95 protein-coding genes and 2 pseudogenes (2 of these 97 only partly in view) are annotated in these 115343 nt (G+C 61.7%); 59 read left to right on the top strand and 38 right to left on the bottom strand.

Annotated elements, in window-relative coordinates:
• On the bottom strand, positions 1 to 61 hold the start of the coding sequence (locus IAU67_RS07195; RefSeq protein WP_187767881.1) for a chorismate mutase. Its footprint begins 239 nt before the window's first position; the window shows 61 of its 300 coding nt (coding positions 1-61); the start codon lies at positions 59 to 61; its stop codon lies beyond the left edge, outside the window.
• A 103-nt stretch (positions 62 to 164) separates the two neighbouring features.
• On the opposite strand from IAU67_RS07195, the gene IAU67_RS07190 reads away from it, so the two are divergent.
• Entirely contained in the window at positions 165 to 2729 is a 2565-nt protein-coding gene (locus IAU67_RS07190) for an ATP-dependent helicase (RefSeq protein WP_151842002.1), read from the top strand.
• A 96-nt stretch (positions 2730 to 2825) separates the two neighbouring features.
• On the opposite strand, the gene IAU67_RS07185 is transcribed toward IAU67_RS07190, so the two are convergent.
• Entirely contained in the window at positions 2826 to 3626 is an 801-nt protein-coding gene (locus IAU67_RS07185; protein ID WP_370451940.1) for a M23 family metallopeptidase, read from the bottom strand.
• A gap of 404 nt (positions 3627 to 4030) precedes the next feature.
• Between IAU67_RS07185 and IAU67_RS07180 the strand changes: the two genes are divergently transcribed.
• The 7 genes from IAU67_RS07180 to IAU67_RS07150 all read left to right on the top strand — a co-directional run bounded on the left by IAU67_RS07180 (position 4031) and on the right by IAU67_RS07150 (position 11016).
• Positions 4031 to 5731 (top strand): cell division protein PerM, encoded by a 1701-nt coding sequence (locus IAU67_RS07180; RefSeq protein ID WP_225723477.1) that lies wholly within the window; start codon positions 4031 to 4033, stop codon positions 5729 to 5731.
• On the top strand, positions 5676 to 6278 hold the full coding sequence (gene purN, locus IAU67_RS07175; RefSeq protein WP_151842001.1) for a phosphoribosylglycinamide formyltransferase: 603 nt from the start codon (positions 5676 to 5678) through the stop codon (positions 6276 to 6278). Before IAU67_RS07180 ends, purN begins: the two co-directional genes overlap by 56 nt.
• Positions 6271 to 7860: a bifunctional phosphoribosylaminoimidazolecarboxamide formyltransferase/IMP cyclohydrolase gene (gene purH, locus IAU67_RS07170; RefSeq protein ID WP_151842000.1), complete on the top strand. Its 1590-nt coding sequence runs from the start codon at positions 6271 to 6273 to the stop codon at positions 7858 to 7860. Before purN ends, purH begins: the two co-directional genes overlap by 8 nt.
• 75 nt (positions 7861 to 7935) lie before the next feature.
• Entirely contained in the window at positions 7936 to 8862 is a 927-nt protein-coding gene (locus IAU67_RS07165; protein ID WP_225723476.1) for a hypothetical protein, read from the top strand.
• Between the two features lie 24 nt (positions 8863 to 8886).
• Positions 8887 to 9450 (top strand): hypothetical protein, encoded by a 564-nt coding sequence (locus IAU67_RS07160; protein ID WP_151841999.1) that lies wholly within the window; start codon positions 8887 to 8889, stop codon positions 9448 to 9450.
• A gap of 33 nt (positions 9451 to 9483) precedes the next feature.
• Positions 9484 to 10380: a hypothetical protein gene (locus tag IAU67_RS07155; protein WP_151841998.1), complete on the top strand. Its 897-nt coding sequence runs from the start codon at positions 9484 to 9486 to the stop codon at positions 10378 to 10380.
• Between the two features lie 18 nt (positions 10381 to 10398).
• On the top strand, positions 10399 to 11016 hold the full coding sequence (locus tag IAU67_RS07150) for a TetR/AcrR family transcriptional regulator (protein ID WP_151841997.1): 618 nt from the start codon (positions 10399 to 10401) through the stop codon (positions 11014 to 11016).
• Positions 11017 to 11021: 5 nt separating this feature from the next.
• Here the strand turns inward: IAU67_RS07150 and IAU67_RS07145 are convergent, their stop codons facing one another.
• Positions 11022 to 11870 (bottom strand): uroporphyrinogen-III synthase, encoded by an 849-nt coding sequence (locus IAU67_RS07145; RefSeq protein ID WP_151841996.1) that lies wholly within the window; start codon positions 11868 to 11870, stop codon positions 11022 to 11024.
• 270 nt (positions 11871 to 12140) lie between these two features.
• Between IAU67_RS07145 and IAU67_RS07140 the strand changes: the two genes are divergently transcribed.
• The 6 genes from IAU67_RS07140 to IAU67_RS07115 all read left to right on the top strand — a co-directional run bounded on the left by IAU67_RS07140 (position 12141) and on the right by IAU67_RS07115 (position 20431).
• Entirely contained in the window at positions 12141 to 13712 is a 1572-nt protein-coding gene (locus IAU67_RS07140) for an acyl-CoA carboxylase subunit beta (RefSeq protein ID WP_280527184.1), read from the top strand.
• A 49-nt stretch (positions 13713 to 13761) separates the two neighbouring features.
• Positions 13762 to 15873: an ATP-binding protein gene (locus IAU67_RS07135; protein WP_151841994.1), complete on the top strand. Its 2112-nt coding sequence runs from the start codon at positions 13762 to 13764 to the stop codon at positions 15871 to 15873.
• Positions 15874 to 15970: 97 nt separating this feature from the next.
• The gene (locus tag IAU67_RS07130) at positions 15971 to 17116 is read left to right on the top strand and encodes an acyl-CoA dehydrogenase family protein (RefSeq protein ID WP_151841993.1); all 1146 of its coding nucleotides are present in this window, start codon (positions 15971 to 15973) and stop codon (positions 17114 to 17116) included.
• 114 nt (positions 17117 to 17230) lie between these two features.
• A complete protein-coding gene (locus IAU67_RS07125; RefSeq protein ID WP_151841992.1) occupies positions 17231 to 17743 on the top strand; it encodes a MaoC family dehydratase in 513 nt (170 codons plus the stop codon).
• 39 nt (positions 17744 to 17782) lie between these two features.
• A complete protein-coding gene (locus tag IAU67_RS07120; protein ID WP_151841991.1) occupies positions 17783 to 18670 on the top strand; it encodes an HpcH/HpaI aldolase/citrate lyase family protein in 888 nt (295 codons plus the stop codon).
• A gap of 51 nt (positions 18671 to 18721) precedes the next feature.
• Complete coding sequence (locus tag IAU67_RS07115) at positions 18722 to 20431, top strand: AMP-binding protein (RefSeq protein ID WP_151841990.1); 1710 nt, start codon at positions 18722 to 18724, stop codon at positions 20429 to 20431.
• 77 nt (positions 20432 to 20508) lie between these two features.
• Here the strand turns inward: IAU67_RS07115 and IAU67_RS07110 are convergent, their stop codons facing one another.
• The 5 genes from IAU67_RS07110 to IAU67_RS07090 all read right to left on the bottom strand — a co-directional run bounded on the left by IAU67_RS07110 (position 20509) and on the right by IAU67_RS07090 (position 28535).
• Positions 20509 to 21291 carry a hypothetical protein gene (locus IAU67_RS07110; protein ID WP_151841989.1) on the bottom strand — a complete coding sequence of 261 codons (783 nt, stop codon included), beginning with the start codon at positions 21289 to 21291 and terminating at the stop codon, positions 20509 to 20511.
• Between the two features lie 263 nt (positions 21292 to 21554).
• On the bottom strand, positions 21555 to 23852 hold the full coding sequence (locus tag IAU67_RS07105; protein ID WP_151842426.1) for a hydantoinase B/oxoprolinase family protein: 2298 nt from the start codon (positions 23850 to 23852) through the stop codon (positions 21555 to 21557).
• 72 nt (positions 23853 to 23924) lie between these two features.
• A complete protein-coding gene (locus IAU67_RS07100; protein ID WP_151841988.1) occupies positions 23925 to 26108 on the bottom strand; it encodes a hydantoinase/oxoprolinase family protein in 2184 nt (727 codons plus the stop codon).
• A gap of 1 nt (position 26109) precedes the next feature.
• Entirely contained in the window at positions 26110 to 26535 is a 426-nt protein-coding gene (locus tag IAU67_RS07095; RefSeq protein WP_151841987.1) for an acetone carboxylase subunit gamma, read from the bottom strand.
• Positions 26536 to 26624: 89 nt separating this feature from the next.
• Entirely contained in the window at positions 26625 to 28535 is a 1911-nt protein-coding gene (locus IAU67_RS07090; protein WP_151841986.1) for a hydantoinase/oxoprolinase family protein, read from the bottom strand.
• 639 nt (positions 28536 to 29174) lie between these two features.
• Between IAU67_RS07090 and IAU67_RS07085 the strand changes: the two genes are divergently transcribed.
• The 4 genes from IAU67_RS07085 (at position 29175) to trpB (ending at position 33393) form a co-directional block, all read left to right on the top strand.
• Complete coding sequence (locus IAU67_RS07085) at positions 29175 to 29924, top strand: CoA transferase subunit A (protein ID WP_151841985.1); 750 nt, start codon at positions 29175 to 29177, stop codon at positions 29922 to 29924.
• Positions 29921 to 30607: a CoA transferase subunit B gene (locus IAU67_RS07080; RefSeq protein WP_187767880.1), complete on the top strand. Its 687-nt coding sequence runs from the start codon at positions 29921 to 29923 to the stop codon at positions 30605 to 30607. The genes IAU67_RS07085 and IAU67_RS07080 overlap by 4 nt, the downstream gene beginning before the upstream one ends.
• Positions 30608 to 30719: 112 nt before the next feature.
• Positions 30720 to 31922 carry an acetyl-CoA C-acetyltransferase gene (locus IAU67_RS07075; RefSeq protein WP_151841984.1) on the top strand — a complete coding sequence of 401 codons (1203 nt, stop codon included), beginning with the start codon at positions 30720 to 30722 and terminating at the stop codon, positions 31920 to 31922.
• A 154-nt stretch (positions 31923 to 32076) separates the two neighbouring features.
• On the top strand, positions 32077 to 33393 hold the full coding sequence (gene trpB / locus IAU67_RS07070; RefSeq protein ID WP_151841983.1) for a tryptophan synthase subunit beta: 1317 nt from the start codon (positions 32077 to 32079) through the stop codon (positions 33391 to 33393).
• Positions 33394 to 33428: 35 nt separating this feature from the next.
• Here the strand turns inward: trpB and IAU67_RS07065 are convergent, their stop codons facing one another.
• From IAU67_RS07065 to rpmB, 6 genes are all read right to left on the bottom strand, one after another.
• Positions 33429 to 34388: an AEC family transporter gene (locus IAU67_RS07065; RefSeq protein WP_151841982.1), complete on the bottom strand. Its 960-nt coding sequence runs from the start codon at positions 34386 to 34388 to the stop codon at positions 33429 to 33431.
• A gap of 37 nt (positions 34389 to 34425) precedes the next feature.
• Positions 34426 to 35124, bottom strand: coding sequence for an RDD family protein (locus IAU67_RS07060; RefSeq protein ID WP_151841981.1), 699 nt, complete (start codon positions 35122 to 35124; stop codon positions 34426 to 34428).
• A gap of 163 nt (positions 35125 to 35287) precedes the next feature.
• A complete protein-coding gene (rpsR, locus tag IAU67_RS07055; protein WP_151841980.1) occupies positions 35288 to 35536 on the bottom strand; it encodes a 30S ribosomal protein S18 in 249 nt (82 codons plus the stop codon).
• Between the two features lie 15 nt (positions 35537 to 35551).
• Positions 35552 to 35857 carry a 30S ribosomal protein S14 gene (rpsN, locus tag IAU67_RS07050; RefSeq protein ID WP_035113257.1) on the bottom strand — a complete coding sequence of 102 codons (306 nt, stop codon included), beginning with the start codon at positions 35855 to 35857 and terminating at the stop codon, positions 35552 to 35554.
• Between the two features lie 3 nt (positions 35858 to 35860).
• Positions 35861 to 36025: a 50S ribosomal protein L33 gene (gene rpmG / locus IAU67_RS07045; RefSeq protein ID WP_027013145.1), complete on the bottom strand. Its 165-nt coding sequence runs from the start codon at positions 36023 to 36025 to the stop codon at positions 35861 to 35863.
• Between the two features lie 3 nt (positions 36026 to 36028).
• On the bottom strand, positions 36029 to 36265 hold the full coding sequence (rpmB, locus tag IAU67_RS07040) for a 50S ribosomal protein L28 (RefSeq protein ID WP_151841979.1): 237 nt from the start codon (positions 36263 to 36265) through the stop codon (positions 36029 to 36031).
• 431 nt (positions 36266 to 36696) lie between these two features.
• Here rpmB and IAU67_RS07035 point away from each other — a divergent pair, with 431 nt between their 5' ends.
• The 6 genes from IAU67_RS07035 to IAU67_RS07010 all read left to right on the top strand — a co-directional run bounded on the left by IAU67_RS07035 (position 36697) and on the right by IAU67_RS07010 (position 41753).
• Complete coding sequence (locus tag IAU67_RS07035) at positions 36697 to 36957, top strand: type B 50S ribosomal protein L31 (protein WP_151841978.1); 261 nt, start codon at positions 36697 to 36699, stop codon at positions 36955 to 36957.
• Positions 36958 to 37005: 48 nt separating this feature from the next.
• Positions 37006 to 37173, top strand: coding sequence for a 50S ribosomal protein L32 (gene rpmF / locus IAU67_RS07030; protein ID WP_151841977.1), 168 nt, complete (start codon positions 37006 to 37008; stop codon positions 37171 to 37173).
• Positions 37174 to 37277: 104 nt separating this feature from the next.
• Complete coding sequence (locus IAU67_RS07025; protein WP_151841976.1) at positions 37278 to 37967, top strand: response regulator transcription factor; 690 nt, start codon at positions 37278 to 37280, stop codon at positions 37965 to 37967.
• Complete coding sequence (locus tag IAU67_RS07020) at positions 37964 to 39568, top strand: HAMP domain-containing sensor histidine kinase (RefSeq protein WP_151841975.1); 1605 nt, start codon at positions 37964 to 37966, stop codon at positions 39566 to 39568. The genes IAU67_RS07025 and IAU67_RS07020 overlap by 4 nt, the downstream gene beginning before the upstream one ends.
• A gap of 172 nt (positions 39569 to 39740) precedes the next feature.
• A complete protein-coding gene (locus IAU67_RS07015; RefSeq protein ID WP_225723475.1) occupies positions 39741 to 40988 on the top strand; it encodes a S1C family serine protease in 1248 nt (415 codons plus the stop codon).
• 180 nt (positions 40989 to 41168) lie between these two features.
• The gene (locus IAU67_RS07010) at positions 41169 to 41753 is read left to right on the top strand and encodes a MogA/MoaB family molybdenum cofactor biosynthesis protein (RefSeq protein ID WP_151841974.1); all 585 of its coding nucleotides are present in this window, start codon (positions 41169 to 41171) and stop codon (positions 41751 to 41753) included.
• A gap of 235 nt (positions 41754 to 41988) precedes the next feature.
• On the opposite strand, the gene mscL is transcribed toward IAU67_RS07010, so the two are convergent.
• Positions 41989 to 42465, bottom strand: coding sequence for a large conductance mechanosensitive channel protein MscL (gene mscL / locus IAU67_RS07005; RefSeq protein ID WP_151841973.1), 477 nt, complete (start codon positions 42463 to 42465; stop codon positions 41989 to 41991).
• 52 nt (positions 42466 to 42517) lie between these two features.
• Complete coding sequence (locus tag IAU67_RS07000; RefSeq protein ID WP_187767879.1) at positions 42518 to 43153, bottom strand: 5-formyltetrahydrofolate cyclo-ligase; 636 nt, start codon at positions 43151 to 43153, stop codon at positions 42518 to 42520.
• Positions 43154 to 43296: 143 nt separating this feature from the next.
• On the opposite strand from IAU67_RS07000, the gene IAU67_RS06995 reads away from it, so the two are divergent.
• The 6 genes from IAU67_RS06995 to IAU67_RS06970 all read left to right on the top strand — a co-directional run bounded on the left by IAU67_RS06995 (position 43297) and on the right by IAU67_RS06970 (position 48793).
• Positions 43297 to 44196 carry a UTP--glucose-1-phosphate uridylyltransferase gene (locus tag IAU67_RS06995; protein ID WP_187767878.1) on the top strand — a complete coding sequence of 300 codons (900 nt, stop codon included), beginning with the start codon at positions 43297 to 43299 and terminating at the stop codon, positions 44194 to 44196.
• 6 nt (positions 44197 to 44202) lie between these two features.
• On the top strand, positions 44203 to 45486 hold the full coding sequence (gene glp / locus IAU67_RS06990; RefSeq protein WP_151841970.1) for a molybdotransferase-like divisome protein Glp: 1284 nt from the start codon (positions 44203 to 44205) through the stop codon (positions 45484 to 45486).
• A gap of 5 nt (positions 45487 to 45491) precedes the next feature.
• Complete coding sequence (locus tag IAU67_RS06985; RefSeq protein ID WP_151841969.1) at positions 45492 to 46175, top strand: GNAT family N-acetyltransferase; 684 nt, start codon at positions 45492 to 45494, stop codon at positions 46173 to 46175.
• Between the two features lie 114 nt (positions 46176 to 46289).
• The gene (sepX, locus tag IAU67_RS06980; RefSeq protein WP_151841968.1) at positions 46290 to 47585 is read left to right on the top strand and encodes a divisome protein SepX/GlpR; all 1296 of its coding nucleotides are present in this window, start codon (positions 46290 to 46292) and stop codon (positions 47583 to 47585) included.
• Between the two features lie 42 nt (positions 47586 to 47627).
• Complete coding sequence (locus IAU67_RS06975; RefSeq protein ID WP_151841967.1) at positions 47628 to 48047, top strand: DoxX family protein; 420 nt, start codon at positions 47628 to 47630, stop codon at positions 48045 to 48047.
• Between the two features lie 26 nt (positions 48048 to 48073).
• Positions 48074 to 48793 (top strand): zf-HC2 domain-containing protein, encoded by a 720-nt coding sequence (locus IAU67_RS06970; RefSeq protein ID WP_151841966.1) that lies wholly within the window; start codon positions 48074 to 48076, stop codon positions 48791 to 48793.
• 7 nt (positions 48794 to 48800) lie between these two features.
• Here the strand turns inward: IAU67_RS06970 and IAU67_RS06965 are convergent, their stop codons facing one another.
• Positions 48801 to 50303: a dolichyl-phosphate-mannose--protein mannosyltransferase gene (locus IAU67_RS06965; protein WP_342355610.1), complete on the bottom strand. Its 1503-nt coding sequence runs from the start codon at positions 50301 to 50303 to the stop codon at positions 48801 to 48803.
• Positions 50304 to 50347: 44 nt separating this feature from the next.
• Between IAU67_RS06965 and rsmI the strand changes: the two genes are divergently transcribed.
• From rsmI to metG, 3 genes are all read left to right on the top strand, one after another.
• The gene (gene rsmI, locus IAU67_RS06960) at positions 50348 to 51235 is read left to right on the top strand and encodes a 16S rRNA (cytidine(1402)-2'-O)-methyltransferase (protein WP_151841965.1); all 888 of its coding nucleotides are present in this window, start codon (positions 50348 to 50350) and stop codon (positions 51233 to 51235) included.
• Between the two features lie 177 nt (positions 51236 to 51412).
• Complete coding sequence (locus tag IAU67_RS06955) at positions 51413 to 53386, top strand: BCCT family transporter (RefSeq protein ID WP_151841964.1); 1974 nt, start codon at positions 51413 to 51415, stop codon at positions 53384 to 53386.
• A 101-nt stretch (positions 53387 to 53487) separates the two neighbouring features.
• Complete coding sequence (gene metG / locus IAU67_RS06950) at positions 53488 to 55335, top strand: methionine--tRNA ligase (RefSeq protein WP_151841963.1); 1848 nt, start codon at positions 53488 to 53490, stop codon at positions 55333 to 55335.
• 6 nt (positions 55336 to 55341) lie between these two features.
• On the opposite strand, the gene fmdA is transcribed toward metG, so the two are convergent.
• Both fmdA and IAU67_RS06940 read right to left on the bottom strand, forming a co-directional pair.
• The gene (gene fmdA / locus IAU67_RS06945; RefSeq protein ID WP_151841962.1) at positions 55342 to 56595 is read right to left on the bottom strand and encodes a formamidase; all 1254 of its coding nucleotides are present in this window, start codon (positions 56593 to 56595) and stop codon (positions 55342 to 55344) included.
• A 9-nt stretch (positions 56596 to 56604) separates the two neighbouring features.
• A complete protein-coding gene (locus IAU67_RS06940; protein WP_151841961.1) occupies positions 56605 to 56892 on the bottom strand; it encodes an FmdB family zinc ribbon protein in 288 nt (95 codons plus the stop codon).
• Positions 56893 to 57074: 182 nt separating this feature from the next.
• On the opposite strand from IAU67_RS06940, the gene IAU67_RS06935 reads away from it, so the two are divergent.
• The 7 genes from IAU67_RS06935 (at position 57075) to IAU67_RS06905 (ending at position 65554) form a co-directional block, all read left to right on the top strand.
• Positions 57075 to 57965, top strand: a complete 891-nt coding sequence (locus IAU67_RS06935) for a TatD family hydrolase (RefSeq protein ID WP_151841960.1) — start codon at positions 57075 to 57077, stop codon at positions 57963 to 57965.
• A 284-nt stretch (positions 57966 to 58249) separates the two neighbouring features.
• On the top strand, positions 58250 to 59419 hold the full coding sequence (locus IAU67_RS06930; RefSeq protein ID WP_151841959.1) for a resuscitation-promoting factor: 1170 nt from the start codon (positions 58250 to 58252) through the stop codon (positions 59417 to 59419).
• Between the two features lie 37 nt (positions 59420 to 59456).
• Positions 59457 to 60443 (top strand): 16S rRNA (adenine(1518)-N(6)/adenine(1519)-N(6))-dimethyltransferase RsmA, encoded by a 987-nt coding sequence (gene rsmA / locus IAU67_RS06925; RefSeq protein ID WP_151841958.1) that lies wholly within the window; start codon positions 59457 to 59459, stop codon positions 60441 to 60443.
• A complete protein-coding gene (locus IAU67_RS06920; protein ID WP_151841957.1) occupies positions 60440 to 61372 on the top strand; it encodes a 4-(cytidine 5'-diphospho)-2-C-methyl-D-erythritol kinase in 933 nt (310 codons plus the stop codon). The genes rsmA and IAU67_RS06920 overlap by 4 nt, the downstream gene beginning before the upstream one ends.
• Before the next feature lie 78 nt (positions 61373 to 61450).
• Positions 61451 to 63358, top strand: coding sequence for an ABC-F family ATP-binding cassette domain-containing protein (locus IAU67_RS06915; protein ID WP_151841956.1), 1908 nt, complete (start codon positions 61451 to 61453; stop codon positions 63356 to 63358).
• A gap of 2 nt (positions 63359 to 63360) precedes the next feature.
• On the top strand, positions 63361 to 65175 hold the full coding sequence (locus tag IAU67_RS06910) for an alpha/beta hydrolase (protein ID WP_151841955.1): 1815 nt from the start codon (positions 63361 to 63363) through the stop codon (positions 65173 to 65175).
• A 58-nt stretch (positions 65176 to 65233) separates the two neighbouring features.
• Positions 65234 to 65554: a putative quinol monooxygenase gene (locus tag IAU67_RS06905; protein WP_151841954.1), complete on the top strand. Its 321-nt coding sequence runs from the start codon at positions 65234 to 65236 to the stop codon at positions 65552 to 65554.
• Positions 65555 to 65592: 38 nt separating this feature from the next.
• Here the strand turns inward: IAU67_RS06905 and IAU67_RS06900 are convergent, their stop codons facing one another.
• On the bottom strand, positions 65593 to 66228 hold the full coding sequence (locus IAU67_RS06900) for a hypothetical protein (RefSeq protein WP_151841953.1): 636 nt from the start codon (positions 66226 to 66228) through the stop codon (positions 65593 to 65595).
• 91 nt (positions 66229 to 66319) lie between these two features.
• Here IAU67_RS06900 and ppk2 point away from each other — a divergent pair, with 91 nt between their 5' ends.
• Together ppk2 and IAU67_RS06890 are read left to right on the top strand one after the other, a co-directional pair.
• Entirely contained in the window at positions 66320 to 67198 is an 879-nt protein-coding gene (gene ppk2 / locus IAU67_RS06895; RefSeq protein ID WP_151841952.1) for a polyphosphate kinase 2, read from the top strand.
• Positions 67199 to 67244: 46 nt separating this feature from the next.
• The gene (locus tag IAU67_RS06890; protein ID WP_187767877.1) at positions 67245 to 68282 is read left to right on the top strand and encodes a 3-hydroxyisobutyryl-CoA hydrolase; all 1038 of its coding nucleotides are present in this window, start codon (positions 67245 to 67247) and stop codon (positions 68280 to 68282) included.
• A 33-nt stretch (positions 68283 to 68315) separates the two neighbouring features.
• On the opposite strand, the gene IAU67_RS06885 is transcribed toward IAU67_RS06890, so the two are convergent.
• The 6 genes from IAU67_RS06885 to pth (IAU67_RS06860) form a co-directional block, all read right to left on the bottom strand.
• Complete coding sequence (locus tag IAU67_RS06885) at positions 68316 to 69041, bottom strand: nicotinamide mononucleotide transporter family protein (RefSeq protein ID WP_151841950.1); 726 nt, start codon at positions 69039 to 69041, stop codon at positions 68316 to 68318.
• Between the two features lie 83 nt (positions 69042 to 69124).
• Positions 69125 to 69793 carry a TetR/AcrR family transcriptional regulator gene (locus IAU67_RS06880; RefSeq protein ID WP_151841949.1) on the bottom strand — a complete coding sequence of 223 codons (669 nt, stop codon included), beginning with the start codon at positions 69791 to 69793 and terminating at the stop codon, positions 69125 to 69127.
• Between the two features lie 9 nt (positions 69794 to 69802).
• Positions 69803 to 72196 carry an MMPL family transporter gene (locus tag IAU67_RS06875; protein ID WP_151841948.1) on the bottom strand — a complete coding sequence of 798 codons (2394 nt, stop codon included), beginning with the start codon at positions 72194 to 72196 and terminating at the stop codon, positions 69803 to 69805.
• 249 nt (positions 72197 to 72445) lie between these two features.
• On the bottom strand, positions 72446 to 74098 hold the full coding sequence (locus IAU67_RS06870) for a peptide chain release factor 3 (RefSeq protein ID WP_151841947.1): 1653 nt from the start codon (positions 74096 to 74098) through the stop codon (positions 72446 to 72448).
• Positions 74099 to 74231: 133 nt separating this feature from the next.
• Entirely contained in the window at positions 74232 to 75089 is an 858-nt protein-coding gene (gene pth / locus IAU67_RS06865) for an aminoacyl-tRNA hydrolase (protein ID WP_425321388.1), read from the bottom strand.
• Between the two features lie 2 nt (positions 75090 to 75091).
• Positions 75092 to 75751, bottom strand: a complete 660-nt coding sequence (gene pth, locus IAU67_RS06860; RefSeq protein ID WP_151841945.1) for an aminoacyl-tRNA hydrolase — start codon at positions 75749 to 75751, stop codon at positions 75092 to 75094.
• Between the two features lie 295 nt (positions 75752 to 76046).
• On the opposite strand from pth (IAU67_RS06860), the gene IAU67_RS06855 reads away from it, so the two are divergent.
• The 4 genes from IAU67_RS06855 to IAU67_RS06845 all read left to right on the top strand — a co-directional run bounded on the left by IAU67_RS06855 (position 76047) and on the right by IAU67_RS06845 (position 83056).
• Positions 76047 to 81023, top strand: a complete 4977-nt coding sequence (locus IAU67_RS06855; protein WP_151841944.1) for a DEAD/DEAH box helicase — start codon at positions 76047 to 76049, stop codon at positions 81021 to 81023.
• 188 nt (positions 81024 to 81211) lie between these two features.
• On the top strand, positions 81212 to 82198 hold the full coding sequence (locus tag IAU67_RS06850) for a macro domain-containing protein (RefSeq protein ID WP_151841943.1): 987 nt from the start codon (positions 81212 to 81214) through the stop codon (positions 82196 to 82198).
• Position 82199: 1 nt separating this feature from the next.
• Positions 82200 to 82334 (top strand): hypothetical protein, encoded by a 135-nt coding sequence (locus IAU67_RS10045; RefSeq protein WP_255441081.1) that lies wholly within the window; start codon positions 82200 to 82202, stop codon positions 82332 to 82334.
• A gap of 20 nt (positions 82335 to 82354) precedes the next feature.
• Positions 82355 to 83056: an AAA family ATPase gene (locus IAU67_RS06845; protein ID WP_151841942.1), complete on the top strand. Its 702-nt coding sequence runs from the start codon at positions 82355 to 82357 to the stop codon at positions 83054 to 83056.
• Between the two features lie 31 nt (positions 83057 to 83087).
• On the opposite strand, the pseudogene IAU67_RS06840 reads toward IAU67_RS06845, so the two are convergent.
• Positions 83088 to 84228 (bottom strand): annotated as a pseudogene (locus IAU67_RS06840) (IS3 family transposase).
• 627 nt (positions 84229 to 84855) lie between these two features.
• Here IAU67_RS06840 and IAU67_RS06835 point away from each other — a divergent pair.
• Positions 84856 to 86172, top strand: coding sequence for an AAA family ATPase (locus IAU67_RS06835; protein WP_151841941.1), 1317 nt, complete (start codon positions 84856 to 84858; stop codon positions 86170 to 86172).
• A gap of 51 nt (positions 86173 to 86223) precedes the next feature.
• Positions 86224 to 86793, top strand: a complete 570-nt coding sequence (locus IAU67_RS06830) for an RloB family protein (protein ID WP_187767876.1) — start codon at positions 86224 to 86226, stop codon at positions 86791 to 86793.
• Between the two features lie 49 nt (positions 86794 to 86842).
• On the opposite strand, the gene IAU67_RS06825 is transcribed toward IAU67_RS06830, so the two are convergent.
• Positions 86843 to 87025 (bottom strand): hypothetical protein, encoded by a 183-nt coding sequence (locus IAU67_RS06825; RefSeq protein ID WP_151841939.1) that lies wholly within the window; start codon positions 87023 to 87025, stop codon positions 86843 to 86845.
• Between the two features lie 174 nt (positions 87026 to 87199).
• On the opposite strand from IAU67_RS06825, the gene IAU67_RS06820 reads away from it, so the two are divergent.
• The 6 genes and pseudogenes from IAU67_RS06820 (at position 87200) to IAU67_RS06795 (ending at position 94490) form a co-directional block, all read left to right on the top strand.
• Complete coding sequence (locus IAU67_RS06820) at positions 87200 to 87802, top strand: MptD family putative ECF transporter S component (protein ID WP_225723474.1); 603 nt, start codon at positions 87200 to 87202, stop codon at positions 87800 to 87802.
• Positions 87799 to 88566, top strand: a complete 768-nt coding sequence (locus IAU67_RS06815; RefSeq protein ID WP_225723473.1) for an energy-coupling factor transporter transmembrane component T family protein — start codon at positions 87799 to 87801, stop codon at positions 88564 to 88566. The genes IAU67_RS06820 and IAU67_RS06815 overlap by 4 nt, the downstream gene beginning before the upstream one ends.
• A pseudogene (locus tag IAU67_RS10110) lies at positions 88566 to 90173 on the top strand (ABC transporter ATP-binding protein); the annotation flags it as partial. The gene IAU67_RS06815 and the pseudogene IAU67_RS10110, both read left to right, overlap by 1 nt.
• 78 nt (positions 90174 to 90251) lie before the next feature.
• Positions 90252 to 92093, top strand: a complete 1842-nt coding sequence (locus IAU67_RS10105) for an ABC transporter ATP-binding protein (protein WP_370451973.1) — start codon at positions 90252 to 90254, stop codon at positions 92091 to 92093.
• Positions 92086 to 93855, top strand: coding sequence for an ABC transporter ATP-binding protein (locus tag IAU67_RS06800; protein WP_151841936.1), 1770 nt, complete (start codon positions 92086 to 92088; stop codon positions 93853 to 93855). The genes IAU67_RS10105 and IAU67_RS06800 overlap by 8 nt, the downstream gene beginning before the upstream one ends.
• A gap of 14 nt (positions 93856 to 93869) precedes the next feature.
• Positions 93870 to 94490: a TetR/AcrR family transcriptional regulator gene (locus IAU67_RS06795; RefSeq protein WP_151841935.1), complete on the top strand. Its 621-nt coding sequence runs from the start codon at positions 93870 to 93872 to the stop codon at positions 94488 to 94490.
• On the opposite strand, the gene IAU67_RS06790 is transcribed toward IAU67_RS06795, so the two are convergent.
• Both IAU67_RS06790 and IAU67_RS06785 read right to left on the bottom strand, forming a co-directional pair.
• On the bottom strand, positions 94473 to 94721 hold the full coding sequence (locus tag IAU67_RS06790; protein WP_151841934.1) for a DUF5808 domain-containing protein: 249 nt from the start codon (positions 94719 to 94721) through the stop codon (positions 94473 to 94475). The genes IAU67_RS06795 and IAU67_RS06790 overlap by 18 nt on opposite strands.
• Positions 94722 to 94729: 8 nt before the next feature.
• Positions 94730 to 95032, bottom strand: a complete 303-nt coding sequence (locus IAU67_RS06785) for a DUF1648 domain-containing protein (RefSeq protein WP_151841933.1) — start codon at positions 95030 to 95032, stop codon at positions 94730 to 94732.
• A gap of 627 nt (positions 95033 to 95659) precedes the next feature.
• Between IAU67_RS06785 and IAU67_RS06780 the strand changes: the two genes are divergently transcribed.
• The 3 genes from IAU67_RS06780 (at position 95660) to IAU67_RS06770 (ending at position 101598) form a co-directional block, all read left to right on the top strand.
• Positions 95660 to 96367, top strand: a complete 708-nt coding sequence (locus tag IAU67_RS06780; RefSeq protein WP_151841932.1) for an NADPH-dependent F420 reductase — start codon at positions 95660 to 95662, stop codon at positions 96365 to 96367.
• A 636-nt stretch (positions 96368 to 97003) separates the two neighbouring features.
• Entirely contained in the window at positions 97004 to 99553 is a 2550-nt protein-coding gene (locus IAU67_RS06775; RefSeq protein WP_151841931.1) for a YhgE/Pip domain-containing protein, read from the top strand.
• Positions 99550 to 101598, top strand: coding sequence for a YhgE/Pip domain-containing protein (locus IAU67_RS06770; protein ID WP_151841930.1), 2049 nt, complete (start codon positions 99550 to 99552; stop codon positions 101596 to 101598). Before IAU67_RS06775 ends, IAU67_RS06770 begins: the two co-directional genes overlap by 4 nt.
• Positions 101599 to 101642: 44 nt before the next feature.
• On the opposite strand, the gene IAU67_RS06765 is transcribed toward IAU67_RS06770, so the two are convergent.
• Positions 101643 to 102158: a hypothetical protein gene (locus IAU67_RS06765; protein ID WP_151841929.1), complete on the bottom strand. Its 516-nt coding sequence runs from the start codon at positions 102156 to 102158 to the stop codon at positions 101643 to 101645.
• A 193-nt stretch (positions 102159 to 102351) separates the two neighbouring features.
• Here IAU67_RS06765 and gabT point away from each other — a divergent pair, with 193 nt between their 5' ends.
• Entirely contained in the window at positions 102352 to 103680 is a 1329-nt protein-coding gene (gene gabT, locus IAU67_RS06760; RefSeq protein ID WP_151841928.1) for a 4-aminobutyrate--2-oxoglutarate transaminase, read from the top strand.
• A 21-nt stretch (positions 103681 to 103701) separates the two neighbouring features.
• On the opposite strand, the gene IAU67_RS06755 is transcribed toward gabT, so the two are convergent.
• The 7 genes from IAU67_RS06755 to IAU67_RS06725 form a co-directional block, all read right to left on the bottom strand.
• Positions 103702 to 105078 (bottom strand): NAD-dependent succinate-semialdehyde dehydrogenase, encoded by a 1377-nt coding sequence (locus IAU67_RS06755; RefSeq protein WP_151841927.1) that lies wholly within the window; start codon positions 105076 to 105078, stop codon positions 103702 to 103704.
• A gap of 343 nt (positions 105079 to 105421) precedes the next feature.
• Entirely contained in the window at positions 105422 to 106081 is a 660-nt protein-coding gene (locus tag IAU67_RS06750; RefSeq protein ID WP_151841926.1) for a 50S ribosomal protein L25/general stress protein Ctc, read from the bottom strand.
• A gap of 370 nt (positions 106082 to 106451) precedes the next feature.
• On the bottom strand, positions 106452 to 107423 hold the full coding sequence (locus IAU67_RS06745; RefSeq protein WP_151841925.1) for a ribose-phosphate diphosphokinase: 972 nt from the start codon (positions 107421 to 107423) through the stop codon (positions 106452 to 106454).
• A 186-nt stretch (positions 107424 to 107609) separates the two neighbouring features.
• Positions 107610 to 109091, bottom strand: a complete 1482-nt coding sequence (gene glmU, locus IAU67_RS06740) for a bifunctional UDP-N-acetylglucosamine diphosphorylase/glucosamine-1-phosphate N-acetyltransferase GlmU (RefSeq protein WP_151841924.1) — start codon at positions 109089 to 109091, stop codon at positions 107610 to 107612.
• An 80-nt stretch (positions 109092 to 109171) separates the two neighbouring features.
• Positions 109172 to 110515 (bottom strand): MFS transporter, encoded by a 1344-nt coding sequence (locus IAU67_RS06735; protein WP_225723471.1) that lies wholly within the window; start codon positions 110513 to 110515, stop codon positions 109172 to 109174.
• A 90-nt stretch (positions 110516 to 110605) separates the two neighbouring features.
• A complete protein-coding gene (locus tag IAU67_RS06730; protein WP_151841923.1) occupies positions 110606 to 110824 on the bottom strand; it encodes a hypothetical protein in 219 nt (72 codons plus the stop codon).
• Between the two features lie 559 nt (positions 110825 to 111383).
• Complete coding sequence (locus IAU67_RS06725) at positions 111384 to 111617, bottom strand: hypothetical protein (protein WP_151841922.1); 234 nt, start codon at positions 111615 to 111617, stop codon at positions 111384 to 111386.
• A 405-nt stretch (positions 111618 to 112022) separates the two neighbouring features.
• Between IAU67_RS06725 and mfd the strand changes: the two genes are divergently transcribed.
• A protein-coding gene (gene mfd, locus IAU67_RS06720) for a transcription-repair coupling factor (protein ID WP_151841921.1) crosses the window boundary here: on the top strand, positions 112023 to 115343 show its 5' portion. The gene runs 393 nt beyond the window's last position; the window shows 3321 of its 3714 coding nt (coding positions 1-3321); the start codon lies at positions 112023 to 112025; its stop codon lies off the right edge, out of view.

Here is a 115343-nt window from a genome sequence, read left to right as displayed (position 1 = left end):
CGTCCGATAAAGGATCGTCGGTGCCCGACGGCATGCGCACACGGAATGGAGTGTCAGTCATGTTCGTTATCATACTGGCAAGCGCCGTCAATGGTGTACATGTCGGCGCATGACGCGGCAATAACCAACGCAGGTAACAACCAACGCAGGTGAAGAAGGAAGAGATGAGTAACGACCCCCGCCAGGAATATCTTGATATACCGCTCACGGACGTTCCTCTTCCCGACGAGCCTGTGTTCGACGCACCACCGCCAGAGGACGAGCTTCCCCCGGAGGGCTATGAAGACGTCTTGAGCGCGCCGGCTGCCTCTGCGCCGACCAACCCTGCACCCACCCACCGCACTCCAGCCAGCTCCACACCAGCCAACCCCGCTGCATTGCTGGAAGGCCTAAACCCCCAGCAGCGCCAGGCTGTCGAACACCGCGGCGTGCCCCTGTTGATTGTGGCGGGTGCTGGTTCGGGTAAAACCTCTGTGCTCACCCGGCGCATTGCCTACCTGTTGGACAACGGAGTGGCCCCCTGGCAGGTCCTCGCCATCACCTTCACTAACAAGGCCGCCGCGGAGATGCGCGAGCGCGTCATGGATCTGATTGGCCCCACGGCCGAACGCATGTGGGTCTCCACCTTCCACTCCACGTGTGTGCGCATCCTGCGCGCGAATGCCGCCCTCGTCCCGGGTCTGAATACGAACTTCACCATCTATGATTCGGATGACTCGAAGCGCCTGATCACCATGATCCTGAAGGATCGCGGCATGGACCTTAAGGAGTTCGCGCCCCGGGGCGTGCTGTCCACCATCTCCAAGTGGAAGAACGAACTGATGGGCCCCGCTGAGGCTCTCACGGAGGCGGAGCAGGACACGAACCCCTGGAAGAGCGCCGTGGCCGAGTGCTACGGGACCTATCAGAAGCGCCTGCGCGCTGCCAATGCTGTGGATTTCGACGACCTGATCGGGGAAGTGGTCGCCGTTCTTCAGCGCCACCCGGAGGTGCTGGACCACTACCGTTCGCGTTTCCGCCACGTGCTGGTGGACGAGTATCAGGACACCAACCATGCCCAATACGTGTTGGTGAAAACCCTTGTGGGTGACTCGGCAGAATTGTGCGTGGTGGGTGACGCTGACCAGTCCATTTACGCCTTCCGTGGCGCGACGATCCGCAATATCGAAGAGTTTGAACGCGATTTCCCAAACGCGCGGACTATTCTGCTGGAGCAGAATTACCGCTCCACACAAACAATTCTGAGCGCTGCAAATTCTGTGATCGCTCAAAACGAAGGCCGCCGTGCCAAGAATCTCTGGACGGATCTCGGCGACGGCGAGCGCATCGGCGCATATGTGGCCGATAATGAGCACGACGAGGCCAACTTCATCGTCCAGCAGATCGACGACCTGGTGGATAATGGCGAGTTTTCCTATTCCGATATTGCCGTCATGTATCGCACGAATAACGCCTCCCGTGCCGTGGAAGAAGTGCTGTTGCGCGCAGGGCTTCCCTATAAGGTCGTGGGCGGCACTCGCTTTTATGAGCGCCGCGAAGTGCGCGATATTGTGGCCTACCTAAAAGCGCTAGATAACCCCCACGATGAAACCGCGCTGCGGCGCATTATTAACACACCACGCCGAGGAATTGGCGATCGTGCCCTGGCTCAGGTCAGCGTCCACGCGCAGACGCACGGCCTGGGTTTCCGCCAGGCCCTCGAGGATGCCGCGGCCGGTCATGTGGCGATGCTCAGCTCTCGAGGAAAGAACGCCATCGCCGGGTTTATCGACCTGATGGATAACCTGCGCGCCGAAGTGGTCTCCGAAGCAGAGCCAGACAATACCGAAGCCCAGGACTTTCCGGATCTCGGCGAGGTTGTGTCCCGCGTGCTCGATGCCACCGGCTACAAGGCGGAGCTGGAGAAGTCCAACGATCCGCAGGACGGGACGCGCCTGGATAACCTCAACGAGCTCGTAGCCGTGGGGCATGAGTATTCTGCGGAGGCGGCAAACCTGGCGTCGTATCAGGCGGAGCAGGATGATCTGCTGAGCGAGGGTGAGGCGCCGGCGGGCTCCCTGCAGGCGTTTTTGGAGCGGGTGAGCCTGGTGGCCGATGCCGATCAGATCCCCGCCGAGGAGCACGACATGGTCACGTTGATGACCCTGCACACCGCGAAGGGCTTGGAGTTTCCCGTGGTGTTCCTGACTGGGTGGGAGGACGGGCAGTTCCCGCACATGCGTTCGCTGGGGGATCCCACGCAATTATCTGAAGAACGACGCCTGGCCTACGTCGGAATAACCCGCGCCAAAAAGAGGCTGTTCTTGACGCGGGCTGTGACGCGCTCTGGTTTTGGAACGCCGGTGAACAATCCGCCGTCGCGGTTCTTGAAGGAAGTGCCGGAGGAATGCCTGCACTGGATTCGTGAGGAACCCCAGTGGGGGACGAGCTACACGAGCGGTTATTCGGGCGGCTATTCGAGTGGTTTTGGAAAGAGGTCCGCGGGGGCGAGCGCGCCGGCGTCGACCACATATACGTCGTCACCGTCCACCCCTCGGAAGTCCTCTGCTGCGGGGAAGCCCGCGTTGGCACTGGAGGTCGGGGACGTGGTCAATCACGACAAATATGGATTGGGTACGGTCAAGGCGGTCGATCGAATCGGTGCGCACGCCACCGCGATGATCGATTTTGGGCGCCAGGGCACGGTGCGCATGATGCTCACGCCGGGGCTGCCGATGGAGAAGATGTAAGCCTCCACAGCGCCAGCGCCTCCTCAGGCATCAGACAACCCCCTCGAGCTGATCTGCTCGAGGGGGTTGCGTGGACTTTAAGGAAGTCAAAAAGTGTTAGACGTTGATGCCGCGGGCTGCCAGCCACGCAGCTGGGTCGATAGCCTCGCCACCGTTAGGGTGAACCTCGAAGTGCAGGTGGGAACCGGTGGAGAAGCCCAGGGATCCCATGCCGGCGATCTTCTGGCCTGCGGAGACGCGCTGTCCCACGGTCACGTCCAGGGTTGCCATGTGGCCGTAGACGGTGATGGTTCCGTCGTCGTGCTTGATGCGGATCCACTGGCCGAAGCCGGAGGCTGGGCCGGAGTCAATGACGGTGCCATCCATGACGGCCAGGATGGGGGTGCCCACGGCGTTGGCGATGTCAATGCCCTTGTGGAAGGTGCCCCAGCGTGGACCGAAGGGGGAGGTGAAGATGCCCTCGGCTGGCTTGGCGAATCCGCCGATCAGCTTCGCGAGGCCGGCGGCATTTGGGTCGCCGTTTTGGATTGCGGCGGACAGGTCAGCGGAGGAGAGGCGGTTGGCCAGGTCGGCGTTGGTGCGCTCCTGAGCGAAGTGGAGTGCGGAATCCAGCTGGGAGGAGAGGTCGGAGACTTCCTTGGCCTGTGGGACTTCGAGGATCTGTGGGGTCTGGGCTGCGGCCTCGCCGGCGCCGGTGCCGTTGCCCTGCGCCAGGGTCTGGGAGTCGGCGGCCAGGACGATGTCCTTGTCGGCCTTGGTGGTGGAGCCGGCGGCAGCGCCAGCAGCGCCCGCGGAGGTGACGGCGGTAGCCGCAACGGCAACCATGGTGACGCGACGCTTGGCGGTGGTGTCCTGCTTGCGGTGAGCACCTCCGGTGCGGGCTGCGTTCTTCTGCACGATAGGATCCTTAAAGTCTTGAGGCAACGTCGGTGTATCGTGGCTATTTCTTAACCACTTCGTTATCAACGAGTTGTAACATTATTGCTTTATCAAACAGTTATCAACCGGTTTTGCTAAAAAAGTAACGAAAGTGTCACGAAGATCACGGTCTGTGATCTGGTCGGCTCGTGAGCTGTAAATGCGCAGACTAAAGATCCTGCAGGTCACGGCGCTGCACGCACAAGGGGGTAGAGATATGGTTGACACTTCAACAAGCGGGTAAAAAGTGTTACCCCATAGAGGGGATGTCTCGACGTAACCTTGAGGCTTTGTGACACAAGTGGCTGGTGGGGCTACCGGCGCATGAAGCGCACGCGAGTCAGTACCCCACCACAGCCACATCATTGGGCACAATGGGATAGGTGACTAAGCGATCCGAAGACAGCCGACCAGACCGCCGACCCAGCGGGCGAACCCGACGCGGGTCATCGGCGGCACGCAGAAGCCGTCCACGGACCCAGCAACCCCACCAGCCAACGTCCCGTTCCTCCGCAGCCAAGGGCGCGCACCCCGAACACGGCCGTGGGCGCTCCGAGGGATTCGTGGATACGCCCACCCAGGCACGCTCAGCGCGAGCGGCTGCAACGTCGGCGTCGTCTTCCTCCTCGGCAACAACCACGGCGCGGACACGGCCCGACGGGCGGATGCAGCAGCTCTGGCAGCTGTGGCGGCCCCACGTGAAGCGGTTCGGGCCATCACTCCTTATTAATCACGCGGTGACCCTTGCCGTGATCATCTCCATCGCTGTGGTGGTGGGCGTGGGTCCCGGCTTCGCCTACGTGCCCGCGGTGATTGGCTCCCTGTGGATGCACGTGAACCTCGCCCCGCTGCACATGGGCGGCGTGACGCTTGGGTTCGCGCCGCTGCTCCCCGCGTTGGGAATCGTGTGGTGGCATGCGCGACGCACCACCAAGGCCCTCGGCAATTCCGTGTCCGTGCGCGGCCTGCGGCTCTACGCGGCCATGAATATCGGCATCGCGTGGGTCATGACGATCGTGGCGTGGCTGATGCTCTGGGACGCCTCCCGGGTGTTCGATCTCGCTCCGCCGAACCTGGGCGTGGCCCTGCTGTCCGCCCTGCTCGTCAACGGTGCGTCTGTAGTGATCGGCATGCGCCCCCGCGTGTGGCGCGCGTTGCTGCTGCGCAAGGGGATCGGAACGTGGCCGGTCGATGCGTTCATCGTGGCCGGGCGCTTCCTGAAATACATCGTGCTCGCCGGCGGCGCGGCGGCGGCGCTGTACGCGCTGTATAACTTTCAGGCGGTCAAGGAGTCTTTCGAGATTACGCAGGACACCACGGGAGGACTCGGCCTGGTGCTGCTGTCGCTGCTGTACCTGCCGAACATCGCCGTGGGTGCAGCCGGTGTGCTGATGGGTGGCGAGTTCCACATCGGCCATGGGATGGTGAGCCTGTTTAGCGTCACGAATGTGAACGTGCCACCCACGCCGATTTCTGCCACGATTCCTCACGGCACGATCCCGCACGCGGCCGTGTTGCTGATCGTTCCGGTGGCCCTGGCGATCTGGCTGGCTTACCGCCACGTGGCGCAGCGCGACTACATCGAGGCCCCGCTGGCCACGGCCGTGGGTGCCGGGGTGGTGGCTGCGTTTGTGGGCTTTTGCCTGAGCTGGCTGGGCGGCGGCGAGCTGGGCGTGTATGGCCACACGGGCCCGCTGGAGTGGCTCTTCGCCGTGGAGGCTGCGGGCTGGGTGCTGGTCCCCACCCTGATCCTGATGCTGTGGGCGCAGCGCGCGGGGCAGAGCGTGGTGGAGGATACTGTCGATAGTGCCGACGCCGACGTTGCAGGGTCTGACGATGCTGCCGATGATGAAGACTCGGCGGGCCAGGACGTAGAATCTGAAGACGAACAACCCGAAGACCGCGAGGCTGAGGATCTCGAGGCTGAGGATCTCGAGGCGGAGGCTGAAGACTCCGAGGCCGAGGCAGAAGCCCCCGAGGCAGAAGCCCCCGAGGGTGACAAATCGACACAGGAACACGAGGCACAGGATGAAGATAGTTCTTCTAGCGTCCGGGACAGGGACGCTTCTCCAGAGCGTGATTGATCACGTCGATCGCTCAAAGGTACACATCCTGGCGGTCGGCAGCGATCGCGACTGTGAGGCTCTATCCCGTGCGCAGCGGGCGGACATCCCCACGTTCACCGTGGAGTACACCCCGGGCGAGACGGACCGCGAGCAATGGAATGTCGCATTGGCCGAGCAGATTGCGTCGTATGAACCAGACATCGTGGTCAGCGCGGGTTTCATGCGCATCCTCGGCAAGACCGTGGTGGATGCGTTTGCCGGGCAGATTATTAATACCCACCCTGCGCTGCTGCCGGCGTTCCCGGGCGCCCATGGTGTACGGGACGCTCTTGACTACGGTGTGAAGGTGACGGGCACCACGGTTCACGTGGTGGATTCGGGTGTGGACACCGGCCCGATTATCGCTCAACAGGCTGTGGTAGTGGAGCCGAGTGACACGGAGGCTACGTTGCATGAGAGAATCAAAGTAGCAGAACGCCAACTTCTTATCGATGTGCTCCATGCCATCAGCGATAACGGTCTCAGCATTAATGGACGAAAGGCTAGGACGACCAGCAATGACTAACCAGAAGCCAATCAAGCGCGCGTTGATCAGTGTGTACGACAAGACTGGATTGGAGGAGCTGGCCAAGGGGCTTCATGACGCGGGAGTGGCTTTGGTGTCCACCGGGTCCACGGCGTCGAAGATCGCAGCGGCTGGCGTGCCGGTGACGGAAGTCGAGCAGCTCACGGGCTTCCCGGAGGTACTGGAGGGCCGTGTGAAGACCCTGCATCCTCGCGTTCACGCGGGAATCCTGGCGGATACCCGCAAGGAGGATCACCTGAAGCAGCTGGAGGACCTGGATGTGGAGGCCTTCGAGCTGGTGGTGGTGAACCTGTACCCGTTCACGCAGACTGTGGCGTCGGGTGCGTCCTTCGATGAGTGCGTGGAGCAGATCGACATCGGGGGACCGTCGATGGTGCGTGCGGCGGCGAAGAATCATCCGTCCGTTGCGGTGGTGACGAATCCTAATCATTACGACGCCGTGGTTCACGCCGCGAAGGAGGGTGGTTTCACCCTGGAGCAACGCACCAAGCTGGCTACCGAGGCTTTCCGCCACACGGCCTCCTATGACGTTGCGGTATCTACCTGGCTGTCCGAGCAGATCGCAGAGGAAGGGGAGGTCTTCCCCGAGTGGACTGGTGCTACCTATGAGCGTGCCAGCGTGCTGCGTTATGGCGAGAATCCTCACCAGGCTGCGGCGCTGTACGTCACCCAGGGTGAGGGCGGCCTGGCGGGGGCGAAGCAGTTCCACGGCAAGGAGATGTCCTACAACAACTACACGGACTCGGATGCAGCGTGGCGTGCCGCGTGGGATCACGAGCGTCCGGCGGTAGCGATCATCAAGCACGCCAACCCGTGTGGCATTGCGGTCTCGGACGCCTCCATTGCGGAGGCGCACAAGCTTGCTCTGGCCTGCGACCCGGTATCCGCCTTCGGCGGCGTGATCGCCACCAACCGTGAGGTGAGCGTGGAGATGGCGAAGCAGGTTGCCGAGGTGTTCACCGAGGTTATTGTGGCGCCATCCTACGAGGAGGGTGCCGTGGAGATCCTGTCGCAGAAGAAGAACATCCGCATTCTGCAGGTGCAGGAGCCTACGCGTTCCGACGATGCCGCAGCTCCAGAGCTGGAGCGCCGAGAGATCTCCGGCGGTTTGCTGGTTCAGCAGCGCGACAAGATTGACGCGCAGGGTGACTCCACGGATAACTGGACCCTGGCTGCCGGTGAGCCTGCCGATGAGGAGACCCTGAAGGAGCTGGAGTTCGCGTGGCGCTCGGTGCGTGCAGTGAAGTCCAACGCGATCCTGCTGGCCAAGGACGGCGCAACCGTAGGCGTGGGTATGGGTCAGGTGAACCGCGTGGATGCGGCGAAGCTGGCTGTGGAGCGCGCTAACTCCCTGGCTGGGGATGACGAGCGTGCCCAGGGCTCCGTGGCTGCCTCCGATGCGTTCTTCCCCTTCGCGGATGGCTTTGAGGTGCTGGCGAACGCCGGCGTGCGCGCGGTTGTTCAACCGGGTGGCTCCGTGCGTGATGCCGAGGTGATCGAGGCGGCCACGAAGGCCGGTGTGACGATGTACCTGACCGGCGAGCGTCACTTCGCTCACTAAGAGTGCGACCCGAGTGCCGCGCCACGACGGCTGCAGATGCGTTGGTGGCACTAGTGCTAGGTATATAATAAAGCCGTGACCACACACCCGTCCCGAAACCTGAACGCGAAACTCTGCCGCGGCCTGGTTGCCTTGGTGAGCTGCGCAGCCTTGAGCGCCTGCACCATCAACGGTGGCGACCTGGCTAAACAGCGCCAAGAGGAGCTGGAGAGCGCGCAGCCCACGTTTGACGATCCGGGCTCGACCGTGGCAACGCCGTCCCCCTCGACGGACAGCGAAGCTACGCCCGAGAGCACGCCCGATAGTGATGTCGCGCCGGGCGATGTCACCGCAGTGGCGGAGGCCGCTGCGGCTGCGGGCGGTGCCATCGCCATCGCAGCAGCGGGAGAGGTAGCCACGGCAGGTTCCGTGGACATGCCCGCGTGGTCCACCATGAAAGTCCCGGTCGCGATTGCTGCTCTGCGTCACGACCCGTCCGTTGCCTCGTTCGTTGCGCCTGCTATTCAGCAGTCGAGTAACGCCGACGCTGAAGCTCTGTGGTCCTCCATGGGGGACCCGGGTACCGCAGGTCAGCTGACTGGTGCGGTCCTTGCCGAAGGCGGAAGCTCCGCCACCGTTCAAACCTCCGTGGTCCGGCCCGGTTTTAGTTCCTTCGGGCAGACCCAGTGGCCGTTGGATCAGCAAGCCCAATTCGCCACCAAGCTGCGCTGCATTAACGGCTCCGAGCAGGTGGTGGCCAACATGGGGCGCGTGTCCGCCGACCAGTCCTATGGCCTGGGCCGGATTCCCGGCGCGCTGTTTAAGGGCGGATGGGGCCCCGATGAGTCAGGCATGTACAAGGTCCGTCAGTTCGGCCTGGTGCCGGCAGGCGACGGCTACATTGGCGTGGCGATCGCCGCGGCCGCACCTGACGGTAGCTATGAGTCGGGACAAGAAATCCTCAACCAGATGGCGTCCATCGTCCAGCGTCACCTGGGTTCACTGCAGGCGAGTGCCTGCTAATTCCTACAAGTGGGAGAGTAAGTTATGACGTACGATCCAAACCAAGGCCAATGGGGTTCTCAGCAGCCGGTGTATGGTCCTCCCGGTGGCTACTATGGCCAGCCTCAGGGGAACCAGGGCAATGGTACGACCATCGCGTGGGTCGTGGCAGCCATCGCTGTGACCGCCTTGCTGGTGATTGGTGGAGTGGTGGGCTACAACGCCTTGTCCAACAAGAACATCAACAACACCACGAACCAGGGGCAGATGGCGGTGCAGACCTCCTCGGCTCCCGCGCCGTCGACGTCGTCTCAGTCTTCCAATAGTGCACCAGCTCAGGAGGCGCAGCCGGCACCTGCTCCGCAGGCGGAGGCTCCAGTCATTTCCTCGGGCTACAATCACTACGATTACAACGGTGTGACCTCGTCTGGCTTTGCGAACAATGTGTACTGGGCCTGGAAGAACAACTACAGCGCCACGGGCAACAAGTACGCTACACTCTCTGTCTATTCGCCGTACACCGGCTATACCTATCGCATGAGCTGCTACCCCAGCGGCAGCGCCGTGCGCTGCACCGGTGGTAAGAACGCTTTGGTGTCCATCTACTAGTTCGTCGCGCGGGTTGGACTATAGTAGTCCACGATGACTGGCTCTCAACACTCCCACGGACGAACATCGGGCACATCCCGTGTGCTTCTGGCGCTGGGATGCGCAGTGGCTGTGGTCTCTGGCACGGTGCTGTATAGCTCCGCCACGGACTCGTCCAGCCAGCCAACTCATTCCCAGGCCGCCAAGCCCGTGGGCAAGAACCACTCCGGCAACCACGGTGCGGATCAGCCTGATGTGAAGCTCGCTGACGTGGCGGTTGATGGGGGATCGATCGCCTTGGTGAGCCACGATCGCACCCTGGTGTATGGCCAGGACGATGGGCCTGCCTGGTCCACCATCAAGGTGCCCATCGCCATCGCTGCTTTGCAGCATGATCCCGCCACAATTGATCGCGTTCAGCCCACGATCGAGTGGTCCAGCAACGAGGATGCGGAAGCCCTGTGGTTCTCCATGGGTAATCAAACGCAGGCCGGGGAAGCCGTGGAGGAGCTGCTGCACACCACGGAATCGGCGGCTGACCTAGACAAGATCCCCGCTCACTTCACTGACGCGCAGGCTTTTGGTGCGGTGAACTGGTCCCTGTCGGAGCAGGTGAGCTTCGCCAACCAGATGTGGTGCGTCCCGGAGGCCGAGCCGGTGCTAGAGTCCATGGGCAACATCGCCGAGGAGCACCGCTGGGGCCTCGGCAGGATCGACGGTGCCCGCTTCAAGGGCGGCTGGGGGCCCGATGATGAGACGGGCGTGTACACTGCCCGCCAGTTTGGCGTGATTCCCGTGCCCGGGGGCTGGGCGCCCGTGGCGCTATCTGCCACGGCTGAGGACGGCACGGAAGGCTCGGCCCAGGAGATCCTCAATGAGATGGCGGATAGGCTGAACGTCCTCAAGGACCGCCTGGCACCGTCGGCGTGTGTGCCTCCGGGGGATCGTTAAGCGGTAGGCTGTAGAGCTGTGAGATCCACATTCTTGGCGGAGCCCGATATTGAGGGGCTGGCCCCTCGGGCGGCGGCGAAGGCGCGCCGGCGTGTGGACTTGTTGCGCGCCAGCGCCAAGATCATGGCGGATACGGGCTTTCACGCGATGCGTCTGGAGGACCTGGGGGAGGCCGTGGGGATTTCAGGTCCGGCGGTGTATCGGCATTTTTCCAGCAAGGAGCAGATTCTTCGGGAGTTGTTGCTGGGTATTTCCACGCATTTGAATAGCCAGGCGCGCGAGGTTATTGACGGTGCGGCCACGCCCCACGAGCGTGTGAGTACCCTGATCGATTTCCACATCTCCTTTGCCCTCCATCAGCCGGAGCTGATTCGTCTGCACAACAGGGAGCTTTTTCGCCTGGGCATGGATGGCCATGCCCAGGTGCGTCATGCGCAGGGCCAGTACCTGCAGCTGTGGGCGCAGTGCTTGCAGCTGTTGGATCCGGCGTTGGATGACGATGGGGCGAAGGTGAAGGCGCAGTTGATCATTGGTCTGATTAACTCGGTGGAGTATCTTCGCCTGAACGTGCCCCGGTCGGTGGTGCGCCGCCAGATGTCCGAGTCTGCACGCGCGGTTGCTGGCCTGAGCACATAGAGGATCTACTTCTCGGGGGAGTAGTAGGCCAGCACCGTTTTGACCAGCGCGCCGAGGCGGTACCGTTCCGGAGTTAAAGGAGTGATCCCTTCTGCCTGCAACGGTTCTGCGGTGACGGGCCCCACCGCGGCGAATAGCACCGAGCCTTCCACTGCGAGCTGCCGGATGACCTCCCACACCTGGAGGCGTTGCGCGGTAGCGATCCAGTGGCGCACCGCCGGGGCTGAGGTGAACAGCACGCCGTCGAACTCTGCATTGGCGGTCTGCCGGAGGGAGCGTTCTAGCGCCTCGGGATCTCGGGGCTCATCCCAGCGGTAGGTGACGATGGAGTGGATGGTGGCGCCGGCGGCCTTAAGCTGGTGTTCCAGGTTCTCGTCGCCGGCGCCGTGATGCTGGATGGCGATGCGCGCGCCGGTGAGGTCGCGGGCCAAGAGGTGCTCCAGGATGTCGGCGGTGGTTTCGGACTTGGCGATGAAGTCGGGGCGGTAGCCGGCGTTGACGATCGCGCCGGTGGGTTTGGCGCCGCGTGCCAGGATCGTGGCGGACCCGAGGGTTCGGTGGAGTGCTGCCTGCAGCTCGGGGTAGGCGTCCAGGGCCTCAAGCCAGCTGGTGAATCCGATGGCGGTGGTCACAATGACATAATCGACGCCGCCGTTTGCGAGTGTGCCGGTAGTGTGGAGAAGCTCGGCGTCGTTGGTGGTGGGGATAACGGTGAGCGGCGCGGCGATGGTGGTGCGGGCGCCATGGCGGGCGAGAGATTCGGCGAATTCTTCGGCGCGACGTTCGACGGGGAGTAGGAAGTGGCGGCCTTGGAGAGTGGTGCTCAGCGGCGTGGAAGTGTCTGGTGCATTCATTGGTTCTTTAGCCTAGCGCGGGCAGACGGCGGGGAGCTAGTTCACAAGTGATGCTGTTTCTATAGCAAAACGAGTGGCGGTCGAGAGGGGATGGGGGATGCGATGGGGGAGGGGTTGTGTGCGAGTGGACCTCAAGAGCTGGGGTTTTGGAACGTCCGGGGGTGATCTGGCAATCATTCTGTACAGAATGAACATTTTGCTTTGCATACAAGATAGTGTGCTGAGTCACAGATACTGTTAATTCTCATTAACTGAAATGGAGTGGGTGCGTTGAGTACAAGCGATCACCAGGCCAGCCATCAGGACCTTGTGCAGGAGCTGCGCGAGCGGCTCGAGCGCGCCGCGCAGGGTGGAGGTGACGCCGCACGCGCGCGGCATGAATCCCGAGGCAAGCTTCTCCCGCGCGACCGCATTCTCACCCTGCTGGACCCGGGAAGCCCCTTCCTGGAGATCGCGCCTCTGGCCGCCGAGGAGATGTACGACGGCAAAGCACCGGCCGCGGGACTCATCGCTGGCGTGGGCCTGGTCGAGGGGCGGCTGTGCATGATTGCCGCCAACGATGCCACCGTCTCCGGCGGAACGTATTACCCCATGACCGTGAAGAAGCACCTGCGCGCCCAGGAGATCGCGGAGGAAAACCGCCTGCCGTGCATCTATCTGGTGGACTCCGGCGGGGCGATGCTGCTCCAGCAGGATGAGGTGTTCCCCGACCGCAACCACTTCGGCCGCATCTTCTTCAACCAGGCGAACATGTCCGCTAAGGGCATTCCGCAGCTCTCCGCCGTGATGGGCTCCTGCACCGCCGGTGGGGCCTACGTCCCGGCCATGTCCGATGAGACCATCATCGTGGAAAATCAGGGCACCATCTTCCTGGCCGGCCCGCCCCTGGTGAAAGCTGCCACGGGAGAGGACGTCACCCCGGAGGAGCTTGGCGGTGGAGCGATGCACTCGCGCATCTCTGGCGTGTCCGACCACTTGGCCAGCGACGATAAGGATGCTCTGCGGCGCATGCGCGACATCGTCGCCACTTTGCCGGACAACAAGCCCACCCCGTGGCTGAGGCAGGAGCCGAAGCAGGCCCCACGACCGCAAACAGACCTGTATGACATCGTCCCGACGGACGCGAAGATCCCCTACGACGTCCACGATGTGATCGAAGTTCTCGCCGATGCGGGCTCCATCTCCGAGTTCAAGGCCGAATACGGCACGTCCATCGTGACCTGTTTCGCCCGCTTGGAAGGGCACAGCGTGGGAATCATTGCAAATAACGGTGTGATTTTCGCCGAAGCAGCCGTGAAGGGCGCGCATTTCATCGAGCTGTGCGAGCAGCGCAATATCCCACTGATTTTCCTGCAGAACACCACGGGATTTATGGTGGGCCGCCAGTACGAAGAAGGCGGCATAGCCAAGCACGGCGCCAAAATGGTCAACGCCGTGGCCACGGCCTCGGTGCCGAAACTCACGGTGGTTATTGGCGGCGCTTTTGGTGCGGGTAATTACTCGATGTGTGGCCGCGCCTACAGCCCGCGCTTTTTGTGGATGTGGCCGAATGCCCGCATTTCCGTGATGGGCGGACCGCAGGCGGCGATGACCCTGTCCACGGTCCGACGTGCCCAGATCGAGCGTTCCGGCGGTGAGTGGTCCGCGGAGGAACAAGAAGCATTCGAAGCCCCCATTCGGGAGATGTTCGAGGAGAAGTCCAGCTGCTGGTATTCCACCGCGCGCTTGTGGGATGACGGGGTCATTGATCCCGCGGAGACACGGCGCACGCTGGCCATGGCTCTTGATATTTGCGCTCAATCCGAGCGCGCACCTCAGGGCTTTGGCGTATTCCGCATGTAAACGCACTGAACCATATTGCTGATTATTTTTCACACAAGGAGCGCCACCCGTGACACGCACAACAATCGATACCGTTCTTATCGCCAATCGCGGTGAGATCGCCTGTCGCGTCATTAACACCGTCCATTCCATGGGGCTGAAGGCCGTAGCGATTTATTCCGACGCCGACCGCTCGGCCCCACACGTCCACTTAGCCGATAAGGCCGTCCATGTGGGGCCGGCTGCTGCCGCGCACTCTTATTTGGACATCGACAAGGTCATCGAGGCAGCGCGAGCCTCGGGCGCGGACGCCATTCACCCCGGCTATGGGTTCCTCTCGGAAAACGCCGCCTTCGCGCGCCGCTGCGAGGAGGAGGGCATCGTATTCATCGGCCCGCCGGCCGAGGCCATCGACACGATGGGCGACAAGATCACGGCCCGCGCCACGGTGGAATCCCGCGGCGTGCCCACGGTCCCCGGCATTTCCCGCCCGGGCTTGAGCGACCAAGAGATCATCGATGCCGCCCCGGACATCGGATTCCCCGTGCTCATCAAGCCGTCCGCCGGCGGTGGGGGCAAGGGCATGCACCGGGTGGAGAACATCGAGGACCTGCCGCAGGCTCTGGTCACCGCCCGGCGCGAGGCCGCGAGCTCCTTCGGTGATAGCACCCTGTTTTTGGAGCATTTCGTGGACACCCCGCGGCACATTGAGGTGCAGATCGTAGCGGATTCTCACGGCAATGTGATCCACCTGGGGGAGCGGGAGTGTTCCTTGCAGCGCCGCCACCAGAAGGTGATTGAGGAGGCTCCCTCGGCGCTGCTGGATGCCGCGACCCGCGAGGACATTGGCCAGGCAGCGTGCGATGCCGCCCGGGCGTGTGGCTATCGCGGCGCGGGCACGGTGGAGTTCATTGTTTCGGCCTCCCAGCCGGATCGTTTCTTCTTCATGGAGATGAATACCCGCCTGCAGGTGGAGCATCCGGTCACAGAGCTGGTCACGGGCGTGGATCTGGTGGAGTGGCAGATCCGCGTGGCGCGCGGGGAGCAGCTGCCTCTGCGCCAGGATCAGGTGGAGCTCACCGGCCATGCGGTGGAGGCGCGCGTGTATGCCGAGGATGCGGCGGCTGGGTTCCTGCCCACGGGCGGCACGATCAGTGCTTTGTCCTGGCCGGTGGGCCCCGGGGTGCGCGTGGATTCCGGTGTGGCTGAGGGCCAGACCATTGGCTCGGATTACGACCCGATGCTGGCCAAGGTCATCACGTGGGGTTCCGATCGTACCCGCGCGCTGAAGGGCCTGGATGACGCTCTGGCCGCCACAGTGATCGACGGGGTGGTCACCAACGTGAACTTCAACCGCTTCCTCATCACCCATCCGGACGTGTTGGCGGGGGATCTGCACACGGGTCTGGTGGACGAGCTGTGCGGTGATTTCGCCAACCCGTCCACGCCGCTGGCAACGCTTGGCCTGGTCGCGCTGCATCACGCGCGTAATGCGGGCCGTCAGGCGTCCCGGACGTTGAGTGGTGCCTGGACGTTGGCGGATGCGTGGCGGGGTGGGCGAGATGCCGCGCCGATCCGGTTGCTGCTGACCGATAATCCCGACGACGCCCACAGCGCGCGCACCATCAGCCTCACTGAAAAGGACAACGGTGCTGGGTCTCCGAGGACGTGGACGCTTACGTCGGAAACTCTGGTGGATGATTCCGAGGCTGCCGTGGTGGAGCAGTGCGAGCTGCAGCTGCTGGAGCGCCCGGCGGGCAACCGTTCGAGCGCTTCAGACGCCGCTGGGCAGGCCGCCACCCCGTACCACCTCGCTATTGATGGCGGCCCCGCCGAGCACTGGATTGTCGGAGCCACCTCCACCTGCGGGCGGTACTACGTCACGGGTCCGCAGGGCACTGTGTGCGTCACGCACCTGACCGGCACGGCGGCGGATAGCTCCGCTCAGGACAGTACGGGTGCCCTCACCAGCCCCATGCCCGGCACGGTGATTGCCGTGGAGGTGGAGAGCGGGGCGTCGGTCAATGAAGGACAAACGGTGCTGGTCATCGAGGCAATGAAGATGGAGCACACCATCGCGGCACAGGTGGCGGGCGAGGTCAGCATTGCCGTGGCGGTAGGCGACAAGGTCACCACCGGACAGGTCCTGGCCGAGGTGCACGCGGACGGGGAGGATGCCTAAGGACTCCCGGCCCGCACACAGCACACCCGCACCAACCAGCTGACCAACAAGCTCGACAAGACAAGAACTCACAACGTACAGAACAGGAATCACGATTATGTCTATGCTCACCCCAGAACACGAAGAACTCCGCCGCTCCGTTGAAGATTTTGCGAACAACGTGGTGGATCCCGTTGCCACGCAACACGACCGGGAGCACACCTTCCCCTACGACGTGGTCCGCGCCATGGGCGAGATGGGGCTGTTCGGCCTGCCCATCAGCGAAGAATACGGAGGCATGGGTGGCGACTACTTCGCCCTCGGCATCGCGCTGGAAGAGCTCGGCCGCGTGGACCAATCCGTGGCCATTACCCTGGAGGCAGCCGTGTCCCTGGGCATCATGCCCATCTACAAGTTCGGCACCGAGGAGCAGAAGAACACCTACCTTCCGGACCTGGTTGCCGGCCGCGCGCTCGCCGGCTTTGGACTGACTGAGCCTGACTGCGGCTCGGACGCCGGCGGAACCAAAACCACCGCCAAGCTAGACGGCGACCAGTGGGTTGTGAACGGCTCGAAGCAGTTCATCACCAACTCCGGCACGGACATCACCTCCCTGGTCACCGCCACCGCCGTCACCGGCACGCGGGACAACGGCTCCAAGGAAATCTCCGCCATCATCATCCCCACCGGAACCCCGGGATTCACCGCGGAAGCCCAGTACAACAAGGTGGGATGGAACGCCTCCGATACCCACCCCCTGACCTTCAGCGACGTCCGCGTTCCCGAGGAGAACCTGTTGGGCGAGCGCGGCCGAGGCTTCGCCCAGTTCCTCTCCATCCTGAACGAGGGCCGCATCGCGATCGCCGCACTGGCCACCGGCGCGGCCCAAGGCTGCGTGGATGAGTCCATCGCCTATGCCAAGGAGCGCACCTCCATGGGACGGGCCATCTCCGAATACCAGGCCATCTCCTTCAAGATCGCCCGCATGGAAGCCCGCGCCTGGTCCGCCCGCCAGGCATGGCACTCGGCGGCGGCGAAGATGCTCTCCGGGCAGGACTTCACCAAGGAAGCCTCCATCGCCAAGATGGTCAGCTCCGAAGCGGCCATGGACAACGCGCGGGACGCCACCCAAATCCACGGCGGCTACGGATTCATGAACGAGTACCGCGTGGCCCGCCACTACCGGGACTCGAAGATCCTCGAGATTGGCGAGGGCACCACCGAAGTCCAGCAGATGCTCATCGCACGATCGTTAGGGCTGTGACGGCCGGGTGGCGTCGGGTCATTCCATCCCACAGACCCGGCCCACCGCCAGCAGCCCAGCGAACAATAACGCAGCAACATCGCAGCACACAGTGACCACCGAAGGAGAACGTCCATGGCAGAAAACCCATCAACCGAACGGCCCCAGGAAGGCAGAACCGTCGAGCAGCGCGGACTGTGGTTCGAGGAATTTGAAGAAGGCGTGACCTACCTGCACCGCCCCGGCAGGACCGTCACCGAAGCGGACAACACCCTGTTCACCACCCAGACGATGAACACGCAGCCCCTGCACCTGGATGCAGCCTGGGCGGCTACGCAACCAGGATTCAACGGGGAGCGGCTGGTCAACTCCCTGTTCACCCTCTCCACGGTGGTGGGGTTGTCCGTCAGCCAGCTGTCCCTGGGCACGATCGTGGCGAACCTTGGCTTCAAGGACGTGTCCTTTCCACATCCGCTGTTCCACGGGGACACGCTGTACGCGGAGACCGTGTGCGTGGGTAAGCGCCTCAGCTCCTCGCGGCCGGGCCAGGGGATCGTGGAGCTGCACCACATTGGGCGGAACCAGCATGGCGACATCGTGTGCGAGGCAACCCGCTCCACGATGATGCAGTGCCGGCCGCAGAACTAGACCTTAAGAGACCGTAAGAGACCCCCTAAAGAGGCAGACATGGATACACCACACGCTCCGCGCACCTGGATTCCCGCAGGTCCCGCGCTGTTGTTCGCCCCTGCGGACCGGCCGGACAGATTCGCCAAGGCTGAGCAACGCTCGGACATGGTGATCGTGGACCTGGAGGACGGGTGCCGCGCCGAAAATCGAACCGACGCCCGGCGCACCATCACAGAGTCCTCGCTCAACCCGGCCACCACCATCGTGCGCATCAACCCGCCGGAAAGTGACGAGTTCGCCGAGGATGTGGAGGCTGTGGCGCGCAGCCCCTTCACGCAGGTGATGATCCCCAAGGCGGAAGACCTGACCGCGGTGGACCTTCCCGAACAATGGGACGTCATCGCGCTGATCGAAACTCCGCGGGGCGTGCTAAACGCCGCAGAGATTGCCGCACACCCCCAGGTGGTGGCCCTGTTCTGGGGCGCGGAGGACTTAACCGCGGCGTTGGGAGGAACGTCCTCCCGCTATGGGCGGGACGAGGTGCCCACCCCGGGAGGAGGAGTCTCGGGGCACCCCGGTGGCTACCGGGAGGTTCCTCGCCTCACGCGCTCCCTGGTGCTGCTTCATGCCGCGGCGGTGGGCATCGTGGCTCTGGACTCCATCCACGCTGACACTACGGATAGTACTGGGGCGTATGCGGAGGCCGTGGACGCCGCAGCCAGTGGCTTCGCCGCCACCGTCTCCATCCACCCAGGATTGGTCCCCGCGATCCGGAAGGCGTACAGCCCCACGGAGGAGCAGGTGGATTGGGCCCGGCGCGTGGAGGAGGGCGCCCGCAGCAACAGCGGCGCCTTCGCCGTGGATGGGAAGATGATCGACCTTCCTCTCCGACGCCAAGCCCAGGTCATCCTGGCCCGCGCACAAGCAACACACCCCTCTCGCTAGGCAACACGCATCTTCACTAGGCAACACACCTCTCTCTCAAAAGGAAGAACAATGACACCACATGTACAACCACTGTTTGAACCACCCGCAGCCCGCGAGCTGAGCGACCCCTCCACCATCGAGGGCATCGAGAAGCTCAGCTACGGCAAAGGCACCACGGACGTTCCCCTCCTGGAGGAAACCCTCGGTGCGAACCTCGCCCGCATGGTGTCTTTGTATCCAGACAATGAAGCGATCGTGGACCTGTACGGCGACATCCACATGACGTACACGGAGTTCTACCGCAAGGTGCAGCGCCTGGCCTCCGGTCTGTACGCCGAGGGCTACCGCCCCGGCGACCGCATCGGCATCTGGGCGCCCAACCGCTGGGAATGGACGATCGTGCAGTATGCCACCGCAGAAATCGGCTGCATTTTGGTGTGCATTAACCCCACCTACCGCATCAAAGAACTCAACTATGTGATGAATCAGGCGGGCATTAAGGCGCTGTTTTCCGCGGGCCGCTTCAAGGACTCGAACTACCGGGCCATGATCCACACCGCGGAACACCAGTTTGACCGCAATTACAAGGAGACCATCTTCTTCGGATCCGAGCGTTGGAATGAACTGTCTAACCACGCGATCTTGGATCTGAATCCCATCCGCGAGCAATTAAGCCCGCATGACCCGATCAATATTCAGTACACCTCCGGCACCACGGGAATGGCCAAGGGGGCCACCCTGTCCCACCGCAATATCCTGAACAACGGCTACTTCGTGGGTGAGGTTATCAACTACACGGATAAGGACCGCGTGGTCATTCCCGTGCCGTTTTTCCACTGCTTCGGAATGGTGATGGGAAACATCGCCGCGTTGTCTCACGGCGCGACTACCATCATCCCGGGGCCTGTGTTCACGCCACAGTCGGCGTTGGAAGCTGCGCATTTGGGGCAGGCGACCTCCCTGTACGGTGTGCCGACCATGTTTATCGCGGAGTTGCATGAATTGAGCTTGGCGTCGGGTAAATATGATTTATCCAACCTGCGCACCGGAATCATGGCTGGAACGTCCTGCCCCACAAAGACCATGCGCGAAGTGATGGACATTATGGGCATGACGGAAGTGTCCATTTGCTACGGCATGACCGAAACCAGCCCCGTGAACCACCAAACCACCCCGGACGACGCCGTGGAAAAGCGCGTGGAAACCGTGGGACGGCCGGGTCCTCATATCGAGGTGAAAATCGTCGACGCCAACGGCGATATCCTTCCCCGCGGCCAGCAGGGCGAAATCCTGGTCCGTGGATATTCGGTGATGAAGGGCTATTGGGACATGCCTGTGAAAACCGAGGAAGCCATTGATGACGACGGGTGGATGCATTCGGGCGACCTGGGCCTCATGGACGACGAGGGATACGTGCAGATCACCGGCCGCATTAAGGACATGGTGATCCGTGGTGGAGAGAACCTGTATCCGCGCGAGATTGAAGAGTTTTATTACTCGCACCCGGACATTTCCGACGTGCAGATTATCGGCGTGCCCGATGAAAAGTACGGCGAGGAATTGATGGCGTGGATCATCATGAACGACGGGGCAGAGCCCCTCACCGCGGAGGACCTGAAGAAGTTCGCCGACGGAAACCTGGCCCGCCACAAGATCCCTCGCTATGTGCATGTGGTGGATTCCTACCCCATGACCTTGTCAGGAAAGGTACGCAAGGTGGAAATGCGTGAAATGGCCATTGAGATTCTGGGAATGTACGACAAGAACGACAAGAACTAGAGCACACGAACAACGAGCGCTCCTAGATAAGGAGCGCTCGTTGTGTGTGCTGTTGTTGTACCGGTGTTGTGCGCCGTTTACGCCCGGAACTCCTTCAGCTTGCCCAGCACCGTTTCAGGCACTGCCTCAGCCGGGATGGTGGTGAGTGCCAGAGGAGCGTCCTGGGGAAGCGGCTGATCCGTCACCCACACGTCCGACTCAATGACCGGCAGGTGGACGTCGATCCCAGGGAAGTCCAGGGAGTCTCCACGCCGGTAGCCCATCACCCAGTCGTAGTGGGCGGCCACATTAATGACCGGCTGGTAGGCCTCCTCGGTGGTGCTGTGCTTGCGCTCGTCCATGATGATCCCGGAGATGCCCGTGGCGGCAAAGGAGCGCAGATTGTCGGACAGGTACATGGACACGCGCTCGGCGTCATCGTCGTCGAACTCGTTGCCGCCCCCGACAATCGCATCCGCCTCGTAGGCCAGCGCCTTCGGGCAGGACACCTGCAACAGAATGGGGCCGCCCACGATCGTGGTGAACGCGGAGACGATCGCGTCGAGCCGCGAGCGGAGCTCCTCGTTCGTGGCTGCCACACGCGCGGCGTAGCCGGGCCGGGATTTCTCGCCCATGGCCTCTTTCAGCTCATCTACGTTGTTCATCGACCACGTGCGCACGGCATTGAGCGGAAGGATAGTCACAGCGGAGTTCAGCAGCCGTTGTGCCTGTTGAGCGTGGTTGGCCAGCGCCGTGGGATCGTCATAGGGGATCGGCTTGCCCTGAAGGAGCACCTTCTGGGCATATGCCCACGAATCAATGATCACACCGGGCTGGGATGAACCCTGGCCCTGCAAAATCTGAGAGATGTCCGAACTCATAATTGTCTATCCTTGTCGTGTCTCGTGCGCTTCAATGCCGCTGCCGTCAACTGCTGCCGATCAATGCCGACCGACGCCGATGCCGGCGCGGTGTGCCGAAGCGCGATGGGGAAGAAAAGAGGGAAGGGAAGTGGGGGGACGCCCGTGCCGGACGCGGAGTCACCGGACGCGTGGTCGAGGGCTCATTGCCGACGAGCCCTCGCGCTATCCGTTACTGAGGCCAGCTACAGAGACCTGCAGCCTAGGCCGGATTTCCCGGATTCCTAGGCCTTGGTGTGCGTGACCTCCCCGTACTTCTCCTCCAATTCCTTGATCCGGTTTTCCAGCTTCTCGATCTTGAGAACGTGGCGGTTCGGAACGAAGATCAAAGGAATCTCGCCCAGCTTGCCCTTCACGCGCTTCGGTCCCTGGGCATCCCACACGGTGGCGGTGACGTCCTCCGTGTCGTCGCCCCAGCTGCCGAAGTACAGAAGATCCTCCGCCGGCTCTTCCGTGACGAACTGCTTCACGAATTCGTTGTACGGAGTGCCACGCTTCAAGCGCGCCTCGCGCTCCTTCTTCCGCAGCTCCTCGGTGCCGTCCTTGTCCACCACCAGGGTGTCCCGGTTCCACTCCACCTGGTAGATGTTCTTGGCCACCCAGTCGGAAATGCGGCCGAACTTGATGTCCTGCATCACCAGCTCAGGGTCGCGCTCCAGCACGTCTCCGTATCCGCCGCCGGCACCCTGGGCGATCATGTACAGCTCACCCTCCTGGGAGTGATCGAACTGAAGGCCCATGTGGTAGGTGGTGTATTTTCCACCCTCGAATGGCTGCTCGTTCATGACCCGCTTCATGGACAGGTCGAACTGTGACGGATCCTTCTTGACGATGTCGAAGATGTTGATGCCCTTCACCATCGCCAGCGGGTAGGTGGGGCAGCCGTAGCCGCCGAACAGGCCGGGCACGGAGGAGAACTTCGCGCCGGACGTCACTGTCATGAATCCCCAGCTTGGGGTGTTGCGGGCGGCTACAATCATCTCGTAGCCCATGCCGCCGCGGTACTTTCCGAAGGCCTGGTTGTCCTGCACCACACGCTTGGAGACCAGCTGGAGGAAAGGAACTTCCTCCTCCATCACTTCCTGCTCACCGGTATCCGCCATTGCACAGAACAGGGGTGCCACGGCATCCTCGCCGTCCTGGAAGGCCTTCGCGCCGCCGCCCATGCCGTTAAGGTCTGCACACAGGTTTCCGACCTGCTCGCCGTGCTGGGTTTCGCCACCCCACAGGAAGTCGTTGATCTGGTTGAACCACGGGGCGATGACGTTGGCGTACTTCTCCTCCACAGAGAACTGCAGCTTGGCGTAGGCCGCCTGCAAGCACGTGAATCCGCGGAAGGAGGCCTGCAGGTTCTGACCCGTCGGGGCGTCGTAGGAGCAGTCCGCCCAGGAGCCCTCGTCAGAGATGATCTCGATGGGGGATAGGGCGCCCGTCGACCGGGGAAGATCAGGCCACCAATAGGACAAAATAGCCTGAGCCATGAAGGCCTTCGTCGAAGAATAGGGCGAATTAATGGCCCTATTGAGGATTTCCGGACCGGTTCCTCGAAGGTCAACAATTAATCGCTCGCCCTTGACCGTAATGGTGCAGGCGAATTTAATCAGAATGTTTTCTTTCAGCGTGGAATCCACAAACTGATTAATGCGGACCGTGCCGTCGGGCATTTCTGCAATACGGCGCCGCACTTCCTGCTCTACATCCTCCACCGTCATGCGAATAGCCGCCACGAACGGCTCCACACCAAACTCTTCGATAGTGCGGTCCACGATGTCCATCACGCGGCGGACAGCGCCCATCTTCACCTTGATGTCGGCCAGCATCAGCTTCGGGTCGCGCGTAGAGTGCTGCAGGAAGGTCAGCAGATCACGGCGCAGGTGGCCGCGCTCCACAATCTTCATGGGGGAGCCGCGCAGGCCGTCGTCGAACGGCGTTTCGGAACCGGAGGGCATGCCGCCCGGCTCGCAGGCGCCGTTCTCACCCTCGTGGATGGTCGCGCCCACCCACGCGATGATCTCTCCCTCGCGCATGACGGGGACCAGCATGGATTGGTCGGTGTTGTGCACCATGCCGAAGCGGGCGTCGTTATGGAAGAAACCATCGCCGGGGTTGATGCCCACGGTGGGTTCGTCCTTCCAGTACTTCATGATGTAGCGGATGGGGTGGTGCAGCACGGCGGAGAAGGCGATCACGCCGCGGTTGGACATGTAGCACACGTCGCCGGCGGCGGTGTAGACCGCCACGGAGAGGTCCGCCCACTTCGCGCCGGGTGCGGCACCCATGGATTCGCACATTTCGAAGGCCTCGTCCAGGGATCCCGACAGGCGGCGGCGAATACGATCCGCCAACAGGGGGTCATGTTCCTGGGCAAGGATCCTCTCCTCGAGGTCACTGCGCTCGCTGATGGAGTGGTTACGCATGATTTCTGGGTCGGGGCCCAGGAACAGCGTGGTGTCATTCATGAAATCGTCAACCCACTGCTGCTCCTCAGGGGTGAGCTGACGTGCCATCTCTTCGTGGCTCATGTGGGAGTGACCCGCATGTCCCTTTGCTTTTTCCGGTGTGGTCATGGTGTGTTCCTTTCACGCGACGGTGGTTTAGGCATCTGCGCTTGCGTCAGATGGTTGGGCGTTGTGCTTTCCTCGGGGACGGGTGTCCCCCTTGAGCAGCCACACCGCTCCTTGAGGAGTAGGTTCTGTGCGCCACCCTGGTTCGATGAGGTAGGTGGTGCTTTCGGTGGTGATGATCGCCGGCCCTTCCACCACGTACTTTTCGTTGAGGGCGGTCTGGTCGTAGACCGGGGTCTCCAGCGGCTCGTCGTGGCCCACGAAGTGAACCTTGCGGCTGCTGACCTTCTCAGGCGTGGAGCGTTCGGCGTCGAAGAACAGGGATTCGAAGTTCACCACATCGCCGTTGATGTAGGAGGCCACGCGCACGGTCTGGACGCGCACGCCCGCTTCAGGGGCCTGGGTGCCTTCGCCGTAGCGGTCGCCATAGATGTCGGAGAACGTGCGGATGACCTTCAGCACGTCGCCCACGTTGTTCAGGCGGTTGATGTCGAAGGACACGGCGGTGGTGACCAGTTGGTTGCCGTAGCGCATGTCCATTTCCAGGCGGTGCTCCACCTTGGAGACGTCGTAGCCCTGGCGGATCAGGTCCTCCCGGCCGCGCTGCTCGAGCTCCTCCACGTACCCGTTGAAGCGCTCGTAGTCATCGAAGAGGTCCCGCGTGATGGGGTCGTAGAGCACGATGTAGGAGGAGCGCTCGTGGATGTGCAGCGGCTTCATGTTTCCTGCGCCTAGGGCGGAGAACACGGAGGAGAACGGTGGGAACAGGATGCGCTTAATGCCTGCCTTCTCGGCGATACCGCAGGCGTGCAGCGGTCCGTTGCCACCGTAGGCCAGCATGGTGTAGTCATCCACCACACCACCGTGGGAGCGTAGCTCCATCTCGATGCCGATGGCCATCTGCTCGTCCACGGTGCGCTTGACCACCTTCGCGGACTCGATGGGGTCCAGGTCCAGGTAGTCGCCGATGTGCTCTTCCATCGCGAACAGGGATCGCTTCGGGTTGAGCTTGATGAAGCCGTTGGCGTAGTTGTCCGGATCTAGGTACCCCAGCAGCAGGTCCGCATCGGTGACGGTGGGGCGAAGGCCACCACGGTCGTAGGCCGCAGGGCCCGGGTCCGATCCTGCAGACTCGGGCCCCACCTTCACCGCGTGGTGAACGCGGTCGTAGGAGGCGATGGAGCCACCGCCGGATCCCAGGGTGTTCAGGTGGATCATGGGCACGGACACCAGCCAGCGGCCGATGGTCGGCTGGAAGTCGTAGTGTTGGATTCCGCCTTCGGGGACCAGGCCGATGTCGAAGGAGGTACCACCCATGTCCATGGACACCACGTCGCCCAGGCCGGTGACTTCCGACAGGTGCTGCGCGCCACCCACACCGGCGATCGGGCCGGAGTGGATGGTTTGCAGAGCATCGGTGGAGTTCGGCTGCGCCATACCGCCGGAGTTGTGCACCACGAGCATGGGTTTTTCGTATCCGGAGGCTCGCAGGTTCTGGGACAGCTGGTTCAGGGCGTGGAACATGGTCTCGTGCAGGAAGCCATCAATGATGGTGGAGGAGGCACGCACGTACTCGCCCTTACGTCCCGAGACCTGGCTGGACAGCAGCACGGGGATGGAGCCCAGCTCGTGGGATGGGAAGTCCTCCAGGATGATTTCCAGGATCCGCTCTTCGTGCGTGGAGTTTTCCGTGGCGTTGGTCAGGGCAATGACCAGCGCTTCGGCGCCCTCGTCCACGAGCTCGCGTACTTGCTGGCGCACGTCGTCGTCCATCATCGGAACTAGGATTTCGCCCACGGAGTCTACGCGTTCCTTGATGGAGCGCACCAGGTTGCGCGGCACCAGGGGTTCGGGACGCTCGGCGTCGGCCATATCACCCTGCTTGAGTGGGTCCAGGCCAGCTCCGTAGCCCTTGGAGCGGGAGATGTGGATGGTGTCCTCAAATCCGTGGGTGACCAGCACGCCCACCTTGGGGCCCTTGCCTTCGATCAGGGCGTTGGTGCCCAGGGTGGTGGCGTAGCGGACGGAGTCCACGCCCTTGAGCACTTCTTCGCGGGACAGTCCGGCGCGGGTGCAGGCGTTGTCCAGTGCCGCGTTGAAGCCCAAGGCCAGGTTGTGGTGCGTGGTGAGTGCCTTGGATTCGATGTAGGTGTCATCCCATACGAAGAAGCAGTCGGTGAAGGTACCGCCGATGTCAACGGAGATTCTGCGCATCTTATTTCCCTTCCTGCTCAAAGCGGGCGCTCAAGTCAGCTTCCGCGTTTTCGCCAGGGCCGTAGTTCAGAACCTTCTCGGGATCCTTTCCGGAGTTGCCCCAGTGTTCCCGCAGCCAGTCCAGGTCGAAGACCATGTCAATGGCTGGTGGGTGCCCCGGTGGCAGGTACTCTGCCTCGATCTGGGTGGCGCACCCTGGGCAGTAGTATTCGAGGATGCGGCAGAATTTCGGGTCGGGGGAGAACGTGTATTCGTAGCGTTCCTTGTCCAGGATGGACGGGTGGATCTCCTCTGGGTTGCGGTCGTAGACCAGGGTGCCTTCTTTGTAGTTTCCTCGGGCGTCGGCAATGTCGTGGCCGCAGACGCGGCACATCCAGCGCTCGGTGTCGAGATCAATTAACAGGTATTCTGTCATTGGAACTCTCATGATGATCTCCTTCGTGTCTGAAGTCGTAAGGGGTTGAGATGTTTCATGGGTTCGGCAAAACCCACGATGCGTGTGTGTCCTGCTGGTCGTTAGGTCGTCACATCTTCGAGTAGCAGGTCACCGGCATCGGAAACTGTGAACGTCCATCCTTCGGGGACGCGTGCGGTGAAGAATGGCCCTTCGATGATGGCTGGCCCGTGCGCGTGGGCTTGGGCTTGTTGGGCATCGAGGTCGTACACGGGGACGTCGTCGCGCTGTTCCGGTGCGCTGAGGATGGACCGATGGGACGACGCCTGGGCGTCCGGCCCGTCGGACCTGAAATCTCCCTCAAGCACTGGGTGTTCCAGCACATAGGTGGCGGTGAGCTCCAGGAGCACACGGGAGGCACCCTCGGTGCCGGAGAGGCCGGCCTCCTGGTTTTCCGTGGTGGTGCCGTCTGCGTTGTCGGTGATGGTGCGCCAGTCCAACTCGCAGTCGGCCAGGGAGTATCCCTCTTGGAACATTGCTCGCGCCGCCAGCTCCAGCAATTCTTCCCGGGCGGAGTCCAGGGAGTCCTGAGACTGTCCCGTGACGTCCACGCGGACGGTCTGGGACACGTCGGAGAAGCTGATGCCGTAGGCAGAGAAGATCGCGGCCAGGCGCGGGATCAGGACCTTCTTCACACCCGCGATGCGTGCGGCCAGGCATGCGCTCATGGGGCCACCGCCGCCGAATGCGGCGAGTGCGGTGGAGTCCTTGTCCTTGATGTGAGGGGTGAAGGCGCTCGCCACGGCCTGGGCGTAGGCCTTTTCCATCTCCAGCAGGGCTTCGTCCAGGCTGATTCCCAGGGGCTCTGCCACGGTGGCGGTGATGACGGCTTTAGAGCGCTCGGGGTCCAGGTTCAGTTCACCGTTGAGGTAGGTGCTGGGGTCCAGGATGCCGAGCAGCAGGTTCACGTCCGTGATGGTGGCCTTTTCACCACCGAATCCGAAGCAGGCTGGTCCAGGGGCAGCGCCAACGGACTCCGGGCCTACCGTGATCTTTCCGTCCTTGACCTCGATGATGGAGCTTCCGCCTACGCCGGCGGAGCGGACGTCGGACAGGGAGTAGGAGGACTCGATGCCTTCCACGCGTCCGTACCGGTCCGTTTTGATCTGGAGATCTTCGATGGATCCGACGTCGGTGGTGGTGCCGCCGACGTCGATCATGAGCACGTGCTGGAGTCCGTATTGCTCGGCGAGTGCGCGGGTGCCTTCCAGGCCTCCGCGAGGTCCGGAGGAGTAGGTGCGCAGCGCCACGGACTTTGCCACGCGGGAGGAGGCGCCGTCGTTGCGGTAGATCAGCAGTGGGTTCTTGACCTTGTGTGCGCGCAGGCGGTGCTCGGAAGAGTACAGGAAGCGCTCCACGGTGGGGTGCAAGAAGCTGTTGAGGACGGCGGACCAGATGCGGCGCACGTGGTTGCGGTCGTCGGCAAACTCCCAGGAGAACAGCACGGGCACGGATCCCAGCAGGTGGCGTGGGAAGCGCTTCAGCAGGATTTTCATGTAGGAGCGCTCGGTGGCCGGGTCATTCGCGGCGATGATGAGGCGTTCGGCGCCGGCGGTGGTGAGCGTGTTGACTGCGTTGAGCAGTTCCAGCTCGTCCTGGCCGGAGTCCTTGGTGAGCACCACCGTGCGTTCGCCCACCAGGTCCTTGAAGAGGCCGGTGGATTGCTCGTCGTAGCTCAGCTGTTCGATGAGTGCCTCGTCTTCGACGATCAGGCCCAGTCCTGGGCCCTTTCGTTCGACGAGTGCGTTGGTTCCCTGAGTGGAGGAGTATCGAATGATGCGAGTGGAGTTCAGAAGAGCTGGCAGGTCGGGTTCATCGAAAACCTCACCGGATGCCTTGGTGATGCCCTTGAAGAAGCATTCCGAGAGATCGGTTGGGGTGGTGAGGGTTTTCGTGAAGGCGATGCCGTCTTTCGTGACCACGCAGATGTCGGTCAGAGTACCGCCATTGTCGATGTTAATGAGATTGTCCATCTGCATTCTCCTTCCCCCGCAGTGGCTGCATAATTGCTATTATCATGGTCGAATCTCCTAACTAGGGAGGTCAATTACTGAGGCGATGTAAAATGTGAAGCACTATTGGTGATCTCAATCACATCACGGGAAGTGAATCTAATGCATGATGGTCATTTTGTAAACGAAATTACTACACAACATGTGCTAACTGATCTTAATGGTTATTGTTTGCATTAGTAAATTGTTGCACTACCTGCAACTTTGGGTTGTGGCGGGTGGTTTACGTGGGGGTAGTTTTGAGTACCTATGTAGAGATTAATATAAGAAAGTGTAATTATTTAAAGGTAAACCCTCTACTTGTGGGCTCTTTTGTATATATTTATCTCGATAGGTTGAGCTGTGTGGGGTGGGCTGCCGGGGGTGATTAAAGGGCTTTCCTTGTTGCTGAGATGCGGATTCTCGCGAACTGCTTCCGATGTATGAGTGGGGCGCTATGATTTCTGTAGCCAAAATACATATGGCTGTCGTTGACTGCGCATGCGCACTGCTGTGCACAGTGCCAAGCACGCTGCCTCGCGCACTGCTGTGCGGCTGGCTGCTTGTACCGCTGCGTCAACCGAACCACATCACCTTCAACGGGAGGAGCTTATCCCCACCATGAGCACACTAATGAGCGCGAAGGATGCCATCGCCGACATACCTCACGGTGCCACGCTGGCAGTGGGCGGATTCGGAATCTGCGGTATTCCGAATGTCCTGCTCACAGAACTGGCGGCCGCTGGGACGTCGGAACTCGAAGCAGTGTCCAACAACGCCGGTCTGGATGATCGCGGGCTGGGATTGCTTCTCGGCAATGGTCAGCTCCGGCGCATCATCGCCAGCTACGTCGGGGAAAACAAGGAGTTCGCCCGCCAATACCTGGAAGGGGAGCTGGAAGTAGAGCTGACTCCTCAGGGAACACTTGCCGAACGCTTGCGCGCCGGGGGCTCGGGCATCGGCGCATTCTTCACCCGCACGGGCGTGGGCACCGTGGTGGCAGATGGCGGCATGCCGTGGAAGTACACGAAGGACGGGGCCGTGGAGATCAGCTCTCCTCCGAAGGAAACTCGGGAGATCCGCGGCGAGACCTATGTGCTGGAGCATGCGATCGAGGCTGACTTCGCTCTGGTTAGGGCTGCAGTCGCCGATGAAGCCGGCAACCTGCGCTTCCACGAGACCGCCCGGAACTTCAACCCACTGGCGGCGATGAGCGGCCGGGTGTGCATCGTCGAAGCTGAAAAGGTCGTGCCCGTGGGGGAGCTGGCCCCAGACGATATTCATCTGCCGAGTGTGTACGTGCACCGCCTCGTCGAACTCACACCGGAGCAGGCCGCAGACAAGAAGATCGAGAAGGAGACCGTACGATGACGCAGAACAACAGCACCGCCGCACACAACAGTACAGCCACTAACACCGTGGGATGGGATCGTCAAGCCATGGCGGCCCGCGCAGCCCTGGAACTTCGCGACGGTCAGTACGTGAACCTCGGCATCGGCCTGCCCACCCTGGTGCCGAACTACGTCCCGGAGGGAGTGAACGTCACCCTCCAATCCGAAAATGGACTGCTGGGCATCGGCCCCTACCCGGAGCGAGGCCACGCGGACCCGGACCTGATTAACGCAGGCAAGGAGACCGTCACCACCCTTCCCGGCTCCAGCTTCTTTGACTCCGCCTTGAGCTTCGGGATGATCCGCGCCGGCAAGATTGACGTGGCGATTCTGGGCGCGATGGAGGTCAACGCCCAGGGAGACATCGCCAACTGGATGATTCCCGGAAAGATGGTGAAGGGAATGGGTGGCGCGATGGACCTTGTGGTAGGCGCGCGCCGCGTGGTGGTGCTGATGGAACACTGCAATAAGCACGGGGAGTCGAAGATCCTCTCCGAGATTCAGCTGCCACTAACGGGCACCGGCGTGGTCAACCGAATCATCACCGATCTGTGCGTCTTTGATGTGGAGGACGATGGCCTGGCACTGGTCGAGCTGGCGCCGGGCGTGACGGAGGAGCTTGTTCGCTCCAAAACTCAAGCCCCGTACCGCGTCGCCCTCTAAGGCACCGTGGGCAACCACAATCCGTGCAGATCCACAGTCATGAAAAACTGTGATAGACACTAAAGAGAGCACACCCCTTATAAATCCATGTGCAGAAAGGTTTTAGTTACATATGAGTGAAGTATCGAAGGCTCAAGGACCACAGGACGTTGTTGTCGTTGGCGCGGCACGTACCGCCCAAGGCCGCATGCTGGGTGGCTTGTCCTCCCTGTCTGCCGTGGACCTGGGTTCGGAGGCCATCAAGGGCGTGCTGGACCGCTCCGGCATCTCCGCAGACAGCATTGATTACGTGCTGATGGGTCAGGTTGTTCAGGCTGGCTCCGGCCAGAACCCCGCCAAGCAGGCTGCCGTGAAGGCCGGCGTGTCCATCAATGTTCCTGCTGTGACGATCAACAAGGTCTGCCTGTCGGGACTCGACGCCGTCGTGTCCGCCTCCCGGCTCATCCGCCTCGGCGATGCCCAGGTAGTCATCGCTGGCGGCCAGGAGTCCATGTCCAACGCACCGTTCGTAGCGCCGGGTGTTCGCGCCGGACACAAGTACGGCGCGATGGAGCTGCTGGACGCCCTGGAGCGCGACGGATTGTCCGACCCGAACGAGGGCACCTCCATGGGTAAGGAAACCGACGAGCACGCACAGGAGGCCGGCCTGACCCGCGAGGAGCAGGACAACATTGCCGCACTGTCCCACCAGCGTGCAGAAGCTGCCGTGGCAGAGGGCAAGTTCGCTGCAGAGATCCTGCCGATCGAGATCCAGGGCCGCAAGGGAAGCACCGTGGTGGACACGGACGAGGGCATCCGCCCGGGAACCACCGCGGAGTCTTTGGCGAAGCTGCGTCCGGCCTTCATCAAGGACGGCACCATCACCGCCGCATCCTCGTCCCCTATCTCCGATGGTGCGTCCGCACTGATCCTCACCACCCGTGAAAACGCTGAGGCGCAGGGCTGGACCGTACTCGCCACGCTGGGCGAGTACGGCCAGACCGCAGGACCAACCACCTCGCTGCTGTCCCAGCCATCGCAAGCTATCTCCGCGGCGCTGGACAAGGCTGGCTGGTCGGCGTCGGATTTGGATTTCGTGGAGATCAACGAGGCATTCGGCGCGGTGGTGGCGCAGTCCCTGAAGGATCTGGATTACCCGCTGGAGAAGACCAACATCCACGGCGGTGCGATTGCGCTGGGCCACCCGATTGGTTGCTCCGGTGCGCGTCTGGTGGTGCACGCGGTGCACGAGCTGGCGTCCCGCGGCGAGGGCAAGGCTGCTGTGTCGCTGTGTGGTGGCGGTGGACAGGGCGACGCTCTGCTGCTGTTCCGCTAAGCGGAAGCCAGTGCTGATCAGAACACAGCGCTGAAAACCAGCCCTTATGGGGGACGCCATGGTGCGTCCCCCTTTGTGTGTGAGGGCTAGGGCTTAGACTCATGAGCATATCCACACCATCCACCCCTATCTTCAGGTGAGAGGAAGAACAATCATGAGTGAAGCCCGCCAGACCCTCTTGAATGCCTACTTCGGCGAATACGGCGGCCAGTACGTCCCGGAGGTGCTGCTGCCGGTGCTGGATCAGCTGGAGCAGGCCTACGTGGACGCGCTGAACGATCCCACCTTTGCCGAGGAGCTGGATGCACTGCGTAAGGAATACTTGGGCCGTCCCACGCCTATTACGGAGTGCTCCAACCTTCCGCTGGAGGGCCGCGGCCGTGGGAAGGCGCGCATCTTTTTGAAGCGCGAGGACCTGTGCCACGGTGGCGCACATAAGGGAAACCAGGTGCTGGCGCAGGCGCTGATGGCGAAGCGTTTGGGCAAGACTCGTCTCATCGCGGAGACGGGCGCGGGCCAGCATGGCACGGCTACGGCGATGGTGGCATCTCTGATGGGCATGGACTGCACGATCTACATGGGTGCCAAGGATGTGGCGCGTCAGCAGCCGAATGTGTTCCGGATGCGCCTGATGGGGGCCACGGTGGTGCCGGTGACGAATGAGCATGGCGACGCGATGGCGGATGCGATCGACGTGGCGCTGGGTGACTGGGTGGAGAACGTGGACAACACGCACTATGTGCTGGGCTCGGCGTGTGGCCCGCACCCGTTCCCCACGTTGGTGCACGAGTTCCAGGCGGTCATTTCCCGCGAGTCGCGTCCGCAGATGCAGCAGATCATCGGTGGTGTTCCGGATGCGGTCGTGGCGTGTGCGGGAGGGGGATCGAATGCGATTGGTGCGTTTTCTGCATATTTGGAAAACGACGACGCCAGCGTGCGTCTCATCGGCGTAGAACCTGCCGGTGAAGGCTTGGACACGGACAAGCATGGCGCCCCGCTCAATAGGGGAGTGGTGGGTATCCTGCACGGTTCCCGCTCTTACGCTCTGCTGAAGGACGAGGAGATCATGCACTCCCATTCGGTGTCCGCTGGGTTGGATTATCCGGGGATTGGACCGGAGCACTCTCATTTGAAGGACACGGGCCGTGCGGAGTACCCGGCGGTGACGGATGCTGAAGCGTTGCAGGCGTTCCGGATCCTGTCTCGGTATGAGGGCATCATTCCGGCGCTGGAGTCTGCGCACGCGGTGGCGTATGCGCTGAAGCTGGCGGAGGAGTGTGAGAAGACGGGCGAGGAGATGAACATTCTGGTGAACTTGTCCGGCCGTGGGGATAAGGATGTGGATTATGTGCGCCGGATTATTGGAGACTTGGCGTCGAAGGATCCCTATGAGCACCCGGTGGTCTCGCCGGATGTTTCTGGGGTGTTGGAGCAGATGACGGCGGAGTCGAATGAGAGGGAGGGGGTGTAGCCTGCATTTAGCCCTGCGGGTTTAGCCCGCGACATCTACCCCAGTAGGAAGAAGATTGCACACAGGGTGGGGACGGACACGATGGTGGAGACCACGGCGGTGTCCCTGGCCAGGATCGTTCCTACCTGGTAGCGCTGGGCGTAGGTAAAGACGTTCTGGCCGGTGGGAAGTCCAGCGATGACCGCGAGGATCAGGAGCGTGTGCTGGTCCATGCCGAAGAGGAAGTGCCCCAGGGCCACGGCCAGTGCAGGGTGGATGACGGTCTTAATGGCCGTGGCGGCCAGGACGCTGCGGCGGGGGCTCACACCCTTTTCCATTACGCCCGTGCCGGCCAGAGACATGCCGAACCCGATGAGGGCCACGCCCACGGTTGCCCGGGCCAGTGTGTCGAGGGGCTCGGTGATGAGGAAGGGAAGCTGAATATCGTAGCGAGAGTGCAGCAGGCTTAGGGTCACGCCGATGACTGCGCCGATGATCATGGGGTTGCGCACTATTGCGCCAAGGACGTTACGGAGACGTTCGGCCCCACGGATGCGGGTGCTGCCGGATGGTTGTGTGGCGATGTCCAGGGCGAGCGTGGCCACGGGGGCGTAAAGGCCCACCTGGAACAGGATGATGGGAAGCGTTGCGGTGGGGTTGCCCAGGATATGCGCGGCCAGGGGGATGCCCAGGTGGGTGCTGTTGTTGTAGGAGCTCGCCAGCATGGCGATAAGGGAGTCGCTGGTGCCGCGCTTCGCGAGGAATCGGGATCCCAGGAAGCCCAGTAGTCCTGCCCCGCAGCCGGAGAGGATGGCGATGGCAAGCCCGGAGCCGAAGAGCAGTTCCAGGTCCGCATCCATCATGAACATGATGAGCATGGGCGGAAGGGCGATCCAGTACACGAACATGTTCAGGGTGTACACCGCGTTCGGACCCAGCAACTGTTTGCGCCCAACACAATAGCCCAATGCGATGATCACGATAACAACGGCAAATCCTGAGATCACATTGGGCATAATGCGCTAAGTATAGCGCGTGGGGGTTGTGCGAAGACTACTTGCGCACCACCTGGGTGTGAGCCCACTGATCAGTGAAGGACTGGCCGGCCGTGGACTTGCTGATGGTCACTGCAATAACGATATAGATCGCAAAGACCAGCCAGGTTCCCACGAGGGGGATCCAGCCAATCACCATAGCTCCCAGGATCCAGGAGTTACGGATGGCGGAGGACCGCAGGGATGGGTTGGTTCCAGAGGCCTGGTCTTGAACACGAGTGCTTGTCGCCATGCGGCCCAGCGAGCCGCCCCACTGGTGCTCCATGAACACACGGTAGGCGAACCAGATGAGGGTGGAGAGAATGCCGGCGATGTAAAAGGGGGTGAGAGACAGCTCCGGGATTTGCTGCTGGATGCCCGTGCGATCTTCGATCTCTTGAGCAAGCGCCAACTTGTCCATCCAGTCCATGAATGGCTTAAGGCCGATGGCTGCAAAGCAGATAGCCATGATGACCATGCTGATCAGGCCATCAACAAGTTGGCTGAGGAAACGGATGCCTAGGCCGGCGTATTGAGGGGCCATGGCTGGATCTTCATTGCCTTGGGGGAAGGCACCGAAGGAACCGTAGGAGGAGTACTGCCCACCATCAGGGGACTGTGCTCCGTCTTGGTTTTGTGCCCCATTCGGGTACTGCGGGGAGGAGTCGGAAAAATCTCCGTAGGGATTGGATGGCGTGGAGCCATTCGGGGTGGTCATAAGTTATATTTTTCTATGTTGAGGTGAGCCTTTACTTATTTGTATCATCTCTCACACTATTTTGCATACAAAAAACCCACCTTCTTTAGACAAAAGAAGGTGGGTTTTCCGTGTCTGTTAAACGTCTACCGGGGAGATGCCCGGTATGAAGGCCTCGAGCCTATCAGCGGCTGTGGAATGGCAGCAGAGCCATCTCACGTGCGTTCTTGATTGCGGTAGCAACCTCACGCTGCTGCTTTGGGGTGAGACCGGTGACGCGGCGGGAACGGATCTTGCCGCGGTCGGAGATGAACTTACGCAGCAGAGCGTAGTTCTTGTAGTCAACCGTCTCAATGCCTTCGGCCTTGAGAGGGTTCTTCTTGGGGCGACGGGACTGCTCGATCCGCGCCTTCTTGATGTTGGTGCGCTTCATTGTGTGAGCCTCCCTTTACCAGCTGGACTTGCGGACGCCCGGCAGCTCACCACGGTGAGCCATCTGACGGACGCGAACGCGGGATAGACCGAACTTACGCAGGTAACCGCGTGGGCGGCCATCGGCAGCGTCACGGTTACGAACGCGGACTGGGGAAGCGTTGCGAGGCTGACGGTTCAGCTCCCACTGTGCCTCCATGCGGTCCTCGTCGGAGGTGTTCGGGTTCTTGATGATCTTCTTGAGCTCAGCGCGACGCTCCGCGTAACGGGCGACAATTTCCTTGCGCTGCTCGTTCTTAGCGATCATGGACTTCTTAGCCATAAATTATCGCTCCTCGCGGAATTCGACGTGCTTGCGGGCAATCGGATCGTACTTCTTCAGGGTCATACGGTCCGGGTTATTGCGCTTGTTCTTACGGGTGACGTAGGTGTAACCGGTGCCAGCCGTAGACTTCAGCTTGATAATTGGGCGAATATCGTTACGTGCCATTTTTTAGATCTTCTCCCCACGGGCTCGGATCTTGGCAACGACGGATTCGATGCCATCACGGTCGATGGTCTTCAGGCCCTTCGTGGACACGTTCAAGGTGATCGTGCGTCCCTCGGAAGGCAGGTAGAACGAACGACGCTGGATATTAGGGTTCCAGCGACGGCTCGTGCGGCGGTGCGAGTGAGACACAGTCTTGCCAAAACCTGGCTTGCGTCCCGTGACCTGGCAATATGCCGACATGGGTTTTCTCCTTCTGCCCTGCACGCGTAATACATACTCACGCCAGCGAGTGTTTCGTAGACGGGTAGACAGTCCGCTAGAAAACATGCTCGACCTGCGTGTGTGCCTGGCAATGACGTTTACTAGACAACAGCAGAGGACAACACTACCTTAGGAGCCCACCAAAGTCCTAATTGCGGCGCATTTTTTGCGTCGTTCGTTCGTGGAACTCCGCCAGAACCGTTGAGCGCCACTCCTGGAAGGATTTCCTAAACGCCCCCGGATCCGCTAGAATATCCCGCTTGTACATGTTTTCACCCCAACTCGGGCACGACCTTGGACTGCGGCGGGGCTCTCGCACAGTACCTGGCATACAGCACCTGGTACGCAGTGCAGTACCTCTGACACACGTTCCAAGGACCGACCCGTTGACAAACCTTTAGGGAATAACAATGAAGAAGGATATCCACCCGGATTACCACTACGTCGTCTTCAAGGACGCCAGCACTGGTCACCAGTTCCTGACCCGTTCTACCGCTACCTCTGACCGCACTGTTGAGTGGGAAGACGGCAAGGAGTACCCACTGATCGTGGTGGACGTCACCAGCGAGTCCCACCCATTCTGGACCGGCGCTCAGCGTGTGATGGACACCGCAGGTCGCGTGGAGAAGTTCCAGCGTCGTTACGGAAACCTGGCGCGTCGTAAGCGCTAATCAACTCTTAAAACCCCAACACCGCACTCTTAGAGGAGGCAAGAAGCCATGGCAGTTCCAAAGCGTCGCATGTCCCGTGCGAACACCCACTCCCGTCGTTCCCAGTGGAAGTCCGACAACGTTGCTCTGCAGAATGTAAAGATCAACGGCCAGGACGTTCAGATCCCACGTCGTCTGGTGAAGGCCGCACAGCTCGGCCTTGTTGAGCTGGATTAATTTCCTGTCCGTCGCGGCTCGGTTGCGACACAGCGTACGAGGGAGATGCCCCTGTGAGGGTGTCTCCCTTTTTTATTGTCCGAAAGGCAGGCACAATAGCCCTTATGAAAATACTTGTTGTTGATGACGATCAGGCGGTACGCGACTCTCTTCGCCGGTCGCTCAGCTTTAATGGTTATGACGTGGTGCTGGCCACGGATGGTGAAGAGGCTCTGGCCATGATCGAGGAAGAGCATCCTGACCTCGCCATCTTGGATGTGATGATGCCGAAGCTGGATGGGCTTCAGGTCTGCCGCGAGCTGCGTAGTGATGGTGATGATCTCCCTATTTTATTGTTGACTGCCCGCGACGCCGTGTCCGAACGCGTGGCCGGCCTGGACGCCGGAGCTGACGATTATCTTCCTAAACCGTTTGCGTTAGAGGAACTGCTTGCGCGTACCCGTTCATTAATCCGACGCTCTTCTCGTGTCCATGAGGCGGTCAAAACTCGAGGGCCTTTGGAGTTCGCCGATTTGGTGTTGAACCCGGAGACCCGCGATGTTCGTCGTGGCGGCCGCTCGATTAGCCTCACTCGCACGGAGTTCGCTTTGTTGGAGCTGCTGTTGCTGCATCCCAATAAGGTGATGTCCCGTACAACCATTTTGGAAGAGGTGTGGGGCTACGATTTCCCTACCTCCGGCAACGCGCTGGAGGTGTACATCGGTTACCTGCGTCGTAAGACGGAACGGGATGGCGAGCCACGCCTGATCCATACTGTCCGTGGCGTGGGTTATGTCCTGCGGGAAACGCCGTGATTCTGCGTAGGCTGTCCGACTCCCCGGATGATAGAGGCGTTTTCAGCGAGGATGACCGCCCCTCGCTGTTCCAAGGCATGTCCTTGCGCGGACGATTGACGGCGTTGACCGCAATCGTGGTGATCGCGTCCATCGCAATCATCACGGTGGCTGCCTACACCAGCGTGAGTACCGTGATGTACCAGAGCCAGGATCGCAGTCTGCAAACGCAGGCGCACGCGCTGGCGGAGGACGATTCGCCCGGTAGTCTGGTTCGCCGCGCGGAGGACACCGCTGGCGTTTTCACCCCCAGCTTTGACGAGGAAGTCAATAACTTCAAGGTGATGGTGGTTCCGGGCACCGTCACCGCTTCAGGCATTGAGCCGTCCACATTTTACGATCTTGTGGGTCCAGGGGCCATTTCCGTGCTCCAGGGCGACAAGCCATTTTCCTTCGAGGACTTCGAGGGTGAGCGGATGTACACCCTGCGTCAGGGGACCGGCACGGTGATCGTGGTGTCCCAGCCCACCTCGATGGTGAAGGACCCGCTGGATTCCTTGGCTCTGGTGCTGGTGTTGCTGGCGATCACGGGTGCCGTGGGCGCCATCATCACCGGCGTGGTGGTGGCCTCCGCGGGCGTTCAGCCGATCAACCGCTTGCGGCGAGCCGTGGACCGCGTGACAGAGACCGGTGAGCTGCGGGAGATTCCCGTGCACACCCACGACGAGCTGGGCGCGCTGACCGTGTCCTATAACCGCATGATGAATGCGTTGCAATCTGCGGAAAGCAAGCAGAAAAACCTTGTTGCCGATGCCTCGCATGAGCTCAAAACACCGCTGACTTCCTTGCGGACCAACATGGAATTGCTCATGCAATTGTCGAAACCGGGCGCTCCAAAGCTGGACGAAGAAGAAGTTCGCTCTCTGGAAAAAGATGTGATCGGCCAGATTAATGAAATGAGCTCCCTCATTGGCGATCTGGTGGACCTGGCCCGCGAAGATAGCGGAAGCGCCGAGCATTCCTCAATGGAGGAAGTCGAACTCGACGAGATTTTCTTCTCCGTGTTGGAACGCATTCAACGCCGCCGTCCGGACGTGGAATTCCATATGCATTTGTTGCCGTGGTGCATGACGGGAGATCACTTTTCCTTAAGCCGCGCGTTCACCAATTTGATGGATAACGCCGCAAAATGGAGCCCACACGATGGCGTGGTGCGGGTGTGGATGGAAGAAGTGCCGCAACCACTCGAGGCTACCGCTAAGGATCAAGACTGCGCCCGAACACTGGAAATCCGCATCGCGGACTCGGGTCCTGGCATTGCCGAGGCAGATCGCATCCACGTCTTTGACCGCTTCTACCGCTCCATCGAAGCGCGCTCCCAACCCGGTTCCGGCCTGGGCCTGGCCATCGTGAAGCAAGTCATCGATAAGCACGGGGGAATGATTATCGCTGACGAGTCGGATGACGGCGGCGCCCTGATGCGCGTATTGTTGCCAGCGCACCCCTGTGACTCCCGCGAGGACCCGGATGCTCCGGGGGGGGGGGTAAATGGTCCAAGCTGTCAATCTACCGTTATGAGGATTGAGAAAGCTCACAGGAAATTTCAAAGAAGTAAAGAATGACCTGCCAGCACCGAATGTGGGCTCCTCCCAGGTTCGGGGCGCATCCTAGTGAACGTTCAAAAGATTAGTACACACACGAAGGCTGTGAATTATGGATAATCAACCGTCTTTCAATCCAGAATCAGGACAAGAATCCTCCGGGGGTCCGATGAAAGGGGCACCCGATTTTTCCATGGGCAGCACTCAGCGAGCCAACGCACAGACCCAGAGCATGAACCTGGGTGCCGAGCCTGGCTATCCTCAAGGCCAGCAAGCCCAAGCTGCCGGCCAGCACGGCCAGCCGGCCGCCCCGCACATCCAGCCTTCACAGGCGGCCACCAAGGAACCCAAGCGCTGGTCCACCGGTGCCTTGGCGGCGATGCTGTTGGCAGGCGCGGTGTTGGCGTCGGGAACAACGGCGGTCGTGCTGAAGGAAACGGGGAACACCAGCAGTTTCTCCAGCAGCAACACCAGCCTGAACCGCACGGAAAACGCAAGCCACACCACCCCGCGTGAGGTGGCAGACGGCACGGTCGAGGCCGTGGCGCAGAAGGTGCTGCCGTCGGTGGTGTCCATTCGCGTGGCCACGCCGCGGTCGGAGGGGGAGGGCTCCGGCTCGATCATCAGCAACGACGGCCTCATCATGACCAACAACCACGTGGTGGACGGGGCGGAGCGGGGTCGCTCCAAGATCGAGGTGCTCACCAACGACGGCCGCACCCTCCCGGCGACGGTGGTGGCGACGGACCCGGCGTCGGACATTGCGGTGATTAAGGCAGACGGCGCCAACGATCTGCAGCCCATCGCCATCGGCAACTCCGATGACGTGCAGGTGGGGCAGGCGGTCGTGGCCGTGGGCTCGCCGCTGGGCTTAAGCGCCACGGTGACCAGCGGTATCGTCTCCGCGAAGAATCGCCCCGTGCAGGCCGCGGGTGAGCGCGGCGGCGAGGGTTCCCTGATCGATGCCATTCAGACGGATGCCGCCATCAACCCGGGTAACTCCGGTGGCGCGCTGGTCAACATGAATGGCGAGCTGGTGGGCATCCCGTCGGTCATCGCCAGCCTTGGCTCCGGATCCAGCGATACCGCAGGCTCGATCGGCCTGGGCTTTGCGATTCCGTCGAACCAGGCGCAGAAGATTTCCCGGCAGCTCATCGACGAGGGCAAGGTGACGAAGCCGGTCATCGGTGCCCAGGTCAATACCGTGAGCGACATGGCGGGCGCGGAGATCGCCCAGGTGATGAGCGGCAGCCCGGCCGAGAAGGCCGGCGTGAAAGACGGCGACGTGGTCACCAAGGTCAACGACCGGATTGTGGAAAGTGGTGTGGGCCTGATTGCCGCGATCCGTTCCTACAACGTGGGCGACACGGTGACGCTCACGCTGCGCCCGAAGGGCGGCGGGGACGAGCGGACCGTGGAGGTGACCCTGGCCGCGGAGTAACCCCACGCGGGATCCCACCGGGAATCCCACTTTTTTGGCTATAAACTATGCGCGGGACACGTTACGGTGTGATCATAGGTAGAGATACCAACACACCGTCCACCTTCTGTGAAGAAAGAGATTTGAAGCACAGTGCCACATAGAAATAAGGGCAGGTCAGAACTCCAAAGCCTGGAAGACATGGAGAACCTGCGGGCGAACCTGCAGGAGAGCCACGTCGACGACATTCCGGAGCCGGACGATAGTCTGTTTCATACGCTCGACGCCCAGCAGCGCACCCGCTCCGATAATCAGCGGATGTTGCTGCATGCGATGGTCGTGATCGTTACCGACAAACAAACTGACGAAACCGGTGCGGGGGAACTGGTTGCGGAGTTGCTGGCTGAAGATGATTTTCGTGTCGACGCCGTCGTGACGGTTCCCTCCCGCAAACCGGCGATCCGCCAGGCGATCCAAACGGCCGTGGTTGGCGGAACGGACCTGGTGGTGACGGTCGGTGGAACCGGGCATGGGCCCCGCGATAAAACCCCGGAAGCTACCCGTGCGGAGCTGGATCGGAAGATCCCGGGAATCAGTGAAGCGCTGCGTTCCTCCGGCCTGGCGGCGAACTCCCTGGAGGCAGGGCTGTCCCGCGGAGTGTCCGGGGTGGCAGGCTCCACGGTGGTGGTGAACATCGCCAGTACCCGTTCCGCGATCCGTGATGGCATGGCGGCCTTGGGGCCGTTGGTGCGTCACGTGGTGGCGGACATGAATCGGTCCTCCTGATGACGGGAGGCTCACGCGGCGCTGCGGGCGACAGGGCGGAGGGGGACCGGAGCCGGGGTGACGCAGCGCAGGGGGACCGGCCGAGGACCAGGCGCCGGCGCTTCGGGGTCCTAGGCAAGCAGCATGCTTCTGAGCCCACCGGATATGCGAAAAGCCCCCGCACCGAGGGCGGGGGCTTTGATGCTGAGTTTTGGGAGGAGCAGCGGCCTCCCCACTGGGGAGGATCCACTCGCACTTAGATGGAGTGCTTGCCGCCCTGCTCGCCAGCCTTAGGCTGGTCGTCGTCCAGTGGACGGAAACCGTCGGTCTCCAGGCCCTGCTGGGCACGCAGCAGGTCGCGGATCTCCACCAGCAACTCAACTTCGCTGGCCTCGGAAACCTCTTCAGCGTCGATGCCCTTGCGGCGAGCTGCCAGCTCGGTGGCCTTGTTCATCGGCAGGATCAGCACGAAGTAGATCACAGCGGCGGTGATCAGGAAGGTGATCGTGGCGGTGATGATGGAGCCCAAGTTGATGAAGGTGGCGTCGTTACCTGGGCGCAGGTGGAAGCCAAGACCGATGGATTCTGGGCCACCCACAGCGGCCAGCAGTGGGTCGATGATGCCTTCGGTGAAGGAGGTGACAACTGCACCGAATGCGGATGCCATGACCACGGCAACGCCGAGCTCGATCACGTTGCCGCGTAGGATGAAGTCCTTGAATCCCTTAAGCATGGAAAAATAGTCCCTTTCAGGAGAGTAAATAAAAAGAAAAATGTGGTGCTTTTCACATTTCGAACACGCTGTGTTCGGTGATGACGGTATTCACAGTGAGGTCGTGCGAGGCATGAGGGACATGCGTATGGAATTCCCACTGATCAACAATTCCTAATCTTGTTACATTCAGGTTGCCTTGTGCAAGTTGACGATCGTAGAAACCTCCACCCTGGCCAAGCCTGTGCCCTGCGGAATCTAGCCCAATAGCTGGGATGATGGCCACGTCAACTACCTCTGGGAGGGGTTGAGAAATTTTTTCATCAGTGGGCTCCATTAATCCCCAGGAACTGCGTTCCAAATCCCCGGTGTAGGGCACCCATTCCAGATTTTTCTGGGCCACACGGGGCAAAATCACGCGAAATCCCGCCGCGCGGAGGACGTCAGGCAGCCAGCGGCCACCGGGCTCGGAGTCCATGGGGACGAAGGCGGTGACCGTCAGGGGAGCGTCTGAACGTCCTGCGTTGGCGCTGTCCGTCTGCGTCTCTCGCTTCGTCTCTGCCTGGTGTCGCCGCAGGTAGTCAACCAGATGTGCCTGGATCATCTGGTCGCGCGCTGCGCGCTGCTCGGGGCTGACGCTCTCGCGGCGGGCTCGGGTGGAGGCGCGCAGGTCGCGCTTGGCCTGTGAGATGTCCGTGGGGTTGTCCATGACGGCCATTGTAGGTGCCGGCCGACCGCACCTACTGCCTAAGCCCTATGCCTGACCCTGCAGTAGCACACTGTGTGAAAAACCCCAGCGAGCCAGCGTGTGCGCGGCCACTGAACCCTTCTTCAAAGGTATTATCGATAAACATGAGTGATTCTGTGCGCTTAAAAACCGTTGTTGTTCCTGCGGCCGGCTTGGGAACCCGTTTCCTGCCTGCCACGAAGACGGTGCCGAAGGAGCTCCTGCCAGTGGTGGGAACCCCGGGAATCGAGCTGATCGCCCGGGAGGCTGCGGAGGCTGGTGCACAGCGTCTGGCGGTGATTACCGCCCCGAAGAAGGCCGGCGTGATGGGGCACTTCGACCAAGACCAGCAGCTGGAGGAGACCCTGGAGGCCCGCGGGAAGCTGGACCTGCTGGAGAAGGTGCAGGCCGTCAACGGTCTGATTCACCCACAAGCCGTGGTTCAGGACAAGCCGCTGGGTCTGGGCCACGCGATCAGCCTGGCCGAAGAGGCTCTGGACGAGGATGAGGACTGCTTTGCCGTCATGCTCCCAGATGACTTGGTTCTGCCGTTCGGCGTGATGGACAAGATGCTGGCCATCCGCGAGGAGTTCGGCGGCTCCGTGCTGTGCGCTTTCGAGGTGCCGCAGGAGGATGTCTCCAATTACGGCGTGTTTGACATTGACGAGGTCGACGGCGGCCGCGAGGACGTGAAATGCGTTCGTGGCATGGTGGAGAAGCCGGCCGTGGAGGATGCTCCGTCCAATTTTGTTGCGACGGGTCGTTACTTGTTGGATCGTCAGGTATTCGACGCCCTGCGTCGTACCAAACCAGGCAAGGGGGGCGAAATCCAGATTACGGATGCGATTGAGTTGATGATTACCGAGGGGCATCCGGTGCATATTCTGGTTCACCATGGAAAGCGCCATGATCTGGGTAACCCGGGCGGTTATATTCGCGCGTGTGTTGATTTCGCGTTGGATGATCCTACCTACGGGCCATCGTTGGATAAGTGGCTGCGTAACCTCTTGGATTCTAGGAAGTAGAGCTTTATGCGGACTGTTGAAGAGCAGTTAGCAATTATCACTGCTGCGGCGAGCACCCCGGAGCCGGTGCGCATTGCCATTTCTGATGCGCTGGGTCTGCGGTGTGCGGAGCGCGTGGAGGGCACGCAGAGCCTGCCCAGCTTCAACCAGGCTGCCATTGACGGTTTTGCTGTGCGCGCGGTGGATGTGCGCAACTTCCTCCAGGGGCTTCAGCAGGGGATTCAGGCTGAGGAGGAGGGCCAGCCGCCCCGCGCGGTGGAGGAGTTCCCTGTGGTGGGTGATATCTCCGCGGGCTCTCAGCGGCCGGTGCGCCTGCAGCCGCGTCAGGCTGTGCGGGTGGAAACGGGTGCCCCGCTCCCGAACTTGGCTGATGCGGTGCTGCCGCTGGATTGGGCCGAGTCCAATCGGCGGTGGATCCGCCCGCTACACCCGGTGAATAGTGGCGAGTTCGTCCACCGCGAGGGCTCCGATGTGCAGCCCGGCGATGTGGTGGTGGAGCAGGGAACCGTCATTGGCGCTGCTCAGGTGGGTCTGTTGGCCGCTGCCGGCCGCTCCAAGGTACTGGTCTACCCCAAGCCGCGCATGTCTGTGATGTCCTTCGGCCAGGAGCTGGTGGACATCGACCGTGACGCGGGCCTGGGTCATGTTTATGACATCAACTCCTATTCGCTGGCAGCGGCGGGCCGTGAGGCGGGCGCCGAGGTCAACCGCATTGGCGTGATCAACGGCGAGCCGCGGAAGCTGAAGGACCTCATCGAGGGACAGCTCATGCGCTCGGAGGTTGTGGTCATCGCCGGTGGCGTGGGTGGCGCCGCGAGCGACCGCCTGCGGGAGGTCGTGGGCGAGCTGGGTGAGATGGACGTCTCCCGCATCGCGATGCACCCTGGGTCCGTGTTGGGCTTCGGCCGGCTGGGCCCGGACGCGGTGCCCACGTTCCTGCTGCCGTCCAACCCCTCGGCGGCGCTGGTGGTGTTCGAGGTGCTGGTCCGGCCGTTGATCCAGCTGATTCGCGGCCAGAGGCAAGCGACCCGACGGGTGGTTCAGGCTCGGACGATTGCTCCGATTGAATCGGCGCCTGGGCGTCGGGGATTTATTCGGGGCCAGTTGATGCGCGATCGGGACACGATGGAGTTCCTGGTGGACCCGCTGGGCGCGGTACATCCGGGCGAGCCGACGCACCTGCTGGGCAGTCATGGCCAGGCAAATTGCCTGATCGTTGTGCCGTCCGACGCCGGCCCGATTCCCCCAGGGCACGTCGTCGATGTGATGTTTTTGAGTAATCAGAGCTAGAAGCGATGGTCCACTGGTTGGGTGACATTGTCGCCGAGCTGAGCGGCAGGCGGCAACGGGTGTCCACCCCGTATGTCCGCACGACGGGCCAGGATCCGGCGCTGGTGCGCCTGCGTGACCTGCGGCGCGGCGATGGGCAGCGCTGGCGTGAGCTGCGGCTGAGTAACGAAAAGCAGCTGCGGCCCGTGGAGCCCACCGTGGAGGGGACCTGGCAGGAGGCGCATACGCCGGGGCGGTGGCGGGATACCTATCTGTATCTTCAAGATGCGCGGCGTCACGGCAGTGTTTTTCCGTTGGTGATTGAGGCCGACGGGCAGTTTGTGGGGCAATTAACGCTCGGCACAATTCAACGCGGAAGTCTGTCCAATTGTTGGATTGGCTATTGGGTGGCGAAGGAATATTCCGGCCGAGGAATTGCCACGGCGGCCACCGCGCTGGGCACGGATTTCGCGATGAAGATGCTGAAACTGCACCGGGTGGAAGCCACCGTCCTGGAGAATAATTCCGCCAGCATTGCTGTGCTGCGCAACACGGGTTTTCGGGTGGAGGGCCGCCTGCAGCGCAATCTTCACATTGATGGCCACTGGCAGGATCACCTGTTGGTGGCGCAGACGGTGGAGGAAAGCACGCCGGGCGGTGTGGTTCATCGATTGATTAATACGGGGAGATTGCGGCCGGGTATGGGCTAAAGGTTGCCGCCATGGCGCAATAGCACAGCGCCATGACGTAATCGCACAGCGCAATTGGCCGGGGTTCGGCGTGGCAGGCAGCGTGAGAAAGATGGACTCGATACCGTAGAAATCATGTCTGGCTCTCTTCTGCTTATTGCTGTTGTCTGGCTGGTGCTGCTGGCCCCGTTGCTGCTGCGTAACCAGCGTCCTGTGCGCCGTACAGCACAGGCGCTGAATGAAACGCGCGTGATTCTTTCGGGGGGTGCCCAGAAGGATGAGCAGGAGGGTGAGTCTGCGCAGTCGGGCCGCCGGATGCCCACGCTGCGGAAGCTGAAGCCGTCCGAGAGCCTGTACAAGGCCTCCGACGATGAGGATCTGGAGCTGGTGGACGCGGAGCCGGAGTACATCGTCTTCGATGACGAGGATACCTCGGCACGTCCGGCGGGCCGCTTTGCGCAGATCGCTGCGCGTTGGGGTGCGTCCCGCGCTGAGAGGAAGGCGGAGTCCGAGCCAGCGGAGTCCGAGGTTCTGGACGCGGACGTTGTGGAGCCTGAGATCGTCGACGGAGAGATCGTGGACACGGAGCAGGCCGAGTCTGCCGAGCCGGACGTTGTGGATGCTGAGCTGGACACTGAGCACAACGCCGACTCTGATTCCGATGCCGAGGCTGATGCTGCGGATGCTGCCGATACCGAGGATGAGACCGACGCCGAGGTTCTCGTCGACGACAGCGCCGCAGATGACAACGATGCTGAGGACAATGCAGAGGCACTCGACGACTCCGACGACCGCATCGTCCTGCCGGAGGCCTACCTCCGTGGCGGCGATGTGAACACGGCCGTGGACACTGCCGATGACCTGGAGGAGCCACGCGTGGCCGATGAGCACGCGGACTACCTGACCCAGGCCCAGGCGATCGTGGTGGATGACTCCGATGAGATCACGGACGAGGACATCGCCTATGCAAACTCCCGCAAGGGACGCGGGGTGTACGATCCCGTGGCGTCGCAGCGCCTGGTGAAGCAGCGCCAGAAGCGCCGTGCTCAGGTGCTCATGGGCTTGGCTGTACTGACGGTCCTCACCGGCATCCTGGGTGTCACCGTGGGACACGTCACCTGGCTGCTGTTCGCGGCTGTGCTGGGCTTCACGGTGTTCTACCTGGTGGCCCTGCGCCGCACTGCCGTGGAGGAGGCTCGCCTGCGCCAGCGCCGCCTGACTCGCATGCGCCGTGCACGCCTGGGCGTGCGCAACGCCGAGGACGAGGAGCTGGGTATCCCGGATCGCCTGCGCCGCCCAGGCGCGATCATTGTCGAGGCCGACGATATGGACCCAGAGTTCCAGCACCTGAGCTACATCGACGGCGGCTACTTCTACGACAACGACGATCGCGACAACACCTACTACGATCACTCCGTCCGTGCGATGTAACCCCACGTGCGGCCCGCGTGTGAATCCCGTTAAGATACCCTCATGAATCACCCAGCAGTCCGCGACGCTGCACTGCTCGTGCTGCGCCTGGTCCTTGGCCTCATTCTGATTGGCCACGGTTGGCAGAAGATTTTCCTCCAGGGCATGGAGGGCCCCAACGGCACCATCGCTCAATTCCAACAGATGGGTGTGGTGCAGCCCCGCCTCAGCGCGTGGGGTGGCTCCATTTTTGAAATGCTGGCCGGCGCCATGCTGGTGGTGGGGCTGCTCACAACCGCCGTGGCGCTGGTGGCTGTCTTTTATTTCGCAGCAGTGATGTACATTGTGCACATCAGCCACGGTCTATTTGTGGACCATGGTGGTTTTGAGTTTGTGCTGTTGATTATTGTCACCTGCCTTATTCTGGTGGTGTTCGGTCCGGGCCGTGCGAGCCTGGATAAGGCGCTCTCGCGCTTTTCTTAAAGCTCTATATTTTTCGGCGGTGAATAATGGATTGTCAGGATGTCCGTGCGGCTCTTTCGGCACGCCTGGATGGCGAGCCGACCTCAGCGCCGGATGATGTGGTGGACGCTCACCTGGACGCCTGTCGCGAGTGCCAGTCCTGGTACGCCACGGTGACGGCGCTGGGACGTGACCTATACATCGGTGTGGCGGGCCAGCAGGACGAGCCCCAGCAGTCGGGCGAAGCCTTGGCCGATCAACTCTTGGCCACCCACGCCGTTCCCACCGGATCCTTCCGCAGCCGGCAGTACCCCTTGCTCATCGCCCGCATCGTTCTGGTGCTGCTGGCCGTGGTGAACATCGGCTGGGCCGGGACGCTGCTGTTTGGCCAGGTAGCCGGGCCTGTTGTGGAGAATCCGGAGTTTGCCCGTTATGTGTTCGACGCCGCCACGTACCGCTTCGCTCTTGCCGTGGGGCTGCTGTGCGCGGGTGTGCGGCCTGCGATGGCCAGCTCGATGCTCCCGATCTATCTTGCCCTGTGGGCCTTTGGTGCCGGCTTTGCTACCAGGAACTTGGTGTTCGGATTAGCACCGGAGGATAGTGGCGCCAACCCACTGTGGGGACTGGCCCTCAACCTCGCCGCGGTGGTGGCTCTGGTGGTGTGCTGGCTGGGCCGGCATCACCTGTTCACGCCGCTCAGCCAATCCTGGAAAACAGCCACAGCTCAGCCGCTGAGTTTCTCCAATAGTGACATCACGGGGCGTTAATTCTGCTCTAACTCCAGCTGGGGAGCCACAGCCGAAGCTCATATTCCAGGTCACTCAGCGGCAGGGCCGCATAAATCGGAAGGAAGAACAGGAAGTTCCACACCACCACGGTGGAATATCCAATCACAATGATCTGGCGCCAGCGCAGACTTAAGCGCGGAGAATTCCACACCTGACCCATGATCATCGCCAAGGTCATCACCACAAATGGCGCAAGATTCGTGGCATAAAACAGGTACATTTGCCGGTCCATTTGCGGTAGCCACGGAAGAAAACCGGCGGCAAAACCGATGACGGGAACAAGCCACATGGGCTGCCTGCGAATAACCAGGCACCACAGGGCCCACAGGATCGCTGGCACACACAGCCACCAGATCGCGGGCGTGCCGACCAGCAGCACCACGGTGTGCTTGCCCTGGGAACTATCCGGGTTGTAGTACATGAGCGACCGTGTGGTGGCCAGCCAGGACCACGGCTTGGACTCCCAGGAGTGGTGGTGGCCGTTGGAGTTGGTCAGCTCACTGTGAAACTTCAGGACAGAGACGTGGTAGTAGATGAAGTTCTGCACCGTGTCCGGCAGGAAACTCCATGCCCACCCATCTGTCCTCTCATAGCGGCCGGACTCCACCGCGTGGCGGAACACCCCGGATTCGGAGGCAAACCAGGAGCGCCAGGACAGCACATAGATCACCACGGGATAGATGACGGCCGCACAGAAGTGAGGGGGCACATCGAGCACCGCGGTGCCCACCAGTGGCTTGGATACGCCGAACCGGCGGCGTCGGAGATAATCGACGATCACCACGGTCACGCCGAAAAAGGCCATGTAGTACAGCCCAGACCACTTGATAGACAGGGCGCACCCCAGTGCCACGGCCACGCCAAAACGCCACCAGCGAAAGCCCATCCGCGGGCCGAACGGGTGATCGTGCACGCGCCCCTCGGCGTGCACGCGGCGGAAGCGGGCGGTGGTCTGGTGGGCGTCGCGGACGGCGAAGTAGGCGGCCGCCATCACGGCGAGAGTCTGCAGGTGATCCAGCATGCCGCTGCGTGCGGTGACGAACAAAATGCCATCGCACAGGGCAAACACACCCGCCAGCAGACCCACCAGGTGACTGCCGGACAGGCGCCGGGCAATACCCGCGATGAGCAGAATCACCGCCACACCAGCCAGCGCGCTGGCGACGCGCCAACCCCACGGGTTATAGCCGAAGATGTGCATGAACACGGCCATGATCTGCTTGGCCAGCGGCGGATGCACCACCAGGCCGAACCCGGGGTTATCCTCCATGCCAGGCAGGAAGGGATTGGTCCAGCTGCGAGCGATCTGCCAGGCCTGGGGGACGTAGTGCTTCTCGTCGAAGATGGGGGTGTGGCTATCGGTGGGGTGGTTCAGGCCGATGAGCCGGGTGAGGAACCCGAAGATCGCCAGGGTCAGCAGCGTGAGCCGCCAGGTGCGGGGGTTGTGAGGCTGGCGCGTGGCGAGCGAGGCGATCTTCGTGATGGGCACGCTCTTCAATATATCCGGTGGCCATTGTGTGGCAAGCTGTACCCATGGGAGAAATCGAAGGTCTGTTGGATCGTGCCCGCGCCAAGCGGCCCGTGGAATCCGGCGGGATTATGATCGCCGCCACGCCGCTGGGGGATCCGTTGGATGCGTCGATCCGGCTGATAGATGCCCTGCGCAGCGCGGACATCATCGCTGCGGAGGATACCCGCCGGACCCGGAGCTTGGCGGACGCCCTGGGTGTGGAGATCACGGGCCAGGTGGTGTCCAACTTCGACCACAATGAGTCCGAGCGCGCCGGGTGGCTGGTGGAGCAGGCTCAGCTGGGCAAGCGTGTGCTGGTGGTGACCGATGCCGGGATGCCGGCCGTGTCCGACCCCGGCTTTCCCGTGGTAGTCGCCGCGCACGAAGCCGGCGTGGCCGTGACCTGCCTGCCGGGCCCGTCTGCGGTGCCGACCGCGTTGGCCCTGTCCGGCCTGGGCGTGGGGCACTTCACGTTTTTGGGTTTCGCGCCCCGGAAGAACGGGCAGCGCAGGACGTTCTTTGAAAGCTTCGCGCAGGAGCCGCGGGCGGTGTGCTTCTTCGAATCGCCGCATCGCATCGCCGATACGTTGGCGGCGGGCGCGCAGGTGCTGGGGGAGCAGCGCCGGGCCGCGGTGTGCCGTGAACTGACGAAGACCTTCGAGGAGGTGCGCCGTGGCACGCTGGGCGAGCTGGCCGAGTGGGCCGCCGGCGGGGTTAAGGGTGAGATCTGTGTGGTGATCGACGCCGCCGCCGATGCGTCGGGCGATGTTGCCGTGGAGGACCTGGTGAGCGAGGTGCAGCGTCGGGTGGCTGCGGGGGAGCGGCTCAAGGCTGCGGCGGGAGAGGTTGCTGCGGCCCACGGGGTGAGTAAAAAGGCGCTGTATGACGCAGTGGTGGCGCTAAAGCAATAGCCCGAGCAAAATTCTCAGTAACTTCTCAGTTTTTGGGGTGATAGGGAGGCGAACAACCACCCAACCTGTGAAAACGCTGGGACTTGGGTGTTGGGCAGGTACCGCACAACCGTGTTGTCAGGGGCTTTCACGTGCTCTTTCGTTGAAAAGCTGCAGAAAAATCAGCACCCTGGAGGAATGACTGTTTCTCAAGAGAAGGGTTCGTCGAGCCCGAAAAAACTCGATCACACGGAGTCCGGCACCCCGGATGTGAATCCGCAGGGGCAGGACGTCGATACGGATGACACGGTACAGCTGGACGAAAACGCCAGCATCAACATGTCCGTGACCATCCCCGCCGCAGGCCTCATCCTGGCCGTTCTGCTGTGGGCATTGTTCTCCAAGGACAGCTTCTCCAGCTTCTCCAGTGCGGCACTGGACTACCTGGTCTCTGACTGGGGTTGGCTCTTCGTGCTGGTGGGCTCCCTGTTCGTGGCCTTCATTCTGTTCATTGCCTTTAGCCGCTTCGGCCACATCCGCCTGGGTAAGGACAACGAGTCGCCTGAGTTCTCCACTCCGTCCTGGGTGGCTATGATGTTCGCCGCCGGTATGGGCATTGGTCTGATGTTCTACGGTGTGACCGAGCCGCTGACCTTCTACCGCGACGGAGTGCCCGGATCCGAGACCGAGGACGTGTCCACCGCACTGTCCACCACCTTGTTCCACTGGGGTCTGCACCCATGGTCCCTGTACGCCATCGTGGGTCTGGCCATCGCCTACACCACCTACCGCCTGGGCCGTAAGCAGCTGCTCAGTGCCGCCTTCGCGCCCCTGATCGGTGAGAAGCGCGCCACCGGCGCCATCGGTAAGGCCATCGACGTGCTGGCTATCTTCGCCACGGTGTTCGGTACCGCCGCATCGCTTGGTGTGGGCGCTACCCAGATCGCGTCCGGTATGGACTCCGTGGGACTCCTGCACAACCCCGGCATCTGGACACTGGTGGGCATCATTGTTGTGCTGTCTGTGTTCTTCCTGGCCTCCGCCGCCTCCGGTGTGGGTAAGGGCATTCAGTACGTCTCCAACTTCAACATGGTCACCGCCGCGATCCTGGCGCTGTTCGTGTTGATCGTGGGCCCCACCGTGGTGATCCTGAACCTGGTTCCCACCACCCTGGGCTCCTACCTGCAGAACTTCTTCGTGAACGCCTCCCGCACCGCGAACTCCTCCCACGACGCGTCCTCCTGGTTGTCCTCCTGGACGATCTTCTACTGGGCATGGTGGACCTCCTGGTCCCCCTTCGTGGGCATGTTCCTGGCCCGCATCTCCCGCGGACGCACCATCCGTGAGTTTGTGATCGTGGTGCTGACCGTTCCCACCTTGGTGACCATCGTGTGGTTCTCCATCTTCGGTGGATCCGCGATGCACCTGGAGGAGATCGGCCAGTCCATCTGGGGCGACGGCGACCCAACCAAGCAGCTGTTCTCCCTGCTGGACACCATGCCTCTGGGACAGATCAGCTCCATCATTGCGATGATCCTGCTGGCAACCTTCTTCATCACCTCGGCGGACTCCGCCTCCACCGTGATGGGCACCATGTCCCAGCATGGCCGCGAGGTAGCATCCCCAGTGGTGTCCGTGCTGTGGGGAGCGCTGACCGCCCTCATTGCCGTGGTGCTGCTCACCACCGGTGGTGATGACTCCCTGAGCAACCTGCAGACCATCACGATCGTGGCGGCCTCGCCGTTCACCCTGATCATCATCGCGCTGATGTTCGCGATCCCGAAGGCCCTGTCCGACGACCCGCTGTACCTGGACCAGAAGGCGCAGCGCCAGTTCGCCCTGCGCGTGGCCAAGGAGCGTCGCGTCAACGAGCAGCGCCGCCAGAACACCCGCAAGCGCCTGGGCAAGCAGCACGGCCCATCGGCCGCGCCGGGCGAAGGCAACGGCTCTGCAGCCGTTGCCGCCGCCACCGCCGAGGCCGCGTCCAACAAGCACGAGGTCTTCGACGGCAACGAAGTGGTCGAGGTGGTGAAGGTTTCCGATATTGAGCACATCGTGGAGGCAGCCCAGCAGGCAGCCCGCGATGCTCAGGAGGCCTCCGATGCGTACATCGAGTACGCCGAGACTCACGACATCGACCCGAACCCCTCTTCCGACTCTGAGAAGAAGTAGCGGAAACAGTACACACAGCCCCCTCCGGAAAACGCGATCAGCGTTACCGCCGGTGGGGGCTGTTTGTACATTGCTTGAGCAGATCTAATATCCTAGACAGCATGTCCCAAAGCTATTTGATCTCTGTTGCATGGCCGTATGCAAACGGCCCCCGCCACATCGGACACGTCGCCGGATTTGGTGTTCCCTCCGATGTTTTCGCTCGCTTCCAGCGAATGTGCGGCAACGAGGTTCTGATGGTCTCCGGAACCGACGAGCACGGAACCCCACTGCTCGTCCAGGCGGAGAAGGAAGGCGTGACCGTCCAGGAACTCGCCGACCGCTACAACCGCATCATCGTCGAGGACTTGGCCGGCCTGGGCCTGTCCTACGACCTGTTCACCCGCACCACCACCCGCAACCACTACGCCGTGGTGCAGGAACTGTTCCGGGGCCTCTACGAAAACGGCTACATGGTCACCCAAACCACCCGCGGTGCCATCAGCCCCACCACCGGCCGCACCCTGCCTGACCGCTACATCGAGGGAACCTGCCCCATCTGTGGGGCCACCGATGCCCGCGGCGACCAGTGCGATAACTGCGGAAACCAACTGGACCCCGAGGACCTGATCGACCCACGCTCCAAGATCAACGGGGAAACCCCTGAGTTCGTGGATACCGAGCACTTCATGCTGGACCTTCCCGCGGTCGCCGAGGAGCTCACCGCGTGGTTGAAGGAGCGCAAGGACTGGCGCCCGAATGTCCTGAAGTTCTCCCTGAACCTGCTGGAGGACATCCGCCCCCGCGCGATGAGTCGCGACATCGACTGGGGTGTGCCGATCCCGATTGAGGGCTGGCAGGATAACAACGCCAAGAAGCTGTATGTCTGGTTCGACGCTGTCGTGGGCTACCTGTCGGCGTCGATTGAATGGGCACATCGCACGGGCAATCCGGAAGCATGGCGCACATGGTGGAACGACCCCGAGGCCGTGTCCTACTACTTCATGGGCAAGGACAACATCACGTTCCACTCCCAGATTTGGCCCGCTGAGCTGCTGGGGTACGCCGGCAAGGGCAGCAAGGGCGGCACGGTTGGTGAGCTGAAGGAGCTGAACCTGCCCACGGAGGTGGTCTCCTCTGAGTTCCTCACCATGTCCGGCTCCAAGTTCTCCTCCTCCAAGGGCGTGGTGATTTACGTCCGCGACTTCCTGAAGGAGTTCGGCCCGGATGCGCTGCGCTACTTCATTGCCGTGGCCGGCCCGGAGACCATGGACACGGACTTCACGTGGGACGAGTTCGTGCGCCGCATCAACTCCGAACTGGCCAACGAGTGGGGCAACCTGATCAGCCGCACGGTGTCCATGGCGCACAAGAACTTCGGGGAGATCCCGCAGCCGGGTGAGTTCCAACAGGAGGATCAGGCGCTGCTGGACGAGGCGCAGGCCGCGTACGATACCGTGGCCGCGGCGCTGTCCCGCTCCAAGTTCAAGGCCGGCATCACCGAGGCAATGCGCATCGCCGGCAAGGCCAACCAGTACATCGCGGCCACCGAGCCCTGGAAGCTGGCCAAGCTAGCCAAGGAGGGCGACGCCGCAGCCGAGCAGCGCCTTGCGACCGTGCTGTACACGGCGTTGCAGGTGGTCGCCGACATCAATACGCTGATGACCCCGTACCTGCCATTTTCCGCGCAGAAGGTCTTCGAGACCCTGGGCGGCGAGGGCCAGTGGGCGGCGCAGCCGGACGTGGTAGAGGTCGTGGATGATTCCCCACTGAAGCCCGTGGGTGCAGGCGTGCCGGAGGAAGGCCGCAGCTACCCCGTGATTATGGGTGACTACACCCAGCAGCAGGCGGTGTGGAAGCGCATCGACCTGAAGCCGGGCGTGCCGCTGTCCAAGCCGAAGCCGCTGTTCGCGAAGCTGGATCCGGAGCTGGCCCAGACCGGGCCGGAGTGGGCCCGGGTGGACGGCTAGGCTGCGTTAGTCAAACGAGGAGCGTGGGGCGCCGATACCCGGATCGATGGTGGGTTGTGGTCCCGCTCCCGGCCGAATATCAATGCTGAAAATGTCCACCGGAAGATACACGGTGGCGCAGGCATTGGGAATATCCACCACGCCGGAGAAGCGGCCCTCGATGGGGGCGGCGCCCAGCAGGAGGTAGGCCTGCTCGGGAGTCCAGCCAAATGTGGTGAGGTATTCGATGGCGTGCAGGCAGGCGCGCTGATACGCCAAGTGGGAATCCAGATAGCGCTGCTCACCATCGAGCGTGACGGACGTTCCCGAGAAAGCGAGCCATTGCGAATGCTGCGGCTCCAGATTTCCCGGCATGAAAATGGCGTTTTCCGTGACGTTGTATTTAGCCATTCCGTCCTTGATGATGTCCACGTGCAGATCGATGTAGCCGCTCATTTCGATGCCGCCGCAGAAGGTAATCTCGCCGTCTCCTTGGGAGAAGTGCAGGTCACCCACGGAGAAGTTCGCCCCATCCACATAGACCGGGTAGAACACGCGGGTTCCCTTGGAGAGGTTTTTGATGTCCTGGTTCCCGCCGTTTTCTCGTGGGGGAGCGGTGCGTGCTGCTTCTCGTGCGGCGCTGGTGTAGCGCTCGCCGGTCAGGCCTCCCAGGATGGCGTTGTCCGGCTCTGGCGGCAGTGCCAGGGGTGGCTCGCGCTCCGGGTCGGTGGCAATCAGCGCGGCTTCGCGCTGATTCCACCGCTGCAGCAGATCGTGGCTGGGGGCTGTTCCCATGAGGCCGGGGTGGATGATGCCGGAGAACTCCACGCCGGGGATGTGGCGTGACGTGGCCTTCTGCCCGCTGAAGTCCCACACGGCCTTGTATGCATCCGGGAACTGGTCGGTGAGGAAGCTGCCGCCGTTTTTCTTGGCGAAGATGCCGGTGTATCCCCACCCTTGGCCCGCCAGTGGTCCTTCCTCCTGGGGGATGGGGCCTACGTCGAGGATGTCCACGATCAGCAGATCGCCGGGTTTCGCCCCGGTCACGTGGAAGGGGCCGGAGAGGGCGTGGACTGTGGAGAGGGGAGCGTCGCGGATGTCGTCGGCGCAGTCGTCGTTGTTGATGGCGCCGTCGAACCATTCGCGGCAGTCCACGCGGAAGCTATCGCCGGGGTTCACGCACGCCACGGGCGGGATGTCTGGGTGCCACCGGTTGTGGCCCAGCTTTTCTTGGTCGGTAAAGGGCTTGGTGCTGTCGAGGGGGAAGATGTTCTGTGGCATGTGATGTCCTTATGCGCGGGGAAGCGTGCGGTGGAGAGGATTGGTGCTGACGGGGGTGGGGCGCCGATTCCCGGATGCAGGCACGGAACTCACCACATCGGGTGTGTGCGCGGTCTCCTTGGTGGCTGTGATCAGCGCGGAGTGGACCGGGTTGGACCGTGGCGTGGACGGCGCGCTGATGATCCGCGAGGCGGGAAGCGTGCACGTCGGGCACTCGATGCTCCGCTTGTTCTCTGCGATGGAAAACGGCCGTTCTGTCACGTGTCCTTCGGAGCAGCTGAATTCGTACCAGGGCATAAGGTCTCCTCACTGTCAGGCAAGATTGTTCTGTTGATATACATTCTTCCCCGGGTAAGGCCTTGTCGGGGTAAAAAACGGCTGTGTTTTATCAGCAATTCACAGAAGCGCACCCCATGTAATAGCGCCGATGCCCCGGCGAAACATGCGTGTAAAAAATAGTTGTTGTTACGCTGGGACGCATGGCCAAGAAGAAGTCCCGCCCCACGCCCGTTCCTCCCGAGCCGCTGCACCCCCTGTTCGACGCGCACACGCACCTGTATTCCACCGTGCGTAAGATCGTCGCCAGCCGCGGCGTGGAGATCAAGGGCCGGACGCTCACGGATGAGGAATACGCCACCGGGGTGCAGGAGATCATGGACCGTGCGCAGGCCGTGGGCGTGACACACGCCTGCACGGTGGGCGATGGCCTGGAGGAAACCGTCGCTGCCGTGCGCGCCGCGGAGATGGATCCGCGTGTCTATGCTGCCGTTGCCGTTCATCCGACGCTGGCCCACACCGTCACGGACCACGTAAAAACTCAGCTGGAAGACTTGGCGGCCCACCCGCGCTGCGTGGCGATCGGGGAGACGGGCCTGGACGAGTACTGGATCGGAAAAGATGAGGATACCGCCCCGTTAGAGGTGCAAGAGGAGATCTTCCGCTGGCACATCGACCTGGCCGTGCGCACGGGCAAGGCGCTGATGATCCACAACAGGGAGGCAGACCAGAACCTCCTGCGCGTGCTGGACTATGCTCCAAAGCCCGAGACGGTCATCATGCACTGCTTCAGTTCACCGCTGGATGTGGCGCGGGAGTTCCTGGAGCGCGGCTATGTGCTGTCCTTCTGTGGCAACACCACGTTCAAGCGCAACGAGGAGCTGCGCCAGGCGGCGGCCGAGGCGCCGCAAGGTCAGTTCCTGGTGGAGACGGATGCGCCGTTCATGACTCCGGAGCCGTTCCGGGGTGCGCGCAACGAGTCGGCGTATGTGGGCTACACGGCGCGCGTGGTGGCCGAGGCGCGCGGGTGTGCTCCGGAGGAGGTGGCGCTGCAGTCGTCGGAGACGGCGCGCCGGGTGTTCGGCCTGGCGTGAGTTCGGCCTAGCCTGAGTGCCCGGTCTAGCTTGATACTTATATCCTCACACCTTCCTGGGGGAGCGGATCCTGGGGCAAACGGGGTCCGTGAACATTCCTGTGACTGCAGTTTTCGCGCGTGACGCACCCTGATGTGAATTGACCCATAATTATGTTTTAAGGTTTGGCGTTCAGGTTTTGTTACCGTATTGTTACCTTAGTTCACTTGTTCCTGGCTGCACCCTCACGCACCCAGCCTGGAGAAACACCACAGTAAGCGAATCACCGGAAGGTCCAACACATCGTGTCACCAAAGAAGAAGTCACGCCTGCACCGCATCAATAAGACCAGCAACACCCCCATGCGCGTGGCTACCGGCGGCATGTTGGCCACCCTGGTTGTTGGTGGTGGCGTGGCCGTCGCGGCCCACAAGAATGTTGTCCTGGACGTGGACGGCAAGATCATCAACGCCTCCACCATGTCCGGTGACGTGAAGGGCGCCCTCCAGGCCGCTGGCGTGGAGATCGACGATCAGGATCTGGTCACCCCGGCGCTGTCCGAGTCCATTTCCGATAACTCTCACATCAAGGTTCGTTCCTCCCGCCAGGTCTCCCTGGTCATCGACGGCCAGACGCAGACCGTGAACACCACCGCGGATAACATCCGTGATCTGCTGAAGCAGCTGGGACACAACGACGCCGAAAGTCTCCTCTCCTCCGGTGCCTCCAGCAAGATTCCAGTGGATGGCATGAATCTGGACATCACCACGTCCAAGAAGTTCACGCTGAACAACGGCGGAAAGCCAGGCACCTTGAGCCTGCCAGCCCGCACCGTGGGCGAGGCCCTGGCGATGCACGGCAAGCCTCTGGGACCTGAGGACGTGGTGGAGCCACCGGCGGACACCCCGCTGACCGAGGGCATGCACATCGATGTCTTCCGCGTCACCGAGGGCGAGGAGACCGTGGAGCAGGACATCCCAGCACCCGTGCGTTACGAAGACGATCCGGAGATGAACGAGGGCGAAGAGAAGGTCCTCGACCCAGGCACCCCAGGCCGCGAGAAGGTCACCTTCAACGTCCGTCGTGAAAACGATCAGGAAACGAAGCGCGATGTCCTGAACAAGGAAACCCTGACGGAGCCAAAGGAGTCCGTGGTTAAGCGCGGCACCAAGAAGGTTGCCACGGTGGCCGCTTCGAACACCGGCGCCGCCGCACCATCGGTGGCGAACGGCTCCGTGTGGGATGCCATCGCTCAGTGTGAGTCCGGTGGAAACTGGGCCATCAATACCGGCAACGGCTACCAGGGTGGCCTGCAGTTCTCCCCATCCACCTGGGCTGGCTTCGGTGGTACGGAGTACGCTCCGGCCGCTCACATGGCCACGCGCGAGCAGCAGATCGCTGTGGCTGAGCGTGTGCGTGCGTCCCAGGGCTGGGGCGCCTGGCCGTCCTGCACCTCGAAGCTGGGTCTGCGCTAATAGCGCTTTTCATGCCGTGTGAAGCATAATGAGGGTTATGCCTTCTGCAGAAGAATCATCCTCCTCGCGCGTCCAGCTGCTTGGCCCCCCGCAGGTGCGGGAACTCGCCGAGCAGCTGGATGTCTCGCCGACCAAAAAGCTAGGTCAGAACTTTGTGCACGACCCCAACACGGTGCGCAAAATCGTCGCCGCTGCAGAAGTGGGCCCGGCCGATCATGTGGTTGAAGTCGGGCCGGGGCTGGGCTCCCTCACCCTGGCCTTGATGGACGTGGTGCAGGGCGTGACCGCCGTGGAGATCGACGCCCGGCTTGCTCACCAACTGCCTCTCACCTGCGCGGACAGGGCCCCCGCCGTGGCGGATACCCTAAGTGTGCTGCACCAGGACGCGTTGGCCGTCACGAAGGCGGACTTTGAGGCGGCAGACCAACCGATGCCGACCGCGCTGGTGGCGAACCTTCCTTACAACGTCTCTGTGCCGGTGCTGCTGCACCTGTTGGACGAGTTTCCCACGATCCACCGGGTGCTGGTGATGGTGCAGTTGGAGGTTGCCGACCGGCTGGCAGCCTCGCCGGGAAGCAAGATCTATGGTGTGCCGAGCGTGAAGGCTGGGTTCTACGGGTCGGTGACCCGGGCCGCCACCATCGGCAAGAATGTGTTCTGGCCCGCCCCGAAGATTGACTCGGGCCTGGTCCGCATGGACCGTTTCGATCCCCAGGACGCTCCGTGGGATGTGGACGATCAGCACCTGAAGAAGACCGTGTTTGCGCTGGCGGATGCTGCGTTCCTGCAGCGGCGCAAGACCTTGAGGGCGGCGTTGTCTAGCTACTTCGGTGGCGCCCAGGTAGCGGAGGACATGCTGGTGGCCGCAGGCATCGACCCAAAGGAGCGGGGAGAGAAGCTCTCCACCGCGGACTTTGTGCGGCTGGCGCAGGCTGTGATCGCGAAGGATCAGGCTGCCGGTTCCGTAGACGGCTCTGGCGACCGTTCAGCTGCTGGTTCTGGTGGGAAGGAGCGAACCCGATGAGTGTTACTGCCGTGGCACATGGCAAGGTGAACCTCCACCTGAGCGTGGGGGATGTACGGCCCGATGGCTATCACGAGCTCACCACCATCTTTCAATCGCTGAACCTGCGCGAGCAGGTGCGGCTGTCCGCCCCGGAGCCGGGCGAAGAACCGCAGCTGACAGTGGAGGGGCACAGCGCGCACCTCGTGCCGACGGATAGCTCCAACCTCGCGTGGCGCGCGGTGGAGCTTCTGGCGCAGCACAGAGAGCAGTACCGCGGGCAGTACCACGCCGAGGATGCTCCCGCATTCCCACACATCCACATCACGAAGGAAGTTCCCGTCGCAGGTGGGATGGCCGGTGGTTCGGCGGATGCGGCGGCGGCGTTGCGGGCCGGCGTCGAATATTTTGGGATGGATATTGACCAGCGCGAGTTGATGGGATTGGCCGCAACGCTCGGGGCGGACGTTCCATTCTGTCTGCTGGGTGGTACCGCCCTTGGTACTGGAAAGGGGGAGGAGCTGGTGAATGTGCCCACCCGCGGGCAGTATCACTGGGCCATCGCAACGGATAAGCGGGGGCTGTCCACGCCGACGGTGTTTGCGAAGCTCGACGAGCAGCGCGCGGCGAAGGACATGCCGCGGGCCGGGGCGCCTGATGGTGTGATGCAGGCGCTGCTCAGCGGGGATCCGCATCGGCTTGGGGCGCTGCTCGCGAACGATCTGCAGGCCCCTGCGATCAGCCTCATGCCTAGTTTGAGGGAGACGCTGGCGCAGGCGGCGGAGGCGGGCGCAATCGCGGCGATTGTCAGCGGCTCCGGCCCCACCATCGCCATGCTGTGCGACTCCGAGGAACACGCGGTGGACGTCGCCACGGCGGTGGCCGTGTCCGGCACCGCCAGCACTACGGCCGTGACCAGCTCGCCGGGTGTGGGCGCGCATCTGATCTAAGGCGCGTGCACGTTCGGCGCAGTTTAAAACCTTCCCAACACCCTTCCCAACAACCCCAGCGTTAGGAGACATGCCACGGTGGCAAACCTCATCAACCTCGAAAACGTCGACAAGTCCTACGGGCTCAAAACCCTGTTGTCGCAGGTCAGCCTGGGCGTGAACACGGGCGATCGTGTGGGCGTGGTGGGTCTCAACGGCGGCGGCAAGTCCACGCTGCTGAAGATCCTGGCGCAGTCGGACACCCCGGATTCCGGCCGCGTGTCCCACAACAATGACCTGCGCATGGCGATGGTCACCCAAGACGTGCTGCGCGAAGCCGTGGTGGATGAGGCGCACGCGCACATGACTGTGGCGGACGCGATTCTGGCGCCGCTGGGGCTGGAGGTCTACGAGTGGGCGGGGAACTCGAAAGTGCGCGCCGTGTTGAATGGGCTGGGCATTCCGGAGCTGGGGCTGGACACGCGAGTGCGGGATCTGTCTGGTGGCGAGCGGCGCAGGACGGGCCTGGCGGCCGCGCTAGTGCAGGACCTGGACCTGCTGATCCTGGACGAGCCCACCAACCACCTGGACGTGGAGGGTGTGCAGTGGCTCGCTGATCATCTGTTGGGGCGGAACACCGCGCTGGTGGTGGTCACGCACGATCGTTGGTTCCTGGATACCGTCGCCACCACCACGTGGGAAGTGCACGACGGCACGGTGGACATTTACGAGGGCGGGTATAACGATTGGACGTTCGCCCGTGCCGAGCGCGCCCGGCAGGCCGATGCGGCGGAGCAACGCCGGCAGAACTTGGCGCGCAAGGAGCTGGCGTGGCTGCGCCGCGGGGCGCCGGCGCGCACCTCCAAGCCGCGCTACCGCATCGAGGCTGCCGAGGCCTTGATCTCGGACGTGCCGCCGGTGCGTGACTCGGTGGAGCTCATGGCTTTTTCGGCGCGCCGCCAGGGAAAGAAGGTCATCGAGCTGGAGGACGCCACGCTGTCCACCCCGGATGGTCGCGTGCTGATCCAGGACGTCACGTGGCGCCTCGGCCCCGGCGAGCGCATCGGCCTGGTGGGCGTGAACGGCTCCGGCAAGACCACGCTACTGCGCGCCCTGGCCGGGGAAGCAGCTTTGGACTCCGGTAAGCGCATCGAGGGTCGGACCGTGCGCCTGGGCTGGCTGCGGCAGGAGTTGGATGATCTGGATCCCACCCGGCGCCTGCTGGACGCGGTGCAGGACGTGGCGAGCTATGTGATGTTCGGCGATAAGGAACTGTCCGCTTCCCAGCTGGCGGAGCGGCTGGGCTTTTCCGCGAAGCGTCAGCGCACTCCGGTGGGGGACCTGTCCGGTGGTGAGCGCCGGCGTCTGCAGCTCACGCGCGTGCTCATGGCCGAGCCGAACGTGTTGCTGCTGGACGAGCCCACCAATGACCTGGACATCGATACCCTCCAGGAGCTGGAGTCCCTCCTGGACGGTTGGCCTGGCACCATGGTGGTGATTTCCCACGACCGTTACCTAATTGAACGTGTGTGCGATAGCACGTGGGCTCTGTTTGGAGATGGGGCGCTCACCAATCTCCCCGGCGGGATTGAGCAGTACCTGCAGCGCCGTGCGGAGTTGCAGGCTGCGGCGGGGCGCAACGATAACGTGCTGGACATCGGCGCGGACCGCCAGGGCTCTGCGACCGCGGCTACCTCGTCGACCTCCGCCACCAGCTCCTCCAGCTCTTCGACCTCCGCCACCAGCCAGTCCAACAACGGCCTGAGCAGCCAAGAGGAACGCCAGCTGCACAAGGACATGAAGGCGCTGGAGCGCAAGCTCGCCAAGACGGAGCAGAAGATCGAGGACATCCATGCCCAGATGGCGGAGGCCGCTGACGTCTCCACGGGCGGGGCCGTCGATGCCGAGTTGCTGAGCTCCCTGGATGTGCAGCTGCAGGCCGCCACCGCCGAGCGCGAGGAGCTGGAGATGCAGTGGCTTGAGTTCGGCGAGAAGCTCGAGGGCTAGCGATGGCGCGTGATAAGTGGGAGGCGCACGTCGATTCTGTGGGCCTGCTGGTCGGTGCGCTGATGTTTGCCCTGTCGCTGACCCCGTCTATTCTGCCGCGTGATTGGCTGTTCCAGGGGGTGTGCGCGGGCTTGTCCGCGGGGACGGGCTATGCCGTGGGTGTGTTTGTGCATTGGGTGTGGAACTCTTGGCTGGAGCGTCGCATGGAACCCCGCCTGGAGGAGTTCAAGGGTGTGGCTGAGCGGGGATTTGATGCGGGTGCTGCGTGGTTGTCCCGATATTCGACGCCGAAGCGCCCGTCCGACGAGGCCGTCACAAAACTGAAGACCATCGCCGAGGCGGTTTTAGTACTACTGGTAGTTGTAGCCCTGATTCTGTGGTCGCTGTTTGCCGTGCACTGGCAACAGGAGGTCGCGGCACTGACGGATGCCGAGGCCTATAGCGCCGGGCAGTTCCTGTTGATACTACCGGTAGGACTAGGCCTGTGGGCTCTGCTGGTGCTGGTGGGCAAGGGATTCTTGAAGCTGGTGGATCGCCTGCAGCGCAGCCGCGTGGGTTCCAAGCTGGGGGAGAAGGGAAGCCAGATCTACGCCTGGATCGTGGCGTTCGTGCTGGTGTTGGTCCTGGTGGATTCCGTGCTGCCCGGTGCGATTGTGGGCGGTGCTGAGCGCGTGTTTTCCCTCAAGGATCAACAGATCCGGGAGGATCTGGAGCGGCCGACGGTTCCGGAGCGTTCGGGCAGCACAGCGTCGGAAAATGCGTGGGAGGACCTGGGCGGTTACGGCACCCGGTTTACATCTCTGGGCCTGTATAAGGATGAACTGGAGGAGCTCACCGGACGGCCCTCGAAAGAACCCATCCGGGTGTACGCGGGCCTGAAGGCCGGCAAGGACGACGAGGAACGGGCCCAGTCCGTGGTCCGGGAACTGGAACGCACGGGGGCGGCACACCGCAAGGCCTTGATGGTTGCCCCTGCCACGGGAACGGGCTGGGTGAACCCCACGGCAGCGCAGGCCTTCGAGCTCCTTTTCGATGGTGACTCCGCCATTGCCTCTGCCCAGTACTCCTACCTTCCCAGCGTGGTGCAGTTGCTCGCCGACCGGGAGCGCGTGGAGGAAGCCGGCGCCGCCTTGGTGACGGCAGTGGTGGACTGGTGGCAAACGCTCCCAGAGAATGACCGCCCGAAGTTGTATGTCTATGGCGAGTCCCTGGGCACCTCGGCGGGGGCCGGCGCGTTTTCGGGCTTGCGGGACATCGTCTCCTCCGTGGACGGGGTGCTGTGGCTGGGCCCGCCGAACTCCAACACGCTATGGCGGGACTTCGTGGACCGCAGGGATCCCGGTTCGCCAGAGGTGAGCCCGGAATATGCCGGCGGTTTGAGCGTGCGCTTTGCCCAGAATGAGGACGAGATCTGGCAGTGGCCGAAGGAAGACCCAGCGCTAGAGAGCCCACATGGGTGGCGCTTCCCGCGCGTGCTGTTTATCCAGCACCCCTCGGATCCGGTGGTGTGGTGGTCGCCGCGGCTGCTGTTTGAGGAGCCGGATTGGCTGAAGGAACCCCCTGGGTTTGACCGCTCCGCGTCCATGCACTGGATGCCGTTCGTGACCTTCTGGCAGGTCACCCTGGACCTGCCTGTGGCGGCCAATGTGCCGAACGGGCACGGGCACAACTATGGAAACTCGGTGCTGTCGGGGCTCATGGCTCTGGTGGGTGGCGAGGGCTTTACTGAAGCGCGCCGGGATCGCCTGGAGGCGGAGCTCAACGCTGCGATGGCTCACCAGGGGCCGGAAAAAGAAGTGGGTGTGAAGCAGCCATAGCCAGCGTGCGTCTCACGCATGCTGGCAGCCGAGCTGGAGGATCGTTAGGCTGGGACGCATGATTTTGATTAACGTGAAGTTCCTGCCCAAGCCCGAGTTCGTCGATACTTTCCGCCAGCAGGTCACCGAGTTCACTGAGGCAACTCGCGCCGAAGAGGGATGCCTGTGGTTTAACTGGTACCGCTCGGAGGAAAACCCTAACGAGTACCTGCTGTCTGAGGCTTTCAAGGACGGTCACGACGTAGCCCACGTGGAATCGGACCACTTCAAGAAGGCGTGCGTGGATCTGCCGAAGCTTCTTCTGGAGACCCCGGAGATCATCAACACCACCATCGAAGGAAAGACCGAGTGGGACCGCATGGCGGAGTTCCAGGTCTAAGCACTGTCTGCCTTACCTGTAAGCCGGCGAACGCTGACTTACAGGTGCATCACGCCCAAGAGCGTGAGAAGAATGGCGATGGCCCAATTGCACGTGCGCTCGTGGCGTTGGAGCACACGTTCAGGCAGCGGCTTCATCGCTGCCACCGCAATAAATAGGACGAGTGGGGTTGAGATCGCCAGGCTTGAATACGCCAGCGAGAAGTAGTGGGCCTGCAACTCCTCCTCGTTGCCCAGCGCATACATGATGCCGCCCCAGAAAGGCAGGGACGTCAAGGATTGGATCAGTCCGGTAAGAAACCCGAGGCCAAGAAGCGCGACAATATTGCGGGAAAAGGACCCCAAAAGCTTTCGCGCGCCGGCCAGGATGGATTTCCCTTTCCAGGTTCCGTACAACGCCACAAGCCCCAATGCGATAAAAGCCAGGCCAAAGAAAGCAGATTCCAAAACCACTGCGGGATCAATCGCACTGACGTGAAGAAGTGAGAGGATCACCCCGCACGCCGCAAGTATGCCCAGGTAGTCGGCGCAGAGAACCAGCGAGGCTTGCCCCACAAACCTATTCCGTTGGTCTCCATGAGTCACCCTCAGCAGGAATATGAAGGCAAACAGCAGAAGGTTGAGGGAATCGATGAGTGCGAAGGGGGCTACCGCACCGAGGAGGGAAAGGTTCATCGCTAAAAAGAATACGCGAGGTGAGCCGGATTGAGAATACGCGAGGCCGACCGGATTGGAGAGAATCCCCGGGTGGAATACAGTGAGAAGTATGAGCAAGCCTGCGAAACTAGACAAAGCAAAGTATGAAAAAGAGCTTGAACGCCTTCAAGCCGAGCTTGTAGAACTCCAGCAGTGGGTCGTGAAGACCGGAGCGCGTGTGGTCATCGTGATGGAGGGCCGCGACGCTGCGGGTAAGGGATCCGCCATCAAGCGCATCACCCAATACCTCAACCCACGAACCTGCCGCGTGGAAGCGCTGCCCGCCCCGAACTCTCGGGAGCAGGGGCAGTGGTACTTCCAGCGCTACATTGAAAAGCTTCCAACTGCGGGCGAGATCGTGATCTTCGACCGCTCCTGGTACAACCGCGCTGGTGTGGAGCGTGTGATGGGCTTCTGCACCACCCAGGAATACCGCCGTTTCCTTCACCAGGCTCCCATCTTCGAGCGTTTGCTGGTGGAAGATGGCATCATCCTGCGGAAGTACTGGTTCTCCGTGTCCGACGAGGAGCAGATCAAGCGCTTCAAGTCCCGCCAATCCGATCCGCTGCGCCAGTGGAAGCTGTCCCCCATGGACCTGCAGTCCATCACCCGGTGGGAGGACTACTCGCGTGCGAAGGACGAGATGTTCGTGCACACGGACATCCCGTCCGCCCCGTGGTACACGGTGGAGTCCGAGGACAAGAAGCGCTCCCGCATCAACGTGATCAACCACCTGTTGAACACCATCCCGTGGGAATACGTGGAGAAGAATGTTCCGTCGATCCCCGAGCGCCCGGAGAACAAGGACGATAAGTATGAGCGTCCAGCGCGCACCAGCTTCCGTTATGTTCCGGATGCCGCCGCGGCGCTAGAGAAGAAGCCGAAGAAGTCTAAGAAGACTAAGAGCTCTAAGAAGTCCAAGAAGGCCAAGAAGTCCGAGCAGAAATAGTCTATTTTTGCTGCCCGAACATCGTGAGTGTGCCACCATGGAAGGCATGATTACTCACGATGACTTCAGGGCATTCACACAGGGCCGGTGTGGCGTTATTGAACTCAACAGGAGCAAGGCCCTCAACAGTCTGACGGTAGACATGATCCGTGGTATTGATCAGGCGTTGGATCTTTTCGAACAGGACAGCTCCGTCGACGTGATCGTCATCGCCTCCAGCACGGAGCGCGCCTTCTGCGCGGGAGGGGACGTCCGTTGGGTCCGGGAGCGGGACCTGGACGGCGACTTCGAGGCCGGCAATACCTTCTTTGAGGAAGAGTACCGTCTGAACTCCCGCATGGCGTCCTTCCCGAAGCCCCTGGTTGCCCTGCTCAATGGGGTGGTGATGGGCGGCGGCTTCGGAATCTCCGCGCACGGATCCCACCGCCTGGTCACCAGCACCACGCTGGGTGCGATGCCGGAGGCAGCAATTGGATTTGTGCCCGACGTCGGGATGTCGCACGTGCTGACGCACCTGCCCGTGGGCAAGGAAATCGGGGAGTTCATCGGGCTGACCGGATGGCGTTTGAGCCCCGCGGACATGCTGTGGACGGGGTTGGGAACTCATTTGGTGGAGAACCCGGCGTCGATTGTGGAGGAGCTTCGCGAGGACGACATTGAGCAGGTGCTGCAACGCCGAACCCTGCCGGTGGAGGAGGCGGGCGAGAGTCAGTTGGCGAGCCACGCGGACTTTATCCGGGAAGCGTTGTCTCATGACTCGTGGGTGGACGTGGAAGCCGCGCTGCGCGACGGCGTAAGCAACACTGAGCTGAGCGAGGAGTTCCGCAGCGCGCTGAAGGACCAGCTGGACTCGGCGAACCCGACCAGCCAGGTGGCGGGCTTTGAGATGTTTGAGCGCGCGGCGGCCGTGGATGTGGATACGGCGCTGCGCAACGAGCTAACCGTGGGGACCGCGCTGCGGCACCAGCCGAACTTCGCCGAGGGCGTGCGGGCTGTGCTGGTGGACAAGGACCGGACCGCGACGTTTGATCCGGCGGAGTCCTCAGCGGTGGATGCTGCGGCGTGGCGGGAGCTACTGGACTGACGTGCTAGCCTAAGCGCCGCCGGGCCACGCAGCCTAAGCGCCGGCCGCCTCGGGCGCGCGCTTCTGCACCCGCAACCACACCACAAACCCCCACACCACGAAGGCCCCGTAGACCACATACAGCGCCGCGGACGGGTAGTAGCCGGCCGTGAGCAGCAGCGGCACTCCCACAATGTCCACCGCGATCCACACCAGCCAGAACTCCGTCCAGCCGCGCGCCATGCCGTAGGTGGCGAGGATGGAGCCGGTGAAAATCCAGGCGTCGGCCCACGGCCCCCAGCTTCCCAACGCCTGGAACACCACCGCGCACACGCATGTGCACACCACCGCGAAGACCAGCATCCCGATGCGCTGGGACGTGCTGGCCCACCGGGGCTGCACGGCGGCGGTGGATTCCGCGGGTTCGGAGACAATCGAGCGGCTGGGGTCCGTGGTGTGTGATTCCCGCATGCCGCGCCGTTTCGCGCTGGACCAGCGCCACCATCCGTACACGGAGACGATCAGGAACATCACCTGCCGCCCGGCCTGCCCGTAAAGGTCAAGGTCCTGGGGCGTGTGGAACAGCCCGCCCATGAAGACCGTGAACAGCAGGATGTTGCCCACGATGCCCACGGGCCAGGCCCACACCACGCGCCGCATGCCGCCGATCGCGGAGGCGAGGCCGAAGGCGTTGCCGATGATCTCGCGCCACAGGATGGGCACCCCACCCACGTAGGCGGTGGCGTTGAGCAGCGTGAGGAAGAGTGAGTCTGTCTCCATAACTCACACATTGTCCCCCGGGGGCTGCCGATTGTGGAAATCGGGCAACTCCCGGGGGACAGGTGCATCACAGGCGTGAAAGGCTATTTCCTAAAGTGAAAGCCCTCGCGGAGGCTATTGAATCCGTCGTGAATGAAACGCGCGGTGGCGGCAGCGTCAATGCTGGGGTCCAGGTAGCGCATGCCCTGCACCGTGTCCGTGATGCTCATGGCGAAGGTCAGCAGCAGGTATCCCTGGAACTCGGGCAGCGTACCGTTGCTGCGTTCCTGCAGCGCCGCCACGAGGGGACGTAGCATGGCGAGTCCCTGTGGGTGCTCCGATTCCGTCATGGAGCCCGACGCCCCTGCGGGGGATTCCATCAACCCCTGATAGTAGGAGGCCAGATGGTTTCCCACCCGGGAGAGCGTGGACCAGCCGCGCAGATCATCGGCGGGCCGGGCCATGAACTCCTCGATATAGGACTCCAGGGCCATGATCGGATCGTGGTCCGCGGGCATGGCGCGGATCGCGTCCGTCACCTGGGCCACGTAGTTCACGCAGAAGTGAATCAGGGCATCCTCGCGGTGGTGGAAATAGTTGTGGAACGTGCGCGGGGAGACAGTGGCCGCCTCTGCGATGGCTCCGATGGTGGCACCCTCGGAGCCGAGGGTGACGAACTTCTCCACGGCCGCGCGCGCGATCCGATCCTTCGTCTCTGCCTTTTTGCGTTCCCGAAGGCCCACGGTGGGCTGGGGCTGAGAGGGCGAATCCATCACAACACCTTAGCTTTCAGGGCGGGCTGCGGGGGTGGCAGGCTGGGCGTCGGATTCAGATAATCCCTGCAGGGACTCACCTTCCACGTCCACGGATGGAATGATTTTATCCAGCCAGCGGGGGATCGCCCAGGCGCGCTCACCCAGCAGGAACATGGTGGCGGGGATGAGGACCATGCGGACGATGAAGGCGTCGAAGAACACGGCCACAGCCAGCGCAAATCCCATCACCTTGATGAACGGCTGGTCCAGGGTGGTGAACGCGGCGAACACGCTGATCATGATGAGCGCTGCGGCGGTGACCACGCGGGCGCCGTGCTTGAAGCCGTTGGCGGTGGCGTTTTCGGCGGTCTTGCCGTGCGCCCAGCCCTCGCGCATGCGGGTTACCAGGAACACCTGGTAGTCCATCGCCAGGCCGAAGACAATGCCGATCAGCATGATGGGCAGGAAGGAGACGAGCGGCTGAGGATCGTTGATCAGCCCCAGCATGCCCTCTTGCCACAGGCCCACGGTCACGCCGAAGGTCGCGGCGACGGACAGGCCGAAGCCCAGGGCTGCCAGCAGTGGGACCCAGATGGAGCGGAACACAACCATGAGCAGCAGGAAGGCTAGGACCAGCACGATGGAGATGTACGGGATCAGAGCGTCCTGCAGCTGCTGGGAGATGTCCTCGAACATTGGCGTGATGCCGGTGATGGCGAAGGTGCCGCCGGTTTTTGTTTCGAAGGAGGCCTCGTGGGCGCGGAGGTTGTCCAGGACGTCGGCGGCGCGCTCGTCGGTAGCGCCGTACTTCGGGGTGATCATGATCTGCGCGGCGGTGCCCAGGTCCTGGGGGTTCTTGGGGTCGCCGTTGGTGGCGGCTAGTTGGGCGTTGGCGATGCCGTCGGTGGACTGGAAGGTTTCCAGGGCCTTGGTGAGGACGGCTTGTTTGGCTTGGGCCTGCTCGGCGTCTCCGTACTCCACCAGCGCGATCATCGGCGCGTTGCGTCCGGCGCCGAAGCCCTCTTCGGTCATCTCGTAGGCCACGCGGTTCGGGGAGCCCTTGGTCATGGTGCCGTCGGTGGGCATGGCCAAGCGCAGGTTCGTGGCGGGGATGGCTAGCACGGCCAGCAGAGCCACGGAGGCGATGGCGAAGATCCAGGGGCGTGCGCGGATCATACGCACCCACTTCAAGCCCATGGTGGGCGCTTCGTTCTCCGGGTCCGGTGCCTTCACGATCGGCGCGCGTCCCGCGAACAGCTTCGTGCCTAGCAAGCTCATGATGGCTGGCAGCAGGGACACGGAGATGATCACGGCCAGCGCCACGGTCACCGCGGCGGACAGCGCCATGGTGGTCAGGAACGGGATGCCGATGATGGACAGCGCGGACAGCGCGATCAGCACGGTTAGACCGGCGAACACCACCGCGGAGCCTGCCTTGCCCACGGCCAGGCCGGCCAGGTGCGCGCGGGTGGCCGCGGGGATGGTTTTCAGCTTGGCGGCCAGCTCCTTCGGGCTCAAGTCCTGCCCGCCCACGTGCGCGACCAGCTCGTTGCGGAAGCGCGCCAGGATGAACAGGGCGTAGTCGATGCCCACGGCCAGGCCGATCATGGAGGCCAGGGTGGGGGTCATGGAGGATACGCTGTCGATGAACGCGGTGGAGGCGAACACCAGTCCCGTGCCCATCGCCACGCCGATCACCGCAGTGACGAGCGGCAGCCCCGCGGCCACGAACGCGCCGAACGTGGCGATCAGCACGATGGCCGCCACGGCCAGACCGATCAGCTCGGAGGTCATGTCCATCTCTGCGTTCTGGAAGGCGTTGCCGGACCAACCCGCGGTGAGGGCGCCCTGGTTCGCCTCCACGGTGGCGGCGAAGTCTTCCTTATCCGCCAGTGGCACGTCCGCGCTGCTGTCCGCGTTGAACGTCACGGAGATGGTGCCGATGCGCTGGTCTTTGGAGAGCGGGGACAGCGCCGCGATGTCCTGGGCGATCTGCTCCTCCGGCATCCCTTGGGCTTTTTTGGCTTCGGTCAGCTGTTGCGTCATGCCCTGGGCGGCCATGACGGGGGAGACTAGCTCGTCTGTGTTGGCCAGGTAGTCCTTGGTTTTCAGCTGTTCCAGCAGGTGGTTCACGGTGCTGGCCACGGACTCATCGGCCAGGGTTTTGCCGTCGGGGGCGCGCACCACCAGCGTGCCGGTGGGCGCGTCCAGGGATTGCCCTTGGGCGTTCGGGAACTCCTCTTGCAGGCGTTCCATGGTGTCCACGGATTCCAGGCCGGGGATGGTGAAGTTGTCGTCGGTGGGTTTCTGGAGTGTGGCCGCAGCGGTGCCGACTCCAATGATGAGGATCAGCCACGCGGCCAGGAAGCGCCATTTATGTGCGTAGGCGCTTCTGCCGAGGCGGTAGAGGAACTGTGCCATGAGTGTCCTTGTGGGATCGTAGGTTTATGCTTGACCCGCGCAAGTTTACCGACGCGCTGTAATTTTGCGCAACCTCTGCAATATTTTTTATTTCGACGCCCAGCGTGTGCCTCCCCGCCGCGCGCACTAAAGGGCCGGCGGTGAGGCCGGCCCTGGGTGCGTGTGCGTGGGTGCTCGCGGGCTGAGGAGCCCACGCAGGCGTACCCGCGCTGCGCGGTGCTAGTGTGCAGCGTGCTAGTGCACCGCGCATTAGTCCGCGACTAGCGTGAACAGCTCGAACTCCGGGTGCTCCTTTTCAATGAACGCCAGCTTCCACTTATCGCCGAACAGCGCGATCAGCTCGCCGTCGGTGCGCGTGAAGATCTCCACACCGCGTTGCTTGGCCAGCTCCGGGGCGGTCTCCGGGGTGGTGCGGCGAGCCACCGAGTACGGAACCGGCTCAGCCACGGTCTCCACGTTGTATTCCACATCCATGCGAGCCATCATCACCTCGAACTGCATGGGGCCCACGGCGGCCATGACGGGGGCGGCGTCGCCACGGGCGTCATTGCGCAGGATCTGGACCACGCCCTCGCTGGCCAACTGGTCCAGGGCCTTGCGGAACTGCTTGTACTTGCCCAGGGACTTGGCGCGCAGGGTGCGGAAGTGCTCGGGGGCGAACTGAGGCATCGGTGGGAACTGGACCTTCTTGCCCGCGTAGATGGTGTCGCCCGGAGCCAGGGAGCCCGCGTTCACCAGTCCCACGATGTCGCCCGGGTAGGCCGCGTCCACGGTGGAGCGCGTGCGGCCGAACACGGTCAGGGCGTACTTCGTGGAGAAGGAGCGACCGGACTGGGCGTGGGTGACCTGCATGCCGCGCTCGAAGGTGCCGGAGACCACGCGCATGAATGCCAGAGAGTCGCGGTGGTTGCGGTCCATGCCGGCCTGCACCTTGAACACCACGCCGGAGAACTCATCACTCGGTTCGCGGTGCTCGTCCACGGCCGCGGTGTTGCCACCGGCTGCGGCCTCTACGACGGCCGGGTCCGAGTCGCGGCCGGAGGGCTTCGGAGCCAGCGCGCACAGGGTGTCCAGGATCTGGTGCACGCCGAAGTTCAGCATCGCTGAGGCGAAGATCATGGGGGAGGTGGTGCAGTTCAGGAACAGCTCCTGGTCGTGCAGCGCCCCGTCCATCGCCAGGAGCTCCACCTCTTCGGCGGCGGTGGTCCAGGCCTCTTCTTCCTTCTCTTCTGCCTGCTCTGGGGTGTAGTGCTCCTCGGGCGCGATGGTGGAGCCGCCCGCGGTGCGCAGGAAGTGGATGTATTCTTCGGCTTCGCCATCGTCGTTGATGCGGGCCAGGCCGCGGAAGTCCCCGGCCTCGCCGACGGGCCAGAACAGGGGAGTGGGCTGCAGCTGGATCTCGTTGACGATCTCATCCACCAGCTCCAGTGGGGTGCGGCCCACGCGGTCCCATTTGTTCACCACGGTCACGATGGGAAGGCCGCGGGCTTTGCACACGCGGAAGAGCTTGAGCGTTTGTGGCTCCAGGCCCTTCGCGCCGTCGATGAGCATCACGGCGGCATCCACCGCGGAGAGCACGCGGTACGTGTCCTCGGAAAAGTCCGCGTGACCAGGGGTATCCACCAGGTTGATCATGTACGGCTCGCCCGTGTGCCCCTCCGGGGCGTACTCGAACTGGAGGGCCGAGGACGCGATGGAAATACCGCGGTCCTTTTCCATCTCCATCCAGTCGGACACCGTGGACTTGCGGTTTCCCTTGCCGTGCACGGCGCCGGCCTCGTTGATGACGTGGGCGTGCAGAGCTAACGCCTCGGTGAGGGTGGACTTACCGGCGTCTGGGTGGGCGATGACAGCGAAGGTGCGGCGGCGATTGGCCTCGGATGCAACAGCGGGGGAATTCATAACCCCGCTATCTTAACAGGCCATGAGGGGTTTCACGTGCGGTGCTTTACGCGTTCTTGCCGCAGCGTGTGGCACGCGTGCGTGTAGTGTCCCTCGGAGCGAACCTACACGCGTGCTCCTGCCGTGAGCCTGCCTACGAGTTCTTGTGTCGCGTGTGAATATCGTTGCGCGCGATGTCCGGGCCATGCGCCACGATCAGGCGCGCGGCATCCGCCGCATCCGTCAGGGCCGTGTCCATCCAGCCGTGCTCGGGGTCGGTGTCCCGTGGCTCGAATGCGGTCAGCACATAGTCAATCACCGGGGTGCCCTTCGGTGGGCGGCCAATGCCGATGCGCACGCGGACGTAGAGCTGAGTACCCAGGTGCTCCGTCATGGAGCGCAGACCATTGTGTCCGCCCTCGCCGCCCTTGGCCTTGATGCGCACCTGACCAGCGGCGATGTCCAGCTCGTCGTGTAGGACGATCACCCGTTCCGAGGGCAGATCCAGTGTCTTGGCAATGGGGCCCACGGCCTTGCCAGAGTCGTTCATGTAGGTGGTGGAGCGGACCAGCAACACAGAGGTAGCGGGCTTCTCGCCAGCTCTTTCAGTGCTCTTCTCGTCTGCGTTGCCAGATTTCGCGCCGGGCGTCTCGCTGAACCTCGAGCTGGCTTTTCCGGAGGCCATCGTCACCGGCGCCACCTGGGCGGGCACGCCGTGCAGCGGAATCCACTGCGCGCCGTGCTCCTGCAGCAGCTCGTCGACCGGCCAGTAGCCGATATTGTGGCGGGTGCCGGCGTACTTGGAGCCGGGGTTGCCCAGGCCGATGATGACCCACTCAGGCTTGAGGTCCTTCAGCTGTTCCAGTGTCAGCTGGCTGGGGTGCTTCGGAGCAGCAGCGCGGTCAGTGCCGGCTGCACCGCTGGTCGCACCACTGCTTAATGCCTCAGCAGAAGAGTCAGTGGATGGGCGGAGGCGGCGGAAAAGAGAAGAGAAAAAACTCACGAGTCTCAACCTTAGAGGCCACGAATCAGGCGTTCAATATGATCGGCGGCGTCCGCGCACATGATGGCCACATCCGCAGCATCACCGCGAGGAAACGGTTTGAGCACGTAGGCTGCGGGATCCATGCGGCCCGGAGGGCGTCCGATGCCGCAGCTCACGCGCCAATAGTCCTTGGTACCCAAGGCCTTGGAGATGTCTTTCAGGCCATTGTGTCCCTTATCGCCACCGCCCTGGCGCAGGGTGACGTGGCCGGAGTCCAGTTCCAGCTCGTCGTGAACCACGATGATGCGCTCGGCAGGAACCTTGTAGAAGTTGGCCAGAGCCTTCGTGGGGCCGCCGCTCAAGTTCATGAAGGTGCGAGGTCGCGCCAGGATCAGGGTGGGCAGGGGAGGCTGGGTGATCTGCGCGACGTCCGCGTTGGCGCGCTTGTTAGTGGAGAAGTTCGCTGCAGGGATCTGGCGATCTGCGATCTCGTCCAGAGCCATCCGGCCAATGTTGTGGCGCGTGCCCGCATACTTGTCGCCGGGGTTCCCGAGGCCAATCACCAGCCATGGGCCCGAGGAGCTGGACTCATTTCCCGAGCTCGCTTGGCCGGCCGACTTCCCTTGGTTCGCTGTGCTCCCAGCCTTCCCTTGGCGGGGATTCTTTTTCTGCTGTGCTGCAGGGCTCATGTCACACGATCCTACTGGGGAAGGGGTGCAGCGCCTGCACAACCCCAGGGTGTGCACCCCACAGCTCGCAGCTCTTCTCAGCGCAACCCGCGCAAACCCTTTCCCGGATCGAGGGCAAAGTGTAGTGATTTCCGCCAAATCACAGCAGTTTGCCCTCGATTCAGGAAGCCCCTGTCCCTATCTAGAACACCATCACCCCTCAAAGGGGATACTTCGGTCCCGGCCGACAACGTATGTGTGCATTGTGGTTCCCAAATCGTTCCCAGCGGCATACGGATAGTGCAGAATACTTCTTATGTCTAAGTTCTCTGAGGTCCTTGACCAGCTCCGTGACAACCAGCCCCAAGGCAAGTACGGTATTGCCTTTGAGAAGTTGATGGTCAATTACTTCAGAACGGACCCCACGCTCGCGTCTGAGTATGACCAGGTGTTCCGGTGGACGGATTGGCCGTATAACGGCGGCCGCGCGGATACCGGCATTGATCTGGTAGCCCGCCGCGCCGAGGACCAGTCCTGGACGGCGATCCAGTGCAAGTTCTACCAACCGACCACCTCTATCCAGAAGTCCCACCTGGATTCCTTCTTCGAAGCCTCCGGCCACTCCTTCGATACCGAGGAAGGCACCCAGCATTTCGCGCACCGTCTGGTGATTTCCACAACGGATCGCTGGTCGGCCAACGCTGAAGCCGCACTGGCTGATCAGATCATTCCTACCAATCGCATTGGGCTGGCTTCTATTGCGGAGTCTCCCATTAACTGGGATGTGGCCTTCCCCGGCTCCGAGATCCAGATCAATCTCTCGAAGCGGGAAACATTTAGCCCTCGCCCGCATCAGCAGGCCGCGATTGATGCCGCAATGAAAGGTTTTGAGACCCATGACCGCGGCAAGCTGATTATGGCCTGTGGTACGGGCAAGACCTTCACCGCGCTGCGGTTGGCGGAGAAGATCGCGCAGTCGAATCAGGGCCGTGCCCGTGTGCTGTTCCTCGTGCCGTCTATCGCGTTGCTATCCCAAACACTCAAGGAGTGGACTGCCCAGACCCAGGTGGACCTTCGTGCCTATGCGGTGTGTTCGGATACGAAGGTAGGCAAGAAGGCCGAGGATATTGCCTCCTATGACCTGGAAGTCCCGGTGTCCACCACAGGTGCTGATATTGCCGAGCGCATGAACCAGGGCGGGAAGCGCTTTAAGGGGCTGCATGTGGTGTTTTCCACCTACCAGTCCCTGCCCGCGGTCCATGACGCCCAAGCTGCTGGCCTGGATGAGTTTGATGTGGTGATTTGTGATGAGGCGCACCGCACCACGGGTGTGACCCTAGATGGTGGGGATGCGTCGAACTTTGTGCGTGTTCACGACGCTGACTACATCCGGGCGGCGCGGCGACTGTATATGACTGCGACGCCACGGTTGTACGACGAGACGGTGAAGTCGAAGGCGGAGCAGCATTCGGCGGAGATTGCGTCGATGGATGATGAAGCCATCTATGGTCCTGAGTTCCACCGCCTGGGCTTTGGCGAGGCCGTGGAGTCTGGTCTGCTGACTGATTACAAGGTGTTGGTGATGACGGTGGATGAGGACGTCACCGCCGGGGCCATGGCAGAGATGAAAGACCACAGCCTCAACCTCTCACTGGCCTCAGCCATGATTGGGGCATGGAATGGCCTGGCCAAGCGTTCAGGCAAAGAACAAGGCACCAAATCTGGGTTTGAGGTAGACGCGCTACCGATGCGACGCAGTGTGGCCTTTGCCAAGGACATCAAGACCTCGAAGGAGATCGCCAACCGTTATCCAGCGTTGATCAGTGCTTATCAGCATTCTCTGCAGAAGGCGGCGGCTCTGACCGACGTCAGCTTGCTCAATGTTGACTTGGAGACGTCCTGTCAGCATGTTGACGGTGGGATGAACGCCATGGAGCGCAATGGAAAAATCTCCTGGCTCGAATCCGACATCACCGGTGAACAAACCCGCATCCTGACCAACGCCCGCTGCCTATCCGAAGGCGTAGACGTCCCAGCACTAGATGCAGTCATCTTCTTCAACCCCCGTAATTCCATGGTCGATGTGGTCCAGTCTGTGGGGCGTGTGATGCGCAAGTCTGAAGGCAAGGACTACGGTTACATTATTTTGCCGGTGGCTGTGCCGCCGAACGTCTCCCCCTCAGAAGCACTGCAAGATAATGCACGGTTTAAAGTGGTCTGGCAGATCCTCAACGCCCTGCGCGCCCATGATGACCGTTTTAACGCCACGGTGAATGCTCTTGCGCTGAATGATAATAATCGGGACACTCTCGCCATTGAGGTTGACCACATCACCGACCCGCGTAAGCAGCTAGACCGGTTAGACCAGACTCCGGATAGTGAACCAGGTAATCGTCAGGACTTGGCCGAGCAGATCGCCCTGTTCTCGTTGGAGAAGTGGCAGGAGGCTATCTACACCAAGCTGGTGGACAAGGTCGGCACCCGCACGTACTGGGAGGATTGGGCTGATGATGTCGCCTCCATCGCCCAGGCCCAAATCACCCGCATTACCGCCCTGGTGGAGAACGCTTCCCCGAAGCTTCGTCGTGAGTTTGATGCGTTTGTGAAGGGGCTTCGGGGTAATTTGAATGATTCGATTACTGATGATGAAGCCATCAGCATGCTCTCCCAGCATTTGATTACTGCACCGGTGTTCAACGCGCTGTTTAGTGATAATGACTTTGCCACGCATAACCCGGTGGCTCAGGTGATGCAACGCATGGCTGATGCCCTGGCGGATGCGAACTTGGAGTCTGAGACCGAGCCGTTGGAGGAGTTTTATGCCACGGTACGCAAACGCGCCCAGGCGGTGACGAGTGCTGCGGGTAAGCAGCAGGTGATTAAGGACCTGTATGAGCGGTTTTTCCAGAAGGCGTTTAAGAAGCAGGCCGATGCCCTCGGCATTGTCTACACCCCTGTCGAAATCGTCGACTTCATCCTGCGCGCCGCCAACGACCTATCCCTCAAGCACTTTGGCAAAGGCTTGACCGATGAGGGCGTGTGCATCCTCGACCCCTTTGCCGGGACATCAACGTTCATGGTGCGTTTGTTGCAGTCGGGGTTGATTCGGCCGGAGGACATTGCACGTAAGTATGCCGGGGAGTTATTCGCCACCGAGATTATGCTGCTGGCGTACTACGTCTCTGCCGTTAATATTGAGACTACCTATAACGCGTTGCGGGTGGAGGAAGCCCAGCGCAACGGTGAGCCCGAACCAGAATATGTACCCTTTGGTGGCATTGCCTTGGCGGATACGTTCCAGATTCATGAAGACGGTGACATTCTGGATCTGACGGTGTTTAAGAACAATAATGAGCGCATCAAGCGCCAAAAAGCCGCCCCCATCAACGTCATCATCGGCAACCCACCATATTCCGCGGGCCAGTCCAGTGCCAATGATCTGAACGCGAATATGAAGTACCCCACCCTGGATGGGCGCATTGCGCAGACGTATGCGGCGAAGTCCACCGCGACGAACAAGAACTCCCTCTACGATTCCTACCTGCGTGCGTTCCGCTGGGCTACTGACCGCATCCAAACCCAAGGAATCGTGGCCTTTGTATCCAACGGCGGGTGGATTGATGCTAACACCGGTGATGGTGTGCGCCTGTCCATGGCAGAAGACTTCACCGATGTCTATGTGTTCAATCTCCGCGGAAACGCTCGCACCGCAGGTACGCAACGTCAGAAGGAGGCCGGCAACGTTTTCGGAGCTGGAACTCGTACTAACGTTACGGTAACCATCGGCATTAAGGACCCTGCTAAGACCGGGTTTGAGCTGCACTACCGCGACATCGGTGACTATCTAAGCGCCGAGGAAAAGCTCAGCATCGTGGACAACTCCACCATTGACTCCATCGACTGGCAGACCATTACCCCGAATGAGCAGGGTGATTGGCTAAACCAACGCACCGCTGACTTCGCCACCTGGCCCGTCATCGGGGAGAAGAAGGGCGACTCCACTACATTCTTCTCTGAATTTGCTCGTGGACTAGAGACCGGTCGGGATAGCTGGGTCTATTCTTATTCTCCATCCGTCGTTGAAGAACACGTGACACTACTAGGCGAAAACTACAACCTCGCCCGTAATGCATTCCAGGATGTTGAGCGGCCACACAGCGGAACCAAGGGTGAGGCAATAGTCAACGATTTCCTCAAGGAAAACCCACATTTCGCTGATACAGCCAAGGTTAAGTGGAGCCGTTCGCTACGCAATTCGGCTTATAAGAACGAACCATTTGAATTTGTTTCCACGCGGATTGTTCCCAGCCTCTATCGCCCATTCACCTCACAATATGTCTACTTTGACAAGCTGCTCAACCACGAGCGTTACCAGCTGCCGTCGATGTTCCCGACTCCGCGGCACTCCAACATCGGGTTCTATCAGGTGGGAATGGGGTCTGCCGTACCGTTCTCCGTTATCGCAACGGACTTGCTGCCGAATCTCCACGTTACAGGTGCCGGATCTGGTGGCCAGTTCTTTCCGCGGTTCACCTGGGCTCCTGCCGAGGGTGGGGATGATGGTGCGTTGTTTGGGCAGGGCATCGGCACGCTAGGTGCAGGTGAGGCCAGTGCCTATGGTGAGATTGGTGAGGTGGTGGACGGCTACGTGCGCGTGGACAACATCACTCAGGAGATTAAGGGGCTGTACCGGGAAGCGCTCGGCGTCGATATTACTGGCGATGACATCTTTCATTACGTCTACGGCAAGCTGCATGAGCCGGCTTACCGGGAGACGTATGCGGCGGATTTGAAGAAGATGCTGCCGCACATTGAGACCCCGGCTACGCGTGAGGAGTTCGACAAGTTCGCGTCTGCGGGCGCCAAGTTCATGGCCCTGCATGTGGGATATGAAGATGCTGAGCCATGGCCGTTGACAGTGGATGTGCGCGGTGATGAGGACGACCGGGAGACCTGGCGCGTGACCAAGATGGCGTGGGCGAAGAAGAAAGATCCTGCCACCGGCAAGTCTGTCAATGATGTGACTGCGTTGAAGTACAACAAGCGGGTGACCATCAGTGATATTCCGGAGGAGGCGGACCGGTACATGCTTGGCGCGCGCTCGGCGGTGGCGTGGCTGATTGACCGTTACCAGGTCAAGACCGATAAGGCCTCCGGGATTGTCAACGACCCGAACGACTGGGCCGATGAGGTGGGCAACCCGCGCTACATCGTGGACCTGGTGGGCAAGGTCGTGCGCGTGGCGGTGGAGACCGTGGCGATTGTGGGTGGGTTGGAGGACGGCGTGGAGTAGCAGTGCCTATGGGCTCGAAGGCAGTTCATATTCTTAGGCGGGATGGAGCCCTGCGGCCTTGAACATCCGCAGAGCTCGCCGCTGTTTACTGCCGGACCTCCTCCGACTCCTGCGGCGCGCCATGGATGGTGTAGTACTGTCAAGACGACCAGCACTTCTGAGTCGTCACAATGTGGGATAATTGCTACATGACAGTTCTGAAGGCGATTCTAGGGGACATCACCACCCAAGATGTAGATGCAATCGTGAATGCATCGGATCATCGGATGCACTATGACGGCGGAGTGGGGGCCACTTATCAAGTTGCAGGCCCTGGTTCGCTCGAAGAGTGCAAAATTCACTTTCCTGACGGGAAAGATTCTGGAAATGCTGGCTGGACTTCAGGTTACAATCTTCCAGCCCGCTTCGTGATACATACTTCAGTGCCAAGCTATCAGGCTGGGCAAACAGACCGCACTTTGCTTGAATCTGTTTATCGGGGTTGTTTAGCTCTTGCAGATAAGCTCGGGGTCGAGTCCATCGCTTTTCCTTTGATTGGCCCCGGACTTTACGGCTGGCCGGTGGAAGATGCGCTTAATGTGGCAGTAGAAGTGCTGTCCACCAACGCTAGCAACGTCAAAGAAATAAGGATCGTCACGCAGGATCAGTTTAACCACTCGAAACTGGAACGCCAGCTTGGTCGGTTAACGTGGCTTCGTTTACTACAAGGTGTCGCTGTTCTCCATCAACGGGGATTTGAAGGAGTACGCATTTACCCGGGGATGAGACCTACTGGTCTTAATTGGCAATTGTTGATTACGTCTCAAGAGTATTTTAAACCTCGAGAGCACTTTAAACCTAGGTACTCCAGCGAAAACGAATTTGTTCCCGACTGGGAAGCCCCTGCGCTGAGATACAACACTGTTGCTGGCGCTCGAGTAGGGAATGGATACGTGACCACGGCAACAACTCCTGATGAAGCTGCAGATATCATCCTTCAAGATTTGCCACTACTCGCCAAAAAGTTCGATGACCGAGAATATGTGGTCTGGTTTGAAGGGCTGTTGGCTGTAGTCACCGGGTTAAAACGTGTGCCGATCGCACACGCCGAATATTTCGAGGAAGATGGAAAAGTCAAGATCGGGGGCGACATCTTGTTTCCCGCCCCGCCAATTCCCCCTCACCTCAGGAACTGAAGTGAGCCGCCCGCTCAAGCAGCTCCTCCACCGTAACCCGTCCATCGCGCGCAAACTCAGCATGGGCCTGCTCGCGAAGGGTTGGGTCTGCGAGGAAGTCGATGGCGACTTGGGCCAAGCCTGCAACTCGAGGTAAGTGATACCTCCGGTACAACCATGTCCGGAAGCTCGTCGATCAGTTTGGAAGATGCTGACTTCTGGGCACGCGTCAAGGTTTTCAACAAGGACTTAATCCGCCAGAGCCTCCGATTTGAGGAAGCTGATGGTCTGAAGTCCGAAGCGCTCCTGACTGTCGGCAAGAAGCTAGCCGATGCTGAGGAGAAGATTGCGGAACTGGAGTCTCAACTCGGTGGAGTACGAGAAAAGCTCAGTAAGGCTGAAGTGGCTCGTGATGTAGCGAAGGAAAATATCAATCGTCTTGGTAGGGATCTCGCGACAGACATGCTCAAGCAACTCCAGGGTGCTCCAGGTATGCCTTTACGTGGCTATAACCGAACTAACTATTGCCTCGCCTGGAGAAGCATGAAACGGATTCGACAGTTCTGCAAGACGCTTCAGAGGAACCTGTTTTGGACCGTAAGCGTGCCCTCAGCGAGGCAATGCAGCCCATCGATGCTGGTCGAGAATATTCTCCCCGAAGCACGGCGGCTGCTCGCGGAAAGCGTCGTAACTAACCGGATGATCGAACAGCTGATGGGAAGCACTGAACGCTCCAGATGGGTGCAGGAGGGCATGCGTCTTCACGAAGAACTAGATGAGTGCCTGTCCTGCGGCCATAGTCTGACCCAGGAACGTCGCGACGCCCTCAACGTGCACTTCGATGAATCTGTCAAGAATCTTCAGGTTGATTTCGACTAACTGGGGTTGCCCGCAAATTGTGGACACGTTGTTAAGCGGCTTGTTGGTTAAGCTGCTGCTTTTCGTTGGTGATCCGGCTTTCGAATTCTACGGGGCTAATCATCCCGATCTTGGAGTGCCGTCTATTGTGGTTGTAGACCACCTCGATCCATCGGGTCACAGCCTTACGAGCTTCGTCGTGGCTGGCCCATTTTCTCTGGTCATAGAACTGAAGTTTTTAGGGTCGACCAGAATGACTCTGCCATCGCGTTATCGAAACACACCCCAGTACGGCCTACCGACAGGGCAATCCCGAACTCCTGACACACTTTCCACAGCTGATCACTGGTGAACTTAAGTGCCACGATCAGCATAGAACACCAATCCGTCAGGCACCTCTCCACGCAGCGTATAAGCCATACGCAGGGCACGTTCGGCCAGATGAGTATCTTGAACACAATCCATTGCCCAGCCGATGACCCTGCGGGAATGGCCATCACGAAGAACACATAATTACAACCAACCCTCATGGGGGGCGAAGATAGGTGATATCCGAATTCCACACCCGATTGAGCTCCCCTGGATCAAACTCATGTTTTACCAGGTCAGGCAACGAAGATTTACGAGCTGACTGAATGGTTGTAACCGGAACAAAGGCCCTCGGTGAAATCTCTTCAATCCCCATCGCACGCATACGCTTTGCCACGGTCTTACGGTTCACCGTCACACCACGATCATGCAGCTCAGCAGTGATTCGTGGGGACCCATAAACTTCATCGGAATCTTTCCAGATGGACTAGATCTGCTGGTCAAGGTCGGTGAGGAAGCTGGCACGCCGATTTTTACCTGCACGTTTGGCTGCTTGCACTGTAGCCCACTTGTAGTACCCAGATCGGGATACACCCAAAAGGCGTGCCATTGGCTTGATGCTGTAGGTCGCCTTCTCCTGCCACATTAGTTCGAACTTTTCTGCTCGCGTTGCTTCGCAGCGAAGAAGGTGGTGGCTTTCGATAAAAATCCGAGCCTATGTGTTCTCGCTCGACTTTGACCCACCTACCAAGCAATCCGGCCGGAACACCGAGTTCTTCAGCAACACGGGCTATCGGCCTTTCAGACTCGATGACAAGTCGAGCTGCCTTTCTCCGGTATCCCGGAGTGTACTTCTTCCTCTGCTGCTTACTCACAATGAACATCCTCTCCTACGGACACAAAAATCCGTACTAATCGGGTGTCCACTACTCGAGGCTAACCTCACAATCGGATCTCGATGCGTTGGGGTGGAAGCTCAATCCGAATGTAGTGTTGGTGGCATTGAACTTTGCGGAACGCGATGAACACACACAATCAGCAACAGCGGATGCGCCTTTTCATGCATTCCATGAGGAGACATCGTCAACTTCGGATCAGAGACTGCGCGATGCCTGCTGTGGCACTCCACTGTGGGGCGGATACCTTACAGACCTAGTGAAGTTCGTGGATGACCAACTCACCGCAGTGAGGAACTCTAAGTCAGCCCCAATCAAGAAGATGCTCAATGATGGGGTGTTCCGCCTCATGCAGATTCGCGGTCTAGCTGATGAAGTCAGTCAGTTGGGCGCGCATGATCCCGTGATCGTCTCGTTAGGTAACGACGTCTATCAAAGCCTTAGCCGCCTAGATTCCCTGGAGATGCTGCGCGACAGTCTGGGCTTGGGTACCCGTGTCCTGCGGATCACGCACTACTCCAAAGCTGCGGGCATTCGACGCTCCAGGTTGAGCCTCTCGGGGGTAATTCTGCACAAAATGTGCAGAATCGAACGTTACCTGTCTAGTATTGGCCTATGTTGCTTTCACTTGCGGTGGAGAACTACCGCTCATTCGGAGAAGAATTCGTCCTGGACATGCAAAGGCGTGAGTTCAAGACGCTTCGTCCTAGCAAGGGTGAGTCATGGCAATCTCAGACGCTACGACGAGCAGCACTGCTGGGGCCCAACGCAGCAGGCAAGTCCAATGCTTTGAAACCACTTCACCTCTTGAAGCGTGCAGTCCAGCATTCATTAAGTAATCCCGAGACTCTCAAGGCGCTCTATGATCCGCACAAGCAACACATGGGAGCACCGGCGTCTTTTCACGTTGAGTTCGTCCAAGATGGCATTCGCTATCTGTGGTTCTTAGAATTGGACGCCACGGGCATTCTCCGAGAGGAACTTGATGCCGTGGTCAGCTCTCGCTGGTCAAAGGCTTTCCGTAGGAACGGTAGCGACGTTGAGTTTGGTCAGAGCATGAAGATTCCGAGTGCGTCGAAAGAGAATATCCGTGCTTTCATGCGCCCCACCGCCCTAGTTCTCAGTGCGTGGACAACTATCAAAGATAAGGGGCAGCTCTCGGGTGCGCTGGAGTGGTGGGCAAAGGTCCTTCCGCTTATTGAGAGCAATGACATGGATCAGGCCCATAGGCACCAGTGGACCATTGAGCTTTCGCAAAAATTTCCATCACTGCTGAAAACTCTAAGCCAGACCATTCGTGCAGCTGACGTGGGTGTCCAGCAGCTTAGCATTCACGAGCAGGCGCCGGATGCTGTGGCGAAGTTCGTTGTGGACTTTGGGGTGGAACCTGAACAGGTGGCACTGGTGGAGCGCCTTGATCCTGATGACGTTGAGGAGCTATTTAAGTACTTTGTATTTCACCATTCGGGCCGTCAGGGTAGTTTCGAGCTTCCTGAATCGGAGGAGTCGGCGGGAACACGTGCGTGGATAGACCTGGCTACACCGGCGTTGTTTGCCCTTGCTATTGGCGGCATTCTATCCGTGGATGAGCTTGATAGTTCCCTACATCCCTTTTTGGTCCGCGAAATTATCGGCTTGTTTGCTGATGCAGAGCTGAATCCTCATGGCGCACAGTTGCTGTTTAGTACCCATGATTCGACGTTGTTGGGCCGCCATCCGGAGGAGCCAATGGAGCGTAGTGAATTGTGGATCATCGAAAAGACAGATTCGGAGTCCGAACTGATCGCGCTCGATGAATTTCCCACCCGGCAAAACCACAATTTGGAGAAGCAATATCTGCAAGGAGCATTCGGTGCGGTGCCAATTGCACAGACTATATCCATGGCGAATGTCATCGACGAGCTCAGGAAATCAATAGCGCAGGGGCGATAGAAGATGGCCAGCAAAAGATCGCGGAGGAGAAGACCTCAAGCGTCTCGTTCGATGAAGCCCACGGTGCTTATTGTGTGTCAGGGGAATAAAAATGTAACTGAAACTGAGTATTTCAAGCAGTTGAAACGTCATTATCGCATGGGGTCAATTCACATTATCGGTGAATCGGATTCTTCACCGGAAAAGATTGTTTCTGCGACAAACTGGGTGCGTCAAAATGATAAGAACGCTCCGTTTGCTCGAGTCTTCTATGTCGTGGATGTTGATGACTCTTCAGAAGCTCAGTTTAATCAAGGATTTAAGAAGGCGCGACAGGCATCGACTGGGGAAACTGCTTGCAGCTTCGTAGTTTCTAACGAGGCTTTTGACGCGTGGCTTCTCGCACACTTCGAAGATCTTCGAGGGAGGGCGATCTCGAGGCGTTCAGTGTTGGAAAAACTCAAGAGGCTTGGCGTTCTTTGGGGGACAAAGGGGAAGAATATCGACCCGAAGTTCCCAGTTGCCGAACATGAGAAAGCCCGAAAGAACATTGAGGTCATGGAGTTTAACCAGGTTGGTAAATCGACAGCTAGTGCTGTTCCACACCTATTAGATGAGCTTTTTGGGCTACTTGGACGCTGAGCTATTCTAATTTTTTGGCCCAGCTGAGCTGCGATTGGGGCACCGCGAACTAAAGTCCGAGCTCTTCCTTCACGCGCTTCTTGTTTTCTTCCGTCTTGGCCTTCAGGCCAGTCAACACTTCTTCAATGTCTTCGTCCGTGGGAGTCCGCTTGAGTCCGTGAACATACTTCAACTCAATGAACTGAACTGCCTTCTCTACCGGCGTGGCATTGGGGTCTAGAAAAGCCTTCATTAGTGCACTTCCTTCTGCGTCAGGCGCCTATGGCTCAGGCGCGTCATGACCTACGCCTTAACCCTACCTGACCTACCCCCACTTACCCCTCACACTTAACAACGAACACTATTCGGAGTTAGGCTAGGCTGAACTCATGTTCATTAGTCACCGTCAATCTCATCGAGGAATCACGTGTCTCATCAGCAAGCTGCCAACTCCCGCCTCACCACCCGCGACCTCATCAACGCCGGCATCTTCTCGGCCCTCTACTTCGTGGTCACCTTCGCCACGGGCATGGTCGGCTTCGCCGGCCCGCAGTTCATGTTCGTGGGCTGGATCATCGGCGCCATCGCCAACGGCATCGTGCTCGCACTCTACGTCGCACGCACACCAAAGTTTGGCGCGCTCGCCCTCGTCGGCGGCATCAATGGCCTGGGGTTCATGCTCACCGGCCACTATGTCTGGACGTTCCTGGGCTGCCTCCTCCTCGGCCTCATCGCCGACCTCATCATCACCAAGACCACCCTCGCCATCAACAAAGCATTCCCACTCGCATACGCCGTGTTCTGCACCTGGGTCGCCATGCCCTTCATCCCGCTGATCCTGGACACCACCTCCTACTACACAGACATCGCAGACCAGATGGGGCAGCAGTACGCAGACGCCATGTCGAACATCTTCCAACCATGGACCATCGGTGCTCTCGCGATCGGCGCGCTGGTCGTCGGCTTCATTGGTGGAATCATCGGCGTCAAAGTCAGCCGCACGCACTTCGAAAGTGCTGGCCTGCTGTGACGACCACCCATGCGGGCACGCGCCAGCGCACCCATTCACCTGCACACCAGCCCACGCCAACACCCGCCCGCACCCACCTAGACCCCCGCACCACCCTCCTGGCCGTCCTCCTCATCAACGCCACCGCCCTGAGCTACGGCCGCCTGCCCACTCTGCTCCTCTGCATCACCTTCAGCGCCCTCGCCCTCGCAACGATCACACCCCGCTATGGCCTCCTCGCCCTCGCCACATTTTTCTTCTTCTACCTGGGCTATTGGGCCCTGCTCCACCTACCACCATCGCAACTCTTCGCCTTCACCGCCGCGATGTTCCTCTGGTTCGCCCGCTTCACCATCAGCATGTCCATCGGCGCCTTCGCCCTGCTCACCCTCACCCCGTCCACCCTGAACTCCGCCCTGCGCCGCATGCGCCTGCCCGCCTGGGCAACCATCCCACCAGTCGTCTTCCTGCGCGTCCTACCCATCATCGCCACCGAAGCCCGCGCCATCCGCGACGCGATGTGCCTGCGCGGCCTCCAACCCGGCCTCCTCCGCTGGGTCACGCGCCCCGCGCACTCCTCAGCGATGCTCATCATCCCTCTGCTCGCCGCCGTGGTCCGCGCCGGCGACGAGCTCGCCTCCTCCGCCCTCATCCGCGGCCTCGGCGGGCCCGCGCACCCGTCCACCGCCGTCCCCTTGTCCTTTAAATTATCCGACGCCGCCTCTCTCCTCGCCCTGCTCCTCATCCTCCTGTCGGTGTGCGTGCCCATGGGGGTGTGGCACTGATGACCGAAGTGCACGGCCCACACAGCGAGACCCAGACCAGCATCGAGGCCCGCGACCTCACCTATACCTATTCACTCGGCACGCGCCGCGGCGACTGTGGAGTCCAGGACCTGACCTTCAGCGTGGAATCTGGCCAGTGCCTGCTGGTCACGGGGGATTCCGGCTCAGGCAAATCCACCCTGGTGAAGCTCTTGAACGGTCTCATCCCGCACTTTCACCCCGGCGAGCTGTCCGGGGAACTCACCATCACCCAGGGCAGTGTGAGCTTCGCGCCGTCGCAGCAGCCACTCTCACGGGCCATCGAAGTCAGCGCCTCCGTGTTCCAGAACCCACGCACTCAATTCTTCACCGAGAGCGTGGATGCGGAACTCGCCTTCGGACTCGAGAACCTCGGCATGGATCCCGAGCACATCGAGCGCAGGGTCCAGGAAGCCGTCCGTGTGCTCGGCATCGAGCATCTGCGCGGCCGCAGATTGGCACACCTCTCCGGCGGCCAGTTGCAGACAGTGGCCTGCGCCTGCGCGCTGGTAGCACCCGGTGGTCTGATCCTCTTCGACGAACCCACCTCCAACCTCTCCGCAGACAGCATCGACACGCTAGCCAACGTCATCAAGCGCCTGAAACAATTGGGCAAGACCATCGTGATTGCCGAGCATCGCCTGTTCTTTGTGCACGGCATCGCCGACCATGTCCTGTACTTGCACAACGGAAAAGTTGCGCGCCGATTCACAGCAGCCGAGTTCTTCGCCCTGGACGAGCCACAGCGCCAGCAGCTCGGCTTGCGCAGCCTGCACCGCGAACCAGTCCCCGAGCTCCCAGCACCAGCGCACCCTGCGTCTCCCGGGCCTCCAGCTCACGCGCACCCCGAGCCTCCCGGCCCTCCAGCTCACGCGCCTCTCGAGTCTCCCGGCCCTCCAGCTCACGCGCACCCCGAGATTCCTGCGCAGGAGCAGCCGGGCGCAAAGCCTCACAGCCCGAGTACCGCTCGTGGCCTCGAGCTGCACAACGTGCGCTTTGCCTACGGCACGCACGAAGTCATCACCATCGACCACGCGCACTTTCCCCGCGGCGAGGTCACCGCACTCATCGGGCCCAACGGCTCCGGAAAGACCACGCTGGCCCGGCTCATCTGCGGCCTCGCCTCACCCCAGCGCGGCGGCGAGATCCGCCTGGATGGGCGAGGTAGGGCGGCGGGGGAGCGGCGTCGGACATCCTGCATGGTCATGCAGGACGTCGGACGCCAACTCTTCGCGGCGACAGTCACGGAGGAGGTCACGCTGGGACTAGACACACAGGCGCGCGAGCAGGTCGATGTGCCCGCAATCCTGCGCGCGTTGGAGCTGGACCACGTGGCGACGCGCCACCCGCAGTCGCTGTCCGGCGGGCAACGGCAGCGGCTGGCCATCGCCACGGCTCAGGCGGAGAAAGCGCAGGTGTACGTGTTCGATGAACCCACCTCCGGTGTGGGCTGGCGGCACCTGCAATCCATCTCCGCGCTGCTGCGCACGCTGGCGGAGGCCGGGGCGGTGGTCATCGTCATCACGCACGACCACGAGTTCATCAGGGAAGCGGCCACCCGGATTGTCGACATGGCCGCGGTGAATAAGGCAGTTGGCGGCGAACCAGTAGCGAAGCAACCAAGCCCGGGGTTGTCAGCCCACAGACACAAGAGAATCGAGAAAACCTTGTCTCACACCACAGAAGAACTAGAAGAATCACAAGCCCCGCGAGAATCACAAGTCACACAAGACCCAGCACGCGCCGAAGACTCCCGCGCGAAGCTGAAGGCCGGGCAGGCCGCGCTGAAAAAGCTGCTCGCTCCCGTGCAGCCGATCATCTATTGTGCGCAGTTCCTGGCGCTGATCTCCTCGGTGCTGGCCGTCGCACCCTACGTTGCGCTGGTTGCGCTGGGCAGTGCGCTATTCGATGGCGACACCGACCGCATCCGAACCATAGCCCAATGGGTCATCACCGCGTTCTTAGGCCAGCTGTTCCTGTACTTCCTGGCGCTGCTCATCACGCATCTTGCGGATGTGAAGCTGGTGGGCATCAATCGGCGCCGCATTGTGGCGGCGCGGTCCCAGGCACCGCTGTCCTGGTTTGGGCAGACGAACTCCGGCAGGGTGCGCAAGGCCGTGGAAGATGACACGCTCACGCTGCACACCCTCACCGCGCACGCGCCCGTGGAGCAGGTCGCCGCGATCGTCACCCCACTGTCTCTGGTGGCCTACGCCTTCATCCTGGATTGGCGCCTGGGGCTGCTCGCCATCGCTACTGTGCCTATCTACCTGGCCATTCAGGCCTATTCCATGAAGGACATGGGCACCAAGACCGCGGAGATGGACAACTACCTGGGCAAGGTTTCGGCCACGGCGGTTGAGTTCGCCGAGGGCATCTCCGTGGTCAAAGCCTTCGGCACTGTGGGCAAGGCCCATGGCCGCTACCGGGACGCCGCCGCCCGCTTCGCCGACTTCTACTACGAGTGGGTCAAGCCACTGTTGCGCGTCAGCGCCCTGTCCGAGTCCGTCATCGCCGTCCCCGTCCTACTGCTCATCAACGTCGGCGCAGGCTCCCTGCTGGTGGCCGCGGGCACGGTCACGGTGGCCGAGGTCATCGCCACCACGCTGATTGCCCTGGTCATCCCCGGAACCATCCAGACCATCGGCATGATGATGTGGTCCTACCAACTCGCCGGCAACGCGGCCCTGCGCCTCGACGAAGTTATGAACCTCACCCCGGTCGTGGAGGGAACCCGCGAGCTCGACCCACGCAACCGCGACGTCACCGTTGCCTTCCACGATGTCTCCTTTTCCTACGACGCCAACTCGCCCGTCCTGCGCAACTTCACCGCCATACTGCGGCCCGGCACCGTCACCGCGTTGATTGGGCCGTCCGGCTCCGGAAAGTCTACCGCCGCCACGATGCTGGCGCGCTTCCAGGACCCGGACTCGGGACACATCACCATCGATGGCGTGGATATCCGCGAGCTGTCTTTTGCCAGCCTGTACCGCACCGTGGCGTTTGTGCTGCAAGACCCGCATCTGGTGCGCATGAGCATCCGGGACAACATCCGCTTGAATAGGCCGGACGCCTCCGATGACGAGGTCTGGGCCGCCGCGGATGCCGCCCGCATCGCGGACGACATCCGCGCTCTGCCCGCCGGCCTGGACACAGTGGTGGGCGAGGGCACGTCCCTGTCCGGTGGGCAGCAGCAGCGCATCTCCATCGCGCGGGCGATTGTGGCGGATACCCCGATCCTGATACTCGACGAGGCCACCGCCGCCACGGACCCCGATAGCGAAGCGGAGATCCAGGCCGCACTGACCAGACTCGTGGCCGGGAAAACGGTGCTGGTCATTGCCCACAAGCCAGAGTCCATCAAGGGTGCGGACCAGGTCATCGAGCTGGAGCCCATGAGCACCGGCGCTGCGAGCGCCGGTGCTCAAAGCTCCTGTGCCCCCACCTCCGGTACCAGCAGCTCCAGTGCCCCCAACCCACGCGCCCCAAAGGAGTCCACCAATGTCTAAGACAACGCACGCCTCGGCGTCGAATACAACACGTCTACGCGACCCCTTCCTGATTCGCAGCCTGGCCACGCTGCAGAGCCCTGCGGGGCATCGCCTCAGCCGGCGCTTCATGGCGCTATCGCTGCTGGTCGGGCTGCTCGACGGCCTGGCGGTGCTCACCCTGGTGCCGCTGACCAGCGCGTTGGTAGAGCATCAGCCCATCGCTGCGTGGCTGTGGGCGCTGGCAGGGATCGCCGTGGTGGCGTTCGTGCTGCGGTTTTTCGCGACGATGGCGTCCTATCACACGGCCCTGGACTTCATCCGGACGGCGCATCGCGTGGTGGGGGACAAGCTGGCGACCCTGCCGCTGGGGTGGTTCGGCCCCACGCAGACCGGCGGGCTGTCCCGGCTGGTCTCGGACCGGTTTATGGCTGCGGCTGAGGTGGTGTCCCACATGCAGGGGACCATCTTCCGCGATGGCGCTGCGCTGCTGACGCTGCTGGTCGGCGCGTGGATCTGGAATCCGCGGCTGGGTCTTGTGTTCCTGGTTATTGCGCCCGTGGCGCTGGGCGTGATGCACCTGGCGAGGTGGATTCGCGAGAAGGCTTCCGACCGTGCGTTGCCGAGCTCCAAGGAGCTGTCCAACCGGATTGTCGAGTTTGCTAGCCACCAGCCGGCGCTTCGGGCCGCCGGGCGATCCGAGGGCTTCGAGCCGCTGCAGCGGGCGCTGGCCGCCGACCACGCGGCGCGTGTGCGCGAGCTGTGGCAGTCCACGTTCGCGCTGCTGCTCAATGGGGTAGTGGTGCAGGCGTTCGTGGTGGCGCTGATTACGGCTGCTGCAAACCTTGCGGTCGACGGGACGCTCTCTCCGCTGGAGACTCTGGCGATCATTGGTATTAGCTTGCGCTTTACTCGCTCGCTGGAGCAGGTTGGTTCGGCTTATGTGGGCTTGGATGTGGGCCGCGTGGTGATCGCGGAAACTACGGCGATCACTGGCGCCGAGTTCTTGCCGGAGCCGGCCGAGCCGGTGCGTGGCGACGGCTCTGGCAGCGTGGAGCTGCGTGATGTGACGTTCGGCTACTCTGATACGCCAGTGTTGCGCGACGTGAGTTTTACCGCCCGCCCCAGCACCGTCACCGCGATTGTGGGACCGTCCGGGTCCGGCAAGACCACCATCGCGCGGCTGATTTCCCGCTTCTGGGATGTGGATTCGGGCGCGGTGCTGGTCGATGGGGTGGACATTCGCCAGCTCGGCACCGAGCAGCTCATGTCCAGGTTGTCCATGGTGTTCCAGGATGTGTACCTGTTTGATGACACGCTGATTGCCAACATCCGCGTCGGCCGGCCGGGCGCCTCGGACGCGGACGTCTACCGCGCCGCCGACCTTGCCGGCGTGACCTCCATTGCCGAGCGCCTTGGGTGGGAGACACCCGTCGGCGAAGGCGGCCGCCTGCTGTCCGGCGGCGAACGCCAGCGCGTTTCCGTCGCCCGCGCGCTGCTCAAGCAAGCGCCGATCGTGCTGTTCGACGAAGCCACCTCCGCACTGGATGCCGAAAACGAAGCCAACGTGCTCGCCTCCATGGAGGCCCTGCGCGCGCAGTCCACCTTTATCGTGATCGCCCACAAGCTGGATACCATCCGCACCGCTGATCGAATTATTGTCCTCGACGCCGAAGGTCACGTCACCCAAGCCGGCACCCACGATGAGCTCTATGGCGCGCCGGGCGTATACCAGCACTTCTGGAAGCGCCGCGAGGCCGCCCGCGGTTGGGCGCTCATGTAGCTACCATGGCTCCTATGACACCAGCCGGAAACCGCACGGGCCCGAAGCCTCGCTTTGGTGAAAGCGACGCCGTCCACGCAGCACTGGAGCTGGGCCTGGACACGTTCACGCTGGCGAGTGTTGCGAGGCGTTTGAACGTGGGCACGTCCTCGTTGTATCGGGTGATTTCCTCCCGCGAGGATCTGGTGACGATGTGCCTCCGGCACATCATCGACCATATGCAGTGGAGCCCCGAGGTCGCTGCCTGGGACAGGCAGCTCCTCGAGGCGTCGGACAGCATCTGGGATCTGATGGAGCAGTACCCTGGGCTGGACCACACGCTCATCAACTCACCCGGCGCAGCCCTACACTTCCAAGACTTCTTCCAGAAGCAAGCATCACGCCTGGTCTACGGTGGTTTCCCCGGCGATCATGACCGGATCGAGTTCGCGCTGGACTTCATCCTGGACACCACCATCTCCACGCACTACCAGCTGGTGGCTGTGCGCAGAAACTTCGATAGCATGAAGGCTGCCGCCGGCCAGAGCACCGAGTTCTTCACCCCGGAAGACTCCTGGCTTGACCGCGGCTGGCTGGACCGCAAACTCCAGTTCATCATCGCGGGCCTGAAGGCCGGGCTAGATCAGCAGCGGTAGCGCAATCGAAGCGGCCACCACCAGCACAATGAGGCCTAAAAACACCTTGCCCTGCCAGCTGGCGTAGTTGAAATCCACACCAGTGCCAAAGCGCTTATCCACAAAGACCGCGGGGTCCGCGGCGATCAGCGCCACCACGCTCACCAGGCTCACCACAATGAGGGAGGTGAAGGCGGTGGGAAGCCAGGCGTCGAATCCAGGTAATACGGTCACAACCTGCAGGACGGCCACGGCGGCGATCAACCCAACGCCCAGCCAGCCCAACGCCCAGCCAGCCCGACGCGATATTCGTGGCCGACCGACTTCGCACCCCACGAGTCCGGCCTCATCGACGTGCCCCAGTGCGTGGGGACGGTGTCCGGGATGGTGTCCCAATCGCGCGCGACGATCAGCACGGACACCGCGATCGCCAGCAGACCGCCGAGCAGCGGTATCCACGGGAAGCTTGGGGTGGGAAGTCCCTCAAAGTCCGGGTGAGTGCTTGCCTTCGTTGCAGTGCTGGTAGCGACATACGCGGTGCTTCTTGTCCAGCTTCCTTGCATCGCTTTCTTGTCCAGCTTTCTTGCCTAGTGCCAAGCCACTCCAATAGAACGGGGCACCACCTCTCTGAACGGGGCACCACCTCTTTGAACGGGGCACCGCTTCTCTGAACGGGGCACCGCATTTGGTGAGGCAGGAAGTGCGCTCAAACTGCAGTGATTTCGTCGAAATCACTACAGTTTCACCGCACCTGCTGCCGCAGCAGTTGCGCTCCTATTGCACCACCCATCTCTCAAGCCTTTGACCTGCGGTTTTGTGAAGTAGTTGATTGAGGGTGCACAAAGCTCGCGCGGGCAGAAAGCTAGGGCACGCCACGCCTTCGCATTGTCGAAGTGTGCTGCGCGAGGGCTCGTAAAGCTGACACGTGGAATAGTTCATGCTGACGTGCGTTGCTCTGAGTGGGCGCTTGACTAGTACCTGACCAGCGCTTGACTGTACTTGGTCAATGCATAGCTCACGCCTGGACAGCGCCTGACCAGCGCCGGACTAGTACTTGACTCGCGCTTGACTGGCGCCTGACCCCAGAGCTTGACCATCGTGAGAAGGCTGCAGTTGAACGGGGGCCGGCGTCGGATAGACATTCATGAAGCCCTGCACGCGAAACAACACAACACACAGGAAGGAAACCCATGCAGAACATCGGAATCATCGGCAGCGGAGCAATCGGCGAGGCAGTCGCGCGGCTGGCCGTGCAGGCCGGCATTTCCGTGACGATCGCCAACTCGCGCGGCCCGGAGTCTCTGCGGGAGCTGGTTCAAGAGCTCGGCGAGAATGCGCACGCCGGCACCGTCGAGGACGCCGCCGGCTACTCTGACCTGGTTGTTCTCGCCGTGCCGCTGTCTGCGTATGAGGCACTGCCGGTGGAGGCGCTGCGGGGCAAGCTGGTGGTGTCGACGGGCAACTACTACCCGCACCGCGACGGGCGCATCGCCGCGCTCGACTCCCTGGAGCAGACCACCGCCGAGCATGAAAAATCGTTGCTGCCAGGTGTGACGATCGTCAAGGCGTTCAATAACATCCTCGCGCACCATATTTCTGCGCTCGCCCATTCCACGCCGCGCACCGCGTTGCCCCTTTTTTCCGACGACGCCGCCGCGCATCAGAAAACCTCCCACCTTGTCCAGGCTCTTGGCTTCGACACCGTCAACGGCGGAGGTCTGGGGGAGTCCTGGAAGGCCGAGCCGGAGTCTGGTGGATATACCCAGACTTATGCTGCGGATAAGGAAGGCTTCGCGGAGAACTTTTGGGAAGATCCGGGTCGGGTAGTTACCGCGGACGAGCTGCAGGGCGTGCTTGACGCCTCCCAGCGTGCCGATGTGGCCGCGCGGCAGTTCTAGCCGCGCTGCAGTTCTAGCTGTGCTGCAGTTCTAGCCGCGCTGCAGTTCTAGCTGTGCGTGCGCATGGCTTTCTTCCCAGCACTAGACTTCTCTTTCTCCGCGGCAGCGCGTCAGTTCTAACCGCGCGGCAATTCTGGTCGCGCGTGCGCTTGTAGCCACCGCGCTTTCTTCCTGCCTAGCACCGCACTCCGCTTCCCGCCCAGCACCGCACTCCGCTTCTTGCCCAGCACCACGCCGCATCTTTCTTCCCAGCTTTCTCTGCGTAGCTCTACGCTGCCCATTTAGACGGCCCACCACCTCTCTGAACGGGGCACCGCATTTCGTGAGGCAGGAAGTGCGCTCAAACTGCAGTGATTTCGCCGAAATCACTGCTGTTTCACCGCACATGCTGTCGCAGCAGTTGCGCTCATATTGCGCCCCTATCTCTCAAGCTTGTGACCTGCGGTTTTGTGAAGTTTCCGAATGAGGGCGCACAAAGCTTGCGCACAAAGCTTGCGCGGGCACAAAGCTCGAGCCCGCCAAGCCTGCACAAACCCACAACCTCACACACCCCCAAACACCTTTGTGACCCTCACCATATTCGCCTCGAAACACGCTGGTTATCGCCCTTGAGCACCCGGGAGTATAGTAATTGCGGTGCGCACCAGTTGGAGAATATTTACTCGTGATATTGCTCGCCTTGGCCGTACTGCGAAGGCGTGGATCATCATCATTGGCGTCTTGATTACACCCGCTTTGTACTCCTGGGTGAATATCAAGGCTTTTTGGGATCCGTACGGCGCTACGTCGAATATTGCCGTGGCGGTGGTGAATGAGGATGCCGGCGCGCAGACGGATGTCACGGGCCGGGTGAATGTGGGCGCGCAGGTGGTTCGCCAGCTGCAGGATAATGATCAGCTGGGCTGGCAGTTTGTGAGTTCCCGTCAGGCTGAGCGCGCCTTGGAGCGTGGGGATGTGTTCGCCAGTATCACTATTCCTAAGGATTTTAGTTCGGATCTTGTGGGCATCCTGGATGGTAAGTTTTCGCAGCCCCAGCTGGTGTACCGGGTGAATGAGAAGATCAGTGCCATTGGCCCGAAGATTACGGATACGGGCGCGAATAAGCTGACTGAGCAGATTGATGCGTCGTTTAAGGAGCAGGTCGCCACTGCGGCGACGTCTGCTGTGCGTGGGGAGGGCAAGGACATTGATGCGCGCTTGTCTCACGCCCGCGATCGTAGTGAGCGTTCGTTGGGTAATACGGCTCATGCGCTGGCCGAGGCACGTACGCGGGTGGATTCTGCTCGTTCTGCGTTGGCGGGGTCGCGGGGTTCTATCGATCGTGTCGACGCCGGGCTTCTCGATGCCTCCGCCGTTGTGGATGACGCCAAGGCCGTCTTGAGTGAGGTTCAACAGCTTGCGGAGGAGGCGCAGGCGTTGACGGGGGAGTATAGCGAGGCGTCGGCTAGTTCTATTGTGGATGGCACTGCGGCGTTGGCCCAGGGCACCGCTCAGGCCCGCGGCACGGCCGCGGAGCTGAGCGCCGCCCTGGGTGCTGCCGGTGGCCAGGCCGAGCGGCTCCACGGCCGCGCGTCCGCGGCCGTGGATGCCGGCGAGGAGTCTCTGCGTCAGTTGCGCGGGCTTCTCAATTCCGATGGTTTAAGCCCTGGCGTTGCCGGTACGCTGCGCGATGCTTTGGCCGGTGTGGAGGCGGCGAATGGTCGCAGCCGCAGTCTTGTGAATCAGTTGGATTCTCTGGCGGCCGATACTCAGCAGGCTGCCAAGGAGTTGGATTCCGCAGCGGACGCCGTCGCCACTGCTGGTCAGGACACTCACGACCTCGCGAAGGCACTGCAGGGCACGGTCAGCTCCGCGGTTCCTCAGCTGAACCGCGCGATGTCTGCCGTGAGTGCGCGGGCTGGCGCCTTCGCCGCCACTCTGGACACCCGGAAGGCCCAGGTGGAGGAGGGCAGGCAACTGCTCAAGGGCATCGGCGCGCAGATGGATGCGGCGGATCGCACGTTGGCGAGCTTCGGTGAGGACCTTGAGGGGCTGCGCGCGGGCGTCGAAGGGACACGGCGGGATCTGGTGACCCTGACTGCAGGCACCACTCCGGATGTATTGAGCACGATCACGGGGTTGAACTCGCAGGAGATCGGGCATTTCTTCGCGGATCCTGTGGAGGTGAAGAGCGAGGCGGTGTACCCCGTGGGGTCGTACGGATCGGCGATGGCGGCGTTGTTCATCAACTTGTCGTTGTGGATTGGAGCGTTCATGCTCATGGTGATTTTCCGCGTGGAGGTGGACCGGGAGGGCTTCGACCGGATCAGCGTGGGACAGGCGTACCTTGGACGCTTTTTGCTGCTGGCGATGATTGTGATCGCGCAGGCGGTCGTGGTGACGGTCGGGTCGCTGGTGATCGGGGTGAATACGGTCAACGCGCCGATGTTTGTGCTGACTGGAGTGCTCGTGGGGCTGGCGTACTTGAGCATTATTTATGCGCTGTCGTCTGCGCTGGGGCACCTGGGGCGCGGGCTGGCGATCATGCTGGTGATCCTGCAGATCCCCGGTGCGTCAGGTCTGTATCCCATCGAGATGATGCCGGACTTCTTCCGCGCGCTGTACCCGCTGCTGCCGTTCTCCTATGGAATTGATGCGATGCGCGAGACCATCGGCGGCTTCTATAGCTACCACTATATGCAGTACTTGGGTGTGCTGGCGCTGATGTTCGTTGCGGCCTTTGCTGTGGGTGTGTTGGGCCGGCGCGGGCTGTCGCATTTCAACTTGTTGTTTAACCGGGATCTGGCGCGCACCGAGTTCATCAACGCTGAGCGCGTGCAAATCGTCGGCGATGGCTACCGCATCGCCGACGTCCTGCGCGCGCTCCAAGGGCCGGAGGCCCTGGCCGCCGACCTGGAGCGGCGCCACCACAACTACCGGCGCTGGATCCGGTACATCGCGTGGCTGGGTCTCGCGGGCATGGTGGTGCTCGGGTTTGTGGCGTGGGCGGTGCCGACTCAGAAGCCGTTGCTGCTGGGCATCTGGACCGCATGGTCGATGCTGCTCATTGCCGTGACTTTGGTGTTGGAGTACATCCGCCAGTCCGTGGCGCAGTCCACGGAGCTGGTGCATCGGGATCAGGATTCGCTGCAGCACTCTGTGATGGCGCGCGGTGAAGGTATTCACACGGAAGGACCCAACGCATGAAGCACGCACTAGAGGTGTTCCGCACGGACCTGCGTCACGCGCGCAACAGCGTGATGGCCTCCATCGTTCTGTTCGGCCTGGTGGTCATTCCGCTGTTGTTCACGTGGTTCAACGTGCTCGCCACGCTCAACCCTTTCGATAACACCAGCCACCTCAAAGTGGCTGTGGCCAGCAAGGACACTGGCTACACCAGCGACATTGTCCCGATCCCGCTGAACGTCGGCGAGAAGGTCCTCTCCACGCTCCGCGCGAACGATCGTCTGGATTGGGTTGTCACAGACCCCGAGGATGCCCTCGATGGCGCACACTCCGGCGAGTATTACGCTGCGATTATCCTGCCGGAGTCCTTCAGCTCGGACATGATGACCTTTTACACCGGCGGCTCCCACTCGACGGACATCACGCTCTACACCAACGAGAAGAAGAATCCGCTCGCGCCGAAGATCACCGATCAGGGGGCCGAGGGCGTGTCGTCCCAGATCGCGGAGTCCTTCAGCCACACCCTTGGTGAGGTTTCGTTGAGCCTCGTGTCCAATCTGAACGAGTTTGTGCAATCTGGGGACACCCAGCAGGCGCTGGATCGGGTGGAGCAGCGGACGGCGTCGACTCAACAGCAGTTGGCCAGCAGCGCCCGCACGGCCCGCTCCCTGTCTGACTTGGTCGGCTCGACGGCGCCTCTGCTGGATAGTGCGCAGGCGATCCTGAACCGGCCGACCCCGGAGATTCCGCCCGCCGCCGACCCGATCAATGTGCCTACCGATGCCCTCGATGCCGCCCTCACCCGCACCGCCGAGAGCTACTCCGCCGTGCGCGATCGCGTCGCTGACCTGCAGCGTACTGCCGATTCCGCCCGCCAGACACGCGGCGAGGCGCTGACCGTCGTCGCCGATCAGGTGCGTGACAACGTTGACGCGTTCCGGCGTGTCCGTGATTCCCTCGACGCCGCCCTCAACCTCACGAACGGACAGCCCGCGGGGCAGATCATCGGCGAACTGGATAGGGCGATCGCTGCGCAGGAGGCCGTGGAGGCGCGGCTGCGCGCGGCGGTGCCTCGCGGTGAGATCAGCAAGCCGGAGCTGGACAGCCTGGACAGCGCGCGTGATTCGATCACGGCGCTGCGCGAGTCCGATCTGCGTGCGAAGGTGCAGCAGCTGCAGGATTCCCTGGGGAACTTGCGCGGTACGTTGAGCGGCCTGGATACCAGCGTGGACCTGAACACGGACGGCCTGCGGCGCGCTCAAGATAGCGCCGCCAACTTGGCGGAGACCCTGGAAGGCCATGCGAACACCTTGGGTGACCTGCGGCGGGAGATTTCCCGCGCCCGGAACACCGGCGATTTCTCGAAGCTGAGCCAACTGGCCGGTGCGGATCCGGAGGCCCTGGCCACGGCCTTGGCGGCGCCGGTGGGTGTGGACCGGCAGGCCGTGTATCCGGTGCCGAGCTTCGGCGCGGGCATGGCGCCGCTGTACACCACCCTGGCGCTGTGGGTGGGGGCGCTGCTGTGCGCGGTGTTCTTGCGCACGGATGCCTCCGTGGGAGCCGAGCGCCCCATCGCTACCTACTTCGGACGCTTCGGCATCTTCGCGCTGTTGGGCGCCGCGCAGTCCACCCTGGTCAGCCTTGGGCTGCTGTTCTTCGTCCAGATTGAGCCGGCGCACCCCGTGCTTTTGCTGTTGGCCTCCTGGGTGGTTTCTGCGGTGTTCATGTTCCTGGTCTATGCGCTGGTCGCGGCGCTGGCGAACGCCGGCAAAGCCCTGGCGGTGCTGTTGCTGGTGATCCAGATTTCCAGTTCCGGCGGCGCCTATCCGTTGCAGCTGCTGCCCGAGTGGTTCCAGAACATCAGCCCCTGGCTGCCGGCAACGTATGCGATCCGCGCTTACCGCGCGGCCATTGCCGGCACCTACCACGGCGATTACTGGCTGTCCCTGTTGGCGCTGTTGGCGTTCGTGCTGCCGGCGCTGCTGCTGGGCACGGTGCTGCGTAAGCCGCTGGCTGCCTACACCACGAAGCTGAACTCCGCGCTGGAGTCCACCAAGCTGATGTAGACCCAGCTGGTACAATCCCAGCTCAGGACGGCAGCCTGTCCTCATCATCGTCTCCGTCTTCGCACTCTTCGTCCAAGATGACGCCACCATCCGGATCGAATGGGAGGCAAGGGATCCTCAGCCTTCTCAGGCTCCACCGGGTCCACGGGCTCAATAAGCTCCCGTTGAGCTATCTCTTTCAGAGCCAGCTCCACGATCATCTCCCACGGAATATGCTGTCGAACAAACTTGCTCTGGCTGCGCCGCGGCACCGTCAAAGCCTCGTCCGCCACCCGCTTGAGGAGATCCTTATCCACGCCCAGAGCCTCGGCAATCCACATCAGGCCCTCCGGGCTTTGCAGCCGGTTGTACGTCTTCCGCGCCGACAAATTCGGAGTCTGACGAGTGTACGATCCACTGCCGTGCGTGCTCTGCGCCGTAAACCAGCTCGTCATATGGTCCTGCTGCGAATCCCACCAGCCCTTCTCGCCCGAGGCAGCCTCCATAGCCTCCGTAATTGGCGCCTCGCGAGGCAGCTCCCACAGAAGCTGAGCGAACGCTAGCACATTAATATCACTCACAGCCGTTTCTTTCCTTCACCGGACAAATGTATGCGCACACTATACCCGCCAGCCCATACACCCCAGATTCATGGCGTGGGGCGGTGGGGCGAGAGGCTGGGCGTCGGATTAATATGGGCGCGGAACCTAGCGCGCAACCACGGCCCTACGCCACAATGGAACACACATCACCAACACAACAGGAGGAACGGCCATGTCCGACCTGAACTACCGCATCGAGCAAACCCGCCACCTCGGCCAGCAGATCCCCGGACCCGTCAGCGCCGCCCTGGACGAACGCCGCGCCAACGCCCTGCCCGCCGGCATGATCCCTGCGCTGCCTGGATACGTGGTCGACGGGGATGGTGGAATCCTTGTCGACGCCGACGGCAATCGTTTCATCGACCTCGCCTCCGGAATCGCCGTCACGTCCGCCGGGGCATCTAACCCCGCCGTGGTGAAAGCCGTGCAAGACGCCGTGGCGCACTTCACCCACACATCCTTCACCATCTCGCCCTACGAGTCCTACGTGGAGGTGGCGGAGCGGCTCAATGAACTCACGCCGGGGGACCACGCGAAGAAAACCGCGCTGTTTAACTCCGGGGCAGAAGCCGTTGAAAACGCCGTGAAGATCGCGCGGAACTACACCGGCAAGCGGGCAGTAGTGGTCATGGACCGGGCCTTCCACGGGCGTACCAACCTCACCATGGGAATGACCGCCAAGCAGTCGCCATACAAGAGCGGATTCGGGCCCTTCGCGCCCGAAATCTACCGCGCGCCGATGTCCTATCCGCTGCGCGATGGGCTTCGTGGCGAGGAAGCCGCCGAGCGGACCATCACCATGATCGAGCAGGAAGTGGGCGCGGCGAACCTGGCCTGCGTGGTCGTGGAGCCGATCCAAGGCGAGGGCGGCTTCGTGGTTCCAGCTGAGGGCTACCTGCCGGCGCTCCAGAAGTGGTGCAACGACAACGACGTGGTGTTCATCGTGGACGAGATCCAAGCCGGCATGATGCGCACCGGCACCTGGTTCGCCTCCGAACACGAAGGCGTGGTGCCGGACATGGTCACCATCGCCAAGGGAGTGGCCTCCGGCATGCCGCTGTCCGCCGTGACCGGCCGGGCCGAGATCATGGACGCGCCGCAGCCCGGCGGACTGGGCGGCACGTACACCGGCAACCCGGTGGCGTGCGCGGCGGCGCTGGCCACGCTGAAGGAGTTCGAGGAGAAGGACTTCGGGGCGCGGGCGCTTCGAATTGAGGAGATCGCTCGGGAAGAGCTGGCGGAGATCCTGGAGGACGAGCGTGTGGCAGAGCTCCGCGGGCGCGGGGCGATGCTGGCTCTGGAGTTCGTCACGCCGGAGGGCGAGCCGGATGCAGAGCTGGTTCATCAGCTGGCTGCGGCCGTAAAGGACGAGGGGATTCTGATCCTCACCTGCGGACTCGACCACAACGTGATCCGGTTCTTGCCGTCGCTGGCGATCCCGGAGGCGTTGTGGCGGGAGGCTTTGCAGGTGGTGGTGGAGCAGTTCCGGCGCGTGAAGTAGCGCGCGGCGCGGGCCGGCGCGCTACTTCTCCACGTAATAGAGCTGCTTGTTCACGAACTCATCCATGCCCAGCGGCCCCAGCTCGCGGCCGAAGCCCGAGCGCTTTATTCCGCCGAAGGGCAGCTCCTGCCCTTCGCCGGCGGGCGTGTTCACGTTCGCCATGCCGCATTCCAGGCGGCGCGAGATCGCCGCGGCACGCTCCGTGTCCTGGGAGAACACAGTTCCGCCCAGGCCGAACTGTGTGTTGTTGGCCAGGTCCAGGGCCTCCTCGTCAGAGGAGACCTTGAACACGGCAGCCACTGGCCCGAAGAACTCTTCGTAGTAGATATCGGAGCCCACGGGAATGTCGGTGATGACTGCGGGGGAGATGTACGCCCCACGCTCGGACAGCTCGCCGCCCACTCGCAAGTCAGCGCCGGATTCAACAGCACGGTCCAGCTGATCGCGGAGCTTCTCCGCGGCCTCGCGGGAGGAGAGCGCGGAGTAGCCTCCCTCCACCTCCTTGTCCGGGGTGGTCTGCACGGCGGCCGCGGCCAGCTTCTCCAGCTCGGCCACGAACTCGTCGTAGATGTCTTCCATCACGATCATGCGCTTGTTGGAGTTGCAGGCCTGCCCCGTGTTGTACATGCGGGTGTCCCAGGCGAGCTTCGCAGCGGCCGCGACGTCGTCAGTGTCCAACAGGACGTAAGGGTCGGATCCACCGAGCTCCAGCACCGCCTTCTTCAAGTTCTCACCGGCCTGCGCGCCCACAATCGACCCAGCGCGCTCAGAGCCCGTCAGGGATACACCCTGGATGCGTGAGTCAGCGATGATGGTAGACACCTGCTCGTGGCTGGCAAAAAGATTGGTGTACACGCCTTCGGGAACCCCGGCGTCGTCCATAATCTTCTGCACGGCCAAGGCGGAACGGGGGCAGATCTCCGCGTCTTTCAGGATGATCGTGTTGCCGAGCACCAGGTTTGGGCCGGCGAAGCGGGCGATTTGGTAGTAGGGGAAGTTCCACGGCATGATGCCGAGCAGTGGGCCGATGGGGAGGCGGCGGATGGCGGCCGTGCCGTCGGAGAAGGTGGGGATCTCCTGGTCTTTGGTGAACTCTTCGCCGTGTTCGGCGTAGTAGCCGATGATGTCGCCGGAGAACTCGGCTTCCTCTACGGCTTCGGAGTAGAGTTTGCCCATTTCTTCGCCGGCGATTCTGGCGAGTTCGTCTTTGCGTTCCTTGAACAGCTCTCCCACGCGGGCGGCGATGGCGGCGCGTTCGGAGATGGGGCGGGCGGACCATTCGCGGAAGGCTGTGGTGGCTTTGCCCAGGGCTGCTTCGACGTCGGCGTCGGTGGCGAAATCGAAGGTTTCGATGACCTCGTTGGTCACGGGGTTCTGGACTCGGTACTGGGTAGACATGGAAACCAACTCCTTACAGTCAATCTGTGATGTCTGCCTGTCCTGACGTGATGACCGACGACGCCGGCCCACCTTCATCAGGACAGCATGTACGTACGAGTGTACGTGTGATCTAGGTCAACGTCCGCCCGTGGGGAAAGTCCTGGGTAAAGGAGGGGCGCGATATGGGACAGGCGCACTGCACATCGGGGTCGATGTGCAGTGCGCCTGTGGGATAGCGGGTTATGCCGCGCGGGTAGCCTCGGGCGGCGCTGCGCGGATTGCTCGGAGAGCGTCGCGCTGCGCTGCGCTGGTTGCTCGGAGCGCGTTGCGCTGCGCGCGGCAGGCTATTCCTGCGGGAGGATTACTCCTCGGACTCGCCCTCAGCGTCCTCGGACTCTTCGGACTCCTCCTCGTCAGCACCGGCTTCGCCGACTGCGTCGCCTTCGCCTTCCTCACCTGGTTCAGGAAGCTCTTCTTCCTCAGGCTCAACGATGTTGATGACCAGGGTGTCTTCCTCAGAAACCAGCTCACAGTTGGATGGCATCTGGATCTCACCAGCGGTGATCTGGGTGCCGATCTCCAGGCCTTCAACGTCCAGCTCGATCTGCTCTGGGATGTCCAGAACGTCAGCCAGGACGGCGATGACGTCTGCGTCCTGAGCAACCAGTGCGCCTGGTGCAGGCTCGCCGGTGTAGACAACTGGGATTTCAACCTCGACCTTTTCGCCGCGCTTGACGTTCATCAGGTCAGCGTGGTCAACGTCAAGGGTCAGGACGTTCTGGTCAACGGCCTTCACCATCACCAGGTGCTCTTCGCCTTCAACAACCAGCTCGAACACGGCGTTAACGCCCTCGTAGCGCAGCAGGGAGTGGAACTCCAGGATGTCCACGGAGATGTGGCGTGGCTCCTGTTCGTTGCCGTACACCACTGCTGGGATGCGGCCGGCGCGGCGCAGGCGGCGGGAAGCGCCCTTACCGAACTCGTTGCGTGGCTGTGCCTCAAGGCGGGTCATCTTTGCCATAGGTACTCCTTCAAAAGCCTTGGCCGGGAATTACTTTCCCGTGCGTGTGTGCGGTTTAAGTGTGCGTTTCTTGTTGTCTGTGACAGTCCGGTGGGCAAGCCCGTGGGCTGTCCCAAAGGCATAGTCCAGACACAAAAAACGCCGCGGTCTCTCGCGGCGATGCATATCACGTCCACCAGCACAAAGGGAGTACTGATTGGATGAGTGTTTCGCGCCGATAACGGCCAGCGTGCGCCAGCCCTCGCCGAGATCAGCACATATCATAGCAGGGAGCCGACGCGCTGTACAACAGCACGCCGGCTCCCGCTACGGTCTCTGCCTGAGGCCTCGTGACCAGGCGCCAGACGTCAGACGCCAGCCACTATTCGCACTACTCGAACAGCGTGGTCACAGAACCGTTTTCGAAGATCTCGTGGATCGTCTTCGCTACCAGAGGCGCGATCGGTAGAACGGTCAGGTTGTCCCAGCCCTCAGTGTTCTGAGGCAGGGTATCCGTGGTGATGATCTCGCGGGCACCGCAGGAGCTCAAACGCTCACGAGCCGGACCGGAGAACACACCGTGGGTGGTTGCGATGATCACGTCACCTGCGCCAGCTTCCCGGAGCACACCCACAGCACCGGCGATCGTTCCACCGGTATCGATCATGTCGTCCAGCAGCACACAGGTGCGTCCTTCAACGTCACCCACCACGCGGTTTGCGGTGACCTTGTTGGCCACATCAACATCGCGGGTCTTGTGGATGAACGCCAACGGCGCATCGCCCAGTACGTTCGCCCACTTTTCTGCAACCTTGACACGTCCGGCGTCGGGGGACACAACGCAGATGTTGTCCAGGTTGTAGTTCTTCGCCACGTAGTCGGTGAGGATCGGCATGGCGTGCATGTGATCCACCGGGCCGTCGAAGAATCCCTGAATCTGGTCCGTGTGCAGGTCCACCGACACGATGCGGTCAGCGCCGGCGGTCTTCAGCAGGTCAGCCACCAGGCGGGCGGAGATGGGCTCGCGGCCGCGGTGCTTCTTGTCCTGACGGGCGTAGGGGTAGAACGGCAGAATCGCGGTGATGCGCTTGGCGGAACCGCGCTTCAGCGCGTCGATCATGATGAGCTGTTCCATCAGCCAGTTGTTCAGCGGCTGAGGGTGGGACTGCAAAACGAAGGCATCCGAACCGCGCACGGACTGCTCGAAGCGAACGAAGATTTCGCCGTTGGCGAAGTCGCGGGCGGTCGTGGGGGTGACCTCGATGCCAAGCTCCTTAGCGACGGCGTCTCCGAGCTCTGGGTGCGCGCGGCCGCTAAACAGCATCAAGTTTTTCTGGTTGTCAATCCAGTGAGTTGTGGACACAGGGTTAGGCCTTCCAAAGGTTTGGAATAGTTGGTCTTCTCCAGCTTAGTGGGGTTCATTCTTGTTGAACAACCCTGCTGGGGTAGGCAGCATTCTTGCGTACCCCACCAGTGCTGCAATAACTAGGTGGCGGGCAGTTAGCAACCGGCCGGCCGACGACCGCCCGACCGGCGGCTCACTAGCCGATCATTCCGGACTCGTCGGCGACGCCGGCTCACCGCCATCAGCGATACGCTGTTGGGCAACCTTCGCGGCCTTCGCAGCGGGGGTGCCTTCGCGCCGCTTTTCCACCCAGCCTTCGATGTTGCGCTGTTGGCCGCCGGAGACGGCCAACGCGCCTGGTGGGACGTCGTCCTTGATGACGGTGCCGGCGCCGGAGTAGGCGCCGTCGCCCACGGTGACGGGTGCGATGAACATCGTGTCCGAGCCTGTGCGGACGTTGGAGCCGATGGTGGTGTGGTGCTTGTTCACGCCGTCGTAGTTCACGAACACGCTGGAGGCGCCGATGTTGGAGTCTTCGCCGATCGTGGCGTCGCCCACGTACGTCAGGTGCGGCACCTTGGATCCGCGGCCCACAGCCGCGTTCTTGGTTTCCACGTAGGTGCCGAGCTTCGAGCCGTCGCCGAGGACCGTGCCGGGGCGCATGTAGGCGAAGGGGCCGATGGTGACGTTGTTGCCCACGACCGCGTCGATGCCGTGGGTGCGGGTGACGGAGCAGCCGGTGCCGATGCGGACGTCTGTGAGTGTGCAGTCGGGTCCGATGGTGGTGTTATCACCGATGGTGGTGCGCCCGCGCAGTTGCACGCCGGGTTCGATCGTGACGTCTTGGCCCACCACCACGTCCACGTCGATCCAGGTGCTGGCTGGGTCCACGATGGTAGCGCCGCCGCGCATGGCGGCTTCGACGGTGCGGCGGTTTAGTTCCGCGCCGGCGGCGGCCAGCTGCACGCGGTCGTTCACGCCGGCGAGCTCGTTGGGGTCGGCCGCCATGAAGGCGCGAACGGGGTGGCCTTCGGCACGGGCGATGCCCAGCACGTCCGTGAGGTACAGCTCGCCTTGGGCGTTGTCGCTGGTCAGCTGGCCGAGGGCTTCGCGCACGATGGCGGCGTCGAAGGCAAAAACGCCCGAGTTGACTTCCGTGATCGCCTTCTGCTCGTCGGTGGCGTCCTTTTCCTCCACGATGGCGGTGACTTCGCCGTCTTCGGTGCGGATGATGCGCCCGTAGCCGGTGGGGTTGTCTTGGCGGACGGTCAGCACGGTCACGGCGGTGGGGTTGTGGGTGTGCGCCTGGTGGAGTTTGTCCAGCGTGTCCGCGGTGAGCAGTGGTACGTCGCCGTTGGTGACGATGATGGTGCCCTCGAAGTCTTCCAGCTGCGTCATGGCGCATTGCATGGCGTGGCCGGTGCCGTTTTGCTCTTCCTGGATGGCGGTGGCAACGGGGCGGCCGAGCTCATCGGCAACGGCTTCCACCGCGGGGCCTACTTGGTCGCGTCCGTGGCCGATGACGGTGACGATGTGTTGTGGGTCGATGCCAGCCGCGGCGTGAATGGAGTGGGAGAGGAGGGTGCGTCCTCCGATGGCGTGCAGGGTTTTTTGAGTTGCGGACTTCATTCGTGTGCCGGCACCAGCCGCTAGTATGACGACGGCAACGGGGTTGCTGTTGCTCACAGTGTTCCTTTGACGGGTTGGGGGCGGTTTCGTACTTTGTACTTTAGCCGTTTTCGTGCTGTTTTTCGTGGACGTACGCGTTAGCCCAGGCTTACCTCCTCCAATCGCCAGGAGCTGATGGCGCCGACCAGCCCTAGGATTCCGAGTGCCCCCAGCGCCCACATCGGCCCGATGGCACTGAGCGCGGAGGTCAGCGCACCGGCGATGAGCAGGATCACTCCCATGGCTGTATTTGCGACGGAAATATATGTGGTGCGTTGCTCGCCTTCGGCCATGTCCACCACGTAGGTGGCGCGCGCCACGCGAATCACTGCGTGCGCCAGGGAGATCCCAAAGAAAATTAGCGGCAGTGCTACGGTGCTCCACTGGGGTATCCACGTGTGCAGGGCCAGGGCAATGCCAATCAGTAGGGAGGCCGCCAGCGCCGCTCCGGCCATGGTGATGCGGGAGGAAATGTCACTGAAATACCCGGCGACTTGCCCCGACAGCAGGCTCGCCAGACCGCTGGCGATAATGAATGCCCCAAGCCCCGTGAGCAGGGTTTTCGCACTTCCGTGCGCCAGCGTGACAATAAATGGCGGGGATAGCGCCGTGACCAGCAGCATGGATCGCACAGTCACGAATTTCAGCAGCTTCTTATCCTCCTTGAGCGCCGTGAGTACCCGCGTGTGCTGTTCTGGCTCGCTGTCTTCATCGTCGCTGATTCCTTTATCTATATTCGACGCCGACAGTTCCCGTGTTAACACCGCAAATAACACAAAGCTGAGTGCCCATCCGGCCGCTGCCGTCGCAAAGATAATGCCGTATCCCCAGGAGTTCAGGTCTCCCTTGATGAGTTGCACGAGCACGCCGACGGTGATGGCCACTGCGCCTGCAATGGTGGTGGCGAATCCGGTGACGCGCCCGCGCACGCCTTTTGGGATCAGCTTTCCTTTCACATCACTGCTGGTGAGAGACACGAGGGAGCGCGCTAAAGCAAGCAGCGTGAGTGCCGCCAGGATAGTGAGGCCTGCAAGCAGAATGGGCCCAGAGGCCTGCGAGTCTCCCTGCTCATGCGGGGAGCCGTGTTCCCACCCAGCGCCTGCGGCGATGACCACAGCCACGACCATGAGGAGGCACGCAATTCCCTGGAAGGCTGTGCCAGTTAGAAGGAGCAGACGGTGGCGTCCGGATTTCAGGAGGAACGGGCGGATCGCTGCCTGTGGCAGCATCGCCAGCGATTCCCGGAGGGGAACTAGGAGGGAGAGGATCCATGCGGGCGCACCGATGGCGTTGATGAACCAGGGGAGGGTGGTCTTGGGATTGACCAGCTGATCGCCGATGTTTTGAAAGCCTAAGGCGCCGCCGAACAGTCGGCCTTTGTGGCCGATGCCGGCGGGCTTTTCTTGTGCTTGATCTGGCTGTTTGTGCTGTTGTTGAGCCATAGTCGCACCCCCGAGTTGGTCGTCTGTCGTTGTGTGGCATCCACGTTACTCGGTACGTCCTACAACGGGGGTGGTGATGAATGGTTCGCGCTAGTCTTCTGAGAAATCGAAGGTTGGCCAGCCGTAGATCCAGAACAGCAGGATGAGGAAGGTGCACAGGAAGGCTAGTTGCGACCAGTCTTTCCAGTAGTCGTCGTAGACATGGAGGACGTAGCCTAGGCCGACCCAGGCCAGAGTTCCCACGATCATGATGACCCAACGCAGAAGGATCTGCGGGAACTTCATTCTTTGAGCGCTTATCTTAACCATGATTCTCCTCGGTTGGGGTGGTGCTCAGCGTTATGTAAGTGAGTGAAGATGGCTTTCATCTGTAATAATGAGCCCAGGAGAGCGCTACGTCAATAGGTTGACCTAAGAAACTCTTCGCCCCCCCCATTTGGAGGACTTTAACTGCTTCTGATGTGGATTTATGAGAAAAGCTTAAGAGATGTAGACGTGGCTATTTATAACGTTAGGGTTTTCGCTTCGGTACTGTGGGGCTTTTACGCTAGCGCTATGGGCGATCGGCTCCAGCGGTTTTCTAGCGGCGGTCAGTACGAAATGCTAGGGTCTTCTTTGAGTGTAGGTGCAACAATCAGGGGGATCCTTTGAAAAAGAGTTATAGTTTCCAGCAGGTCGCTTGGGTATTTGCCATTCTGGCGCTTGTAGCGTTTGTGCTTGGAATCATAAGAATTGTCACCGGTTTCCATGCGGGGAAAGTTCCTCCTGAATTTATGATAGCAAGCACATTGACTATTTTTTCTATCACTTTTTTCCGACGTGACAGGAGGCCTTAGGTCTACTTCTGAACTATTCAGAAGAGGTTTTCCTACTTAGATTCTGTGTTAGATTCTGCTGCTTGTGCTCTCTTGCGACCTCGTGCGATCACAAGTGTTCCGATGATTGCTGACGCAACGGCCGCTAGCGCCAATCCCATAAAGGAAAAGGTGATCCACTGCTGTGAACCTTCAGGAGTATTGCCTTGAGAGAACGCGGCAATTACATAAACAATCAGAGAAACAAGAGCTACTGTTGCGTAGATGGCCATCGATCGTGAACGCATAAGAGAAATCCTTCAACTAGCTAACGACTTCCTACTTCTACGTTAGCAATAGGGTGACATTCGGTGTCAATACTTGTAACCCACTGTTCAATCAATCGTGGTGAACATATGATGAAAGTTCACGGGATGAGTAGCTGACACAGCTCCCCAACGTTGACCTCTGCTTCTCAATGTTGATCCAGCTCCGTAGCCCCCGGTGTCGCCCCCCAGCCCCCAGAGCGTAAAAAGCTCTCCCACCAGGACTCGAACCTAGAATGACGGTACCAAAAACCGTAGTGTTGCCGATTACACCATGGGAGAATCCACGTGTTTGCACACGCTGTGGACACAATACCTCATCGTCCTGCGGTTTGTGAAAACCTCTGGTTGAACCGTTGTAGGTGCTGGGCGCTACACTTGTGGGCTATGAGTTCATCCGCGCAGACTGCCACTGTAAACACTTCGCAAAAGCCCACGTCACCGGCGTTATCTGGTGTGTTGAAGGCTGCTGCGAGGGACTCGAAATTGCGGGGCGTGGTGGCGAACGTGGGGGAGCGTTCCTTACATATTCAGGGCCCGGACGGAGTGTGGCCGTTTGTGGTCGGCACGGTGGCGCAGCACGCCCCGGTGCTGGTGGTCACTCCGTCGGGCCGTCAGGCGCAGGACCTCACGACGGTGTTGAAGTACATGCTCGGTTCTTCCGTGGAGTATTTCCCCGCCTGGGAGACGTTGCCGCATGAGCGCCTGTCGCCGGGCACGGAGACGGTGTCCCATCGCATGCGAGTGTTGCGTCGGTTGGCTACGGATTCCTCCTTGAAGGTTGTGGTGGCTCCAACTCGCGCGTTGGTCCAGCCCATCCAGAAGGATCTGGGCGAGGTGCAGCCTATTCAGCTGAAGCCGGGTGTGGAGATTGATTTCGAGGATCTTCAACACCAGCTTGTTGCCCTGGGTTATCAGCATGTGGATGTGGTGGCGAAGCGCGGTCATTTCGCTATTCGCGGTGGAATTGTGGATGTATATCCGGCCACGGAGGATCTTCCTGTCCGCGTGGATTTCTGGGGCGATGAAATTAGCGAGGTGCGCGCGTTTTCCGTGGGGGATCAGCGCACGATTGATGGCGTGGATGACCTTGATATTACGGTCTATGCCTGCCGCGAGTTGCTGCTGACGGATGAGCTTGCAGCCCGTGCCGCGCAGGCCGCTCAGGAGCACGCCCAGGTGGGGGATCTTGCGGAGTTTTTGGACAAAATTTCGCAGAAGATGCAGGTCGCGGGCATGGAGTCTGTGATTCCTCTGTTGCGTGGCGAGCAGCTGGTGTCCCTGCCGGAGCTGATGCCGGAGGGTACGCATACGGTGATTGTGTCTCCGGGTGCGGTGGAGCGCCGCGCGGTGGATTTGGATGAGACGGGTCGCCAGTTCATGGAGGCCGGGTGGGAGGTTGCCGCTGCTGGTGGCGACGCCCCGATGCAGGGCGTGGCGTACATGTCCTTGTTGGCGGTCCAAAAGGTTCAGGAGAAGCTGCGCCGCCCGTGGTGGACGTTGTCGGCCGTGGGCATGCTGGATGGGCTGGACGCCGATGATGCGCAGGATGATGCCCTGACCTTGGATTACGATGCCGCACCTGCCCCGCACGGGGACCTGGACGCGATTGGCCGTGTGATGGCCGATATTCGTCGTCGTGTGGAGGGCGGGGGCCGGGTGGTGTTCGCCGCGCCCACGCCTGCTGTGGCTGCCCGTATGATTCGTCGTTTAAACGACGCCGGCCTCCCGAACGAAGCAGTGGGCGTCGATCTCACGGGCCAACGGTTGGGGCGGCTCTCTAAGCCCACTGCCACGACGGCGGACGAACCTGCCGGCGGGAAGGTGTGGATCTACCACGCGGTGGCGCACGTGGGTGTGGACTTTCCGTTCGCGGGGGATGACGCGCAGGCGTCGATGCTGTTCTTAACGGAAACGGATTTGACGGGTAACCGTGTGGACGCGAAGGCCACGGGTAAGCGCAAGCCTGCGAAGAAGCGCAACCGTGTGGATCCGTTGGCCTTGGAGCCGGGAGATCTGGTGGTGCATGACTCGCACGGCATTGGCAAGTTCGTGAAGATGACGGAACGCACGATCGGCAAGCCAGGGGAGGGGTCACGGCGCGAGTATCTTGTGCTGGAGTATGCCCCCAGTAAGCGAGGCGGCCCGGGAGACCAACTGTACGTGCCGATGGATCAGCTGGATCTGCTGAGCCGCTACGTGGGAGGTGAGAAGCCTGCCCTGTCCAAGATGGGCGGCGCGGACTGGAAGAACACGAAGCGTAAGGCCCGCGGTGCGGTGCGGGAAATCGCTGGCGAGCTGGTGCAGTTGTACGCCGCGCGGCAGGCAGCTCCGGGCTATGCGTTCGCGGCGGATTCGCCGTGGCAGCGGGAGCTGGAGGAGGCCTTCCCCTACACGGAGACGGAGGATCAGTGGAATGCCATTGAGGCTGTGAAGGCGGATATGGAAAAGCCTGTTCCGATGGACCGGGTGATCGTGGGTGATGTGGGCTACGGCAAGACGGAGGTTGCTGTGCGCGCGGCGTTTAAGGCCGTGCAGTCTGGCAAGCAGGTAGCGGTGCTGGTTCCCACCACGTTGCTGGCGCAGCAGCATCTGAAGACGTTCCAGGATCGCATGCAGGATTTCCCCACCACAATCCGCGAGCTGTCCCGTTTCACTAGCGCGAAGGAATCGAAGGAGATCCTGGCGGGCCTTGCCGATGGGACGATCGACATTGTGATCGGCACCCACCGTTTGATTCAGACGGGCGTGACCTGGAAGAACCTGGGCCTGATCGTGGTGGACGAGGAGCAGCGCTTTGGTGTGGAGCACAAGGAACACATCAAGTCCTTGAGGACGCACGTGGATGTGCTGACCATGTCCGCCACGCCAATTCCGCGCACGTTGGAGATGTCCATGGCAGGCATCCGCGAGATGTCCACCATTTTGACTCCCCCGGAGGACCGCCATCCGGTGCTCACCTATGTGGGAGCGCAGGAAGATAAGCACGTGGCCGCGGCCATCCGCCGGGAGCTGTTGCGCGACGGCCAGGTGTTCTATGTGCACAACAAGGTGCGCAGCATCGAGGACTGCGCGGCGAATATCCGCCGTCTGGTTCCCGAGGCGCGCGTGGTGGTGGCCCACGGGCAGATGTCTGAGGAGCAACTGGAGACCACGGTTCAGGGCTTCTGGGATCGAGAGTTCGACGTGCTTGTGTGTACCACCATCGTGGAGACCGGACTGGACATCGCCAATGCCAACACGTTGATCGTGGAGAATGCCCACCACATGGGGCTGTCGCAGCTTCACCAGCTGCGCGGACGCGTGGGCCGTTCCCGTGAGCGCGGCTATGCCTATTTCCTTTACCCTCGCGGTGAAACGCTCACGGAGACCAGCTATGACCGCCTGACCACGATCGCCCAGAACAATGATCTGGGCGCCGGTATGGCCGTGGCGATGAAGGACCTGGAGATGCGCGGCGCCGGTAACGTGCTGGGCGCGGAACAGTCCGGTCACATCGCGGGTGTGGGCTTCGACCTCTATGTGCGACTCGTCGGGGAGGCCGTAGAGGCGTTCCGCGCTATCGCTGACGGCAAGCCCGTGGATGGCACCGAGGAAGAGAAGAAGGAAATCCGGCTGGACCTTCCGGTGGATGCACACATCCCGGCCGAATACATTGCGTCGGAGCGCTTGCGCCTGGAGGCCTACCGCAAGTTCGCGGAGATCACC

This window comes from Corynebacterium zhongnanshanii (assembly GCF_014490575.1).
GTDB lineage: Bacteria > Actinomycetota > Actinomycetes > Mycobacteriales > Mycobacteriaceae > Corynebacterium > Corynebacterium zhongnanshanii.
The sequence above is the reverse complement of the archived record's forward strand: the minus strand, read 5'-3'. Positions and strand labels throughout refer to the sequence as shown.

Coding starts and splice junctions, on each gene's coding strand:
- IAU67_RS07190 (WP_151842002.1), top strand. CDS start 165: ATGAGTAACGACCCCCGCCAGGAATATCTTGATATACCGCTCACGGAC.
- purN (WP_151842001.1), top strand. CDS start 5,676: ATGAAGATAGTTCTTCTAGCGTCCGGGACAGGGACGCTTCTCCAGAGC.
- purH (WP_151842000.1), top strand. CDS start 6,271: ATGACTAACCAGAAGCCAATCAAGCGCGCGTTGATCAGTGTGTACGAC.
- IAU67_RS07160 (WP_151841999.1), top strand. CDS start 8,887: ATGACGTACGATCCAAACCAAGGCCAATGGGGTTCTCAGCAGCCGGTG.
- IAU67_RS07155 (WP_151841998.1), top strand. CDS start 9,484: ATGACTGGCTCTCAACACTCCCACGGACGAACATCGGGCACATCCCGT.
- IAU67_RS07145 (WP_151841996.1), bottom strand. CDS start 11,870: ATGAATGCACCAGACACTTCCACGCCGCTGAGCACCACTCTCCAAGGC.
- IAU67_RS07130 (WP_151841993.1), top strand. CDS start 15,971: ATGTCTATGCTCACCCCAGAACACGAAGAACTCCGCCGCTCCGTTGAA.
- IAU67_RS07125 (WP_151841992.1), top strand. CDS start 17,231: ATGGCAGAAAACCCATCAACCGAACGGCCCCAGGAAGGCAGAACCGTC.
- IAU67_RS07120 (WP_151841991.1), top strand. CDS start 17,783: ATGGATACACCACACGCTCCGCGCACCTGGATTCCCGCAGGTCCCGCG.
- IAU67_RS07115 (WP_151841990.1), top strand. CDS start 18,722: ATGACACCACATGTACAACCACTGTTTGAACCACCCGCAGCCCGCGAG.
- IAU67_RS07110 (WP_151841989.1), bottom strand. CDS start 21,291: ATGAGTTCGGACATCTCTCAGATTTTGCAGGGCCAGGGTTCATCCCAG.
- IAU67_RS07105 (WP_151842426.1), bottom strand. CDS start 23,852: ATGAGCCACGAAGAGATGGCACGTCAGCTCACCCCTGAGGAGCAGCAG.
- IAU67_RS07100 (WP_151841988.1), bottom strand. CDS start 26,108: ATGCGCAGAATCTCCGTTGACATCGGCGGTACCTTCACCGACTGCTTC.
- IAU67_RS07095 (WP_151841987.1), bottom strand. CDS start 26,535: ATGAGAGTTCCAATGACAGAATACCTGTTAATTGATCTCGACACCGAG.
- IAU67_RS07090 (WP_151841986.1), bottom strand. CDS start 28,535: ATGGACAATCTCATTAACATCGACAATGGCGGTACTCTGACCGACATC.
- IAU67_RS07085 (WP_151841985.1), top strand. CDS start 29,175: ATGAGCACACTAATGAGCGCGAAGGATGCCATCGCCGACATACCTCAC.
- IAU67_RS07080 (WP_187767880.1), top strand. CDS start 29,921: ATGACGCAGAACAACAGCACCGCCGCACACAACAGTACAGCCACTAAC.
- IAU67_RS07075 (WP_151841984.1), top strand. CDS start 30,720: ATGAGTGAAGTATCGAAGGCTCAAGGACCACAGGACGTTGTTGTCGTT.
- trpB (WP_151841983.1), top strand. CDS start 32,077: ATGAGTGAAGCCCGCCAGACCCTCTTGAATGCCTACTTCGGCGAATAC.
- IAU67_RS07065 (WP_151841982.1), bottom strand. CDS start 34,388: ATGCCCAATGTGATCTCAGGATTTGCCGTTGTTATCGTGATCATCGCA.
- IAU67_RS07060 (WP_151841981.1), bottom strand. CDS start 35,124: ATGACCACCCCGAATGGCTCCACGCCATCCAATCCCTACGGAGATTTT.
- rpsR (WP_151841980.1), bottom strand. CDS start 35,536: ATGAAGCGCACCAACATCAAGAAGGCGCGGATCGAGCAGTCCCGTCGC.
- rpsN (WP_035113257.1), bottom strand. CDS start 35,857: ATGGCTAAGAAGTCCATGATCGCTAAGAACGAGCAGCGCAAGGAAATT.
- rpmG (WP_027013145.1), bottom strand. CDS start 36,025: ATGGCACGTAACGATATTCGCCCAATTATCAAGCTGAAGTCTACGGCT.
- rpmB (WP_151841979.1), bottom strand. CDS start 36,265: ATGTCGGCATATTGCCAGGTCACGGGACGCAAGCCAGGTTTTGGCAAG.
- IAU67_RS07035 (WP_151841978.1), top strand. CDS start 36,697: ATGAAGAAGGATATCCACCCGGATTACCACTACGTCGTCTTCAAGGAC.
- rpmF (WP_151841977.1), top strand. CDS start 37,006: ATGGCAGTTCCAAAGCGTCGCATGTCCCGTGCGAACACCCACTCCCGT.
- IAU67_RS07025 (WP_151841976.1), top strand. CDS start 37,278: ATGAAAATACTTGTTGTTGATGACGATCAGGCGGTACGCGACTCTCTT.
- IAU67_RS07015 (WP_225723475.1), top strand. CDS start 39,741: ATGGGCAGCACTCAGCGAGCCAACGCACAGACCCAGAGCATGAACCTG.
- IAU67_RS07010 (WP_151841974.1), top strand. CDS start 41,169: ATGGAGAACCTGCGGGCGAACCTGCAGGAGAGCCACGTCGACGACATT.
- mscL (WP_151841973.1), bottom strand. CDS start 42,465: ATGCTTAAGGGATTCAAGGACTTCATCCTACGCGGCAACGTGATCGAG.
- IAU67_RS07000 (WP_187767879.1), bottom strand. CDS start 43,153: ATGGACAACCCCACGGACATCTCACAGGCCAAGCGCGACCTGCGCGCC.
- IAU67_RS06995 (WP_187767878.1), top strand. CDS start 43,297: ATGAGTGATTCTGTGCGCTTAAAAACCGTTGTTGTTCCTGCGGCCGGC.
- glp (WP_151841970.1), top strand. CDS start 44,203: ATGCGGACTGTTGAAGAGCAGTTAGCAATTATCACTGCTGCGGCGAGC.
- IAU67_RS06985 (WP_151841969.1), top strand. CDS start 45,492: ATGGTCCACTGGTTGGGTGACATTGTCGCCGAGCTGAGCGGCAGGCGG.
- sepX (WP_151841968.1), top strand. CDS start 46,290: ATGTCTGGCTCTCTTCTGCTTATTGCTGTTGTCTGGCTGGTGCTGCTG.
- IAU67_RS06975 (WP_151841967.1), top strand. CDS start 47,628: ATGAATCACCCAGCAGTCCGCGACGCTGCACTGCTCGTGCTGCGCCTG.
- IAU67_RS06970 (WP_151841966.1), top strand. CDS start 48,074: ATGGATTGTCAGGATGTCCGTGCGGCTCTTTCGGCACGCCTGGATGGC.
- rsmI (WP_151841965.1), top strand. CDS start 50,348: ATGGGAGAAATCGAAGGTCTGTTGGATCGTGCCCGCGCCAAGCGGCCC.
- IAU67_RS06955 (WP_151841964.1), top strand. CDS start 51,413: ATGACTGTTTCTCAAGAGAAGGGTTCGTCGAGCCCGAAAAAACTCGAT.
- metG (WP_151841963.1), top strand. CDS start 53,488: ATGTCCCAAAGCTATTTGATCTCTGTTGCATGGCCGTATGCAAACGGC.
- fmdA (WP_151841962.1), bottom strand. CDS start 56,595: ATGCCACAGAACATCTTCCCCCTCGACAGCACCAAGCCCTTTACCGAC.
- IAU67_RS06940 (WP_151841961.1), bottom strand. CDS start 56,892: ATGCCCTGGTACGAATTCAGCTGCTCCGAAGGACACGTGACAGAACGG.
- IAU67_RS06935 (WP_151841960.1), top strand. CDS start 57,075: ATGGCCAAGAAGAAGTCCCGCCCCACGCCCGTTCCTCCCGAGCCGCTG.
- rsmA (WP_151841958.1), top strand. CDS start 59,457: ATGCCTTCTGCAGAAGAATCATCCTCCTCGCGCGTCCAGCTGCTTGGC.
- IAU67_RS06920 (WP_151841957.1), top strand. CDS start 60,440: ATGAGTGTTACTGCCGTGGCACATGGCAAGGTGAACCTCCACCTGAGC.
- IAU67_RS06910 (WP_151841955.1), top strand. CDS start 63,361: ATGGCGCGTGATAAGTGGGAGGCGCACGTCGATTCTGTGGGCCTGCTG.
- IAU67_RS06905 (WP_151841954.1), top strand. CDS start 65,234: ATGATTTTGATTAACGTGAAGTTCCTGCCCAAGCCCGAGTTCGTCGAT.
- IAU67_RS06900 (WP_151841953.1), bottom strand. CDS start 66,228: ATGAACCTTTCCCTCCTCGGTGCGGTAGCCCCCTTCGCACTCATCGAT.
- ppk2 (WP_151841952.1), top strand. CDS start 66,320: ATGAGCAAGCCTGCGAAACTAGACAAAGCAAAGTATGAAAAAGAGCTT.
- IAU67_RS06890 (WP_187767877.1), top strand. CDS start 67,245: ATGATTACTCACGATGACTTCAGGGCATTCACACAGGGCCGGTGTGGC.
- IAU67_RS06885 (WP_151841950.1), bottom strand. CDS start 69,041: ATGGAGACAGACTCACTCTTCCTCACGCTGCTCAACGCCACCGCCTAC.
- IAU67_RS06880 (WP_151841949.1), bottom strand. CDS start 69,793: ATGGATTCGCCCTCTCAGCCCCAGCCCACCGTGGGCCTTCGGGAACGC.
- IAU67_RS06875 (WP_151841948.1), bottom strand. CDS start 72,196: ATGGCACAGTTCCTCTACCGCCTCGGCAGAAGCGCCTACGCACATAAA.
- IAU67_RS06870 (WP_151841947.1), bottom strand. CDS start 74,098: ATGAATTCCCCCGCTGTTGCATCCGAGGCCAATCGCCGCCGCACCTTC.
- pth (WP_151841945.1), bottom strand. CDS start 75,751: ATGAGCCCTGCAGCACAGCAGAAAAAGAATCCCCGCCAAGGGAAGGCT.
- IAU67_RS06855 (WP_151841944.1), top strand. CDS start 76,047: ATGTCTAAGTTCTCTGAGGTCCTTGACCAGCTCCGTGACAACCAGCCC.
- IAU67_RS06850 (WP_151841943.1), top strand. CDS start 81,212: ATGACAGTTCTGAAGGCGATTCTAGGGGACATCACCACCCAAGATGTA.
- IAU67_RS06845 (WP_151841942.1), top strand. CDS start 82,355: ATGTCCGGAAGCTCGTCGATCAGTTTGGAAGATGCTGACTTCTGGGCA.
- IAU67_RS06835 (WP_151841941.1), top strand. CDS start 84,856: ATGTTGCTTTCACTTGCGGTGGAGAACTACCGCTCATTCGGAGAAGAA.
- IAU67_RS06830 (WP_187767876.1), top strand. CDS start 86,224: ATGAAGCCCACGGTGCTTATTGTGTGTCAGGGGAATAAAAATGTAACT.
- IAU67_RS06825 (WP_151841939.1), bottom strand. CDS start 87,025: ATGAAGGCTTTTCTAGACCCCAATGCCACGCCGGTAGAGAAGGCAGTT.
- IAU67_RS06800 (WP_151841936.1), top strand. CDS start 92,086: ATGTCTAAGACAACGCACGCCTCGGCGTCGAATACAACACGTCTACGC.
- IAU67_RS06795 (WP_151841935.1), top strand. CDS start 93,870: ATGACACCAGCCGGAAACCGCACGGGCCCGAAGCCTCGCTTTGGTGAA.
- IAU67_RS06785 (WP_151841933.1), bottom strand. CDS start 95,032: ATGCAAGGAAGCTGGACAAGAAGCACCGCGTATGTCGCTACCAGCACT.
- IAU67_RS06780 (WP_151841932.1), top strand. CDS start 95,660: ATGCAGAACATCGGAATCATCGGCAGCGGAGCAATCGGCGAGGCAGTC.
- IAU67_RS06770 (WP_151841930.1), top strand. CDS start 99,550: ATGAAGCACGCACTAGAGGTGTTCCGCACGGACCTGCGTCACGCGCGC.
- gabT (WP_151841928.1), top strand. CDS start 102,352: ATGTCCGACCTGAACTACCGCATCGAGCAAACCCGCCACCTCGGCCAG.
- IAU67_RS06755 (WP_151841927.1), bottom strand. CDS start 105,078: ATGTCTACCCAGTACCGAGTCCAGAACCCCGTGACCAACGAGGTCATC.
- IAU67_RS06750 (WP_151841926.1), bottom strand. CDS start 106,081: ATGGCAAAGATGACCCGCCTTGAGGCACAGCCACGCAACGAGTTCGGT.
- IAU67_RS06735 (WP_225723471.1), bottom strand. CDS start 110,515: ATGGCTCAACAACAGCACAAACAGCCAGATCAAGCACAAGAAAAGCCC.
- IAU67_RS06730 (WP_151841923.1), bottom strand. CDS start 110,824: ATGGTTAAGATAAGCGCTCAAAGAATGAAGTTCCCGCAGATCCTTCTG.
- IAU67_RS06725 (WP_151841922.1), bottom strand. CDS start 111,617: ATGCGTTCACGATCGATGGCCATCTACGCAACAGTAGCTCTTGTTTCT.